A 108098-nucleotide genomic window follows, 5' to 3' on the forward strand; every position below is an offset into this window, starting at 1 on the left:
GGTGGGTGGGGGGTGGGGTGGGGGGTGGGGGGGTTAGTGGAGGACTGTGGGGGGTTCGGCTAGGCGGGGGGTTAGAGGGGTTTTCGGGGTTAGCCAGCTTGCTGTGGGGGACTGGTCGGGGTTTACCTGCCAGTCGCGGGACACCCGGTCTACCGCGATCGGGTAGACGGTCAGCGTCCCGTCCGGGTCGATGCGCAGCCGCAGGAACACTTTGGAGTCTTCGATGCCCTGGCCGGCGAAGAGTTCGTTGACGTTCACCCCGAACGAGCTCGCCACCAGCAGATACGCCGCCACCAACTGGCTGGCGACCAGGCCGATCACCGGGCCGTAGACCACCGCCGCGGCGACCGCCGGCAGCGGCCACGGCCACTGGTAGAACGGCAGCGCCAACCACGCCCAGGTGCCGGCCGCGGCGAGGGCCACATGTGCCACGCCGTGGCCGACGCCGAGGATCCAGTGCCGTGTGTGCCGCTTACCGCTCGCGCTGGGCGGCTTGGCGAACAGAGCCGCCGCCAGCACCGTCACGAGCACCATCAGCGCCAGCGGGACGCTGAACAGCCGCTGGCTGGTGCTGTCGGCCCAGTTCGCCGTCGCACCCGCCATGGCCAGCATCAGCAGGGTGTGCAGAATGCCGAGCAGTGTGGCGAAGCCGGGATTGCGGAACGGCAGCCGGGAGAACGCGCCCCAGCCGTAGCGACGGGATCGGGCTGCGTCCGGATAGCGGGCCACCAGGTCGTACGGCCGGGCGGAGCTGGCCCGCCGGGCCAGCGTGTCTCGCGGCGGCACCTCGATGCGCTCCGGCAGTTTGTGGGTGGGGTAGAGGTACGCGCCGCCGCCGCCGCACGTGATCAGTTGCCGGTCCGGCCCGGAATAGCGGGCGTAGTGGTGCAGGTCGCCGGAGAGCAGCAGCCGCACCTGCGCCCCGGTCGGGTCGATGATCGTCCGGATGAAGTAGTCGATCGAGTCGTACGCCGTCGGGTTGTCGGCAGCCTTGACCCAGGTCGGAGCCGGCGCTGCAATGATCACCTTCGACTCCGGGCCGAGCCGCCGGGCCACCTCGTCGAAGTAGGCCAGTTGTGGGTCGTCCAGGTACGAGCCGGACTGGTCATCCACGCCGAGCAGCCACCAGCCGGCCGGCAGCTCCACCGCGAAGTACGACCGTGACTGCCCGGTGCCCCACCCGGCGAAGTGCCGGTCCCGGGAGCGGACGAACAGCCGCAGGAATGCCGTCAGGCCGTCGTACCAGTCGTGGTTGCCCGGCACCGCGAAGAGCGTGGGCTTCTCGGGCGGTGCCACCGGCAGCGCGGCCTGGTAGGGGCCCTTGCACCGGTTCTCGTACTCCTCGTAGGCCGCCGACGGGTAGACCTGGTCGCCGCCCATCACCAGGGTCTGCGCCCGGGGCAGCCGGTGCCCGTCCACCGACAGCTCTGGCTGCGCCAGCAGGTACGCCACCGAGTACGTGGCGTTGAAGCCGTCACCCAGGTCGGCCACGTAGTCGAGCCACAGCCCGCCGTCCGGTCCGACCTGGCGGAAGACGTCGTCGCCGAACGCGTTCTGCAACTCGCGCTTGTCAAGGTACGCACCGAACAGCACCGCGAGCAGCGTCCGGATGCCGGTGCTGATCAGCAGGAACGGGGCCAGCCACGGCACCGGCTTGCGTGGCGTGAAGCCCAACTCCAGCGGGTCGGTGCTGCGCGGGCGGTGGGCGGCGCGTTCGCCGCCCGGCGGGCGGGCAGGACGCTCCGGGTGGGGGGAATCGTCGCGTTCGTCGCTCACCCGCCGCAGCGTAGTCCCGCCCCCGATCACCCGCTGTCCGGTAAACGGCTGGATGGCAGCCGATGTCCGGTTGGCCACGGCCCGACTGGTCGGGGTATCCCGTTCGAGCGGTGGGCGGGTGGTGCCGTACACTTGCTGATCGTTGCCGCCTTAGCTCAGTCGGCTAGAGCGACGCACTCGTAATGCGTAGGTCGACGGTTCGATTCCGTCAGGCGGCTCGGCACGGAAGCCCAGGTCATCGACCTGGGCTTCGCCGTTTCCCAGGGTCAATCAGGTTGCTCGACCAAGTCGGAGATGCTCCCGTTGGTCATCACTCACGACCGAGGGGCGTTGGTCGGCAGCCGCTACCGCGCCGCCGTGGACGTCACCGTCAACGGAACGCCAGGCCCGTGGTGCCCGGCCAGGAGATTCGCCGGCGCCAACTGAGCTTTCCGCAGCACACCGGTGGAGCCGTTGGGCGCGCCCGGCCCGACGAAGCGTCGAGCCGGGCGCGATCAGGTGCCTATGCCACGAAGTGGGAACGGCGTCGGCGTGCGATCAGGTAGCCCCCGCCGCCGAGGAGCAGAAGCGCACCGCCAATGCCGGCCAGGGTCGTGGTGTCGGCACCGGTCACCGGCAACCCACCGCCCTCGCCGCCCGGAGCGCCGGGGGTGGTGGAGGAAGTGGAGGTCGGTGCGACGGTCGTCGTGGCGCTGGGCGTGGCGCTCGGTGTCGTCGTGGGCTGAGACGTCGGCGTCGGCGTGGGCTGAGACGCGCAGTCAAGCGCACGGGCGGCGTACAGGCCGTCGTTCAGGTAAGCCAGGTAGGCATCGACGGCCTCCTCATCGAGCACCTTCTGCGCGGCCGCCTTCACGTTGGTGCCAGCGCCCGTCATGGTCCGGCCCACCGAAATCCGTAGATCCGTCAACCAGACCTTCTGCACCTCGGTCTTGAGGAATGCGCGGAGCTCATCCGAACTGCCGTCCAGCCGCTCCTGGATGACGTCAGGCAGAACGGGCAACGAGTCGGCGTTTGCCGCAGTCAGGATCTGGGCGGTCAACACCCGAAGTTCCACAGTGGTGGCGGTATCCAGGTCGATGGTGATCAGCTTGCGGATGTCCGTGTACGACTTGCGTTCGACGGTCTGGCAGGCATCGATTGGCCCGGGCGATTCGATTTGAGCCATCGCCGGTGCCGCCGGAATCAAAAAGGCCAGTGCCATTAGGGCACCGGCTGGGACCTTCCATCGCATGTGGATCTTCCTCCCCGTTGCAGATCAGAACATGGAGATGCTATCGACAGCGGGTGGAAAAGCAAGAGGGATGGACGTTCTTCAGCGCGCAATCGGCAACTCGGATGCATTTGCTCAGGGCGACGGTATTTTGACCGACACTTCCGCCATTGCCGCTCCTTCGGTCGCGCCCGCCGAAACCGTTCCCTCATGGGCAGCTTACGAGTGGCTGGTGGCAAGTGCGGCAGCCACACGTGGCGCCTCGCGTCGACCCTGGTCTCGAGCGGCGGCGACCAGCGCGGGCACGACGGACCTGTCCATCACGTTCGTTCCCTGCGCTCGTCTGGACGCGGGATCCCGCAGGAGCAGCTCCACCCGGCGATGCCCGCCCAGGCGTCCTTTCCTGTCCGGCAGTCGTTGGTCGGCCGGCTTCGCACAGCATCAAGGAGCGGTGTTGCCGGCCGCCACGTCTTATCGTGACTCCGCGAGCCGGGCCCGGAGCGGTCATTGCGCGACGGTGCCCGTCCGACGATCTGGAGGATTCCGCCCATGACCTTCGTACCGATGACCGTCAGCCTGCCCATCGCCGACCGTGCCACCTCATACCGCTTCTACCGCGACGGTCTCGGCCTCGACGCCGTCGGCGAGCTGGCCGACGACGGCCTCCCTGAGCCGTTGCAGTTCGTCGTCAACGACGGTCTGCGGCTGATGCTGATCCCGACTGGGGGCTTCGGTTGGTTGATCGGCCAGCACGAGGTCGCCACACGGGGGCAGAGCGAGTGCGTGCTCAGCCTCGGCGTCGCCTCGCCCGCCGACGCGGATGCGATCGTCGAGCGGGCGCGCGCTGCCGGCGGCGAGGTGATCACCGAGCCGAAAGCCCAACCCTGGGGGTACGCGGCTGTCTTCGCCGATCCCGACGGTCACCTGTGGATGGTGTCGACCGCCCCGGAGTGAGCCCGACCCAGGCGACGGAAGTGTCGGTGGTGGTCGATACGGTCCGGCGGTGACCATGACCACCGATGCCGCACCGACGATGCCCACCCCTGCCGACGAGGCCCGACTGTGGTCGCTCATCGAGTCGGCGTGGGCCGAGTTGGGCCCCGAGCCCCTGGCGCTGCGGCAGGCCCTCGTCGAGCGCGACCCCGCCGACGAGGACGATGGCCCGTCCTTCGCGATCGGCGACTGGCTGGACCCGTTCCTGGACCGTCTCGGTCACCTGAGTGCCGAGCTGACCGGGCCCGAGCTGACCGACCTCGACCGGGTGGTGGAGCGCAAGCTGCACGACATCGATCGGGAGGACATCCACGAGGTGACCGACGGGTCCGACGACGGTTTCCTCTATTGCCGGGGGTTCATCGTCGCTCTCGGCCGGGCATACTACGAGGCCGTCTGCGCCAACCCCGCCATGGCTCTGCTGGATGCCGACTGCGAGGAGATGTGCTACTTCTTCTCCCACCTGCACAACGAGCGGTTCGGTTCCTGGCCGGAGACCGGCTCCGGCATCTCTCGCGAGTCGTTCGGCAATCCCGCTGGCTGGTCGGCCTGACGGCGGCACCGTCGACAGTGGTCCGGGGGAGTCAGACGTAGATCTTCGTCGCGTACTCCGGGCCGTAGTGCCGTTCCAGGTCTTCGAGGCTCTCCACCGGCGCCTCGACCTCCTTGATCAGGCGTGCTCGCGACGGCAGCGCGTCGGGCTGCCAGGTTTCCGGCCGCCACAACGCGGACCGTAGGAACGCCTTCGCGCAGTGGTAGAAGATCTGTTCGATCTCCACCACCACGGCGAGCACCGGCCGGTGCCCCTTGACCACCATGTCGTCGAACCACGGTGCGTCGCGGACCAGGCGGGCGCGCCCGTTGATTCGCAGGGTGTCGGTCCGCCCCGGGATCAGGAAGAGCAGCCCGACGTGCGGGTTGTCGAGGATGTTGCGATAGCCGTCGGCCCGCCTGTTGCCCGGCCGCTCGGGCAGCGCGATGGTCGTGTCGTCCAGCACCAGGGCGAACCCGGCCGGGTCACCCTTGGGGGAGACGTCGCAACTGCCGTCCGCGCCGGCCGTGGCCACCAGACAGAACGGTGCGGCGGCGAGCCAGTCCCGGTCCCGCTCGTGCAGGCGGGTGCGTTCCTTGTCGGCCGCCCGCGCGGTCGGCACCCCGAGCAGGTCGCGCAACTCCTCGTGCGAAGTGATCTCCACCGTCACGTTGATCCTCCCTCAGGCGTTGACCCGTTGGCGGGCGCCACCATTTGTCAGCCTAGGACGCCGTGACCAGCGCGAGGTTTGTGCCCGGTTGCCAGGGGTACGGCCCCATCCGACGCGCCCGCCGCACGAAGACCGTTCGCAGGACGCCGATCAGTGGAGGCCGGGAGATGGAGAGCCGACTCAAGGTGCTGGGTCACCCAGTCCATCCGATGCTGGTCATGTTCCCGGTCGCGTTGCTGGTCACCGCGGTGCTGTTCGACGTGGTGGACACCGTGGGCGGTCCCGACTTCCTCGGCGAGGTCGCGTACTGGAACATCACGGTCGGGCTGATCGGCGGCCTGCTCGCCGCGGCGGCCGGCTCGTTCGACCTGCTGGCGATTCCGACGGGCACCCGCGCCAAGCGGGTGGGCCTGCTGCACGCGGGCGCCAACGTCGCAGTGATTCTGCTCTTCGCCGCGATCTGGGTGGTCCGGCTCAACGCTGACTCCCGCGCCGCCGGCGGTGCGCTGCTCGTCGTCGAGGTGGTCGCGGTGGCGATCCTCGGCATCAGCGCCTGGCTCGGTGGTGAGCTGGTCGACCGGCTCGGTGTGGGCGTCGACCGCGATGCCGGCCTGGACGCGCCCAGCTCACTACGACCGTCGACGGCCAAGCAGCGGATCGGAGAGATGTGATGAGTGAGCAGCAGGCCAGCGGCTTCGGCCGTGGATGGCGGGGCAGCCGGCAGCAGGGCTGGGACCCGATGGGCGAGCTGCAGTCGCTGCGCGCCGAGCTGAGTCGCCTGGTCGGTGGTCGTGCCGGGGCGTCCGACGTCGAGCTGACCGAGACCTCGGACGGCTGGGAGGTCGTCGTCCGGCTGCCCGGTGTCGCGCCGGAGGAGGTGGCGGTCGAGCTGGACGACCGGGAGTTGTGCGTGCGGGCCCGCTCCGAGGCAGAGGTCAACGCCGACCAGGGCATCCCCGGCGGCTTCGAGACCCGCGGCTTCGAATACCGCATCAACCTGCCGTCCCGGGTCGACCCGGACGCCATCGACGCCGTGATGGACCATGGCCTGCTCCGGGTCCGGTTGCCCCGGGCGACACGGCCCACACCGCGCACCATCACCGTCGGTCGTACCGGGCCGCGCTCCGGCGACTACCCCACTGGTACGCCGATGCCGGCCGATCCCGCTGCGGACCGGGAGCTGCACCGGCCGGACACCGTCGACGAGATCGACCGGCCGTAGCGGGGCTGCGTGGTAACCCCGTCTCTGCTCGGCCCGACCGCCGAGCGTGTCCCCGACGTGCGGCGGATCGCCGTACTGCGCGCCAACGCGCTTGGCGACTTCATGTTTGCCCTGCCGGCGTTGGACGCCCTGCGTGCCGCGTACCCCTCGGCGGAGATCGTGCTGCTCGGCGCGCCGTGGCACGCGAAGCTCTGGCGCGACCGGCCCGGCCCGGTGGACCGGGTGCTGGTGGTGCCGCCGGCACCCGGTATCCGCACTCCGGAGGCGGGTGAGCCGGAGTCGTCGATGGACGACTTCCTGGCGGCTGCCACCGGTGAGGGCTTCGACCTGGCCGTGCAGATCCACGGTGGCGGTGCCAACTCCAACCCGCTGATCAGTCGTCTCGGCGCCCGGGTGACCGTCGGTCTGCGCGCCGAGGACGCGCCGCCGCTGGATCGATGGCTCCGCTACGTCTACTACCAGCACGAGGTGATCCGCTACCTGGAGGTGGTGGCGCTGGTGGGCGCGGCGGCGGCCACCATCATGCCGACGCTGGCGGTGACCGACGCCGACCGGACCGAGGCGTCGCAGGTGCTGGGCCCGGCGGGCCGACCCCGGGTGGCGTTGCATCCGGGTGCCACCGACACCCGCCGTCGCTGGCCCGCCGAGCGCTTCGCCGAGGTGGCGCGTGAGCTGCACGGCGGCGGGTACGAGGTGCTGGTCACCGGCACGCCCTCCGAGCAGGAGGTGGTGGACCGGGTGGTCGCTGCGGCGGGGGTGCCGGTCCGGCCGCAGGTGGGCACGCTCAGCCTCGGCGGGCTGGTGGGTTGCTACGCCGACTGCGCGCTGGTCGTCTCCAACGACACCGGCCCGCTGCACCTGGCCGCCGCGGTGGGCACCTCGACGGTGGGCATCTTCTGGGTCGGCAACCTGATCAATACGGCCAACCCGTTGCGGGGCCGGCACCGGCCGATCTGCTCCTGGACGGTGCACTGCCCGGTCTGCGGGGTGGACTGCACGCCGGGCATCTACCCGCACCGGCCCGGCGACGGAGAGTGCCCGCACCGGGATTCCTTCGTCACCGACATTCCGGTGATCGAGGTGCTGGAAGCCGCCCGGGAGTTGCTCGCACCGTAGAACGGCGCTCAGGCCGGCTGTGGGGTGTCCTCGTCGGCGAGGACGACCTCCCACGCCTCGACGTCCCGGTCGGTGACCGTGGTGGGGGACTCCAGGTGGTACGCGCCGCTGGGCAGGATGCCCGCCCCGCCGTGCCGGGCCAGCACCGCGAGCTGCGCGGCCACGTCCTCGCCCTGGTGCTTCTCCTGCACCCGCCGCCAGAAGTCGAAGCCACCGGCGTCGACGAGCTTGGCCCGGTCGTAGAGCACACACCCGCCGATCCAGGAGACCTTGTAGGCCCGCCACGCGCCCGGCGGCAACGCCAGGTGTGCGGTGATGTGCAGCAGGTTGGCCGCCGAGTGGATCCGGGCGCGGTTCCACTCCGGGGTGCCGGGTCGGATCCGCTCCGGTGTGGGTGGGCCGATCCACTCCTCGTAATGCCCGTGCGATTCTGGCCGCAGGTCGTCGGCGTACGAGAGCCCGTGCACGCCGTTGCCGACGAACCCGCAGCCCAGCTCACCGATCGCGGTGACCAGCCGGTGCAGCGCCCCCGGTTCCAGCCAGATGTCGTCGTCGAGGCTGAGGACGTACCGGGCGGCCGAGGCGGCCAGCAGGTACGCCCGGTGTTCGGCCAACCCTCGGCGGGGCAGCCTGCGGGTCAGCAGCACCGGGTGACCCCGGTGGCGCAGCGCCCGGACCATGGTGGCCGCGGCGGGATGCGCGTACGCCGGATCCCCGTCGGACTGGTCGCTGACGACCACCCCGAAGCCGGGCACCCCGTCCTGGGCGGCGAGCCCGCCCAGGGTGACCGCCAGTTCGGCGGGCCGGTTCCGGGTCGGAATCAGCACGTCGACCAGCCGGTCGCTGCGGAACTCCTCCGGGTCGCCGAGGTCGAGGGGGCGGTTCACGACGTCTGGGTGCGGGTGCTCAGCGACGGGTCGGGCTCCCGGTCCTTGCTGTGTGACCGGATCCGCTCGATGATCGCCGAGGTGGACCGGTCCGGCACGTACCCCAGGGTGCGCACCTGGCCGCCCAGCCGGCGTACCAGTGGCGCCTCCGGCACCAGCTCCGGCGGGTAGTCCCCGCCCTTGACGTAGATGTCCGGCCGGACCGCCTCGATCAGTGCGGCGGGTGAGTCCTCCTCGAAGACCACCACGTGGTCGACGCAGGCGAGCGCGGCGAGCAGGGCACCCCGGTCCTCGACCGGGTTGACCGGCCGGTCCGGGCCCTTCAGTCGGCGTACGCTGCCGTCCGAGTTGACCGCCACGATGAGCAGGTCGCCCAACGCGCGGGCCTGCTCCAGGTAGCGCACGTGCCCCCGGTGCAGCACGTCGAAGCAGCCGTTGGTGAACACCACCGATCGTCCCGCCTCACGGTACTCGGCGACGATCGCGTCCAGCTCGTCACTGCCGACCAGCGCGGGGTGGCTCGTGATCTCGCTCGGCTGGTTGAGCGCGGTGAGCAGATCCTCCCGCCGGCACACGCAGGTGCCGGTGTCGGACACGGTGATGGTTGCCGCCAACTGGGCGAGCTGGGCGGCGGTGGGCAGCGGCGCTTCGGCGGCCAGGGCCAACGTCATCGCCGCCAGGTACGCGTCGCCGGCGCCCACGGCGTGGCTCGCCGGGACCGGGGTGCTGTGGCTGCGTCGCGGCTCCCCGTCGGCGCCGCCGACCACCGCGCCCTCGGTGTCCAGGGTCACCGCGACCACGTCGGCGCCGGTGTGCGCCCGCAGCTCGGCCAGGCGTGACTCGGCCAGGACGGCCCGGTCGACTCCCTCCCCGGCCTGGGTGTTCACGGTGACGCCGGTGCCGGTCACGCTGAGCCCGTCGCCGGTGAGTGCCACCCGGCCCTCACCCGGGGTGGGTTCACCGACCGGCCCGGGGCGGTCGACCCGCGACGACTCCAGGGTCGGCTCGGCGGGGACACCGTCGGTGCGTGCCTCGCCCGGTGCGGCGCCCACGGTCATTTCGGACGGCCCGTCGGATGGGTCGCCGTCGGGGTGTTCCAGGTGCAGTTCCGTCCCGGCCGGTCGGGTCGTGCCGCCGGCCCGGGCCAGCAGCCGGGTCGCCTCGGCGAAGCTGGGGGTGACCACGGTGGGCGCGAGGCCCCGCCAGTCGGCCAGGTCGTGGGCGTCCAGCGCGACCGTGGCGTACCGCTCGCGTTGCTCGACCAGCCACGCGCGGACCGGCGCGGGCAGCGCGCCCAGGCCGTAGTCGCAGACCACCAGCGTCGGCGCCTCTCCACCGGCGGCGGCGCGCAGCTCCTCGGTGGCGCAGTTCAGGGCGGTGAGCAGCCGGGTCACACCCTCGGGGTCGAGTGCGTCGTCCGGGTCGCCGGAGTCCTCGCGCAGCAGGATCTGGTTGCCGGCCAGCATCCGCCGTTTCACCGGGGTGGGCCGACCGGGCTGGTTGACCGTGCGGTCCCAGACGCCAGCGCGGTCCAGACAGTCGTGCAGTTCGTCGCCGGCCACGTCGGCGCCGACCGGTGCCACCAGCACCGCCCGGCCGCCCAGGGTGGCGACGTTGACCGCGGTGTTCGCGGCTCCACCGGCGGCGGAGATGCGTCGACGCAGGGTGAGGACGGGGGCGGGCGCCTCCCGGCAGAGCCGGTCGGAGTCGGCGAACCGCCATTCGTCCAGCATGGCGTCGCCGACGATCAGGACTGGGCGTCCGAGCCAGCTCTCCACGACGGTGGCGAGCCTGCGCTGTTCCGCTGCTGCTCCTGCCATGCCTCCCCGGGTCCCCAGCACCCCCACGGCCAAACCTGCGCCACGCCGGGTCCAGGCGATCAACGGCCTACCCCCCAATTCCTGTTGATCAAGAGGTTTGCGTCACGGTGCGCGCGTGAACTGACGTAAACCTCTTGATCAACAAGAAGGGGTTTCCCGTTCGGGCGCATGTTCTGCGGCTCGCGGGATAGAAGGGCACATGACCACCGAAGCCTCCGCCGCGCCGGTGCTGAATCGTCAGCAGATCCGGCTGCTCATGATCGGTCTGATGACCGGCATGCTGCTGGCCGCCCTAGACCAGACCATCGTCGGTACGGCCCTGCCGACCATCGTGGGCGAGTTGGGCGGGATCAACCACTACTCGTGGGTGGTGACCGCGTACCTGCTCGCCTCGACCGCGTCGACGCCGCTGTACGGCAAGATGGCCGACCTGTACGGGCGTCGCCCGGTCTTCCTCTTCTCGATCGGCACGTTCCTGGTCGGGTCGTTGCTGGCCGGCCTGTCGCAGAACATGACCCAGCTGATCATCACCCGGGGTATCCAGGGCATCGGCGCGGGTGGCCTGTTGACGCTGGCGTTCACGATCATCTCGGACGTGGTGTCACCCCGGGAGCGTGGTCGCTACCAGGGGCTCTTCGGCGCCGTCTTCGGGATTTCGTCGGTGGCCGGGCCGCTGGTCGGTGGTTACTTCGCGGAGACCGACTGGCGGTGGATCTTCTACATCAACGTGCCGCTGGCGATCCTCGCCATCATCGTCTGCTACCACGTGATGCGGCTGATCCCGTTCGAGCGCCGGGACCACGCGATCGACTGGCTCGGCGCCGGCCTGCTGGTCGCCGGGGTGAGCTGCCTGCTGCTCGCGCTGAGCTGGGGTGGCAACCAGTACCCCTGGGGCTCCGGCGTGATCATCGGCCTCTTCGTCGCGGGCGCGGTGCTCGCCGTGCTCTTCGTGATCCAGGAGGCCCGGGTCGCCGAGCCCATCCTGCCGTTGCGGCTGTTCCGCAGCGCGACGTTCGCGCTCGCCAACTCGGCCGGCTTCGTGCTCGGTCTGGTGATGTTCGGGTCGATCATCTTCATCCCGCTGTACCTGCAGATCGTCAAGGGCGCATCGCCGACCCGAAGCGGTCTGCTGATGCTGCCGATGATGGCCGGCATCATCGTCACCTCGATCCTCACCGGGCGGGCAATGAGCCGGATCGGCCGGTACAAGTGGTTCCCGGTGGCCGGGTCGGTGACCCTGGTGGTGGGCATGCTGCTCTTCACCCAACTGCGCGTGAACACGTCGCTCTGGCTGGCGTTCGGCTTCATGGTGGTGATCGGCGTCGGCCTGGGTCTGTGCATGCAATCGCTGATCCTCGGCGTGCAGAATGCGGTCTCCGTCCGTGACCTGGGCGCCGGCACCTCCTCGGCGACGTTCTTCCGGTCGCTGGGTGGTTCGTTCGGGGTGGCGATCCTCGGTACGGTGCTCTCCTCGCGGCTCAATTCGCAGCTCGCCGACCGGCTGCCCGGCGCGATCGCCCAACTGCCACCGGACCAGCGGGCCGCCGTCGCGGCCAGCGGCGGCACGAACATCTCGATCAACGACCCGGCGACCATCCTGGCCCTGCCCGGTGCGGTCCGGGGCGCCATCCAGGCGTCCTTCGTGGAGTCGCTGCACCTGGTCTTCCTGACCACCGGTCTGATCGCCATCGTGGCGGTGCTGGTCACCCTGGCGATGCCCAACGCTCAGCTGCGGGGCGCCGGCCCGGAGGGTGCCACCGGCGGCGCCGACCCGCTCGGCGGTGAGGCGCCGGCGCCGGGCGGCAAGCCGCTGCCCCGCGAATCCAAGGAGGAGGCGGCCGCCGACATGGAGGCCAAGTCCCAGACGATGATCTGATCGCGTCCACGTCGGCCGCCCCGGACTGGTCGGGGCGGCCGATGGTGGCGGTCGGGGCTCAGGCGGGGTGGCGGTCCGGCCTACTTCAGGATGAGCCGGTTGGTCTGCTCGAAGACGTCCAGGTCGGCCAGGGTCTCGTTGACCGAGGCGGAGAGCGGGGTGGGGAACCGGTCGCGGGGGAAGAAGCCGGAGTCGGTGGTCTCGTCGGTGACCCGGGCCAGCTGCCCGTCCCACTCCTCCACCTTGAACGCCGTGGTGAAGACCTGGTACGTGTGCCCGTACATGTTGGTGCTCGTCCGGTCCGGGCCGGTGTAGAGGGCGAACGCGCAGACCCGCAGCGCGCGCAGCCCGGTCTCCTCGCGGACCTCGCGGACGGCGCAGTCGGCGATCGACTCGCCCAGCTCCATTGCCCCGGCCGGCATGGCCCACTGGCCGTTGTCCGAGCGTTGGATCAGCAGGATGCGTCCGGCGTTGTCGCTGACCACGGCACGGGCGCCGACGAACATCAGCGTCCGGTCCCCGGCGAGTGCGCGTAACTGCCCCACGTACGAGTCGGCCCAGGAGATGCTCACCTGCGACAACTTACGGGGGTTCCCAACGTGTGACCGGCGACACTAGCTTGTTACCCATGCGTAGCACGATGATGGACGCCCCTCTGCAGATCTCCCGGATCCTCGACCACGGGGCAGGAGTGCACGGCACGGCCGAGGTGGTCACCTGGACCGGCGCGGAACCCCGACGGATGACGTACGCCGAGGTGGGCCGGGCCGCCGCCCAGCTGGCACACGCGCTGCGCGACGAGTGCGGTGTGACCGGCGACGAGCGGGTCGCCACCTTCATGTGGAACAACAACGAGCATCTGGTGGCCTACTTCGCGGTGCCGAGCATGGGTGCGGTGCTGCACACGCTCAACATCCGGCTCTTTCCCGACCAGGTCGTCTACATCGCCAACCACGCCGAGGACCGGGTGGTGCTGGTCGACACCACGCTCATCCCGCTGCTGGCCCGGGTGATCGGTGAGCTGACCACGGTGCGGCACGTGGTGGTGGTCGGTGGCGGTGACCCGGCGCCGCTGGCGGCCGCGGCCGGCGACCGGATCACCGTGCACCACTGGGACGCGCTGCTCGCCGACCGGCCCGAGGTGTACGACTGGCCCGAGGTGGACGAGCGCGACGCCGCGGCGCTCTGCTACACCTCGGGCACCACCGGCAACCCGAAGGGCGTGGCCTACTCGCACCGGTCGATCTACCTGCACTCGTTGCAGGTCTGCATGCCCGAGGGTTTCGGTCTCGGGCCGACCGACCGGGAGCTGGCCATCGTGCCGATGTTCCACGCCATGTCGTGGGGTCTGCCGTACGCGGCCTTCCTCTCCGGCGCGTCGCTGATCATGCCGGACCGGTTCCTCCAGGCCGCGCCGATCGCCGAGATGATCGCCGCCGAGCGGCCCACCCTGGCCGGCGCGGTGCCGACCATCTGGACCGATCTGCTGGCCTACCTGGACACCCACGACGTGGACACCTCCTCGCTCACCGAGGTGATCGTCGGTGGCTCGGCCTGCCCGCCGGCATTGATGCACGCGTTCGACGAGCGGCACGGGATCGACGTCATCCACGCCTGGGGGATGACCGAGATGTCCCCGCTGGGGTCGGTCTCGCGTCCGCCCGCCGGCGCGACCGGCGAGCAGGCGTGGCGCTACCGTTACACCCAGGGGCGGGTGCCGGCGGGCGTGGAGGCGCGGATCGTCGGCCCGTCGGGCGAGCCGTTCGCCGCCGACGGCAAGGCCGTGGGCGAGCTGGAGGTCCGTGGGCCGTGGGTGACCGCCCGGTACGTCGGTGACGACGCCCCGGACGAGGAGAAGTTCCGCGACGGCTGGCTGCGCACCGGCGACGTGGGCACCCTCTCGGCGGACGGGTACATCACGCTGACCGACCGCGCCAAGGACGTGATCAAGTCCGGGGGTGAGTGGATTTCGTCGGTGGAGCTGGAGAACGCGCTGATGGCGCACCCGGCGGTGCTGGAGGCGTGTGTGGTGGGTGTGCCGGACGAGCGATGGGACGAGCGGCCCCTGGCCACGGTGGTGGTCCGGGAGGGCGCCTCGGTGACCGCGGAGGAGCTGCGGGACTTCCTGGCCGGCTCGGTGGCCCGCTGGCAGTTGCCCGAGCGCTGGGCGTTCATCGATACGGTGCCGAAGACCAGCGTGGGCAAGTTCGACAAGAAGGTCGTCCGTTCGCGGTACGCCGAAGGCGAGCTGACTGTCCGGGAGCTGACAGCCCCGTAACGTTTTCCCCGGCACTGTCGCCTGTTGGGGCAGGGGTGCTTGTGAACATTCCTCCCCAGGAGCGGCCCCGGCGTTCGCACCGCGCCGGGGCCGCCCGTTCCATGCGGAGTGACCCGCACCGTCATTGTTGCGAAACTTGTTCGCCTCTGTCCTGATGACGGGGAAATCGAGTGGTCAGCGATCCGATCAGGCGTCGCTGGTGGTGACGAGCACCTTGCCCACCGTCGAGTCCTCCACCGCCTGATGTGCGGCGGCCGTCTCGGCCAGGGGGTAGGGGTGCAGCGGCAGGCCAGCGTCCGCGCCGACCCGGATGCCACCCTGGTTGGCAGCCGCCGCCACGTCCTTCACGCCCTGCGCCTTGGCCGCCTTCGGCTCCGTGTAGACCAGCACGAACTGCCAACGTGCGTTCGGCGCCATCATCGGCCGGATCGGGATGGCCACCTCACCCCCGCCGTCGTCGGCGTACATGCAGACCGCGCCGCCGTGCCGCAGCACCTGTACGTCGATCGCGGCGTTGCGGGCGGGGGAGACCTCGACGATCGTGTGGACCCCGTCGGGAACGATCTTGTGGACCTCCTCGACCACGTCCTCTTCCCGATAGTTGATGACGTAGGAGGCACCGGCCGCCGACGCGAGCTGTGCCTTCTCCGCACTGCTCACCGTGGCGATCACCGTGGCGTCGGCCCAGCGGGCAAGCTGGATCGCGGCGTTGCCGACCGCGCCCGCCCCGCCCTGCACCAGCACCGTGTGGTCAGCCAGCGCGCCGGGTCGCAGCGCGTCCGGCATGAACTCGCCGGCGGTCAGACAGCGGTGCGCGGTGAGGAACGGGATGCCCAGGGCGGCACCCACCTCGAACGAGGCGTCGCCGAGGCGGACCACCTGCCGGACCGGCACCAGCGTGTACTCCGCCGAAGTGCCCCACGGCCGCTGCCAGGCCGCCTCCCAGATCCAGACGCGCTCACCGATCAGCTCAGCGTCGACACCCTCGCCGACCGCCTCCACCACACCCGCGCCGTCCTGCCCGGGGATCTGCCACCCCTTCGGCGGGGAGCCCCGGCGCGACTTCCAGTCCGTCGGGTTGACCCCCGACACCGCCACCCGGACCAGGACCTCGCCCGCACCCGGCTCCGGCACCGGCCGGTCGACCAGCTTCAGCACCGAAGGGTCGCCGGTGCGCTCGTACACGATGGCTTTCATCCGTCGTCTCCTCAGCCGTCCGGCGCGCGGCACCCGGGTCGAGCACCGCAGGCTGCGGTACCCCGCTCAGTCCCCGTCATGCCGATCCCGCCGGCCCCCCGAAACCGTATAACCGTGCCCAGGTCGGCAGGGACCGGACGGCCGTGACGAGGCGCACGCCAGGCCGGGTCAGTCGGTGAGTTGGTCGATCGTCTCCGGGCTCAACTCATCGATCCGGCCCAGCGTCACCACGGCCAGCCCGGCGGCGTCCGGATCCAGCGGGTACGAGCCGTGTGGCACCGCCACCACCCGCATCCCCGCCGCGGCGGCCGACCGCACCCCGTTGGACGAGTCCTCCACCGCTACGCAGCGGGCCGGGTCGACGCCGAGGCGCCGCGCGACGGCCAGGTACACGTCGGGTGCGGGCTTGCCCCGCTCGGTCTCCTCGGTGGAGAGGGTCGCGCCGAACGCGTCGGTCAGGCCGGTGGCGGTCAGCGCCGCCTCGATCAGCCGGGTCGGCGACGAGCTGGCCAACCCCAGCGGCCACCGCGCGGCCAGCCTGCGCACGACCTGGTCGGCGCCGTCGATCAGCGGTACGTGGTCCCGGTAGCGTCGGGTCATCTCCTCGACGACCTCGTTGGCGACCTGTTGGGCGCTGCGGTCCACGCCCAGCTCGCCGCTGAGGTAGTGGGCCCACTCGCCGGTGCTCATGCCCATCAGCCGATGTTGCGTGTCCGGCTGCCACGTCCCGCCGTGCGCCGCCACGTACGCCCGGCGGACCTCCTCCCACACCGGCTCGGAATCCACGATCACGCCGTCCAGGTCGAAGACCACCGCATCCGCCACGGGCCTATCCTGCCCGACCGGTGGGTGCCCGGTCAGCCGGGCAGCGCGGGGAGCCCGATCGGGCTCCCCTCCGGGATCACCGTGTGGCAGGACCGGGCCATCGGCTCCAGCAACTCCCGCAGTCGATCCGTGTCGTCCTGGCCGAGCGCTTCCCACGGGTGCTCGGCGGCCCGGTCGGTGGCGTCCTCGACCGCCTGGAACGCGGCCTGGCTGTGGTCGGTGGCTGCGCCGTCGGGGGTCAGCCAGCCCCGCTGCACCAGCCGCTCGCGGGCGGCCCGCCACTGCTCCTCGGACCAGCCCCGGCCGAAAAGATTCACCGGCGACATGCCCTCGGCGACCCGCCAGGCCAGCGTCTCCACCGGGTCCAGGCCGGCGGCCACCAGTGCCGCCACGTGCCCGTCGCCCCGGTGCTCGCGCAGGGTGGTGGCGGCCTGCCAGAGCCGGGCCAGCGGGTATTCCCCGACCGGCAGAGCCGCGTTGGCCGCGCCGAGCACCCGGCCGGCGACCTGCACCGCCGAGGCGGCACGCTCCAGCAGATCGGCGGTCTCCGTCAGGTGCGTCTCGGGCAGCTCGTAGGTCAGCTCGGCGAGCGCCTGCACGGCACCGGTCAGCCGGGCGCGCAGCGCCTCCTGCGGCGTGGCCAACCGCCACACCGCCGGCAGGGCCCGGCTCACCATCGGCGGCGCGAAGCTGAAGAAGGCGGCGATCACCGGGGCAGCCTCGGTGGCGCCCAGTGGCGCGGCCCGGCCGGCGAAGTAACCCCGCCAGTAACCGCGCAACCCCACGGCCTCGTACGCGGCGCGGGCCCGGGGGTGGAAGTAGGTGACGGCGTGCACCGCCTCGAAGTGCGTCCACATCAACCGGGCGGTCCGCCCAGGCTCGTCCAGCGCCGTCACATGCACCTCCGCGTCCCGGTCCCGGATGCTCACCCCGGGCGGCTGACCGCCCGGGGTGACGCCGAACCTACTGCCGCAGGGTGACGGGCCGGAAGCCCCATGTGAACAAGTCCATCGCGTCCCGGCGACAACCGGGGCGATCCGGGCAGGTCACTGTGCGGCGAGCACGTCCACCACGAAGCGCAGCGGACCCTCCGGGGCGCCCTGGGACGCGGCGTCCTTGCCGTAGGCCAGCTCGGCCGGGATGTCGAGCTGCACCCGGCTGCCCACGGTCACGCCGACCAGGCCCTGATCCCAGCCGGGGATGACCCGGCCCACGCCGATCGGGAAGGAGGCCGGCTGCCCGGCCTTCCAGGAGGAGTCGAACTCCTTGCCGTCCTTGTAGAACACCCCCACGTAGTTCGTGGTGATGGTCTGCCCCTTCTGCACCGCCGGGCCCGTTCCCTTGATCAGCGGGGTGACGGCGAGCTTCTTGAGGTCACCCGTGCCCGGCGTCACCGCCGGCTTGCTGCCCAGCGCCGGGTCGGCGCCCTCGGGCAGCTGCGGAGCGGGGGGTGCGCCGGCCGCGTCGGGGGCCGGGCCGGAGGCGGACGGGGTCGCGTCGGCCTGGGTCGCGGGCTTGTCGTTGCCGCCACCGATCCACACGAAGACGCCGATCAGCAGCGCGGCCACGGCGACGGCGGCGAGGCCACTGGCCCACGCGTTGCGCTTCCGCTTCGCGTCGGCCGCCTTCTTCTCCGCCAGCTGCGCGGCCAGCCGTCGCCCCGACTTGGTTGCCGGGCTCTGGTCCTGGTCTGCCGACCGGTTCTGCTGCGTCCGCTCGCTCACGTCGTCGACTCCCTGCTGCGAAGGTGGCCGGCACGCAGTGCCGGGGGGAAAGCCGACGCACACGGTACCCGCACCGACGCCCGCCGTGCCCGCCGCGGAAGCGTCGGATCGCCCAGCGAGGCAGTTCCGAGGTCTTCCCGGGCGGTTATTCCGGGACGACCATGAAGTCGGTCACGAACGAGGTCACCCGGCCGTCGGCGGTGCGTCCGATCCAGGTGCCGTAGCAGCCGTCACCCCAACCCGTGGAGACGGTGACGACGTTGGCGCCGGTCGCGTCGTCAAGGACCGCGGTGATCAGCCCTCGGACCGGTGACGTGGGCAGCTCGTCGGGGATGAAGACCTCCTCGACCTGCTCCTCGTCCCAGCCTTCCAGGACGCTGAGCGCCGTCGGGTCGGCGAGGGTGCCGGCGCCGGTGTCCACCCCGTACCCGAAGTAGTCGTCCGCGCCGAGCGTGGCGACGTCCTGATCGCCCGCGACGGCCGGCTCCCAGCGGGTGGTCGGCTCGTCGGAGACCACCAGCTCCAGTGCGGCCACCCGCCGGTCCACCTCGGCGTCCTCGCGGAGCACCACGGCCACCCAGGCACGGGCGGGATACCGCCCCGGTGGCACGGTCACCGTGAACGGCTCGGCCTCCGGGCAGACCAGCGGGTCACACCCGACCACCCGGCCGGTCGGCAACACGATGTCGCCCACCGGGTGGGTCTCGATCAGGTATGCGCCGTGCTCGTCGGTGAAGCGGGCGCCGGGCGTCAGCAACCGGTCCAGATCAGGGGTGTACGGCATGAGGGCTCCTCCGGTGGCCAGCGGCCGGCGGAGCGTACCCGGCCCGGGGGACACCGCCTTCGCTGCCGTACGGTCAGGCGCTCTTGCGGGGTGCGGTCTTGCGTGCGGCCGTCTTCTTCGCCGGCTCCGCCTTCTTCGCGGCGGTTTTCTTCGCGGCGGTCTTCTTCGCCGGCTCGGATGTCTTCTTCTCGGCTGTCTTCTTGGCGGCGGTCTTCTTCGCCGGTGCCTTGGCCGTCTTCTTCTCGGCCGCCTTCTGCGCCGAGCGGGCCGACGAGATGGGTGTCGGCTCACCGCCACCGCCACCACCACGGGCGGGTTGCTCGCCGCGGGCCGCCTTGGCGCGCTCCACCGACGCCTTCAACGCGGCCATCAGGTCCACCGCGGCGGCCGGCGCCTCCTCGACCTCCTCCGGCTGGACGACCTCCCGACCCTCCACCTTGGCGTCGATGACCTCCTGCAACGCCGCCCGGTAGTCGTCGGTGAAGACGTCCGGCTCGAACTCACCGGTCATCGAGTCGATCAGGGAACTGGCCATCGCCAGCTCCGGAGGACGCACCTTGAGGTCCTCGTCGAGGAAACCAAAATCCGGGGTACGGATCTCGTCCGGCCAGAGCATGGTGTTGAGCAGCAGCACACCCTCGCGGACCCGCAGCGTGGCGAGCTGCTCCCGTTGGCGCAGCGCCACCTTGACGATGGCCACCCGCTCCGAGTCGATCAGCGCGTCGCGCAGCAACACGTACGGCTTGGTCGCCGCGCCCTCCGGCTCAAGAAAATACGCCTTGTTGTAGAGGATCGGGTCGACCTGCTCGGCCGGAACGAACTCCAGCACGTCGATCGCACGCGAGCTGGTCAGTGGCAGGTCGGCGAAATCCTCGTCGGTGAGGATCACCATCTCGCCGCCGCCGATGTCGTAGCCCTTGGCGATGTCGTCGTAGGTGACCTCCTCGCCGCAGACCGAGCAGGTGCGCTTGTAGCGGATCCGACCGCCGTCCTCGCGGTGCACCTGGTGGAACCGAATGTCCTTCTCCTCGGTCGCGGAGTAGAGCTTCACCCCGATCGAGACGAGCCCGAACGACACGGCTCCCTTCCAGATGGCACGCATCCTGTGCTCCCTTCCCCGGTATCGACCATGCTCGCATCCGAAAGAACCTGACGCGAGGTGTTCGGCCTGCTACTACAGTCGGGTCGTGCCTGGCGCGCCGCTCAAGCCGATGCTCGCGATGACCGGGCCGCTCCCGGCGGGTGACGGCTGGGCGTACGAGTTCAAGTGGGACGGGGTCCGCGCGCTCGCCGACATCTCCGGCGGTGGTCAGCACCTGTACGCCCGTTCCGGCGTGGAGATCACCGCCGCGTACCCGGAGCTGGCCACCCTGCCCGAGCAGGTCGACGACGCGCTGCTCGACGGTGAGGTGGTGCTGCTCGGCGAGGGCGGGCAGCCGTCGTTCACGGCGCTGGCCGAGCGGATGCACGTACGGGACCGGAACAAGGCGGCCCGGTTGGCGGCGGTCATGCCGGTGACGTACATGATCTTCGACCTGCTCCGGTTGCACGGCGACGACCTGACCGGCTGGCCGTACGAGCGCCGCCGCGGGGCCCTGGAGGCGCTCGCGCTCGGCGGTGCCCGGTGGGCGGTGCCTCCGATGTTCGTCGACGGGCCGGCCACCTACGAGGCGGCCGGCGAGCACGGCCTGGAGGGCGTGATGGCCAAGCGGGTCGGTGCCGTCTACCGCCCGGGAGTGCGCTCGCCGGACTGGGTGAAGGTCAAGCTGGAGGTGACCGGCGACTTCGTCATCGGCGGCTGGCGACCGGGCGCACGTCGGATTGGCGGGCTGCTGGTCGGGGTGCCCGGCCCGGACGGCCGACTGATCTACCGGGGCCGGGTCGGCGGCGGGATCGGCGCCGCTATCGAACGGCAACTCCTCGCCGAGTTGGAGCCGCTGCGCTCCGGCGTGTCCCCGTTCGCCCCGGGCGTGCCGCGCGAGGATGCCCGAGGTGCCATCTGGGTAAAACCCCAGGTGGTGGTGGAGGTGAAGTACGGCCAGCGCACCCCCGACGGCCGGCTGCGCTTCCCCCGGGTGCTGCGGTTGCGCCCGGACAAGCCGCCGGAGGAGGTCGACGATGCCAGCTGAGCGGTTGCGGGTGGACGTCGAGGGCCGTCCACTGGAGCTGTCCAACCTGGACAAGGTCCTCTATCCGGCGGCTGGCTTCACCAAGGGTGAGGTGATCGACTACTACACCCGGATCTCCCCGGTGCTGCTGCCGCACCTGCGGGACCGACCGGTGACCCGGATCCGGTTCCCCAACGGGGTGGACGACAAGTCGTTCTTCGAGAAGAACACGCCAGCCGCGACTCCGGAGTGGGTGCGCGTGGAAAATCTGCCCGCGCCCGGGTCGACCAAGGGCCGCGAGACGATCGACTATGTGGTCGCCGACGACCTGCCCACCCTGGTCTGGCTGGCCAACCTGGCCGCCCTGGAGCTGCACACGCCGCAGTGGAAGGTCGGCGAGCACCCGGACATGATGGTGGTCGACCTGGACCCGGGGCCGCCGGCCGGGCTCGCCGAGTGCTGTCCGGTGGCGGTGCTGATGCGCGACCGGCTCGCTGCCGACGGGATCGAGTCGTACCCGAAGACGTCGGGCAAGAAGGGCATGCAACTCTGCTGCCCGATAGCCGGCACCCAGTCCTCCGATCTTGTCTCCGACTACGCCAGGGGGATCGCTCAGGAGCTGGAGAAGGCACATCCCAAGCTGATCGTGTCGAAGATGGCGAAGAACCTGCGCCCGGGCAAGGTCTTCATCGACTGGAGTCAGAACAACGCGGCGAAGACCACGGTGGCGCCGTACTCGCTGCGGGCCCAGTCGGTGCCATCGGTGTCGACGCCGTTGACCTGGGACGAGGTGGAGGCCGGCGCCGGTGGCCGGAAGCCGGCCGTCCGCCAGTTCACCGCCGCCGAGGTTCTGGACCGGGTCGAGGAGTACGGCGACCTGCTCGCCCCGCTGCTCGACGGCGGCCCGGAACTCCCGGCGCGCTGACGGGGAGAAGGCTTCGACGACCTTCCGTGACATCGCCACGTGGGTGGACCCGACACGGCTCATCCGGCCGGTGCCGGAGCGGGCGAAGCGCGGCGCAGCCGCCACCAGGCACCGCCGACCAGGGCGACGGTGATCACGGTGACCGCGACGTCGCCGGCCAGGGCCGCCTCCGGCGTGGCCGGGGAGTACGGCGGCACCAGGTACGCGAACGCGGCGGCGGTGAGCAGGCTCGCCGAGCCGGCGGCGAGCACGTGCCGTTGCCCCCAGGCGGCGCGCGACGACCAGTAGGCGATCAGCCCCCCGACGGTGGCCGCGAGCGCCAGCGCGATGCCCACCCCCGCCCAGCCGGGTGTCAGGTCGGTGCCGAAACGAACGAGGACGACCAGCAGACCCACCCAGAGCGGGTGCGGTGCCCGGCGTGCCGCGCCCCTTTGTCCGAGAGCCGCTGAGTCGGGAGCCGTCGAGCCGGGAGCCGTCGAGTCGGGAGCCGCTGAGGGGGCGCGTCGCGGTCGAGGGTGGCGCCAGCGGGGCAGCAGGGCCGTCGCGATGAGGGCGAGGACCACCACTGCGGCGAAGGTCAGCTGAAGCGGGCTGGCCAGGAAGCCCTTCCGGCTGTCCGAGAAGATCAGCAGGCTGCCGAGCAGGTAGAGCACGCCGACGACGGCCAGCCCGGGTCGGCCCAGCCACGGCCGGAGCCGGCGGTCCGCCCCGAGGAACGACTCGATGAGCACGATCGGCGCGCAGATGGTCAGCACGATGTGGTTGCCCACGTAGTCGAAGGCCTGCCGGAGGCTGAACTCGAGCCCCGGCACCAGCGTCGCCTCGGCGGCGGCACGGGTGTCGGCGTACTGCGTGTCGTTGAGGTAGTCGGGGTTGAACAGCGACTGGTCGACCAGGCCGGCCTGGAGTACGCCGAACGCGGTGGCGAGCAGCACGATCGTCGGCCATCCCGCGCCGAGGTGCCGGGCGGTCTCCCGGATCAGGATCGCCGCGCCGCCGTACATCGGGCCGAGGAAGATCAGCACCGGGAGGAAGTCGTCGATGGCGAAGCCACCCCACGAGCACTCGGCCGCCCAGGGCGCGAGCAGCAGTAACGCGATCACCGGCAGGAGCCGGCGGCGCAGCGGAAGACGGTCGGCGGTGGCAGGTTGGGCGGTGGCACGGTGGTCGGCGGTGGCGGGGTGGGGCTCGGCCGGCATGGGCGCTCCTCGGCGGCGCTTCGGGGTCACCTCGTACCGTGCGTGGGCCACCCGGGCAGCCGCTACGGCCATCAGCAGAGGACGGGCGCGACCAAAGTCGGTGAGTAGGGTGGGGCCGACGTCGCACTCGGGGAGCGTGGAGATGCAGCCAACCGTCACGGCCGACCTGGCGGCCCGACCCGCCGACGTCGAGCGTCCCCTGTTCAGCTACCGCGACGAGGCGACCGGCGAGCGCGTCGACCTGACGGCGTACCAGGTCGGTTCCTGGGCGGCGCGCAGCGCGAGTCTGTTGCGGGACGGCTGCGGGCTCGGCCCGGGCAGCCGCGTAGCGGTGCTGTTGCCGCCGCACTGGCGTACCGCCGCGGTGTTGTTGGGGGCCTGGGCCTCCGGCCTGGCGGTGTCGTTCCGGCCTCGCGCCACCGCGGGCCTGCCGGTGCTGGAGCCGGGCGGCGACCGGCCGTTCGACGCGGTCTTCGTGACCCCGGAGCGGCAGGACGACTGGCTGGAGGACGTGCCGGACGCCCCGCACCGCTACCTCGTCGGCACCGGGCCGGGGCGGCTGGCCGACGTGCCGTTGGGCTGGTTGGACTGGTCGGCGGAGGTGCTCCGCTTTCCGGACGTCACGCCCGACCACACCGCCATCCACCCGTCGGACCCGGCCAGCGCGGACGGCACCACCTACGGGCAGTGGGGCGCGCTCGCCCAGGGCATTGCCGAGATGCTGGACCTTCGTGCCGGTGACCGGCTGCTGGTCGACGCCGCCGAGCACGAGCAGCCGCTGAAGTGGCTGCTCGCGCCGCTCTCCGCTGGCGCGTCCGTGGTGATCAGCGCCAACCTCGACCCGGCGCGGCGGGACGCGCTGGTCGCCGCCGAGCAGGTCACTCGGGTCCTGTAGGCGGCCTCGTCTGCTTCACCTTTCCGGTGGAGTCGACGTATTCGGACATCCGCGACATTCGCCTGCTCATACGCTTCGCCGAAGGCACGTGCGCTGTCGGAGCGCCAGCCACTGTGCACGTTGGCGGAGGGAAAATGGCGTCGAGGCGTACACGTCGGACTGTGGTTTCGGCGGTGGCCGGAGGCCTGTTCGCCCTCGGTGTGGTCGCGCCCGGCCCGGCCGCCGCGCCGCTGCCCCGCGCGGCCCAGGCCGATGGCCCCACGGTCCCCGTTCCGCGGGAACCGCGCCCTCCGCAGCTCCCGGCGGACTTCCAGGGCACCGGCCGGTACATCGTCCGTGACCTCGGCATCGACGTGCCGTTCACCTGGCAGGGCAAAGATGGCAACAGCCAGATGATCGCCGGGGGCGCCGAGTATCCGATCTGGTTCACGAACCTGATCTACGAGAACACGCTCTACACGCTCACCTACAAGTGGCCGAACATCCCGCTGTTCCCGCCGCGCGCGTGCAGCAAGGTCCCGGGATTCTTCAACCGCCAGATCTTCAACGACAAGCTGAAAACCGCGCGCTTCGTGGGGCCGGAAATCCTGCAGGGCGAGAACGACCGGCACGTCGACCACTGGCGGGTCGGGGTCGTCGGGGGTTCCACCGTGCCGGGAGAGTTCTTCCGGTTCCCGCTCGCGCTCGGTGACATCTACGTCGACCAGCGCGACCCGAGCCGGTGGTGGCAGGTTCTGCAGTTCGGCCTGCAGAACCTCTTCGACCCGGAGTTGGACGAGTGGTTCACGATGGAGACGTTCGACCACCGCCCCGGCGTGGTCACCCTCCCCGACCGATGCCCACCGCCGACGTCCTGACGTCGCGCGCCTTGGCCCGGGTTGAGGCTGGACGCGAGTGATCGTGCTCGATCCTGGAAAGAGTGGCATCAGAGCCTGAGGACGCCACTACATCATGGATCGCGGCCCCCGGATCGCCTCCGCTGATGGTCGGCGTGCCCGGTCCAGGGTCGGGTGAGCCCGGACCGGGCGCGTCTCCCGTTCAGTCGAACGCGGCGGCGAACATACCCGGCTGGTACGAACCGCCGCGCTGGTGCACGATCACCGCGAGCCGGTTGGCCGCGTTGATCAGGGCGACCAGGGCGACCAGCGCCGCGATCTGGTCGTCGTCGTAGTGCTTGCGCACCTGAGCCCAGGTCTCGTCGGACACGCCCTGGTGGGCGTCGGCGAGCCGGGTGCCCTCCTCGGCGAGCGCCAGCGCGGCCTGCTCTGCCTCGGTGAAGACGGTCGACTCCCGCCAGGCGGCAACCAGGTTGAGCCGTACCGCGCTCTCACCGGCCGCCACGGCCTCCTTGGTGTGCATGTCGATGCACCAGCCGCAGCCGTTGATCTGGCTGGCCCGCAGCGACACCAGCTCCTGCGTTGACTGCGGCAGCGACGACCGCTGAATCACCTGGCCGGCGTTCGCGAACCGCTTGAAGAATTTCATGGCGGTCTCGTTGTCGAGCATGTTGAATCGGGCGTCCATGGTTCCGTCCTCCACTCGCGTTGTTCGATCGGACGACCATGAGATGCCGGCCCTCCCCGTTCTGTGACGGCGCGGCCGGGGTGACGACCCCCACAGGCCGCAGGTGTCACAGAACCGCCGGGTCCGGCATCTGATGGGCGACGCAGTCGAGAGCGAACAGGAGTCACCCATGGTGGGCACGCCGCAGACCGCCGCCGCCGACGACTGCCCGGACCGGGCCACCGAGGCGTTCCTCGCCCACCGCAACCTGCTCTTCACCGTCGCGTACGAAATGCTCGGCTCGGCCGCCGACGCGGAGGACGTACTCCAGGAGACCTGGCTGCGATGGGCAGGCGTCGACCTGGGCGCGGTTCACGACCAGCGCGCCTACCTGGTCCGCATCACCACCCGGCAGTCACTCGTGCGGCTGCGGACCCTCGGTCGCCGCAAGGAGTCCTACGTGGGCTCCTGGCTGCCCGAGCCGCTGCTCACCGCCCCCGACGTGGCCGAGGACATCGCGCTGGCCGACAGCGTCTCGATGGCCATGCTGCTGGTGTTGGAAACCCTCGCGCCGACCGAACGCGCGGTGTTCGTGCTGCGCGAGGTGTTCGACCTGGGGTACGACGAGATCGCCGAAGCCGTCGACAAGAGCCCCGCCGCCGTCCGCCAGATCACCCACCGCGCCCGCGCACACGTCGCCGCCCGCCGGCCCCGCCAGGTCGTGTCCGTGGCCGAGACCCGGAGCGCGCTCGACGCGTTCCAGCGGGCCGTCGAGACAGGTGACCTCCAGAGCCTGCTCGACATCCTCGCGCCGGACGTCGTCCTCCTCGGCGACGGCGGCGGCGTCAAGCAGGCCGTCCCGCGGCCCATCCTCGGCGCCGACAAGGTGGCCCGCCTGCTGGCCGGCGGGTGGGGCAAGGTCCCGGGCGTCACCTCGCTGCGGCCGGCGCAGGTCAACGGCTACCCGGCGCTGATCGTGCACCTCGACGGCGAGCTGGACACCGTCGTGGCCCTGCGCATCGACGACGGCCTCGTCACCGGGATCTACGCCGTGCGCAATCCCGCGAAGCTGTCACACATGGAGCGGGAGACCGTCCTGAGCCGCTGAACCCGCCGCGCCCCGCCTTGCCGGGCGCGTGCGCGTCCGCGTGGCTGTCTCCAGGTGAGTGACTATGGACCTGATGACGTAAACGATTCAGCGCCGCCGGGGCCACGGCGGGCGCGGCTCGCACGCTGAGGTGTGATCCACCGACAGCGCACACCGCCTGCGCCCGTGGGCCAGAGGCCGGTCGCAGAAAACCCAATGTCGTACGCCTTGCTGGTCCTCGGCCGAGACGGTCACCCCGCCCGGCTCGACGCGTGCGCTGAGCCGGGCCAGCACCCGGGCGGCGGCCCGGGCGAAGATCCGAGCCCGGAGCAGGTCGGGTGCGGTGACCGGCAGGTGGATCACCCAGCGCTCGGTCATCGGTAGCGGTGGTTCGACGACTGGGCGGTCTGCGCGACGGTGAGCTCGTCGGCCACCCGGTGCAGGAAGGTGCGGATCTCGGCGGGGTCGACGCCGCGCCGTCGGACGTTGAAGCACCGCTCGCGAATCTGCCACGGGCGCAGGCTCCGGGGTGCCTCTCGCGGTGGGAGTGGTTCCTCGTGCCGGCTCACCAGCCGGCGGATCAAGTTGCGCACGCGGTGACCGCCCTTCGTCGGGTCGCGTCAAGGTGGAAGGGGCGGCCTCCGCCGGTTGCGGACGGCGGAGACCGCCCCGCCCTGCCGCCGCAGCCTTGACCGGCGGTACGGCAACAGGGCCGCGCCGGGGGAGCGCGGAGGGTTGGGTCTCGGCGGCGATGCGAGACCAGTACGAGAGGCGCCAACCGACCGCAGCAGCACCGCATCACCGACAGCGACGCTATTGCCACTGAGTCACCTATGTCAAGCACGTCGGCGAGTCATCTACCCACCTATGTCATCAGTGCTACGTGCGTTGCCTGTACCGGAGGGGTTGATCAATACTGGGCGGGCCAACCGACTGCAAGGGGCCTGACGTGCCTATCCCGCCCACGATGGACGAGCTGCTCGATGATCTCCTGAGCAAGATCAAGAACGGGACCTATCCATCCGGCTCCCAGCTCCCCTCTGGGCGGGTGCTGGCAGACGAGTACGACGTCTCGCAGTCCACGATCAGCCGCGCGGTGGCGACGCTGCGAAAGCAGGGTGTGCTGGTGGGCCGCCCGGGTCGCGGCGTCTTCGTCGCTGAGTCGAAGAGGCGCTGACCTCACTGCGACGCGTTGCCGAACAGGTTGCCGGCCGGACTGCCGCCGTGTGCCCGCGACTTGTGTCGCGCCACCGCTTGAACGGCGCTGAACCGGATGACACGCGGTCACCGCGGACATGGTGGAACAGGCGTAGGTGTCGCAGCCGTTCGCTGCCGAGTCGAGGAAGCGCCGACGGCTGAGTCGTTGACGACATCAGGTCCAAAGCGAGCACGAGGGCAGTTGCCCCCGGCCCGGTCGCCGCGAAACTCGCGCTGATCGACTCCGTATCGGCGATGTGGCGGTGTCCGGGCACCCGGACACCGCCACATCGGGGACCTGGAGTGGATCAAGGCGGCGAAGCGTCAGTCGAAGGACGGCAGGGACGGGCCGAGGACGTCGTCGGCGTCGACGATCGTGTACGCGTACCCCTGCTCGGCGAGGAAGCGTTGCCGGTGTGCCGCGTACTCGGTGTCGATCGTGTCTCGGGAGACCACCGTGTAGAAGTGCGCCTGTCGGCCGTCGGCCTTGGGCCGCAGCACCCGTCCCAACCGCTGTGCCTCCTCCTGGCGTGACCCGAACGTCCCGGACACCTGGATCGCCACTGCCGCCTCGGGCAGGTCGATGGAGAAGTTCCCGACCTTGGAGATCACCAACGTGCGGATCTCTCCGGTGCGGAACGCGTCGAAGAGCCGCTCGCGTTCCTTGTTGGTGGTCGAGCCCTGGATGATCGGCGCTTCGAGGTATTCGCCGAGCTGGTGCAGCTGGTCGATGTACGCGCCGATCACCAGCACCTGGTCGTTCGGGTGCCGGTCGACCAGCGCCTTGACCACCGGCAGCTTGGTGCGCGCGGTCGCTGCCATCCGGTAGCGCTCCTCGGCCTCCGCCGTCGCGTACGACATGCGCTCCGCATCCGTCAGGGTCACCCGGACCTCGGTGCACTCGGCCGGGGCGATCCAGCCCTGCGACTCGATGTCCTTCCACGGCGCGTCGTACCGCTTGGGGCCGATCAGGCTGAACACGTCACCCTCGCGGCCGTCCTCGCGTACCAGAGTCGCGGTGAGGCCCAGCCGGCGGCGGGCCTGGAGGTCCGCGGTGAACCGGAAGATCGGCGCGGGCAGCAGGTGCACCTCGTCGTAGACGACCAGGCCCCAGTCGCGGGCCCCGAACAGGTCCAGGTGGGTGAACGCGCCGCCGCGCCGTGAGGTGAGCACCTGGTACGTGGCGATGGTGACCGGACGGATCTCCTTGCGTTCGCCGGAGTACTCCCCGATCTCCTCCTCGGTCAGCGAGGTGCGGGCGATCAGTTCCCGCTTCCACTGCCGGCCGGCGACCGTGTTGGTGACGAGGATCAGGGTGGTCGCCTTCGCCTCGGCCATCGCCGCCGCGCCGACCAGGGTCTTGCCCGCGCCGCAGGGCAGCACCACCACACCCGACCCGCCGGCCCAGAACGCCTCGACAGCTTCCCGCTGGTACGACCGCAGGGTCCACGGCTTGCGGCCGTCCTTACCGGCCTCGGCCAGCTCGATCGGGTGCGCCTCACCGTCGACGTAGCCGGCCAGGTCCTCCGCCGGCCAGCCCAGCTTGAGCAGCGCCTGCTTGAGCCGGCCACGCTCGGACGGGTGCACCCGGATCGTGTCGTCGTCGATCTTGTCGCCGAGCATGCCGGCGAGCTTCTTGCTCTTGGCCACCTCGATCAGCACCAACCGGTCCAGTGCGCGCAGCACCAGGCCCTCAGCCGGGTCGTTGGCGAGCTGGAGCCGGCCGTACCGGTCCATCGTGTCGGCGACGTCCACCAGCAGCGCGTGCGGCACGGGGTAGCGGGAGTACTTGATCAGCGAGTCGACCACACCCTCGGCGTCGTGCCCCGCCGCCCGGGCGTTCCACAGGCCCAGCGGGGTCAGCCGGTAGGTGTGCACGTGCTCCGGTGAGCGCTCCAGCTCGGCGAACGGCGCGATCGCCATCCGGCAGGCCTGCGCGTCGGGGTGGTCGATCTCCAGCAGCAGGGTCTTGTCCGACTGCACGATCAGTGGTCCACCGCTCACGCCAGCGTCCTCTCCTCGGTTGGCCGTCCGGCCGGAACGGGGGTCGCATACCCGCCGTCGGCCGACCATCCAGTGTTGCACGATGCGGGATGTTGAAAGAAAGATGCTCACCGGCCGCAACCGTGATGGCACTCACGAACGTCTAGTAAAGGGACGACTGTCAGGGAGGCTCCATGAAGCGTGTTCGGAACACTTCCCGGCTGGTCGCCCTGGTGGTGGTTGTGCTGGTCGGCGCCGGTGCGTGCGCGTTCGATCCGCAGTCCGGTGGGAGTGGTGGCGGGGGAGCCGCCCCAGCCGGTGCGGCGGAACAGGCAACGGGGGCGAGCGACACGCCCGGCCCGGACCAGCGCGGCCGGCCCACGCCGGCCGCGCCCGCCCCGACGCCGAAGGCGACCCGGCCACCGACGCCGAAGCCCACCCGCAGCGCGCCGCCGAAGCCGACCCCCAGCACCGGTACCGGTACGCCGACCGTCGCCGGCTGCCCGCAGGGCCAGCACCAGCGTGAGGTGGAGACCTACCTGGCCCGGCTGGGCGGGTTCGGGGCGGTGACCGTGGACGGCCGGCAGTCCGCCGCCGACTGCGCCGCGATCAAGAAGTTCCAGAAGAGGTACGGCATTCGCCCCCTCGAGGGTCGCGCCGGACCCACCACATTCGACGTGGCCCAGCGCCTCGCCACCACCGACCCGGCCCGCTGCAAGGCCGGCACGGGCACCACGTTCTGCGTGGACCTGACCCGGCAGACCGTCTGGGCGGTCCGGGGCGGCAAGGTGATCATGGAGCCGACGGTGACCCGCACCGGAATGTCCGGCTACCGCACCCCGGCCGGCACCTTCACCGTCAACTTCCGCAACCCGAAGGAGTGGTCCGACCCGTACGAGGTGTGGTTGCCGTACTGGCAGCACTTCACCCAGGGGATGGGCTTCCACGAGACCACCACCTACCTGCACGACAAGTCGATCGGCTCGCACGGCTGCGTCAACCTGTTGCACGCCGACGCGGTCCGGATGTGGGAGCTGGGGAAGGTCGGCACCCGGGTGGTGCTGATCGGCCGCCGTCCCGGCACCTGACCCGCACGGGGCGAATCACGGGTATAACCCCCTGTCCGACCGGTCTTTCGAGTGTCACCCTTGGGAGTCCAGGTCCGGACCGGGCGGGGAGGCTGGGTATGACGGTCGACCGTGACGTGATCGCAGAGCATGAGCAAGCACCACCCGACGAGGTGTCCCGCGCGACCGTGATCGCGTACGCCGTCGCGGCGATGCTCCTCGTCGGGTGGTTCCTCTTCGGCTGGCTGGTGCTGCAGCAGGGCTTCATCGACTCGGTCGGGGAGTCCGCCGGCACCGGCTTCGCCCTGCTGCTGATCATCTCGGTGGTCGGCACCGTACGCCGGAGCCGCCGCTGACCGACAGCGCACGGCGGCGCTGGGGTCAGTCCGCCACCACCGCCGCGGTGATCCGGTGCAGCGCGAACGTGTGCAGCATCTCGGTCCGTTCGTCCTCGGCGCGCAGATAGCCGGCGCCGATCGAGACCGGCTTGACCAGTCTGGACGCGGTCGCCCCGTGCGCGTCGACGTACCCGACCCAGACCAGCGCCTTGTCCCGGACAGCCTGCTGGAGCACGGCGAGGGCCTCGCTGTGCGTGTGCGCTGGCACCGGGCCGCCGCCCAGCCCCGCCGCACCGCCGCGCACCACCGCCGGTGCCCGTCGGGCCGCCCGCGCCGCCGCGTCACCCCGCCGGATGTGATCCACCACCCCGAGCAGCCGGGGCATGGGCAGCTTCGGAGCGGCCAGCGGATCGAGTGACCGGGTGGTCACCGACACCCGGGCCGGGGCCCGCCGGATCCGTGGTCGGGCCAGCACTGTGCTGCCGGTGCCGTCCTCCTGCACCGGGGCGTACCCGGCGTCGCGCAGCGTGCCCAGCAACCGACCGACCTGGTACTGCGTGCAGAGCACCGTCGGCGCGAGCCGGCGCAGCGCCAACGACTCCAGCCGCCTGTCGACCAGCACCTCGCTGATCAGCGTCTCGTCGTCGCTGCGCAGGTACGCCCCGGCCAGGCCGACCCGCAGCCCGCCGTGCTTACGGGCCACGTCGTCCACCAGGTAGGTGAGCCCCTGCGGCACCGGGGTACGCGACCGTCGCCGGAACACGTCGTGCAGGTCGCCGGCCGAGTAGCCGGAATCCAGTGCGCGCCGGACGCTCGCCGTGGTGACCCGGTGCACGCTGGCCCCGCCGGCCGACTCGAGTTCGGTCATCGCCTCCAACTCGGCGGCGAGCGCCGGTTCGGGCGGGCCGGGCACCACCACGGTCAGGTCGGCCTGCACCAGGAAGTGGTCGACCGGGGCGGGCAGCAGCGCGTCCAGCGCTCGGGCGGCGTTGGACGGGTCGCCGCTCTCGACGTCCGCGTGCAGGCCCAGCGGGTCATCGCCGCCCCGCTCGTCGGTCGACGTCAGGTCACCCAGCAGCAGCCGCCCGTACGAGGTGAGCGCCCCCAGGCCGGTGACGCCGAGCTGCGCCGCCTCGGCCAGCACCTCCCGGTGGGCGGCGTCCCGGCCCCGGCTGCGTCGCGGCGCCCGCCAGTCCAGCAGGTCCTGCACTTCCTCGGGGGTGGGCGCGGTCGCCGGCTCCAGGTCGGCGAGCACGCCGAGCACCGCCCGGCGGGTGGCCGGCACGCTGGCCCGCTCGGCCTCGGCGGAGAGCGCGGTGATCGGCCGGTCCCGGTCGTCACGGCGGCCGACCAGCCCGACCTGGCGGGTCATGGTCAGCCAGGCTCGGGCCAGCTGCTCCCAACGCTGGGCCAGCGAGGCCGCCCGCCACACCTCGTATCCGCCGGTCGGCAGCACCTGCTGATCCGCCCCGTACCGACTGGTGGTCGCGCCGGGCATCTCCAGCTCACCGGCGAGCCCTGCCGCGTACGCCACCTCCAGCAACAGTGCGGTGGTCGGTTCGTCCAGCCCGGCGGTACGCGCCAGCCGGCGCAGGTCCCGCACGCCGATGCCGCCCGAGCGCAGGACTGGCGCGGGCTCCTCGGCGAGTTGCTCCAGCAGCCCTTCGGTGTGCCGGACCACCTCCATGGTCTGCCCGGCGCCGGCCGAGTCGACCGCCTTCGGCTCGCGCGGCGCGGCGGCCACCGGTGGTGGGCTGGTGCGCAGCGGCCCGAGCGGGCCACTGTCGCGGCGCAGCAGCAGGCCGACCTCGCGGGGCAGTTCCACAGTGCCGCTGGTCGTCGACGAGCCGGTCGTCACGGGGACCAGCAGCCGGTTGTCGACGAGCCAACGCACCGGGGAGCCGGCCGGGGCGCCACCGTTGGTCGGGTCCGAGAGCACCGGGTCCTCCGCGCCGAGCGGCGGCGCCTGCAACGCGCCCGGGGGCACGCTGCCCACCGGCGGGCCGGCGGCCAGGCGGTCGAGGATCGCCCGCGCCGAGGGTGGGGCGGCGAGCAGCGTCCGTCGTAGCTTCGCCGGGTCCGCGCAGAGCGCGTCCGTCCGCGGGTCCAGCTCCGCGGCTGGCCGGCCGAGCCCAGCGGGGTACGGGGAGACTTCGTCGACGGCGGGCAGCACCTGCAGTGCGTGCTCCGGGCCGTACAGCAGAAAGAGCGCGCGCAGGCGGCCCACGGCGGCTCGGATGGCAGTCGGAGCCGGCGGCTGCGGCCCAGCCGTCGCCATGGCGAGCACGGCGTCGGTGGTCGTGGTGCCGTCGTCCGGGTTCCGGGTGAGGCGGGCGGCGTCGAGGATCTGGAGGGTGAACTGGTCCAGCCCGTCCAGCGCGCGGGCCACCGAGACCCGGGACTGGGCCCGGATGGCCAGGGCGGAGACGTCGGCCGGCACGGGCACGACGAGGTCGGGCCGCAGCTGGAGGAGCGCGGCCAGTGACTCGTCGGGCAGCGACCGCAGGTGGTCGGCGAGTGAGGTGGTCATCGTCTTTCCACGCTAGCCCGGCACCGGGCTATCGCGCCCCTCGGACGTCCGGCCAACCAAGAGTCCCCGGGTACGTTTCTCGACATGCCCGCACTGACCGTCGGATTCGACCTCGACATGACCCTGGTGGACTCCCGCCCCGGCATCGCCGCGACCTTCCGCGCGCTGACCGCGAGGACCGGCGTGCCAGTGGACGCCGAACTGGCGGTGTCCCGGCTCGGGCCGCCGCTGCGCACCGAGATCGCGCACTGGTTCCCGCCAGAGCAGGTCGAGTCGGCCGTACGCGTGTACCGCGAGCTCTACCCGGCGTACGCGATCACTCCGACGGTCCCGCTGGCCGGCGCGCGGGAGGCCATCGACGCGATTCGCGCACGGGGCGGCCGTGTGCTGGTCGTCACTGCCAAGATGGGCCGGCTGGCCCGGCTGCACCTGGACCACCTCGGCCTCACGGTCGACGAGTTGGCTGGTGACCTGTTCGCCGAGCAGAAGGCGACCGCCCTGCGGGAGCACGACGCCACCCACTACGTCGGTGACCATGTCGCGGACATGGTGGCTGCGGGGGCCGCCGGGGTGCCCGGCATCGGCGTCGCGACGGGCCCGTGCTCCCCTGACGAGCTGCGCGCGGCCGGGGCGGAAATGGTGCTGGACGAGCTCACCGAATTCCCAGCGGCGCTCGACGGCATGATCCAGCTAGCCTTGGAGCAGTAGCGGCTCAAGTGAAGCAGGGGTTTTCAGGTGCCTACGGGTCGAGTGAAGTGGTACGACACGGCCAAGGGATACGGCTTCGTCACCAGTGACGAGGGTGGCGATGTGTTCCTACCCAAGGGGGCGCTGCCGGCGGGTGTCACCGATCTCAAGGGTGGCCAGCGGGTCGACTTCAGCGTGGTGGACAGCCGCCGGGGCGCGCAGGCCATGGGAGTCAAGCTGCTGGACGCGCCGCCGTCGATGGCGGAGTTGCGCCGTCGGCCGGCCGAGGAGCTGCACGGCCTGGTCGAAGACATGATCAAGGTGCTGGAGGCGAAGGTCCAGCCGGACCTGCGCCGAGGCCGGTACCCGGACAAGAAGTCCGCGCAGAAGATCGCTCAGCTGGTCCACGCGGTCGCACGCGAGCTGGAGGTCTGAGGCACCAGGCCGGCGGTGGCGGCTCGATCGAGTAGTGCCGTCACCGCGGCGAAACCAGCCTCGCCCAGGTCTGCGGTGAACTCGTTCACGTAGAGGCCGATGTGCCGGTCCACCACGTCGAGTTCCATCTCCTGGGCATGCGCCAGCACGTACTCCCGGCTGGCCGCCGGGTCCGCCCAGGCCTGCCGGACCGACTCGCGGACCCAGCCGGCCGCGGCCTCCGGGTCCACCACGCCACGTCGGGCCAGGATCGCCCCGAGGGGGATGGGCAGGCCGGTGTCGGCCTCCCACCACTCGCCAAGGTCGACCAGGGCGCTCAGGCCGTGCCGGTGGTAGGTGAAGCGGGCCTCGTGGATGACCAGACCAGCGTCGTAGCGGCCAGCCGCGACGCCCGGCATGATCTCGTGGAACGGGACCACCTCGATCCGGGCCGGCGGTCGCCCGGCCGACCAGAGCCGGAACAGCAGGTACGCCGTGGTCCGGTCGCCCGGCACCGCCACCGTGGCGCCGGTCAGGTCGGTGCGGTCCGGCCCGCCTTCGCGGTCGCCCCGGGTGAGCACCAGCGGGCCGCACCCGCGACCGAGCGCGCCACCGCAGGGCAGCAAGTGGTAGTCGTCGAGCAGCCAGGGCAGCGCCGCGAAGCTCACCTTCACCAGGTCGAACGCGCCCTGCTCGGCCGCCGTGTTGGTGACGTCCACGTCGGCGTACGTCACCTCGACCGGCGGCGCGCCAGGCACCCGCCCGTGCACCAGGGCGTGGAAGACGAACGTGTCGTTGGGGCAGGGCGAGATCGCCAGGGAGAGCGCCACGCCCCTCACGTTAGCCCCGCCCCCGGTAGGCGGCTCGTGCCTACCCCGCCCACTGTGATCCGCGACGGCAGTGCGGCAGCACGAACTGCGCCAGACGACCGTCGCCGCCGTGGGTGGGTGACTGCTCTGGCGGGGTCGGGCACCCCCCTCGAACTCCCTTTGGAGCTGATGCCGTAAACGAATCGCACCAGGCAGAGCCGTGAGGACTTGAGCCGTGAGGACTTGAGCCGTGAGGACTTGAGCCGTGAGGACTTGAGCCGTGAGGACTTGAGCCGTGGGGGCTCGGGTCGTGGGGGCTCGGGTCGTGGGGGCTCGGGTCGTGGGGGCTCGGGTCGTGGGGGCTCGAGCCGTGGGGGCTCGAGCCGTGAGGGCTCGAGCTGTGGGGGCTCGGGTCGTGGGGACTCGAGCTGTGGGGACTCGAGCTGTGGGGACTCGAGCCGTGAGGGATCAAGTGGCGGGGCTGGGGCCGCAGGGGCTCGGGCGGGTGAGGGCTCGGGCGGCGGGCTCGGGCCGTGGAGGCTCGGGGACCGGTGGCTGGGCTCGGGGGACCGGTGGCTCGGGGAACGGCTCGGGCAATGGTGGGTCGGCGTGATGATGCCGCAAACGATTCAGCTCCAAAGGGACTGCGGAGTGGGTTCGTCCACCGGCCCCGGAGGTTGTCCACAGCGTTATCCACAGCTCCGGTGAGGGTGTTGATAGCTCGCTGACGGCCCGGGAACATCGGCCTGTGACCGAGGGAACCGACCGCACCGACGAGACCGACGAGACCGACGAGACCGACGAGACCGAGGGGACCGAGGGGACCGACGGAGCCGATCTCGGCCGGGCACTTCGCGCTCTGCGGCGCCGGGCCGATCTGAGTCAGCGGCAGCTGGCCGAGAGATCCGGGGTGCCGCAGCCGACGCTTGCGCGGATCGAGTCGGGGCGAGCGGCCAATCCCCGTTTCCGGACCGTGGAGCGCCTCGTCCGGGCGGCGGGCGGGAAAGTGGCCATCGGTATGCCATCAGCGGCCCCCGCCATCACCGAACCGACTCCCGTCCCGCACGACGACATGCGGGACGAGGCAGGGCGCCGATACCCGGCTCACCTGGACGTCTGGCCGGTCCATGAGCCTCGGGACTGGCCGGGTGCGTGGTGGGCGGAGTGGTACCGGTTGCCGCCCGAGCGGTATCCCCTTCCGTTGCCACCAGCGGCGTATGAGGTGAATCGGCGGTACCGGGACAACCGGCGTTGGGGTGAGAACGTGCGCCTGACGGCCCGGGTACGGCGGGTCCTGGGGGACGGCCTGCCGGCCACCTGCTGGCGATTCGTCGCCGAGCTTCCGGACGGAGAGCTGGTCGGTGAGCTACGGGCCCATGAGCGGAGTCCGCACCTTGGGTACGGGGAGTGGTACCCGGGCATACCGGAGCGGGAGATGGTGCTCGACGGGGTGCTCGTTGCTGCCCGGTACCGACGGCTGGGGCTTGGGCGTCGGTTGGTGACGGCACTGATCACCGAAATGCGCGAGGCGGGGGTCGTCGACGCGGCCGCCATCGCCGAGAGCTTCGGGGTCGAGCTGCTGCTCGCGTGCGGCTTCGAGATCGAGGCCCGCCGGCCCGCTGCGCTACGGCTGAGTCCTCCGCGACGGCGTTACGGCTGAGCCCAAGGGTATCGTGCGGCGCTACGGCTGAGCCTGCGGGCTCGGCTGGCACCACGGCCGAGCTGTGGCTGTGGTCAGCGCAGCGCCGGGGCCGCCGTGGTCAGGGCGGTTAGTGCCTCGCGCAGCCGCCAGGCGTCCCGGTCGCGCGGGCCGATCGGGTTGGAGATGGTGCGCAGCTCGGCGAAGGGCACCCCGGCCTGCGCTGCGGCGACCGCTACCCCGTACCCCTCCATGGCCTCAGCGACCGCCTCCGGATGCCTCCGGCGTAGCTCCTCGGTGCTGGTGGCGGTGCCGGTGACCGTGCTGACCGTGAGCACCAGGCCGGTCGTGGCCGCCGGCAGGGCGGCCCGCAGTGCCGCCAGCAGGCCCGGATCGGCCGGCACCACGCTGCCGCCACCGAGCAGCGCGGGCGGCATACCCAGCTCGTCGACGGGGATGAAACCGTCCGGTGACTCGGCGCCCAGGTCGGCGGCGATGCTGGCGGTGCCGAGCACGGTGTCGCCGACCTCGGCCCGCCCGGCGAAGCCACCGGCCACGCCGGCGCTGACCACCGCACGGTACGGGCGTCCGGCGGCCTCGGCCAGCGCCAACAGCCGGGCGGTGGCGGCACCGGCGACGGCCGGGCCCACGCCGACCGGGGTGACGGTCACGGTGGGGTCGGTCAGCCCGGCGCGGACCGCGTCCGCCTCGGCTGGCACCGCCGTCACCACCAGCAGACCGGTCACGAGAGTGAGCCGGGGGACTCCCGGCGGGTCTCGTCGTCGGCTCCGCCACCCGGGCCGCCGACAGCCGAGGACGGGCGGTAGATGTGGTAGCCCGGCGGGGTGAGCCCCGGCTCGTCGTACTGCGGCGAGCTGGCCTGGGCCGGAGCCGGCGAGGTCGGCGCGGCGTCCCCGGGCTCGTCCGCCGGCTCGTCCTCGGTCAGCTCGTCGTCGCCGAGCGGCCGGCCAGCCAGCTTCTCGCCGCGCAGCCGGGCAGCGACCAGCACACCCCGGATCGCGGCCAGTACGCCGACCCCGGCGGCGACCGCGATGCCGGTCCGGCCGTTGAACGGCACCAACCCGAGCCCGCCGCCGACGACGAACGCGAGCATCAGCACCGTCTCGGAGTGGGCGAAGGAGCTGGCTCGCAACCGCTCCGGGATGCGCTCCTGGATCGAGGCGTCCACGGCCAGCTTCGCTATCCCGCTGACCAGCGCGGCGACCAGGCAGAGCAGGGCGACCATCACCAGCGAGAACTGGATGACGGCGAGCACCGCGACACCAGCCACGATGATCATGCTGCTGGACTGGATGGCGGTCGGCCGGTGGATGCGCAGTCTTGTGCCGATGGCGGTGGCCAGGAAACTGCCGACCACGAGTGCACCGCCGACCACCCCCAGCGCCCACTCGGCGCCCAGATCCCGGCCGAACGCCACCGTGGTCAGGTCGCCCTTCTTGATCGCGAAGGCGAGGAAGAGCAGCAGGAAGCCGTACACCGCGCGTAGCGTCGCGGCACCGATCAGGGTGGCGATCACCAGCCGGCCCGCCGGTCGACCCCGGCCCAGCGGCCGATCGCCGCGGCGGCGGCCCAGCGCGCGCAGTGGCCGGGGGACCCGCTCCGGTGGCTCCGAGTCGGCCTTCGGCGGCAGCCGCAGGGAGATCACCATGCCGATCAGGAAGATCACCGACGCGACGCGCAGCGGCCACTGCGGCCCGAACCAGAACGCGGCCAACCCGATCGGCGCCACCAACGCGCCTGCGACCGTGCCGTAGACACTGGCCCGGGCACCCACCTGGGAGAGGCCGAGCCCTTCCGGCAACAACCGGGGCACCGCCGCCGACCGGGCCACTCCGTACGCCCGGGACAGCGCGAGCACCCCGAACGCGGCCGGATACAGCCCGAAGCCGTGGATGTAGTCGGAGATCAACCAGGCCAGGAACGCGCGGCCCAGCATCGTGGCGGCCAGGGCGTACCGCCGGCCGTGCCGGAAGTGGTCCAGCAGCGGGCCCACCACGGGGGCGAGCATCGCGAACGGCACCATGGTCACCAGCAGGTAGAGCGCGACCTTGCTGCGGGCCTCGCCCAGCGGCACGTTGAAGAAGATCGTCCCGGCCAGGCCGATGGCGATCAGCGTGTCCCCGGCGCAGGAGACCGCGTGCAGGTCGAACAGGCGAACCATGCCGACCTCGCCGCCGGCACCCCGGGCCCGGGCCCGACCGGCCCGGCGGGTCACCCAGCGGCTGCTGCCCACCGAACCGCGCAGCAGCAGACGAATGGCGCGAATGCCGGTGCCGACGGTCCGCCCGAGGACGGAACGCCCGGAGCGGGAGTACGACGGCATGTGCACCATCCTCGCCCATTCGATCCAGGTACGCCGTACCACTGCGGGGAAAGGTTCCCCGGGAGTCCCTGTCACCCCTGCGAGGCGCATGGGGAACAATGGTGAAGTGACCAGGCCCGTCTCCACCCGTGCCGCCCGCCTCGACCAGGTCTGCGCCGCTGCCGTCGAGGTGGCCCGCGCTGGCATCACCGAGGTGGATGCCGATGATGTCGGCGACCACCTGCAGGTCGTGGCCGAGGGTGATCGACTGGTCACCCACTACTTTGAGTGCCGCCTCGCCGGCTATGGCGGCTGGTGGTGGGCGGTCACCGTCACCCGGGTGCCGCGCAGCAGGACGGTGACGATCTGCGAGACGGTGCTGCTGCCCGGCCCGGACGCGCTGCTCGCGCCGGGCTGGCTGCCCTGGCAGGAGCGGCTCAAGCCGGGCGACCTGGGCCCGGGCGATCTGCTGCCGACCTCGCCGGATGACGATCGGCTGGTCCCCGGCTACCTGCTCTCCGACGACCCGGCGGTCGAGGAGACGGCGTGGGAGTTGGGCCTCGGACGAGCCCGGGTGCTCTCCCTTGAGGGCCGCGTCGACACGGCGCAGCGCTGGTACGACGGCGACCACGGCCCCGCCGCGCCCATCTCGACCGCAGCTCCCGCCGCCGCCCGTTGCGGCACCTGCGGCTTCTACCTGCCGCTTGCCGGTGCGATGCGGCAGGCCTTCGGGGCGTGCGGCAACTTCTACGCCCCCGATGACGGTCGGGTGGTGAGCGCCGACCACGGTTGCGGCGCCCACTCCGAGACGCTGATCGAGGCGGCCGAGACCGCGGTCGACGAACTACCGACGGTGTACGACGACAGCGCCATGGAGGCCATGTCGGTCAGCCGCGCCCCGGGCTCGGTGGAGACTGCCGAGCTGGCGGAGCCGTACGGGCACTCCTGATCGTTCGCGCCGGGGTGCTCCGGCGCAGCGGCCAGGTCAGCTCGCGCGGCGGCGGCGTCGGTTGGCGTCGTGCCGCATCATCACGGCGAGACCCGGGAAACCCCACAGGAAACCGGCGAGGCAGGTCCAGAGCCAGTTCTGGTGACCGTGGTCGGTGAGCCAGCCTCGGAAAAAGATCAACAGGACGAGCCCGGCCACTGCCCACGCGATCAACCCGGCGAGAGCGAACGGCACCATCGGCGGGTCCAGTGGTGCGGGCCGCGGCGGCTGCTCGTTCGACATTACGCAAGCGTACGCGACCTACTTCCCCTGCCCATGAGTGATCTGGGACGATGCGCGCGACAACCGGAAGATCACCTGCGAGGACCTGATGGCAGTAGCGCCGCCCGAGAACGGCACCCCTCCCGACCCCGCTCACCCGCGTAACGGTTTCGACCGGTTCTTTGAGATCTCCGCCCGTGGCTCGACGCTGAGCCGCGAGGTACGCGGTGGCCTGGCGACCTTCTTCACGATGGCGTACATCGTGGTGCTCAACCCGCTGATCCTTGGTGGTGCCGTCGACGGTGACGGCAAGACCCTCCCGATTCCCGCGCTGGCTGCCGCGACCGCGTTGGTCGCCGGCCTGATGACCATCCTGATGGGTGTGGTCGGCCGGTTCCCGCTGGCGCTTGCCGCCGGTCTGGGCGTCAACGCGCTGGTGGCGTACGAGATCGCGCCCGAGATGACCTGGGCAGACGCGATGGGCCTGGTGGTGATCGAGGGTGTGATCATCGCGGTGCTGGTGCTGACCGGTCTGCGGACCGCGGTGTTCCGCTCGGTGCCGACCCAGATGAAGACCGCGATCGGGGTCGGCATCGGTCTGTTCCTGACCATCATCGGCCTGGTGGACGCCGGTTTCGTCCGGCGCATCCCGGACGCCGCCAACACCACCGTCCCGGTCGGCCTGGGTATCGGCGGCAAGCTGGTGAGCTGGCCGATGCTGGTCTTCGTGGTGGGCCTGCTGATCACCCTGGTGCTGGTGGTCCGCCGGGTGAAGGGCGCGATCCTGATCGGCATCCTCGCCTCGACGGTGCTGGCGGTGATCGTGGAGGCGGTCGGCAACATCGGCCCGTCGTTCGTCAACGGTCAGCCCAACCCGAAGGGCTGGTCGCTGAACGTGCCGGAGCTGCCCAAGACGGTGGTGGACCTGCCGGACCTGTCGCTGCTCGGCAAGTTCAACGTGTTCGACTCGTGGGGCCGGGCCGGCTGGGTGGTCGTGCTGATGTTCGTCTTCACGCTGCTGATCACGGACTTCTTCGACACCATGGGCACGATGGTGGCGGTCGGCCAGGAGGGCGGCCTGCTCGACGAGCAGGGCACTCCGCCGAGGGCCAAGGAGATCCTGTTGGTCGACTCGATCGCTGCGGCGGCCGGCGGTGCGGCCAGCACCTCCAGCAACACGTCGTACATCGAGAGTGCCGCCGGTGTCGGGGAGGGCGCCCGGACCGGCGTGGCCAGCCTGGTCACCGGCTCGCTCTTCCTGCTGGCGATGTTCCTGGCGCCGCTGGTGGTGATCGTGCCGTTCGAGGCGGCCTCGACGGCCCTGGTGGTGGTCGGCTTCCTGATGATGACGGCGGTGCGGACGATCGACTGGTCCGACTACGAGATCGCCATTCCGGCGTTCCTCACGATCGTGCTGATGCCGTTCACCTACTCGATCTCGAACGGGATCGGCGCCGGTCTGATCACCTTCGTGGTGGTCAAACTGGCCAAGGGTAAGGCCCGGGAAGTCCACCCGCTGCTGTACGGGGTGGCCGCGCTGTTCGTGCTGTACTTCCTGCGCGGGCCCATCGAGTCCCTGGTGCTCTGACCTACGTCCGGGCGGGGAATCGAACGGGATTCCCCGCCCGGAACAGCACTAACGTCCTCGTGAGCCTGGTCATAACAGATGTCGTTAGCCAGGCTCATTAGTTAAGCTAACTATCGTGACGGAGCGGACGGTGACGGCGGAACGCGTGCCACCGGCGCAACTGGCTCCCCAGTTGCGTGATGCGATCACCCGACTCAACCGGCGGGTCCGCCAGGCCCGACCGGTCGGCGACCTCACAGTCACCCAGGTTTCCGCGCTCACCAGCCTGCGGCTGGCCGGCGCGCTGACGCCTCGGGAACTGGCCGACGTGGAGCGGGTGCAGCCACCGACGATGACCAAGATCGTCGGGAAGTTGGAGGACCGCGGCCTCGTGCAGCGAACCCCCCATCCGACCGACGGCCGGCAGGTCATCCTCACGGCGACCGAAGGAGGGCAGGCCGTGCTCGACCAGTTCGAGCGGGCCCGCGATGAGTGGCTGGCCCACCGGCTGGCCGCGCTCGACGAGGATGAACGGGAGACCCTGCAGAGGGCCGCCGAGATTCTTCAGCAGCTCGCTCGCGCCTGAAGCCGCGCCCGCGCCACCGGGTCCGTGCCGTCACCTGTCGATGACGCGTACGTCCGGAGGAGGCGCACCAAGAGTGCAGGCGAAGCTGAGCACGATGTTCCAGTCCCTACAGGTCCGCAACTACCGCCTTTTCGCATCCGGGCAACTGATCAAGTTGATCGGCGTCTGGATGATGTTCATCGCCCAGGACTGGCTCGTCCTCGAGCTCTCCAACAACTCGGCCACCGCGCTCGGTGTGGTCACCGCCTGCCAGTTCACCCCGGTGCTCCTGCTCACCCTGCTCTCCGGCCGGCTCGCCGACCGGTACGACAAGCGGGTGCTGCTCTTCGCCGCCAACGCCTTCTGGACCGTGCTGGCGCTCGGCATGTCCGTGCTGGTCCTCACCGACCTGGTGCAGCTCTGGCACGTCTTCGCCTTCGCCGCGCTGCTCGGCACCGCCAACGCCGTGGAGACCCCGGTCCGTCAGGCGTTCGTCTCCGAACTGGTCGGCACGCCGCTGCTGCCCAACGCGCTGTCGCTCAACGCCGCCGTGTTCAACTCCGCCCGGATCGTCGGCCCCGCCGTCGCCGGTCTGGCCATCGCCGCGTTCGACGTGGGCCCGGTCTTCCTCTTCACCGCCCTCAGCTCCATCGCGCCGCTGGTCAACGTGGTCCGGATGCGTACGGCCGACCTGCACCGCGACGCCCTGCTGCCCCGCGACGAGCGGGCGTCGGCCCGGGTGATCGACGGGCTGCGGTACGTGTGGCGCCGCCCGGACCTGCTACTGCCGATGGCCGTGATGTCGGTGATCGGCATGTCCCTGTTCAACTTCCAGCTCACCCTGGCCGCGCTGGCCAAGACGGTCTTCCACACCGGTGCCGCCTCCTTCGGCCTGTTCAGCACCGCGCTCGCGGTCGGCGCGTTGGGTGGCGCTCTCAGCGGCACCGGTCGGCGTAGCCGCCCGTCGGTCTGGCTGGTGCTGGGCGCGGCGGTCGCCTGCGCCAGCTTCGGCACCCTGGTCGGTCTCGCCTCGGCGTACTGGCTGGTCGTGACGCTGCTGGTGCCGACCGGCTTCTTCATGGTCTTCTTCGCCCAAGCCGCCAACCAGCGGGTCCAGTTGGGCGTGGACGCGGCGTTCCGGGGTCGGGTGATGGCCCTGTGGGTGCTGGTGTTCCTGGGCACCAACCCGGTCGGCGCGCCACTGATCGGCTGGGTCGCGGAGCGCTACGGTGCGGGCGCCAGCATCTGGATGGGTGGCCTGATCTCGCTGGCCGCAGCGCTGATCGCCCTCACCTGGCAGCTGCGCCGCTCCGGTGCCCGGCTGCGCTTCCGGGTGCTGCCGATGCCCCGCTTCTACGTCACCCCCACCGACTGCTGAGGTTTAACGAAGGCCTCCGGGGCGTCCCGTTGGCGGATTGCGCGGATGCGGCCAAATCGCTGGCGGGGTGGCATGGCAGGGCTTAGCGTCGATACGTGGGAGTCGGACGCGCGCTGATGCTGGCCCTGGCGTTCCTCGCCGTGGCCAGTCTGCCGGCGGCAATCGCCCTGCTCTTCTGCTACGACGAAATCGTCGACCGGGTGGTCTGCGGCTGGTCCGAGTGGCGTGAGCGCCGGCGGGAGAAACGCACGATCGCCCGTCTCGACCGGGCAATCGAGGCCGATGCGCTGACCCGGGACATCGATCTCAGCGAGTTCGACCGCATCGACCGTCGGCCTTTGGAACAGCTCGCCGCCGATCTGCGCCGCCTCGGCGGTCAGCGGGTCGGGGGCACCGGCCGGTCGATGGTCTGGCACGGCGCGCTGCTCCAGGCGTACGACGACAGGCTCCGGATGGCCTGCCGTGCCCTCGGCATCGTCGAACACCTCGCCGAGCTGGAGGGCGTCGACCAGGAGATCGAGCGCGTCCGGGTGGAGGGTGTGCTGCACGACGCCGGGCTGGCCCTGCCGGCGGCCCGGGCCGGACACCGGCAACGGCACCGCTGAGCGGCGCGCTACGACCGGCTTGCCGCCTGGCCGCTCTGACTCGGTGGCGCGGGTTTGCCGTGGAGGACTTCGCGGGCCTGTTCGGCGGCGCGGGTGATGCTTTCGCTGATGAAGTCGAGGAAGCGGGCGATGTTCTCCAGTCGGGTGGCGGCGGGGGTGTGGGGGCCGAGGAGGGCGACGCCTTGGCGTGCGGTTTCGACGAGCTGGTCGTTGGATCGGGCGCCGGCGATCGTCGCCTGGTAGAAGAGTTCGTCGTCGACGACGTAGCGGTCGCGGCGGCGTTCGTCGCGTTCTCGGCGGACGAGGCTCTGGCTCTCCAGGAAGGCGATCGCCTTGGAGATGGACGCCGGGCTGACCTGGAGATGCTGGGCGAGCTGGGACGCGGTGACGCTGCCCGCGTTGGTGGTGAACAGGCAGGTCAACACCCGGGCCGCCATCTTGGTCAGGCCCGAGGCCATGAGGACGGTGGTGAGCGTCTCCTCGTACTCGGCCAGGGCCTCGGCGTCGCGTCCGTGCGCCTGGGGAAGCGCGGCCGTCCCTCGGGAGGAGGCGGGCCTGCGCCGGTGGGCGCGGTGTTCGGTGGCGCGGTGGGCCAGGTCGGCGCGGTAGGCGGTGGGGCCGCCGTTGCGCATCACCTCACGCGTGACCGTTGAGGTAGGACGGTCGAGGCGTCGGGCGATCTCGGCGTAGGGGAGGCTGTCGGCCAGCCCCAGCGCGATCTGCTGGCGTTCCTGCTGGGTGAGCCTGCCTCCCGGCATCGCGTTCTCCCTGGTGATCCTTCGTGGCGGTCCTGGTCTCCCCCACCATAGCGTTCACTTCTCGGCCATTGCAATGAGCAAAGCTCTTTCGTTGCATTGATTTCAGTATCGTTGCAACACTTACACGCTCACTAGCTGGGCAAATGCTGGTCAAGCGCAACGAGTGCGTTGCCGGGCATTGGAAAGCAACGTAGCGTTTCCTGTGTCGGAAACAACGAACGAGCACGGGAGAGCACGATGCAGAAGTTCGACACCCCCGCCCCGATCTCCGCCGTCCTGGACATCCCCGCCGGACGCATCCAGTTCATCGCCGCAGACCGCGCCGACACCACCGTCGAGGTCCTGCCCACCGACCCCTCCAAGAGCCGCGACACCAAGGCCGCCGCGCAGACCACCGTCGCCTACGCCGACGGCGTCCTGCGGATCATGGCCTCGACCGCCAGCAACCCGCTCCTCGGCCCGTCCGGATCCCTGGAGGTCACCGTCCAGCTGCCCGCCGGCTCCCGCATCGATGCCAAGGCTGCCAGCGCTGAGCTCCGCGGCGTCGGACGCCTCGGCGACGTCGCCTTCGAAGGCGCTTACCGCCAGATCAAGATCGACGAGGCCGCGAGCGTCCGCCTCACGGCGATCGACGGCGACGTCGAGGTCGGCCGGCTCAGCGGCCCCGCGGAGATCAGCACCGCAAGGGGCGACATCCGGATCGGCGAGGCCGTGCACGGCACGGTCGTGCTCCGCACCCAGTCCGGCGACATTTCGGTCGCCGCCGCGGTCGGCGTCTCGGCGGCCTTGGACGCCGGCACCGGCTACGGCCGCATCAGCAACGCCCTCAAGAACGATGGCACCACCGCACTCGACATCCGCGCCACCACGTCCCACGGCGACATCACCGCCCGCAGCCTCTAAATCCCACCGGACCCGTGACGCGACCAGGAGTGGAGACATGACGATGAACAGAACTTCCTCGACCAGTTCGACGTGGACCGGCATGGTGCCGGTTGACGACACCGCCCTGGCCGTCACCGACACTGGCGGCCCCGGTATCCCGGTGGTCTACCTCAATGGACAGTTCGCCACCCAGGGGTACTGGCGGCGGGTCATCGCTGAACTGGGAACAGGGTGGCGGCACATCACCTACGACGAGCGGGCCCGCGGCAGGACATCGAAGCGTTCGGCGGACTATTCCTTCGAAGCAGCCGTCCGGGATGTCGATGCCGTTCTCTCGGCCAGGGGTGTGGACCGGGCGCTGGTGGTCGGCTGGTCCTACGGAGCGGTCGTCGGGGCGCACTGGGCCAGCCGGAATCCGGAGCGTGCCCTGGGCGCGGTCCTGGTCGACGGCGCGTTCCCGTCCGACTGGCTCGACGAGGCCATGGAGCAGCGGATCCGGAAGCTGTTCCGGCGGATGAACTGGTTCCTGCCGCTGCTACGCCCGACGGGCCTGGCGCCACGGATGACCGCCGACCAGCAGGCGATCAGCAACATCGAGCTCGGCAGGCTCTCCCGCGAGCGTGAGCTCGGCCCCGTGCTGGACAACATCACCGTCCCGGTGCGGTACGTGGTCGCGTCGGGGACGTCCTTCGGAAGCAAGGGTGATGAGCAGGAACAGATCCGCACCAGCCTCGATGGGGTGACCGCCCGCAACCCGAACATTCAGGTCAGCGCGAGGGTCGCCAGCAACCACGGTGCGATCCTCAAGAAGGACTTCCCGGCCATCGCCGAGGCCGTACGCGAGGTCGCCGCCCTTGACCGTGGGGGCGCTGAAGACACGACCAACCGTCGGTGAGGGCCGCCTGCCCCGCGTCGACGGGTGGCGAACCGCCACCCGTCGACGCGAAGCGTCAGGAAGACTCGCGCGCCGCCGGCCCGCTGCCGAACAGCACGTCGTCCCAGCTCGGCAGCCGCTTGCGCGGCTTGCCGTTGGCATCGGTGGACTCGCCGGCAGCCGCCGCGGGGCCCGTCCGGCGGGGCCGCAGCACCGCCAGCGACGGCACGGCCGGCACCTCCTTGGGCGCGTCCGAGTCGTCGTCGAAGGCCGACCCCTGGCCGCCGCCGAGCAGCGCGGCGGCACCACCACCGACCGGCCGCTGCCGGGGTGCGTCCGACCCGGCGAGGGCAGCCGGGGTACGCGGCTCCAGACCGCGACCCGACGAGCCGCCGAGCGGGCGGTCCAGGGAGGCGAGCAGCGCGTCACGGCCGGCCCGGATCGGATCGCGGCCAGGGCGCGGGTGCTCGGACGCCGCCGGCAACCCGTGCCCGCCACGACTCGGCTCGCCGCGCGACGGACCAGGCAGGGCATGCCCGCCCCGCTCCGGTGCCGGCTCCTGGCCGAGGATCGGCGTGGGCCGCTCGGCGCACAGGTACTGCGCCATGTCGTCGTGCGGCGTAACCACCTGCCGGGCCTTGTCCATGTCCCAGATGGCCTGCGCGGTGGCCTTGCCCGACGGCCAGGTGGCGATGATCCGCCAGGTGCCGTCGTCGCGCCGGTACGCATCCCAGGAGATCTTCTCGGTGTCGATGCCGTGCTGGCTCAGCCGGCCGTTGACCACCTCGGCGAGCGGAGTGGGCTTCTCCGCGCCCTTCAGTCGGGTGCGCCGGGCGTGCTGCGCGAGCATCGCCCGCTCCTGGAGCACCGGGCCGGCGTAGCGCAGCACGCGGTCGACCGGCACCCCGGCGATCCGGGCGACATCCTCGGCGGACTCACCGGAACGGATGCGGGCCTGGATGTCCCGAGGAGACAGTGAGGGAATCGGGTCGACGGTGCTGGGTGCCACCGCGAGCGGCGGGGCACCCGGCTCGGGGTGCATCACGCCGGCGATGCGTTCGTCGATCGGCAGGGCGAGGAGTCGCCCAACCTCGTCGGCGAGCACCAGCGCCTGGCCGTCCTCGGAGAGGGCGACGAAGCGTACTGGGCGCATAACGTTGCCTCCGTCCCGCTTCGCTGGCCGCACACCACGAGTCGGCCACCCAGGCGTCTCGGACCACCGTACGCGCATCTGCCTCAGGGTGGGGGAAGCGACACCCCGCATGTCGTGACTGAGCTGCGGCGATGACTACGGTCGGTGTCCGAGGAGGCCCCGACGGACACCGACCGTGACGAACGTCAGAGTCGCTCGACCACGTAGTCGATGGACGCGGTCAGCGCCTCGACATCGGCCGGCTCGACGGCCGGGAACAACGCCATCCGCAGCTGGTTGCGACCGAGCTTGCGGTAGGGCTCGGTGTCCACGATGCCGTTGGCGCGCAGCGCCTTGGCGATCGCCGTGGCGTCCACCCCGTCGGCGAAGTCGATGGTGGCGACCACGTTGGAGCGCAGCGCCGGGTCGGTGACGAACGGAGTTGCCACGGTGGACCGCTCCGCCCAGCCGTACACCGTCGCGGCGCTCTCGGCGGTGCGCTTGGCCGCCCAGGCCAGGCCACCCTGCGCGTTCATCCAGTCGGTCTGCTCGGCCGCCAGGAAGATGGTGGCCAGCGCCGGGGTGTTGTAGGTCTGCTCCAGCCGCGAGTTGTCGATCGCGGTGACCAGGTCGAGGAAGGCGGGGATGTAGCGCCCGGACGCCTTGATCTCGGCGGCCCGGTCCAGCGCGGCCGGTGACATCAGGGCCAGCCAGAGACCGCCGTCGGAGCCGAAGCACTTCTGCGGAGCGAAGTAGTAGACGTCGGTCTCGCCGACGTTGACCTCCAGGCCACCCGCGCCGGAGGTCGCGTCGACCAGCAGCAGCGAGCCCTCGTCAGCCCCGGCCACCCGGCTGATCGGGACGGCCACACCGGTCGAGGTCTCGTTCTGCGGCGTCGCGTACGCGTCCACGCCAGACTCGGCGACCAGGGTCGGTGCGCTGCCCGCGTCAGCCTTGCGGACGGTCGGTTCGCCCAGGAACGGCGCGTCCTTGACCGACTTGGCGAACTTGGCGCCGAACTCGCCGAAGCTGGCGAACTGGGCCCGGTCGCGGATCAGGCCGAAGGTGGCGACCTCCCAGAACGCGGTGGTGCCACCGTTGCCGATCACGACCTCGTAGCCCTCGGGCAGCGAGAAGAACTCGGCGATGCCGGAGCGCAGCCGGGCCACCTGGTCGCGGACCGTCTTCTGCCGGTGCGAGGTGCCCAGGTAGCTGGTGGCGACCTCGGCAAGTGCGGACACCGCCTCGGGGCGCACCTTGGACGGGCCGCAGCCGAAGCGTCCGTCGGCAGGCTTGATCTCATCGGGAATCCGGATTGTCGGTGCGTCAGCCACGGTCTTCAAGATCCTTCCGCAAGGGCGAGGGCGGGCCCGGCGACACTGCCGGCCCTCATCCTCGCACCCGGACCCATCGGTGCAAGCCGGGCCCCCGAGGGCGGGTCTGAGGCCTTCGCCACACTCGGCTCCGCAGCCGTTGAGAAAGGGCCCCTCCTCAACGCCAGGCGTTGAGGAGGGGCCCATTCCTTACCGCTCAGACGCCGTGCGGGATGGCGCCCCAGCCTTCGACGTCGGACGGCTTGCGGGTCTCCGGGCCCATGTAACGGGCGGACGGGCGCACCAGCCGCTGCAGCCGCTTCTGCTCCAGGATGTGCGCGCTCCAGCCGCCCATCCGGGCGCAGGTGAACATCGAGGTGAACATGTGCGCCGGCACCTCGGCGAAGTCCAGCACCACGGCCGACCAGAACTCGACGTTGGTGGCCAGCACCCGGTCCGGGCGACGGGCCTGCAGCTCGGCAAGGGCGGCCTTCTCCAGCGCCTCGGCGATCTCGAACCGCGGCGCGCCCAGCTCCTTGGCCGTGCGCCGGAGCACTCGGGCGCGCGGGTCCTCGGCCCGGTAGACGCGGTGACCGAAGCCCATCAACCGCTCGCCACGATCGAGCACGCCCTTGACGTAGCCCTCCGCGTCGCCGCTGCGCTCCACCGCCTCCAGCATGCTGAGCACCCGGGACGGGGCGCCTCCGTGCAGCGGGCCGGAGAGGGCACCGATGCCGGAGGAGATGCAGGCCGCCGCGTCCGCCCCGGTGGAGGCCACGATGCGAGCGGTGAAGGTGGAAGCGTTCAGGCCGTGCTCGGCGGCCGAGATGAAGTACGCGTCGACAGCCTTGACATGCCGCGGGTCGGGCTCGCCGCGCCAGCGCTTCATGAACCGCTCGACGATGGTCTGCGCCTTGTCGATCTCCTTCTGCGGCACCGCCGGCAGGCCGAGGCCCCGGGCGGACTGGGCGACGAAGGAGAGCGCGGTCACCGAGACCCGGGCGAGATCCTCGCGGGCCTGCTCGTCGGAGATGTCCAGCAGTTGGCTGAGCCCCCAGTACGGGGCCAGCATCGCGACCGCGGACTGCACGTCGACGCGGATGTCACCGGAGTGCACCGGCACCGGGAACGGCTCCGCCGGCGGCAGGCCCGGCCCGAACCGGCCGTCGACCAGCAGCGCCCAAACGTTGCCGAACGACACCTGGCCGATCAGATCCTCGATGTCGACCCCGCGATAGCGCAGCGCGCCACCCTCGCGGTCAGGTTCGGCGATCTCGGTCTCGAAGGCTACGACGCCCTCCAGCCCGGGTTTGAAATCGGCCATGTCGCTCTCCTGGATCTGCTCGGTGCGCCCGGTCGGCTCATCCGGCCCGGTCGGCCGAGCGCCTTAGGCGACCCTCAGGGATGTGTTCGGAACATCTTGCCTGCTGAGTAAGGGATACGCGACCCGCTGCGACTGTGCTGCACGCGACATCCCCGGGCGCGCATTCTCTCCGCCGCTCGGTGAGACTGTGCGGTGCGGGCTGGCCAGCGCGGGAGGGTGCCGGTGGGGCCGCCGAGAAGGAGTGGGGACGTGACGGGTGACACACCCGCCCCGGCCGCGATGCGTAACGAGTACGCCGCGGACCTGGGCCTGACCGAGGCTGACCTGGCCGCCGACTGGCACACCCAGTTCGACCGCTGGTTCGCCGACGCGGTGGCCTTCGGGCTACCCGAACCGAACGCGATGGTGGTGGGCACCGCCGACTCCGCCGGCCGGCCGAGCGGGCGGACGGTGCTCCTGAAGGGGTACGACGCGCAGGGCTTCGTCTTCTTCACCAACCACCTGTCGCGCAAGGGCGTCGAGGCCTCCGCCAACCCGTACGCCAGCCTGGTCTTCCCGTGGTTCCCGATGCAGCGTCAGGTGGTGGTCGCCGGACGGATCGCGCACGTCGACCGCGCGACGAGCGAGGCGTACTTCGCCAGCCGGCCGCGCGGCTCCCAACTGGGCGCGTGGGCCAGCCCGCAGTCGCAGGTGGTGCCGGGCCGAGCGGAGCTGGAGGAGCGCTACCAGGCGGTGGCCGAGCGGTTCGCCGACGAGGCCGTGATCCCGACCCCGCCGCACTGGGGCGGGTTGCGCGTGCAACCCGCGTCGGTGGAGTTCTGGCAGGGCCGGGCCGGCCGGTTGCACGACCGGCTCCGCTTCCGTCATCTCGACGAGGGTGGCTGGATCGTCGAGCGGCTGGCGCCGTGACGGGTGTGCAGGAGGCTCGGCAGCGCGGAACGCGCCGCTGGGCGATCGACGTACGTCCGCTGCGCGTGCCGGCGTACCGGCGGCTCTGGCTCGGCAACACCGTGGCGATGTTCGGCTTCCAATTTACCGCCGTAGCGGTGCCGGTGGAGATGTACGCCCTGACCCGGGACTCGTTCTGGGTCGGCCTGCTGGGCGTGGCTGCCTTCGTACCGTTGCTGATCTTCGGGCTCTGGGGCGGCGCGGTCGCCGACGCCCGCGACCGCCGTGCGGTGCTGCTCGCCGGGTCGGTGCTGCTCTGGGCGTCCACCCTCGGGCTGCTGGTCCAGGCACTGCTGGACGTGGGCAGCCCGGTTTTGCTGTTGGCGTTGATGGCACTGCAGTCGGTGGCGTTCGCGATCAGCTCGCCGGCCCGCAGTGCCATGCTGCCCCGGCTGGTTCCGGACGACCTCGTTCCGGCCGCCAGCACCCTGAACTACACGACCTTCACCGCGGCCTCGGTGGCCGGGCCGCTCGCCGCCGGTCTGATCCTCGCCGCCTCGCCGGACATCGCGGTGGTCCTGCCGATCGCGTACGGGGTGGACGCGCTGCTGTTCACCGCGATGCTCTGGGCAGCGCTGCGCCTGCCGGCGCTGCCGCCCGAGCCGACCGCCGACGGTCAGGCCCGCCGTGCTGGCCTGGCCAGCGTCCTCGACGGGATCCGCTACCTGGCCACCACACCCGTACTCCTGCTGTCCTTCGGGGTGGACCTGATCGCGATGATCCTGGCCATGCCGAGGGCGCTCTTCCCGGAGATCGCCCACGAACGGTTCGGCGGCGGTGGCGCGGTCGGCCTGCTCTACAGCGCCATCGCGATCGGCTCGATGATCGGCGGGCTGACCTCCGGCTGGATCGGCCGACTCCGCCGGCAGGGGCTCGGCCTGGTGCTCGCGGTGGTCGCCTGGGGCCTCGCCATCGCGGCGGCCGGGCTGGCCCACCAGCTCTGGCTGATGGTCCTGCTGCTCGCCGTGGCCGGGGCCGCCGACCTGATCAGCGCGGTGCTGCGTCAATCGATGCTGCTGGTCTACGCACCCGACCGGATGCGCGGCCGGCTCCAGGGCGTCAACACGGTCGTGGTGGCGGGTGGTCCACGCCTCGGCGACCTCCGAGCCGGCACCATGGCCGCCGGGTTCGGCGGGGGCGTGGCCTGGGTGGCCGGCGGGCTCGCCTCGGCGGTGCTCGTGGTGGTGCTCGCGGTCGCGTTCCCGGCACTGCTGCGCTACCGGGCCGCGACGGCGTCAAGCGGCGACCGGACGTGACCGGTTAGGGTCGCCGGCATGGAAAGCCCCGATCAGCGCCCGTTCTCCGGCGCCCAGTGGACCATCTCCGCCGCCGGCCACGAGGCCGTCATCGTGGAGGTGGGCGGCGGGCTGCGGACGTACCGGCACGATGGTGTCGACCTGGTCGACGGGTACCAGACCGACGAGGTCTGCCCCGGCTGCGCCGGGCAGGTGCTGGCACCGTGGCCGAACCGGATCCGCGATGGCCGCTACCCGTTCGGGGAGCGGACGCACCAGCTCCCGCTGACCGAGCCGGAGCGGCACGTGGCTATCCACGGGCTGGTCAACTGGGCGCCGTGGCGTCTGGTGGAGCAGTCGGAGGACTCGGTGACGGTCGGTTACGACCTGCCGCCGCAGCCCGGCTACCCGTGGCCGTTGCGGCTGCTCAGCCGGTGGAGCGTGGGCGCGGACGGGCTGCGCGCCGAGCACGAGGTGACCAACATCGGCGGTGCGGCGGCGCCGTTCGGCTTCTCCGTGCACCCGTACCTGCAACTGCCGGGCGTCGCGGTCGACGACCTGGTCCTGCGGCTGCCGACCCGTACCCGGCTGCTGGTGGACGGCCGTTTGCTGCCGATCGGTGCGACCCCGGTGGCCGGCACCGAGTACGACTGGACCAGCCCGCGCCGGATCGGTGCCGCCCAGCTGGACCTCTGCTTCGGCCAGGTGGTCAGCGACGCCGACGGCGGCTCGTCGGTGAGCCTGTCCGCACCGGACGGTTCGGCGGGGGTGAGCATCTGGGCGGATGCCGAGTTCGGCTGGTGGCAGGTGTTCACCGGCGACGCGCTCACGGGTGATCGGCACCGCCGCTCGGTGGCGATCGAGCCGATGACCTGCCCGCCGGACGCGTTCCGCTCGGGCAAGGACGTGCTGACGCTCAAACCCGGTACGACCTGGCGGGGCGCCTGGGGCGTCCGCCCCGGGGCCTGAGCGGGCCGGCGAGGGAGCGCGGGATGGAGTTCGCAGAGGTCGTCCGGCGTCGGCGGATGGTGCGCAACTACGACCCGGACCGCCCTGTCCCGCCCGACGTGGTCGACCGGCTGCTCGACCACGCGGTCCGCGCTCCGTCGGCCGGCTTCGCCCAGGGCTGGGGCTTCCTGGTCTTGGAGGAGGCGGCCGACCGGGAGCGGTTCTGGGCCGCCACCACGCCCGACGGCGGTGGCCGGGAGCGCTGGCTGGCCGGGATGCGGCGCGCGCCGCTGATCGTGGTGCCGCACGCCAACGAGTCGGCCTACCTGCAGCGGTACGCGGAGCCGGACAAGGGTTGGACCGATCGGTCCACTGACCGTTGGCCGGTGCCCTACTGGCACGTGGACACCGGCTTCGCGGCGCTGCTGATGCTGCTTACCGCGGTGGACGAGGGGTTGGGTGCGTGCTTCTTCGGCATTCCGCCGCAGCGGCTGGCCACCTACCGGGACGCGTTCGGTGTGCCGGCGGAGTACCAACCCATCGGTGCCGTCACAATCGGTTACCGGGCAGCCGACCATCGGTCACCATCGTTGCGCCGTGGGCGTCGCCCTTTGGACGAGGTGGTGCGGCGCGGCCGGTGGAGCTGAGTGCGATGTCCTGTTCGTACGGTTAGGGATCGGACGAGCGGTAGCGAAACTGACATCAGGGAGCAGAACGCAGCGTGCGCAGGGCGGCTAGGCTGGCACGGTCATCGGTGCCGCGCCGCGCGGTGCCCGCCGCGGCCCGGCTCGGCGCCGTCGGTCGGCCCGGCCACGGGGAGGGGAGCGTGCCGTCGTGATCTTCAGAGCGGTCCGGGACGGGCGTCCCTATCCGGAGCACAATCTGACGCTCAAACAATGGGCGGAGATCCCTCCCCGGCCACTGCGCCTGGACCAGATGATCACCACCAAGCGTGAGTTGGCGCTCGACAAGCTCCTCGCCGAGGATTCCACCTTCTACGGTGACCTCTTCCCGCACGTCGTGCAGTGGAATGGCGGGCTCTACCTGGAGGACGGGCTGCACCGGGCGTTGCGTGCCGCTCTGCAGCAGCGCAACCAGATTCACGCGCGGGTGCTGGTGCTCTCCGGACCGATCGAGTGACGAGCCCTTCTTCCGCTGCCTGAGTCTTCGTTAAGGTGGCGTCCATGACCGCTCCGCTCGACCTGCTCGACCTGGACCCGTCGCTCACCGAGGAAGAGCGGCAGATCCGCGACGTCGTCCGCCAGCTCATCGACGACCGGGTGCGCCCACACGTCGCCGACTGGTACGAGGACGGCCGGGTGCCCGCCCGGGAGCTGGCCCGCGAGTTCGGCAAGCTCGGCCTGCTCGGCATGCACCTGACCGGCTACGGCTGCGCCGGCGCCTCCGCCGTCGCGTACGGGCTGGCCTGCCAGGAACTGGAAGCCGGCGACTCCGGCGTCCGTTCGCTGGTCTCGGTGCAGGGATCGCTCGCCATGTACGCCATCTGGCGATACGGCAGCGAGGAGCAGAAGCAACGCTGGCTGCCGCCGATGGCCACCGGTGAGGCGATCGGCTGCTTCGGCCTGACCGAACCGGACCACGGCTCCGACCCCGCCTCGATGGCCACCCGGGCCCGCCGCGACGGCGACGACTGGGTGCTCACCGGCGGCAAGATGTGGATCACCAATGCGCCGATCGCGGACGTCGCGGTGATCTGGGCGCGCACCGACGCTGGCGTGCGGGGCTTCGCCGTACCCATGGACACGCCCGGTGTCACGGCCCGGGAGATCCGCCGCAAGATGTCGTTGCGCGCGTCGGTGACCGGCGAGATCGTGCTCGACGACGTCCGGCTTCCGGCCGACGCCCAACTGCCCGAGGCGGTCGGGCTCAAGGCGCCGCTGAGCTGCCTCACCGAGGCCCGGTACGGCATCATCTGGGGCGCGATCGGCGCCGCCCGCGACTGCCTGGAAACCACCTTGGCGTACGCCACCACCCGCACCCAGTTCGGTCGCCCGCTGGCCGGCTTCCAGCTCACCCAGGCGAAGCTCGCCGACATGGCCGTCGAGCTGGTGAAGGGGCAACTGCTCGCGCTGCACCTGGGCCGGCTCGCCGACGCTCACCGGCTTCGGCCCGAGCAGGTCAGCGTGGGCAAGCTGAACAACGTGCGGGAGGCCCTGGCCATCGCCCGGCAGTGCCGCACCATCCTCGGTGCCAACGGCATCTCCGGCGAATACCCGGTGATGCGGCACGCCAACAACCTGGAGAGCGTGCTGACGTACGAGGGCACCTCGGAGATTCACCAACTCGTCGTCGGGCAGCGGCTCACCGGGCTCTCCGCCTTCGCCTGACCTGCGCGTTTGCACATTCCGGGCGCTCAGCGCGCGGGTGTCGTACAGGGGCCGTACCGTCATTGACAGACGACGTGTCTGACGAGGACGGTGAGCGTGATGGCCCGCGACGCTGGCATCAACGAGCCCACGAGGGAGTTCCCCGGTTACCCGACCGGCGACGATCTCAAGGAGCGGTCGGCCGGGACACTGGAGCCGACCACGGATACACCGGGTGGCCCCGGCGGCTCCGGAGGCTTTGACGGCCCCGACGGCCCGGCGGCCGGTGGCGGTGGTGGTGGGGCGGCCCGTGGCCTGCTCCTGCTGCTCGGCGCCGCCGCGCTGGCCGTGGTCGTGCTGCTCGGCATTCAGGCGACCGGCTTCCTGCCAGATTTCCGCAACCCGTTCGCCAAGGAACAGACCGACCGCAGCCAGCCCCCGCTGCTGAAGTCGATCCAGGACCTCAGCCGCTACGTGGCCGCCGAGGGCAACTTCCAGGTCGTGGTCGACACCCAGAACGACCGGCGCAACGTTCCGGATTTCCTGCTCAACGAGCGCACCCTGTTCGTCGGGGCCGGCAGTGTCGAGGCGTACGTCGACTTCACCAAGATCGGTGAGGGTGCGATCGTCCAGTCCGCGGACGGCAAGTCCGTCGAGATCAAGCTGCCCGCGCCGCAGCTCGGCGAGACCAACCTCGACATGGAGAAGAGCTACGTCTTCGCGGAGCAGCGCGGCCTGCTCAACCGGCTCGGTGACCTGGTCGGCAACGACCCCAACCGGCAGCAACAGGTCTACCAGCTCGCCGAGGACCGGATCACCACCGCCGCCCGGGACAGCGGGCTGTCCGCCCGAGCCGAAGAGAACACCCGCAAGATGCTGGAGGGGCTGCTGCGCTCCCTCGGCTACCAGCAGATCACGGTCACCTACACGGCTCCCTGACCTGCCACACCCCGTACGTCGAAGCGCCCGCCCCGACACTCGTCGGAGCGGGCGCTCCCGTCCGGGCCCTCGTACGCCCAGCGCCGCGCCATGGACTGCCGCGGAGGTGTGCGCCTCGCGGCAAGGTCCGCGCTGTGCCGGGTGCGGTGTTCCGTGGGGTGTGCCTCGGGGGAAGGTCCGCGCCGTTCCGAGTGCCGCTCCCGGGCTCCGCGCCCAAGATCCGCGCCCAAGATCCGCGCCCAAGATCCGCGCAAGGTCGGGGATGTTGGTGCCTCAGGCGCGCTTGAAGCAGCAACATCCCCGAAGTTGCCGCGCGGGGCGGGGCCGCCTGGGATGGGCGGGGCCTCCTGGGGAGGGCGGGGTGGGCCTCGGTGGGGGTGGGTGACTCGGGCGAGGACGTCGGAGGCCACCACATCGCTGATGTGGTGGCCTCCTCTGTGCAGTACGGCCTCGACAGGGCGTCAGTGTTGAATGACGCGAGGCGAAGTGCGAGCGTTAGTGCTGAGTAGAGGCTAGGTAGCTGTCCTCGTTCGGCATGAGAATCCAGAGGATCAGGTAGACGATCACCTGGGTACCGGGCAGCAGCAGTGACAGCAGGAACAGCAGCCGGACCATTCCGGCGGACATGCCGAACCGTCGACCGAGGCCGGCGCAGACACCGGCGAGCATGCGCCCCTGGCGGGGTCGGACCAGTTTGCGACTCATCGTCGTACTCCCACTCTGCGGCAGTGCGCCGCGTCTGCAATCCACGGTAGAAGGGGATGACCAGCCCGCCCTCCGTCCCGAGGAGGAGCAGCCACCCGTGGACCCGTAGGTGCATTACCCGGGCAGCCCCTCGCTGACGCCTCCCCGCGCGGCCCCGCCTTCGTTGCCCGCCCCCGTCGGACCCACCGCCCCCACGCCGCCGGACCCATCGCCCCACGCCGTCGGACCTACCGCCCCACGCCGTCGGACCTACCGCCCCACGCCGTCGGACCTACCGCACGCGCCGTCGGACCTACCGCACGCGCCGCCGGGCCCGCCGCACGCGCCGCCGGGCCCGCCGCACGCGCCGCCGGGCCTGTCGTCCAACGCCGCCGCACGCGCCGCCGGGCCCGTCGTCCAACGCCGCCGCACGCGCCGCCGCACCCGCCGCGCCACCGCAAGATCACGCTCGATCCAGGTTCTAGTGGTTTCGCTCGCCCTTCGAGGCCACTACATCCAGGATCGAGCGCGATCTTCACGGGCTCCGACGCTGGCGGCGGGGTCGGCGGCGGGCGGCGGACCTGGCGGCGGGCGGCGGGGTCAGCGGCGGGCGGCGGACCCGGCGGGTCCTGGATTGCGCGTGATCAGGCGGTGGCGGGGGAGGCGGCGGTCAGGTGTTCACGTCGCGGGGGCCGGGTGGCGTTGAGCTGGGCGGGTAGGCTGGCTGATCGGGCACCCACACCCCGGGTGGCCGGCACCCATACCCCGGGCGGTCACGAGCGGGGCCGCCAGATCGGTGGCCACGCCCCGCCCGGGTCCCGTACGCCGGGACGACGGCGAGGAAGCGCAGCCATGATCAGTGTTTTCGACCTCTTCAGCGTCGGTATCGGGCCGTCCAGCTCGCACACGGTGGGGCCGATGCGGGCCGCGCGCACGTTCGTTGCCGGGCTCAAGGCCGACGGGCTGCTCACCGACACCGCACGGGTGCAGGCTGAGCTGTTCGGCTCGCTGGGTTCCACCGGGCATGGCCACGGTAGCGACCGGGCGGTGCTGCTCGGGTTGGCCGGCGAGTCGCCGGAGACGGTCGACACGGACACCGTCGGGCCCCGGGTCGAGCGGATCAAGGCCGAGCGGCGGATCAGCCTCCTGGACGCGCACGACATCGACTTTGATCCGGATCGGGACCTGACGCTGCACCGCCGCCGCTCGCTGCCGTACCACCCGAATGGGATGACCTTCGTGGCGTACGACAGGGCTGGTGCCGAGGTGCGCAGCCGCACCTACTACTCCGTCGGCGGCGGTTTCGTGGTGGATGAGGCCGCGGCTGGCGCGGACCGGATCAAGCCGGACAGCACTGCGGTGCGGTACCCCTTCCTGACCGGGGCGCAGTTGTTGGAGGTGACCACCCGCACCGGTCTGTCGATCAGCGAGGTGATGCTGGCCAACGAGCGTTCCTGGCGCAGCGAGGCGGACATCCGGGCCGGCCTGCTGGAGATCTGGCGGGTGATGCGGGAGTGCGTGGAGCGCGGCTGCGAGCGGGACGGCGTACTCCCTGGTGGGTTGAAGGTCCGGCGGCGCGCGGCGGAGCTGCGGCGCGGCCTGGAGGCGGACGCCGGGACCAGCGACCCGCTGCACGTGATGGACTGGGTGACCCTGTTCGCCCTCGCGGTGAACGAGGAGAACGCCGCCGGCGGTCGGGTGGTCACCGCGCCGACCAACGGCGCGGCCGGGATCATTCCGGCGGTGCTGCACTACTACACCCGGTTCGTGCCGGGTGCGTCCGATGACGGTGTGGTGCGGTTCCTGCTGACGGCCGGCGCGATCGGTGTGCTGTTCAAGGAGAACGCCTCGATCTCCGGCGCGGAGGTCGGCTGCCAGGGTGAGGTTGGTTCGGCGTGCTCGATGGCGGCGGCGGGGTTGGCCGAGGCGCTCGGTGGCACCCCGGAGCAGGTGGAGAACGCGGCCGAGATCGGGATGGAGCACAACCTCGGGTTGACCTGTGACCCGGTGGGTGGCCTGGTGCAGATCCCCTGCATCGAGCGGAACGCGGTGGCTAGCATCAAGGCGATCACGGCTGCCCGGCTGGCGCTGCGCGGTGATGGTGTGCACAAGGTGTCGCTGGACAAGGTCATCAAGACCATGCGGGAGACGGGCGCCGACATGAAGGTCAAGTACAAGGAGACGGCGCGTGGCGGTCTGGCCGTCAACGTGATCGAGTGCTGAGTCCGGCCGATTCGGGGCATTCGTTCACCGACTGCTAACCTGTCGTCCGTTTCAGGAGGCGGGAGGCTGCGGTGACCTCTGGCGTCGCGGCGTTGTGGTCGCACCGCAACTCGCTCCGCATCCTGGTCAGACGTGACCTGGCGGTCAAGTACCAGCAGTCGGTGCTGGGCTACTTCTGGTCGTTGATCGAGCCGCTCGGCATGGGCGCCATCTACTGGTTCGTGTTCGGGGTGCTCTACTCCCGGGACACCGGTCGGCATCTCGGCGAGGCCGCCGGGTCGTACCCGCTGTTCCTGATCACCGGGATCTTCGCCTGGATGTGGACCAGTTCGGCGCTGAGCGAGGCGACGAACGCCCTGACCGGCCAGTCCCGGCTGATCACCACGATGAACGTGCCGCGTCAGGTCTTCCCGATAGGCCGGGTCGCCGGCCGGTTCGCCGAGTACGCGGCCGGCCTGCCGATCCTGATCGCCATCGCGGTGATCTACGCGGTGCACGGTCGGGTCCACCCCGGTTGGTCGCTTCTCGCCCTGCCGCTCGCGGTGGCTGTCCAGGCCGTCCTGCTGGTCGGACTCTCGCTGCTGCTCTCCGCGTGGAACGTGCTGATGCGCGACGTCGAGCGGCTCATGCGGCTGATCATCCGGGTGCTCTTCTACGCCACGCCGATCATCTATCCGCTCAGTCTGGTCCGGGAGTCCGGCCTGCCCGGGTGGCTGAAGGTGGTGTACGAGCTGAACCCGCTGGTGGGGATCTTCCAGCTGCACCACGCGATCTGGTACCCGGACGAGTTCCCGGACGCCCGGCTGCTCGCCACCACGGTCGCCGGCAGCCTGCTGGTGCTGGCCGCCGGCTGGTGGTCGTTCCGCCGGTTGGAACCCGCCGTGCTCAAGGAACTCTGACGTGGCCGCGCCGATCATCGAGGCCGACGGCCTGGGCATCCGGTTCGTCCGCAACCGTCGCCGCCAACTGCGGCTGCGGGAGTTGTTCATCCACCGGGGCGGGCGCGGTGCCCTGCCCGGCCAGTTCTGGCCGCTGCGCGACGTGTCGTTCGCCGTCGAGCCGGGCGAGACCGTCGGGGTGATCGGCCGTAACGGCACCGGCAAGAGCACCCTGCTGCGGCTGATCGCCGGGGTGCTCATTCCGGACGAGGGCAGCATCCGGGTCAACGGTGCGGTGGCCCCGCTGCTGGAGTTGTCCGCCGGCTTCTCCAACGACCTGACCGGGCGGGAGAACCTGCACCTGGTCGGTGGACTGCACGGGCTGTCGGCGAGCTATCTGAAGCGGCACTTCGACGAGATCGTCGAGTTCGCCGGTGAGCAGGTGGAGCGGGCCATCGACACGTCGGTGCGGCACTACTCGTCGGGAATGAAGGTGCGGCTCGGCTTCGCGATCATCTCGCACCTGCCGCACCCGATCCTGCTGATGGACGAGGTGACCGCGGTCGGAGACGCGGAGTTCCGTAAGAAGTGTTACGCGACGATTGATCGTCTGCTCGGGGAGGGGCGCACGCTGGTGCTGGTGTCACACAACGAAAAGGACCTGACCCGGTTCTGCCGTCGGGGGTTGTACCTCGACGCGGGCCGGTTGACGCTCGACGGCACCATCGCCGACGCGCTCGACGCGTACCACGCCGCGGTCCCGCGGTGACGCTCGCGATCGTGCTCGCCGCCGGGGCGCCCGCGGCGGGCCTGACCACCGCGACCGGCGAGCCGCTGGCCGACCGCCTGGCCGCCCAGTTGCGCCGGGCCGGGGCGGACGAGGTGCGCTTCGCCGCCAACCTCGACGAGTTGACCGTGCTGGTCGACAACGCCACGGTGCCCGTGCTGGTCACCGGCACCGACCTGGTCGCGCACACCGCCGTACTGCGGCACCTGGCCACCAGCCCGGTGGGGCCCACGGTGGCGCTGGTGCTCGGCGACCCGCCCGTGCCCGGGCGGACGGCCGTGCGGGAGGAGCGGGGCCAGGTGGTCGACGCTGGCGCGTTGGACGCCCTCGACGGGGACGCCACCGGCGTGTTCGGCGGCGCGCTGCGGGTCGGCGTGGACGACCTGCCGACCCTCGCCGCCGCCGCCCGGGCCGCCGCGTCCGGGCTGCTTCCCGTCGCCGCCCCGATCGGCCCGGTCGGGGATGTCGCCCCGTTCGGGCCCGCCGGTGCGCGGGCCGACGGGGGCGAGGGCCTGGCGCCGGTCGCGGCCGGCGGCCCCGGGTCCGCGGTGGACCGGCTCTTCGCGGGTCTCGCGGCGCTCGGCACCCTGATCTTCGCCCAGCGGGTACGCCTGCTCGTCGCACACCGGGTCGACGACGCGGCCGGGCTGGCCGCTGCCGAGGCCGCGGTGACCGCGGTCGACGAGGACCGGGCCGAGTTGCGGCTGTCGGTCAAGGAGAAGGACGACTTCTTCTCCACCTACTTCGTCAGCACCTGGTCGCCGTACGTGGTCCGGCTGGCGGCCCGGCTCCGGCTCACCCCGACCGGGGTGACGGTGATCTCGGTGCTCTTCGCGCTGGCCGCGGCGGTGCTGTTCGGGGTCGGTGGTCGGCTCGCGCTGGTCAGCGGCGCGGTGCTGCTCTACCTCGGCTTCATGCTGGACTGCGTGGACGGCCAACTGGCCCGCTACACCCGGCACTTCAGCGCCTGGGGCGGCTGGCTGGACACGATGGCGGACCGGGCCAAGGAGTATCTGGTCTACGCCGGGCTGGGCTTCGGGGTGAGTCACGCCGGGCTGGGCAACGGGTGGGCGCTCGCGATCGCCGCGATGACGTTGCAGACCGTCCGGCACATGACCGACACCTGGTACGGGGTGCTGCACGACGAGGCGGCCCGTCGACCACGCACGGCGGGTTCCAGCGGCGGGATCGGTGACCGGCTCAATGCGGCGTCGACCCGTGTGCAGGCGGACACCGGCTCGGTGTCGTACTGGCTGAAGCGGACCGTCGTCTTCCCGATCGGCGAGCGGTGGGCGTTGATCGCGGTGACCGTGGCGCTGTTCAACCCGCTGGTCAGCCTGATCGCGGTGCTGGTCTGGGGTGTGCTGGCGTTCGCGTACACCGGGGCTCTGCGGACGCTGCGCGCCCGCTGGATGTGGGTGCCGGTGCTGGACACCGTCGATGCGACCCTGCACCGCGACGACGGGCCGTTGGCCCGCCGGCTGCCGGTGGTCCGCCCGATGGGGCCGCTCACCCTGGCGGTGATCGCCGCGCTCGGCCCGGCGGTGCTGCTGGTCGCGGCGCTGCTGGGCGACGCGCCCGACGAGCTGCGCTGGGCGGTGCCGGTGGCGCTGCTGGTGCTGCTGGTCGGCGGTCTGGGTGCCGGGGCGGCGCACAACGGGCCGCTGGACTGGCTGGTGCCCGCGGCGTTGCGGGCCGCCGAGTACCTGTTCGCCATCGCGGTCGGGGTGGTCGGCGGGGCGCCGGGTTGGCTGATCTTCGGGTACGTCTTCGTGCTCACCGTGCACCACTACGACCTGACCGCACGGCTGGAGAAGCGGCAGGCGGCACCGCCTCTGCACGCGGCCACGTTGGGCTGGGAGGGGCGCTCGGCGCTGCTGGCCCTCGCGGCGATTGCCGGCGTGGTGGGTATCGGGCTGGCTACACTCGGTGCGTACCTTCTCGTGGTTTTCGTGGTGAGCGTCGCCCTGGCCTGGTTCGTCCGACCGGCCCGTAGCGCGCGGGCGTCGGTCGCGCCGGCGGGCGCTGGAGGTGCCGCGCCGCGCTGACGGAGGGACGGCCGGATGACCCTGATCAGTTTCGTGGTACCGGCCTTCCGGGTGCAGGGATACCTGCGCGAATGCCTGGACTCCATCCTCGGTCAACCGGAGACCGACATCGAGGTGATCGCCGTCGACGACTGCTCGCCGGACGCCAGCGGCGACATCATCGACGAGTACGCGGCCCGCGACCAGCGGGTCCGCTCGGTCCGGCTGCCGGAGAACGTCGGCCTCGGTCCAGCCCGCAACATCGGGCTGGACCGGGCCGTCGGCGAGTACGTGTGGTTCCTCGACGGCGACGACTGGCTGGCGCCGGAGTGCCTGCCGGAGGTCGCCGCGCGGCTGCGTGACACCCGTCCGGACGTGCTGCTGATCGACCACGTCCGCACCCACTGGAACGACACCGCCACCCGCAGCGCGATGGCCGAGGTGTTCCCGGAGTCGCCCGGCGCGGGCACCTTCCGGCTGCGGGACCGTCCGGAGGCGATGCGCCTGCTGCACACCGCGTGGAACCGGCTGGTCCGCCGGGATTTCCTGGTCGACCTGGGGCTGCGCTTCGCGCCCGGCTGGTACGAGGACGTCTCGTTCAGCTACCCGGTGCTGATGGCGGCGCAGCGGATCGGCGTACTGGATCGGGTCTGCGTCAACTACCGGCAACGCCGCGCTGGCGCGATCACCCGGACCCGGGGTGACCGGCACTTCGAGGTCTTCCCACAGTGGCACCGGGTCTTCCACCTGATGGATTCATGGGGGTCGGCGACGGACGCCCTGCGGTCGGCGGTCTTCGAGCGGATGATCTGGCACTACCTGACCGTGCTCGGTAACGGCCAGCGGATCGCCCCGGAGCTGCGACCGGCGTTCTTCGCACAGATCGCCGCGGACTACGAACGTTGGCTGCCGGCCGGCGGCTATCCGGTGCCGGACGGGGTGGAGGGGATCAAACACCGGCTCGTCGCCTCCGGCCGTTGGCGTACCTTCAGCGCGTTGCGGGCCGCCAGCCGGGCCCGCGACGTCGCCCGCCGGCAGGCCCGCACCGCCCGGCGCCGGGTCGGTCCGGTCGCTCGACGCGGTGCCCGGCTGACCCGCGACGGCCTGCTGCGCGAGTACTACCGGGCGGAGCTGCGTCGGCCGGTCGATCCGACGCTCGCGGTGTACGCCGCCTACTGGTACCGGGGATACTCCTGCAACCCGGCGGCGATCTACGAGGTCGCCCGCCGGTTGGTGCCGGGGGTGCGCGGGGTGTGGATCGTGCGTCGGGACCGGGTGGACACCGTGCCGGACGGGGTGGAGTACGTGGTCGCCGGCACCCCGACGTACTACCGGGTTCTCGCCCGCGCACGCTGGCTGGTCAACAACGTCAACTTTCCGGACTTCGTCCGCAAGCGGCCGGAACAGGTGCACCTGCAGACCCACCACGGCACGCCGGTCAAGGTGATGGGGCTGGATCAGCAGCGCTACCCGATCGGCGCGGGCCACATGGACTTCGCGGGGCTGCTGCGCCGGGTGGACCGCTGGGACTACAGCGTCAGCGCGAACAGCTTCTCCACACAGATGTGGGACCGGGCGTACCCGGCCACGTACACGACCCTGCAGGTGGGCTACCCGCGAAACGACCGCCTGGTCGCGGCCGGTCCGGACGAGGTGCGCCGGCTACGCGCCGAGTTTGGCCTCGGTCCCGACGAGCAGGTCGTGCTGTACGCCCCGACGCACCGCGAGCACCTGCCCGGCTACCGGCCGCCGTTCGACCCGGACCGGTTCGTCAGGGCGCTGGGTGACTCGGGTCGGCTGCTGATGCGCAGCCACTACTTCCACGACCGTGATCGCCGTCCCGGCCGGCCCATGGACTGGGAGCGGGTTCGCGACGTCAGCGGCTACCAGCGGGTGGAGGATCTCTATCTGGTGGCCGACGTATTGGTCACCGACTACTCGTCGGCGATGTTCGACTATGCGGTGCTGGACCGGCCGATCGTGCTCTACACCCCGGACTGGGAGGCGTACCGGCTGGCCCGGGGGGTCTACTTCGACGTCACGGCCGAGCCGCCGGGCGCGGTGGCGACCACCTTCGCGGACCTGCAAGATCTGTTCCGCACGGACGCGGTGCGGTCGGACGCGGCGACCAAGGCCCGTGAGCATTTCCGGGCCCGGTTCTGCGCGCTGGACGACGGGCACGCGGCGGATCGCGTGGTGCGCCAGGTGTTCCTGGGCGAGCCGGGGGAACGACCGTCGCGCTGTTGATCGCGCCGCGCATCGACTTTTGTCATGTAATAGCGCCGTCATCGACCGAACATAAGACGTTTACCCGATGTGCTAATCCAATGATCCTGGTCACAGTCTTGTGGGGTTCGGCCGACAAGCTGGGGGAGGAGACGGTGAGTACCGTCACGCTCAAGGATGTGACCAAGGTCTTCAGGGACGGCACGCTGGCCGTCGACAGCATCAACCTCGATGTAAACGACGGCGAGTTCATGGTGCTGCTTGGGCCATCCGGCTGCGGTAAGTCCACCGTGCTACGGATGATCGCTGGTTTGGAGGACCCGACCCAGGGCGCGGTCCTGCTCGACGGGGAGCTGGCGAACGACCTGCCTCCACGGGACCGCAAGATCGCCATGGTCTTCCAGGACTTCGCGCTCTACCCGCACATGAGCGTCAGCGACAACATCGCCTTTCCGCTGCGGTTGGCCGGGGTGGAACCGGAACCGCGCAGTGAGCGGGTCAGCGACGTGGCCAGCGCGCTGGGCATCGGTGACGTGCTGGCCCGTAAGCCGCGTCAGCTCTCCGGCGGGCAACGGCAGCGGGTGGCGATGGGCCGGGCGATCGTCCGTCGACCCGGCCTGTTCCTCATGGACGAACCGCTGTCCAACCTGGACAGCGGGCTCCGCGCCGAGCTGCGCGCGGAGATCTCGGGCCTGACCCGGGAGCTGGGCGTCACGACCGTCTACGTCACCCACGACCAGGCCGAGGCGCTCACCATGGCCGACCGGGTGGCCATCATGCGCCGCGGCGTGCTCCAGGACGTGGGCACACCCACCCAGGTGTACGGCCGACCGGCGACGCTCTACGTGGCAGCCTTCCTGGGCAGCCCGCGGATGAACCTGCTGGAGGCGTCGGTCTACGTCCACCTCGACCGGTACGTCACGCTCAACCTCGGTGACCAGTCGCTCTACCTGCCCTGGAACGACATCCGCAGCCGGGCGGTGGCGCACTACCACGGTGAGCGGATCGTGGTCGGCATGCGGGCCGAGGCGCTCACCCCGGTCGCCCCGGACACCCCGGGCGACGTGCTGCGCGGGCGGATCCGCTACCTGGAGCACCACGGGCACGAGTCGCTGGCGTTCCTCGACATCGGTGCGACCGCGATCGTGGTCGACGAGATGGGTGCGCCGTTGGAGCCGGCGCCGGTGGGCCAGCGCGGCCTGCGTCGGTTCGGGTCGGTGATGCAGCGACTCACCGGCAAACCGGTGGAGGCGCAGGATGCCCCCGATGGTGGCACCCGGACCAGCGTGCTTCCCGATCCGGGCCGGCACCACCGCCGCCCGGCGGAGCTGGCGGTGCGGCTGGCACCGTACCCGGCGGTCACCGCAGGTCACCCGCTCGCCGTCTCGGTCCGGATGGACGCGTTGCACTTCTTCGACGAGCGCGGTGCCCGGATCGACGTGGGTTGGCGCTGACGACTCGCCGGAGCGGGGTGGCGGGCCTGCCACCCGGTGTCCTACCTTCTGCGCACCCAGTCCACTGTGAAAAGACCACCGAGAGGGGTGCACCCGTGTCGGGTGACCGTCCCAGCCCGCTCGTCATCGAGCGCATCCTGCGGGATCGCGAGGGCATCTGGCAGCAGATCGTGGCCGAGCGTGACCTCAACGCGCTGACCGTGCGGATGCTGGCCAGCTCCGCGATCGCGCTGGCCTGTTACGGGGCGGTGCTGGGCTTCTTCCACAGCCCGCTGATGGCGCTGACCTCCGCGCTCAAGCTGCCGCTGCTGTTCCTGGTCACGCTGGCCATCTGCCTGCCGACGCTCTACCTGTTCAATCTGGTCTTCGGTGCCCGGCTCTCGGTGCGTCAGTCGTTGGCGCTGGTGATGGTGGCGATCACGGTCACCTCGATGCTCGCGGTGGCGTTCGCGCCGATCAGCCTCTTCTTCCTGATCACCGCCGACGACTACCACTTCTTCAAGCTGCTCAACGTGGCGATCCTGACCATGTCGGCGCTGGTCGGGCTTCGTTTTCTGACCGGCGGAATGCAGGTGCTCAACGACCACGGCCCGATTGCTTCGGAGGCCGCCAACGCCCAGGCCCAGGCCGCGCCGGCCGCCGTGCCCGGAGCTGCCGTGCCCGCCGGTTCGGTGCCCGCTGCCGTGCCCGCTGCCGTGCCCGCCGGTTCGGTGCCCGCTGCCGTGCCCGCTGCCGTGCCGGCCGGTTCGGTGCCCGCTGCCGTGCCAGCCGAAGCAGTCGTGGCCGGTTCGGTCCCGAACGGCGCGACTCCCGACGCCGGCACGACCACCGGGCCGGCTCCCCAGCAGGTTCCGGCCCAGTGGAGCGGGCAGCCGACCGGCGTCTCGTTCCCTCCGGGCATGGTGGCGCCCCGCGACCAGCACTCCTGGAGTGACCGCCCCGTCCGGCGCGGTGAGCCGACGCAGCGGCCGGCCAGCATGACCCTGCTCTACATCTGGATCCTGCTCTTCGGGTTCGTCGGCACGCAGTTGGCCTGGACGCTGCGCCCGTTCTTCGGTGACCCGGGCCAGGATTTTTCCTTCTTCCGCAGCATCGACGGCAACTTCTACGCGGCGGTCCTGCGGAGCATCGCCAACCTCTGAGGGTCGGCCGAAACCCGGCGAAGTGCCTGGTTGCCGGCCTGGTTACCCCCGAGTAACGTCAGGCCATGACCATCGACTCCCGCCAGGTGGCGGCCGGCATGCTGGAAGCCGTGCCCTTCGCCCGTACGCTCGGCTTCGAATTCGTCGAGGTGGCACCCGAGGCGGAGGGCGGGGTGCGGGCAGTCGTCCGGCTGCCCGACTCGCCGGCCACCCACAACCACATCGGGGGGCCGCACGCTGGCGCCATGTTCACCCTCGGCGAGACGGCCTCCGGCGCGGTCGTGCTGGCCGCCTTCGGGCAGTTGCTCGACCGGGCCGTGCCGCTCGCCGTCCGTGCCGAGATCGCCTACCGCAAGCTCGCCATGGGCCCGGTGCTGGCCACCGCACGGCTCGGCCGGCCGGCTCTCGAGGTGATCGAGGAGCTGGAGTCCGGACGGCGCCCGGAATTCCCCGTCGAGGTGGAGATCGCGACCGAGGACGGCACGCCCACCTCGGCGATGACCGTGGTCTGGACGCTGCGGCCGAACTGAACCGTGCCGGAGCGGCGGAAACAGGTTTGCGGGCCCAGCGGGGTGGTTAGATTCGTACCGTGCTGGGCCTACCTGCTCATGTGACCGCCTGTCTCTTCGATCTGGACGGTGTGCTGACGCAGACCGCCCGCGTGCACAACGCCGCCTGGACGCAGACGTTCGACGAGTTTCTCCGGCAGCGCGCCACGGCCTCCGGCGAACCGTTCCAACCGTTCGATCCCGGTTCGGACTACAACCGCTACGTCGACGGCCGCCCCCGCGCCGACGGTGTCCGATCGTTCCTCGCCTCCCGCGCGATCGTGCTGCCCGAGGGCAGCCCGGACGACCCGCCGGACGCTGACACCGTCAACGGCGTGGGCAACCGCAAGAACGTCCTGCTGCTGCAGCGTCTGCGAAACTCCGGCGTCGAGGTCTACCCGGGCTCGGTGGACTACCTGAAGGCGGCGATCACGGCCGGGCTGCGCCGGGCCGTGGTGACCGCGAGCGCCAACGGGGGTGAGGTGGTCGCCGCCGCCGGGCTGGAGCCGCTGCTGGAAGCCCGGGTCGACGGGCTGGTCGCCCGGGCTCAGGGGCTGCGCGGCAAACCGCACCCGGACACCTTCCTCGCCGGGGCCAGGCTGCTCGGCGTCGACCCGACGCAAGCCGCGGTCTTCGAGGACGCGCTCTCCGGGGTGGCCGCCGGCCGCGCCGGCGGCTTCGGTTACGTGGTCGGCGTCGACCGGGTCGGGCAGGCCGACGAGTTGCTCGCGCACGGCGCCGACATCGTGGTCAAGGACCTCGCCGATCTGCTCAACGCGGTCGATCCGCAGGAGCCGGCGCGCAACGCTGCCGCCCACCACTCGGCTGGCGAACGGGGTCCCGCGTGATCAGGGAGCGGGCCTATCCGGTCGAGCCGTGGCACATCCGGGAGACCCGGCTGGACATGGACGTGCTGGCCCAGTCGGAGTCGGTCTTCGCGCTCTCCAACGGGCACGTGGGGCTGCGCGGCAACCTCGACGAGGGTGAGCCGCACGGCCTGCCCGGCACCTACCTCAACTCGTTCTACGAGCTGCGCCCGCTGCCGTACGCGGAGGCCGGTTACGGCTTCCCCGAGTCCGGCCAGACCATCGTCAACGTCACCAACGGCAAGCTGATCCGGCTGCTCGTCGACGACGAACCGCTCGACGTGCGCTATGGGGAGCTGCTCGCCCACGAGCGGATCCTCGACCTGCGGGCCGGCACCCTGCACCGGGAGCTGCACTGGCGCTCGCCCGCCGGCAGGGAGGTCAAGGTCCGCAGCACCCGCCTGGTCTCGTTCACCCAGCGGTCGGTCGCCGCCATCAGCTACGAGGTCGAGGCGGTCGGCGGCCCGCTGCGGCTGATCGTGCAGTCCGAGTTGGTGGCCAACGAGTCGCTGCCCGCGCAGAGCAAGGATCCCCGGGTCGCGGCGGTGCTGGAGTCACCGTTGCATGCCGAGGAGGAGCTGACCACCCCGGACGGCGGGCAGCTGATTCACCGCACCAAGGTCTCCGGGCTGCGGGTCGCCGCGGCGATGGAGCACGAGGTGCACGGCCCCGACCGCACCACCATCGAGTCCGAGGGATACGAGGACTGGGTGCGCACCACGATCGCCTGCGTGCTCCAGCCCGGCGAGAAACTGCGGGTGATCAAGTATCTGACGTACGGCTGGTCGAGCAGGCGGTCCCTGCCCGCGCTGCGCGACCAGGTCGGCGCGGCGCTGGCCGGCGCACGGCTGGACGGCTGGGACGGGCTCCACCGGGAGCAGCGCAACTACCTCGACGCGTTCTGGGACGCGGCCGACGTGCTGGTCGAGGGTGACCCGGAGGTGCAGCAGGCGGTCCGGTTCGGTCTCTTCCACGTGCTCCAGGCCGGTGCCCGGGCGGAGCAGCGGCCGATCTCGGCGAAGGGGCTGACCGGTCCCGGTTACGACGGGCACGCATTTTGGGACACCGAGATGTTCGTCCTGCCGGTGCTCACCTACACCCAGCCGAGCGCGGTGCGCAGCGCCCTGCAGTGGCGGCACAGCACGCTGGATTCGGCGAGGGAGCGTGCGGAGACGCTCAACCTCAAGGGCGCCGCCTTCCCCTGGCGGACCATCGAGGGGCCGGAATCCTCCGGATACTGGCCGGCCGGCACGGCGGCCTTTCACATCGCCGCCGACATCGCCGACGCCATGCGCCGCTATGTGATGGTCACCGGAGACACCGATTTGGAGCGGGAGATCGGGCTGGAGCTGCTGGTGGAAACCGCCCGGCTGTGGCGCTCGATCGGCCACCACGACCGGCACGGGCAGTTCCACATCGACGGTGTCACCGGCCCGGACGAGTACACCGCCGTGAAGAACGACAACATCTACACCAACCTGATGGCGCAGCGAAATCTGCTCTCCGCCGCCGACGTGGTGATGCGCTACCGGGACGAAGCATTCCATCTCGGGGTCACCGATGAGGAGGCCGCGAGCTGGCGGGACGCCGCCACCTCCATGCACGTCCCGTACGACGAGGAGCTCGACGTCCACCAGCAGGTGGAGGGCTTCACCCGCCTCCAGGAGTGGAACTTCACCCACACACCGGCGGAAAAGTATCCACTGCTGCTGCACTACCCGTACTTCGAGCTGTACCGCAAGCAGGTGGTCAAGCAGGCCGATCTCGTACTCGCCATGCACTGGCGAGGGGACGCGTTCACCCCCGAGCAGAAGGTGCGCAACTTCCTCTACTACGAGCGCCGTACCGTACGCGACTCGTCGTTGTCGGCCTGCACCCAGGCGGTGCTCGCCGCCGAGGTGGGCCATCCGGAGCTGGCGCACATCTACCTGCGCGAGGCCGCGCTGATGGACCTGCACGACCTCAACGAGAACACCCGTGACGGCGTACACATGGCGTCGTTGGCCGGCGCGTGGCTCGCCCTGGTCGGTGGCCTCGGCGGTCTGCGGGACCACGACGGCAAGCTGTCCTTCGCGCCCCGGCTCTCCAGCCGACTCAGCCGGCTGGAGTTCTCCCTGCAATGGCGAGGGCTGGCGCTGCGGGTGGACGTCCGGCCGCACCAGACGACGTACTCGCTCCGACACGGCAGCCCGGACGATGTGGTGGAGCTGCGCCACCACGACCAGGTGCTGCGGGTCACCTGCGACGAGCCGGTGACGGTGCCGGTGCCACCGGCTGAGCCGTCCGGCCCTCCGCCCGAGCAGCCACCGGGCAGGTCGCCGCTGCTGCGGTTGCCCGAGCACCAGCAGTGACGGTCGGGGCGGGAGTGATCCCGCCCCGACCGCCCGCGCCTACGTCCGTCAGATGGGCTCGCCGGTCGACGGGCGCCCGATCGCGTCTCGGGGCGCCATCGCCCGAGGATCATCGGGCAGGCGGGCCTCAGCGGCCTGGTCCCCGAAGTCCTGATTGCGCTCGGCGTCCTGTTCACGCCGGTTCCGCTCGTCCATCTGCTGCTGTCGGGACGTCTGCTGCTTGGCCATGGCGATCCTCGCGATCCGTCGGGGCGCGGTTGCGCCGACACGGTCTGCGGTCGTTCGTCGCGTACCCGACGGCCCTCCCGGCAAACTCGGCCCGTAGCTCGGTGCGTGCGGTGCGGTGGGCGGGGTAACCGGGCCGCAGGCGAGCACGCGGAGGTGGGGGCATGGACGAGCAGCGCAGCACGGTGACCATCCCGGTCGGGGAAGCCCAACTCCCCGCCGACCTGATGCTGCCCGCTCAGCCGGTCGGTGTGGTGCTCTTCGCGCACGGCAGCGGCAGCTCCCGGCACAGTCCGCGCAACGTGGCGGTGGCCCGTACGCTCAACGGCCGGGGGCTCGGCACGGTGCTGGTGGACCTGCTCACCCCGACCGAGGACGAGGTGGACGCACGCACCGCCGAACTGCGGTTCGACATCGGGCTGCTGGCCAGCCGGCTGGCCGGGATCGTCGACTGGTTGGCCGTCGAGCGGCCCGCCGGTGACGTACCGATCGGTTTGTTCGGCGCCAGCACGGGTGCTGCCGCCGCCCTGGTCGCGGCGGCGTCCCGCGGCGATCGGGTGGGTGCGGTGGTCAGCCGGGGCGGCCGGCCGGACCTGGCCGGAGACGCCCTGGCCCAGGTGCGTACCCCGACGTTGCTGCTGGTCGGCGGCCTGGACGAGGAAGTGATCACGCTCAACGAGCGGGCGCTGGCCGAGTTGGGGGAGGTCGGCGAGCTGCGGGTGGTCCCCGGCGCCACCCATCTCTTCGAGGAGCCCGGCACCCTTGAGCAGGTCGCCGACCACGCCGGCACCTGGTTCACCACCCACCTCAGTCGATGATCAACCTGCCGGCATGAGGGTCGAGGTGGAGCGACGCTGTTGGACGGTGTCGATGACGCGCCAGAGGACCGCGGTGATCGGGACGCTGACGAAGGCGCCAGCGATGCCCGCGATCAGCGTGCCCGCGGTGACCGCCACCAGGATCACCGCCGGGTGCAGTCGGACCTGCCGCTTCATGACGAGCGGCTCCAACAGGTTGCCCTCGATCTGCTGCACGGCGATCACCGCGGCGAGGGTGAGCAGTGCGGTGGTGGGGCCGTTCGCGGCGAGTGCCACCAGCACCGCCACCGCGCCGGCCACCGTCGCACCGATGATCGGCACGAAACCGCCGAGGAAGGTGATCAGCGCCAGCGGCAGGGCGAGCGGCACCCGCAGAACCACCAGTGCCAGGCCGATGCCGATCGCGTCGATCGCGGCGATCAACATGGTGCCCCGGCTGTACGCGCCCAGTGTCTGCCAACCGGCCCGGCCGGCCTCGGCCAGCACGGGCTTGTTCGTGCCGGACACCCGCGACAGCACCCAGTGCCACATCGACCGGCCGTCCTTGAGCAGGAAAAAGAGCAGCACCAGGGCCAGCAACGCGGAGCCGAGCACCTCGGTGGCGGTCCGTGCGCCCGACACCGGGTCCGGCGAACTGCCGCTCAGCCCCTCCCGGGCCTGGTCGATCAGCCGGTCCAACTGTGCGTCGGTGACCGGCAGCGTGGACGTCACGAAGTCGCGGCTGCGATCGAGCCCCTGCGTCAGCTCCTGGCTGAGCTGGTCGAACTGGCTGGCGGTCAGGTTCCACACCAACGCGCCGACGCCGACCAGGATGCCGAGTAGCAGCAGTACGGTGCACAGCGCGGCCAGCGCTGCGGGCAGTCGCAGTCGACGCAGCCTGAGCAGCACCGGGTCGAGCAGCGCGGTGAGGAAGATGGTGGCGGCCAGCGCGATGGCCAGCGGCGCCAGCAGGACGGCGATCCGACCCAGCAGGTAGAGCCCGGCGACGACCACCACCAGGCAGGCGCTCCACGACACCGCGGTCCGGACCAGCCAGGGCAGCGCAGCCCAACTCTGGCGCGGCCCGGGGTCGCCGGTCTTCGCCGCTACGGGTTCCTCTGCCGGCATGTCGGTCCTCCTCGATCTCGGCGAGGTCGGTACCCGGCCGGCCGTGCGCCTACACCCGTGTCGCCCCAACGCCGCGTTGGCCGCTGCCCGCGCGGATCGTACGCCGGTCCGGGACGTTCGGGTGGGTGTTCGCGATCCACACCCGGAACGACGGCGTTTGCGCTGGCAGGCCGAGGGAACACAAATCGGAGTAACCGGACTGGAGGAGGAGCATCGTGGGTGACTTCATGGACAAGGCCAAGGACTTCGCGGACAAGCATGACAAGCAGGTCGACCAGGGTGCGGAGAAGGCCGGCGACATGGCCGACAAGCGCACCGGCGGCAAGTACGACGACCAGATCGACAAGGGCGTCGACCAGGCCCAGGCGCGCACCGGTGAGGGCGACCAGGTCCGCTGACGCACCAGACGCCTCCCGGGCCGCCGAGCCATCGGCGGCCCGGGAGTGTTCTGTTCGGACGCTGCGCCGGTCAGCGCTGCGGTTCCTCGCGTAACTCGTCCACTGAGGTGGGTCGACCGCTCAACGCGTCGCGCAGCCGGTCGACCAGACCGGTGCCGGGGGCGAGCAGCCTGTTCGCCGGCGGGTGGTCCGGTGCTCCCGGGTGTGGCCGGGTCGGGCCGAACTTCTTGACCGCCGTCACCTTGTCGGCGACCTCGATCAGCTCCTCCCGGGCCGTCGCGGCGCGAAGCCGGGGGAAGAGTTCGTTCTCCTCCTCCCGCACGTGGTGTCGGATGGTGGTGGTCAGGTGGGCGAGCAGCTCGTCGAAGCGAGGGTCGGACGGCTCGACGGATTCCAGCTCCTTCATGGTCCGCTCGGCGTCTGCGTGCTCAGCGATCTCGCGGTCGGCGATCTCGTCGCCGTCGGGCAGTGCCTTTCGGGCGATCGGATAGACGTACGCCTCCTCGGCCACCGAGTGGCGGACGAGCTCGGCGATCACCACATCGACGAGTTGGCGGCGATGCTCGAGCGTGCCCTGCCGAGTCTCCAACTCGACGAAGAGAGTCTCGAACTCACGGTGGTCGGCGACCAGGATGTCGATGGCGTCGTGGTCGTCGGTGGACTGCGGGTTGCTCATCTCACGGCCCCTTACCGGTTGCGGATCGGTGGGAGGTGTGTGGCCCTTCGTACCCCCACGGGGCTGCACAAACCTACGTTCGACGATGGGTTTGCGGTGTCGGTCCAACGGGTGCGGCACCGCAGCGGTCGTCGACGCGCGCACCTCGCTGCCCGGACGCGTGACGACGGAAGGGCCGGCCTCCCCGACAGGGAGAGACCGGCCCGGTGAACCGTCAGGATCAGGCGGAGTAGCCGCGCTCGGCGATCCAGTTGGCGACCTTCGGCAGACTCATCCAGTACTCGCCCAACGCCGGGTCGGCCGGGTCGGCAACCCGGATGGTGTCGCCACCGTCGCGGTAGCCGACCAGGGTCAGGTAGTGGCCGCCCTCGTACGAGTGCGGGTTGCCGTCGGTGTCCACGGTCGTGCCCTTGATGTTGGCGACCACCGGCCGGCCGGCGTCCACCGCGGCCAGCACGTCCCGGCGCAGCTGCTCGACCTGGTCGGGGCGAGCCACCGAGTCACGGATTTCGGTCGTCCGGTACCTGCCACCGGTCAGCTCGTTGAGCACCCGCGTGGTGTCCAGGGCCGAGGGAGTGCCCGCCTCGGTGGTGCCGAGCAGCTTGGCAACCTCGTCCTGGGACAACGCCTTGCCCTGGGCGGACAACGCGATCCGGGTCGCGGCCGGACCGCAGTAGTAGAAGTTGGGCTGGGCCTGGTAGTCGATGCCGAGGATCCGCTCGGCGGATCGGTCGGTCTGGCTCGACGAGGTCGGGGCGGCCGGCACCGGGGCGGCCTGCGCGGCTACCGCCGGGCCGAGGGCGCAACCGCCGGCGACCAGCAGGCCGGCGACGGACAGACCGCTCTTCTGGATGATCGGGTTCATGGTCGAGTCTCCGTTCGGGGGTTGGCGCCTCCGACGGGCGGAGGGCGGCAGCACCGGGAATGGCGCTCGGCTCAGCACGGGGCGACGACCAGCGGCGGGTCTCAGCCGTGGGCGTACCGGGACGTAACCGTCCTGCTCCCGCCTGCATTCCGCCTCAAGGCTGGGGGACCCGGTGCAACCCGGTCAGCAGATGACGAACCTCCCAAGGGCGGTGCTGCTGTCAGCTCAGAGGCTCCCCAGCAGCCGCGTCACGGTGATCTCGATGACCACCCGCTCCGGATTCGGACGTGGGGTCCGATACCGCTCGGCATAGCGGCGCTCCGCCTCCGCCACCGCGGCTCGATCCGATCGGAGCACCGCGCGGCCCTCGATGGTCAGCCAGCGGCGGCCATCCACGTGGCACACGGCCACCGCCGCGCCGGCCGAGCCGGCGGCGGCCACCTGACGGGCCTTGTGGGAGGCGCCGGAGGTGATGACCCGGGCCAGTCCGGCCGCCGGGTCGAGGGTGACCCCGACCGGTACGACGTGCGGGGTGCCGTCGGCGCGCAGAGTGGTCAGCGTCGCGAGGTGTCGTTCCGCGCAGAAGGCGGCAACGCGCTCATCGCGCACGTCCAACCGATGATCGCCCGCCATGCCCGTCCCCTGTCCGCCGAACCGACCTCGATCATGGCACGCGGCGGCGTGCCCGGTCCGGGTCCGGCGGGGCGTCCGGCTGACCGGGCAGTTGACGACCGGCCGCCCGGCGCTGGTGCACCAGCCGGGTGAGGTAGATCAGCGCGGCGGCCAGGACACCCATGTCATCCAGGTAGATCGGGTCCGGGAGCACGTCGACCGGGAAGATCGTGTAGATCAGCGCCCCGTAGAAGGCGACCTTGCCGCCCGCACCGAGCCCGGTCAGCAGCCGCCGCGTACGCACCACCCGCACCGCCAGCACCACGGCACCCACCAGTGTGGCGATCGCCAGGATGCCGGCGATCACCACGAGGACCCACGCCTGTCGGGACATGCCGTCACGCTAACCCACCCGACGCCGCGCGGATCAGAACGCGGGCACCGTCGCGCGGCCTCGGGCGATCACCGTGTTTTCCCGGGTCTGCTCAACCGACGGTCGGGCAACCTCGCTGAGCGGCAGCACCGACGCCGACTCCGCGACCCGTCGTCCGGTGGCAGCATGGGCCTCCTCGCGCAGACTGCGGGCCGCCGCCACGGCCAACTCCGCCGCCCGCCACGCCACCTGCTCCTGCTCGCGGGCGGTGGTGTGCCTGGCCGCCAGATTCTCCCGGATCGCCCGCTGCAGCACCAGCTCCTGCTCGACCGGGTGCAGCCGGGGGTCCCAGCCGTCGCGGTGTGCGAAGACGTCGCTGAGCTGCTCCACCGACAGCTCCCGCCGCCAGTACGCGTCCAGCGCGGCACGGTGCAGGTAGCGCTCGCGGTCCACGTACTCGGCCGGAGTCTGGGCGGTGTGCGGCAGCGGCATCGCGGTTGCCGCGCCAAGCCGCCGCACGGCCGCCTCGGCCGCCTCGTACGCCTGCCAGGCTGCCTCGACCGTCTCCTGCGCGGCCACCCACTCCGCCCGACGGCGCTGAGCGGTGGTGATTGCCCGCTCGGCTGCCACCGCGACCTCCTGCGCGTAGCGGCTCTGCTCCCGTTCCTCCCGCGCCTGTTCGAACTGGCTCGGCATGGCAGCGCGGCGGATCCGGGCGCCGGGGTCGAGGCGGAGCCGGCCGGGGCGCAGCAGGAGAACGGAGACAGCGACCCCGACCACCCCGAGCAGGCTCAGCCAGATGACGGCGGCCCGGGACAGGTCGGGCAGGACGGTGGAGAGGATGGTTTGCATGATCAGCACCTCGCGCTCGAAGGCGGGTTCGACGGGTGGCAAAGAGGAGCCCGACAGCACCGGTCGGCCGGGTGGCGGGGTGATCCCGTCGGCGTCGACTCAGGTGCCGCGACGGATTACCCGGGACCGGGCCCCGGGGATCGCCGGGCCTGGATCAGCGGGTGGGCGGGCCGCGTCGCGCAGGAGTGCCACGGCCGGGATCGATGGCCGGCGTATGCTCCTGGCCCGCAGCGACCGGACCGGCCGGCGCGGCGGTGTCGACCGTGTCAACCGGTCGGGCGGCAGCGGGCTGGGCAGCCCGCTCGGTGGCCGGGGCGGCATCGGGGCGGACAGTGGCCACCCGGCTGCTCACGGCGCTGGGCCGCAGCTGCGTCGGGGCGGGCGGTGGGGTCGCGGCGAGGGCGCCACCGAGGCCGACCGCGAGCACCAGCGCGGTGACCGCCAGCCGGGTCAGCTCCCGCAGTGACCGCAGCACAGCCCATCGGGCTGGGCGGACAGACGCTGCGGACGACACCCGACCAACCTATCGCCCGCCCCGACGTGTCGCAGCACGGCGACGGCCCGGTCTGGCGTGACCGCCACCACCATGCGCACTGTGGACGTCACCGACCGACGCCCCGGGAAAGACGGTGCCCCCGGCCGGATCGTTCCGGTCGAGGGCACCGCGCATCGTTCGGGTGGCACCGCCGGTGATGATGATCAACGGCGGCGCATCGTGCTCAGTCGCCGGTGCCCAGCACCGGGGGCGCTGCTTTCCCGCCGTCCCGCCACACCATCTCGTCCTCGGTCAACCAGGTCAGCCGCTCATCGGAGTCGTCGTCCTGAGATCGACCGTGCCCGCCGAGCACCCCGGGCCGCCCGGCACCGCTGCCGCCCGCCCCGCGGCCGGAACCTGCGTTGCGGCCGGTCGTGGCCGCCTGGCCGCCGCGCTGGCCGTCCATGCTGCGCCCGATCCCGCTGGCGGAGCGACTTTCAGCCGGGGTCGCACCACCGGTCGGACGGACCGAGGGGGTGGGCGTGCTGCCCGAACCGGCGAGCGCGGCGGTGCGCAGCACCCCGCCGGCCGGTGCCCCGCCCTGCGCTCCGTAGAGCAGACCCGGGCCACCGCTGGCGCCAGCGGCCACCGTGGTCGGCCCGGACAGGCCGACCAGCCCGGCGGCACCACCCGCGATCAGCGCGCCGCCGATCAGCGGGTCTGCTCCGGCGAGGGAGGTGCCGCTGGGACCGGAGGCGCTGCCGGTGCCGACCGGGCCGGTGGCGACGGCTGGCGTGCCACCGGTGCCCGGGGCGTTCTCGCCGAGGATCGAGCCGTCGCCGGGGCCCGGCGGCGGCGCAGCGCGCCTGGATGTCGCGACGGTCGCGCCGCCCGTGCGCGCGTTGACACCGGTGCTGGTGGGTCCGGCAGTCACCTTGGCGATGGCCGGGACACTCTGCGGCGTCGTCGAATCCTTGCTGATCTTGCCCGGGGTGTCCGGGTCAGGCAGGGGTGGATCGACCACCCGGTCGTAGGCGGAGAGCTCGTAACCGCTGGCCAACTCGGCCACCACGGTCACCATCCGCTGATGGGCCTTCTCCTGCTCGGCCTTGTCCTGCTGGTGACCCGCCACGCCCCCGATCAGGGCGCCGGTCAGACCGAAGGCGGCACCCTTGATCGCGCCGGAGATCAACTGGTCGTTGTCGTCGGTCTCCTCCGGGCTCTCGGCCTGCTTGCGGGCGGTGCGCAGATGGTCGGCCATCAGGGTCAGCCCCTGCTTGACGCCGGCCATCCCCTCGCCCAACGCGTCGGTGTGAACGACGATCAGGCTGAGTCGCCGTTGGAACTCCAGACCTGCGGAGCCCGTCCAGGTGTTGCCGAGCTTCTCGAGGTCGCCGCTCAGCTCCCGGCCGAAACCGTCCAGGACGCCCTTGAGCTCAGCCCACTGGGCGGCCACGCCCTCGATCTGCTCCGGCTTGCCGGCCATCACACCGTCGTACAGCTGCTGGTGGCTGCTGCCCTCGTAGCGCTGGGTGTACTCAGACACGCCCGTCCTCCTTCGGCTGCAACGCCCGGTCGACCCCGTTCAGCGCGGCGGTGACATCGGTGGCGTTGGCCGCGTTACGCGCCTCGGTGGTGCGGTAGTTGGTGAGGATCGTGCTGGTCGCCTGCTGTGCCGCCAGCACCGCCTGCCGGACCCGTTCCGCCTGGTCGACGTAGGACTGGTGAACCTCGCTGTAACGCCGCGCCTTGTCGGTGGCGTCGAAGAACGCACCCAACGCCGGGGGGCGGCACTGCATCTCGGTGTTGAGCTTGCGCAGCACCGACTCCACCTGGGTCAACCGCGACGCCAGGTGCTGGTGGAAGTCCTCTAGGGACAGCAGGTCAACTTCCGTACGCCCGGTCATGGCAACATCCCCGTCGTTCTGGTTGACAACCGTCAGCGACATCCAGGTTAGTCCACCGCTGCGACTCCGTGCGACCCGTCAAACCTGCTCAGCCGTCGGCACCGGTCGATCCGACGGGCATCCCACCGCCCGCCCCGCCGGTCGGGGTAGCGCCGCTGGCCGGAGCGGATGGCGTCGACCCTGACGGTGGTGCGGCGGACGACGGCGCGGGAGACGACGGCGCGGCGGACGACGGCGTGGGGGACGACGGTGCGGCGGCTGTCCGTGCGGCCGGCGCCGGCACGTCTGGCGAGAAGACCTTCAACGCGTCCTCGACGTCCAGGGTGGGCCCGGTCGGGATCAGTGCGAGCAGCGAGCCGGGCACCGCCAGCGGGGTGATCCCGCCGTAGCCGAGCACGGCCAGCGTCTCCGCCGAACCGAGCGGATACCGGATGCCCTGCGGGCTGATCAGGTAGACCGTCGACCCGGCGGCACCGGATCCGCTGGTCCCGGCACCGGGCGAGGCCTGCGCGATGACACCCTTCCCGCCGGGCAGCAGCACCGCTTCGGCGGTGCGTACGGCGTCCCGTCTGGTCTGTCGCACCGGCACCGGGCCCGGATCAGTCGCGGTCAGCTCAGCCGGCGCCCGGTCGAAGACCTCCAGGGTGGTGGTCGGCGGGCCGCCAGCGGTGCCCGCCCGGTACGTCGCGCACAGCACGGTCTGACCGGACTGGGCCGGGTAGAGGGTGGGCATCGTCGGCGGCAGCCCTTCCTCCTCGACTCGTTGATTGACGTACAGATCGCCGGCCTGGTCCGGGGTGATGTCGGTGATCTGACCGCCGCCGCTGACCATCAGCAGGGCGGTGATCTCACTGATCGAGACGAGACCTTCCTCGGTCAGCACGTAGTGCCGTCCGGCGGCCCGGAACACCTGACCGATGACGGACGTCCGGTTGGCCACGCTCTGCCTGCTGCGGTCACCCTCGCCGGGCAGCAACGGCTTGCGCAGCGGTGGCCCCGCCGGTACGGCGTTGAGCAGTTGCTGCCCGACCCGCAGCCGCGCGGCACCGGACATCTTCAACGCCGCGATCGTCCGCTCCCCATCGGGCACCTGGAGTCGGGTGTTGTTGGTCAGCAGGTGCAGCTGGTTGTCCACCACGACCAGCGCCGAGCGGTCGCCCAGCGGCGTGCCGCCCGGCAGCGCCCGGTCGATCACCACCCGGGTGCTGGAACGCTGCGTGTCGACCGGGTCGGGCACGTCGCAGACCGACCAGGGCAGCCCGGTCAGCGACTTGCGGTCCGGTAGGGCGTCCGGTGCCCCGACGATGCCGAGGGTGCGCCCGCGTGGCCGGTCCCGTAGCGACGCCTGGGACATCGTCCGCACCTCCGCGTCCGGCTTGTTCAGGATCAGGCGGGCCGAGGTGTAGTTGAGCGTCGGAAGCAACTGCCCGTTCAGGAACACGTACGTCGCGCCGGTCTCCCGCTCGATGACCAGAGTCTGGTCTTGCAGTGGCGCGGTGTTTCCGGTCAACTGGCCGTAGGCACCCACCCCACCGAGCACCACGGCGGCGGTGATGACGCTGCCGAAGACCGCCATGCCGAGCCGTCGCATCGGCAGGTTGGTGGTCTCCGGATCGCCCGACAGCAACGCGGAGACGATCCGGCGGGTGACGAAGCGGTACGCCTGCACCTGATCGCGGCGGGTCCGCATGACTTACCTCCGGCGGGGTGGATCCGCGACGATCAGGTCGGGGTGCCGTCGCGGGCTTCCCTACGATAAGGGGCCGGCGGCGGTTCCTCGGGACCGCCGCCCGTGGCCGGCACCGGACCAACCCGGCGCAGAGCCGTACCGTGCAGGAGGGACAGTCAGCGATGACGCAGGTTCAGGCGCGACCCGCCCGATCGGCCACGGGCCCGTCCGACGGTTCGACGCGGTCGACGCCGCCGACGGAACGGCCCGGCCGTGGGCGGATCGGCCCCGTGCTCGTCGGGCAGCTCGTCGTGCTGGAGTTGTGCGTGGTCGGCGTCTGGGCCGCGACGGCCGGGCCCAGCTGGCTGCTCGCCACGGTGGGCGCCGTGGCGGTGCTGATCGTCCTGGCCGCCTTCGTCCGCCGAGGTGGCCGCTGGTGGTTCGAGGATCTGCTGCTGCGCCGGCGGCTGCGGCGACGCGTCGAACGCGCCTCGGCCGCACTGGCCGGCGACACGGCGACGGACCCGCGGTTGGCTGCGCTCGCCCCCGAGCTGAGCGTCATCGAGTTGACCGACCGGGGCACCCGGCTCGGCATCGGGCAGGACGACCAGGGCTGGTTCGCCGCGGTCGCGTTGCAGTCCGCCACCGGCGCCACGGTCGGTTCGGTGGACGCGTCCACTGTCGACCGCGCACTGCGGGTGCTCACGGACTTCAGCGCGCCAGTCTCCCGGGCCCAGGTGGTCGCACACACCCTGGTCTGGTATCCGGCACCCGGTGCGCCGCCGGCGGCGCACCGGACCGTCTGGGTGGCGCTGCGGCTTACCGTCAGTGATGCCCGGGTGGAGGCGGTGAGTCGGGGCGGCGGGCTGCCCGGCGTGCACCGGACGGTGGCTGCGGGGATCGGTCGGCTGGGCAAGGCGCTGACCTCCGCGGGCCTGACCCACCGGCCGCTGGGCCGGGAGGAACTGCGCACGGCCATCGTCTCGGCAGCCGGGTTGGACCTGGTGCCGGAGGCGCCGGCGGAAACCTGGCGGGGGCTGCGCGGCGGCGGCTGGACACACCGCTGCATGACCCTGCGGGGTCGTTCGGACGCACCGCTCGGGCCGCTGGTGGACGCGATCACCGCGACCTCGGCACCCTCGCACACGGTGGCCGCGACGGTGTCGATGGACGGTCGGGTGGCGGCGCCGCTGTTGCGGGTCGCAGCGATGGACAACCACGTCGAGGCGCTGGTCAAGGTGGTCCGTGAGGTGGTGCAACGGGTGGGCACGTCCACCCGACCCATGGACGGTCAGCACGCTCCGGGCGTCTACGCCACCGCGCCGGTCGCGTCGGCGCTGGGTGTCTCCACCCGCCCGCAACCGCGCTGACCGCCGGGGCGGGAACACGCGGTCAGGGCCGGAGGTTGACGACCCAGCCGTAGAGGCCGCACACCCAGAAGGCGAGCGGGACCAGCGAGATGATCAGCAGGATCTCGGCGATGTCGAGCAACCGGCCCCAGACCGGTGAGATGCGCTTACCGGCGACGCTCAGACCGTAGATCAGGCTGACCACGGCGGCCAGCACCAGCCCGCCCAGGATCAGGCCGAGCCGGACCGGCAGCGACCCACCGGCGAAGGTGGCCGCAGCGGCCAGACCCAGCCCTCCAGTGCCGGCCAGCAGCACCGGGGTGCGCTGGGCGCGGCCCAGGAGCGGTCGGGCCCGTAGCAGCGACAGCAGGGCCAGCACCAGGCACAGCAGCACCGCCGACAGGCGGCCGTCCAGGGCCAGCACCAGTTGCGCGCCCAGCACCAGCAACGACACGGTCCACAGCAGACCGGTCAGGAACTGGTCGGCACGTTCGCTCTGCTGGAGCACCTGCCGGCCGTCCACCGACTCGCTGTCGGTCTTCAGGTCCTCCGGACCGGTCGGGATCGATGGCACCGGCAGCCGGGCCAGCCGGTAGGCCGCCATCGGCAGCGCCGGCACCATGCCGAACGCGACCGCCGCCACCACCGCGGCGGAGGCCGGCGCATCGAGGCCGAGGACCAGGCAGAGCAGCGCGCCCAGGCCGGTCGCCGCTAGCACCCCGATCGCGGCGAAGAAGAGGGGGTACCGGTCGCCGACCGCCAGCACGGCCACCGCTCCGGCGATCACCGCCGCGGTCGCCCCGAGCAGGACGTGTGCGCTGGCCAGCTCGGTCAGCGGTCGATCACCCGCGAGCAGCAGCAGGCCGCCGGTGGCGGCATATGCCAGGCCGACCATTGCCAGCACCGCGCCGGTGCGGCTGTCACCGGCGGCCCTGGACAGCACCGCCGCGCCTACCAACAACGTCACCGCGACCAGCAGGGCGGCCACCGCGCCGGGCAGGTGCGGAGGGCCCGCGAAGAGCGCGGCCAGCGCGCCGGCGCCAAGCGCCGCAGCGGCGAAGACCACCGCGAAGGACCGGGTCGCGTCGACCTGCCAGGCACCGGGGCGTTGGTTGGTCGCGGTGGCGACCGCATCCACCACATCGTCGAAGACGATCTCCGGCGCGGCCGCGGACCGGGGGTTGAAGTAGAGCACCTCACCGTCACGGACGCTGAGCTGCGCAGCGGTACGCCCGCCGTCCAGGGGTGCACCCCCCAACCGGGACAGAGCCCAGCCGCCGTGCCGCGCACCCTCGTCGGCCATGTCCTCCCCGGCGTAGCGCAGCAGGGTGGGGAGCAGGTCGGCCATCGGCACGTCCGATGGCAGCGCCAGATCCATCCGGGTACGCGGAGCCACGATGGTGATCCGGCTCAGACCACCGGTCGCCGTCTTCGTCGCCACAGTGGCCTCCAGGTGTGCGTCTGTGATGGGCTGGCCGCGATGCCGCGGTGCGGGTCCACCGCGCCCACGGCAGATTACCTACGATGGCGGGCACGTACGATGCCCACCCGCGGGCTCAGGTCCGCGGCGGCACGTCATCAGGGCCGCTTCTGGGGAGGAGACAGCCGTGAGCACGGTGGTGTTCCGCAGGCTCCCGCGTCAACCGGGACCGGCCTTACCGCGCGGCGAGGTGCTGCTGGAGACTCCTCCGGAGCTGCCCGAGCCGGCGCCCCGCGGGATGGGGCAGCTGCTCATGATCCTGCCGATGTTCTGCGGGGTCGGCGCGATGGCGTTCCTCTATGCCGGCAAGGGCGGCGGCATGATGACGTACGTCGCCGGTGGTCTGTTCGGCGTGTCGATGCTGGGCATGGCGATCGGGTCGCTGGCGAACAGCGGTGGCAAGGACAAGGCCGAGCTGAACGCCGACCGCCGCGACTACATGCGCTACCTGGCCCAGATGCGCAAGCGCACCCGGCGTGCCGCGGAGCAGCAGCGTGCGGCGATGGCCTGGCGGCACCCGGAGCCCGACGCGCTCTGGTCGATCGCCGCGTCCCGGCGGCTCTGGGAGCGGCGGATCACCGAGGACGACTTCGGCGAGACCCGGATCGCGCTCGGCCCGCAGCGTCTCGCTGTGGAGATCGTCCCACCGGAGACGAAGCCGGTGGAGGACCTGGAACCGATGAGCGCCATCGCGCTGCGCCGGTTCGTCCGCGCACACTCCACCGTGCCCGAGTTGCCCACCGCGCTGTCGGTGCGCGCGTTCAGCCGGGTGGTGCTCCGCGGCGACCGCGAGCCCGTGCTCGGCCTGACCCGGGCGGCGCTCGGTCAGCTGGCTACCTTCCACGCCCCGGACGACCTGGTGATCGCGGTGGTCGCCGCGCCCGACCGGCAGTCCTCCTGGGACTGGGTGAAGTGGCTCCCGCACGCACACCACAGTGGCCGTACGGACGCCGCCGGCGCACGCCGGCTGGTCTTCGCCAGTCTGACCGAGACCGAGGCATCGCTCACCGCTGAGCTGGCTGGGCGGCCTCGGTTCGCCCCGGAGGCCAAGCCGCTGACCACCGCCCCGCACCTGGTCGTGGTGATCGACGGGGGCGAGATCTCGCCGACCTGCCAGCTGATGGGCCCGGGCCTGCTCGGCACCACCGTGATCGACCTCTCCGGGACGGTGCCGCGCGATGCCGGCCGCTGGCTGCTCTGCCTCGACGTGGGTGACGGAAGCTCGCTCGACCTGGTCCGGGGCAGTTCGTCGTCGCCGCTGGGTCGACCCGACCAGCTCAGCGCCGAGGCCGCCGAGGGGCTGAGCCGGCAGATCGCTCCCTACCGGCTCTCCCAGCAGCAGACCAGCAACGAGGAGCCGCTGGCCCGCAGCACGGAACTGCCGGACCTGCTCGGCGTGGGAGACGCCGCGACGGTCGACGTCCAGAACACCTGGCGACCGCGTGGTCACCGGGACCGGCTGCGCATTCCGCTCGGCGTCGGCCCGGACGGCAACGTGGTCGAGCTCGACTTCAAGGAGTCGGCGCACGAGGGCATGGGCCCGCACGGTCTGGTGATCGGTGCGACCGGCTCCGGCAAGAGCGAGCTGCTCCGTACGGTGGTGGCCGCGTTGGCGGTGACCCACTCGTCGGAGGAACTGAACTTCGTCTTGGTGGACTTCAAGGGCGGCGCGACGTTCGCCTCGCTGGAGGCGCTGCCGCACACCAGCGCGGTGATCACCAACCTGGCCGACGAGTTGCCGCTGGTCGACCGGATGCGCGACGCGCTCGCTGGCGAGATGGTGCGCCGGCAGGAGCTGCTGCGGGCCGCCGGCAACTACGTCTCCCGCTTCGAGTACGAGAAGGCCCGCGCGGCCGGTGAGCCGCTGGCCCCGATGCCCAGCCTGTTGATCATCTGTGACGAGTTCAGCGAGCTGCTCGCCGCCAAGCCCGACTTCATCGACCTGTTCGTGATGATCGGCCGGTTGGGCCGGTCGCTCGGCGTGCACCTGCTGCTCGCCAGCCAGCGGCTCGAAGAGGGCAAGCTGCGCGGCCTGGACACTCACCTGTCGTACCGGATCGGTCTGCGTACCTTCTCCGCCGTGGAGAGCCGGATCGTGCTCGGCGTGCCGGACGCGTACGAGCTGCCGAACGCGCCGGGCCACGGCTACCTGAAGACGGACACCAGCACGATGCTGCGGTTCCGGGCGGCGTACGTGTCGGGGGCGTACCGGGCGCCGGGGCAGCAGGCCTCCGCCTCGCAGGCGCTGGTGCAGCGTCGGATCGTGCCGTACGGTCTCGACTTCATTCCGGCGCAGACACCGCAGATGCCGGTGGACACCGCGCCGGAGCCGGAGCAGCCGGCCGACGGCAAGGCCGTGGCGATGCTCGACGTGCTGATCGACCAGCTCAAGGGGCGGGGCCGCCCGGCACACCAGGTGTGGCTGCCGCCGCTGGCCGACCCGCCGGGCCTGGGCGAGCTGCTCGGCCCGCTGGCGGTCGACCCGACCTACGGGCTGTGCACCGCCTCCTGGGCCGGGCGCGGGCGGCTGACCGTGCCGGTAGGTGTGGTGGACCGCCCGTACGAGCAGCGCCGTGACCCGATGATGGTCGAGTTGGCCGGGGCCGGCGGCAACGTGGTCATTGTGGGCCGCTCACTGAGTGGCAAGAGCACGATGCTGCGTACGCTGCTCGCCTCGCTGGCGCTCACCCACACGCCACGTGAGGTGCAGTTCTTCTGCCTGGACTTCGGCGGCGGCGCGCTGCGCAGCCTGGAGCGGTTGCCGCACATGGCCGGGGTGGCCGGTCGGCGGGACGTCGAGGCGGTGCGCCGGACGGTGGCTGAGGTGGTCGCCGTCCTGGATGACCGGGAGGCGCGCTTCGCCCAGCACGGCATCGACTCGGTGGCCAGCTACCGTCGTCGACGGGCCGCCGGTGAGTTCGCCGATGACCCGTTCGGTGACGTGTTACTGGTGGTGGACGGCTGGAACACGCTGCGCCAGGAGTACGAGGAGCTGGAGCAGACCATCACCACGTTGGCCAACCGGGGCCTCGGCTTCGGCGTGCACGTGGTGCTGACCGCGATGCGGTGGGCGGAGATCCGGATCAACATGCGGGATCTGCTCGGCACCAAGCTGGAGCTGCGCCTCGGCGACGCGTCCGAATCCGAGATCGACCGCCGCGCGGCGATGAACGTGCCGGACAAGTCGCCCGGTCGCGGCCTGACCCGGGACAAGCTGCACTTCCTCACCGCCATCTCGCGGGTCGACGGCCGTCGGGACATCGAGGACCTGAGCGAGGCATCGCTGTCTCTGGCCGGGCACGTGGCGGCGAACTGGCCGGGCCGCCCGGCGCCGAAGGTGCGGCTGTTGCCGCGCCGGCTGCCGGTGACCGAGCTGGTCCGGATCATCGACCGGTCGGCGCCCGGTCTGCCCATTGGTGTCAACGAGTCGGCGCTCGCGCCGGTCTACCTCGACCTGACCAACGAGCCGCACCTGACGGTGTTCGGCGACGCGGAGTGCGGCAAGACCAACCTGCTGCGGTTGATCGCCCGGGGCATCACCGAGCGATACACGCCCGCTCAGGCCCGGCTGGTGATCGCCGACTACCGTCGTGGCCTGCTGGGGGCGGTGGAGGGCGATCATCTGCTCGACTACGCCCCGTCCAACCAGGCGTTCGCACAGGGGCTCGGCTCGATCCGCAGCGCGCTGTCCAACCGGCTGCCCGGTCCGGACGTGACCACCGCCCAGCTGCGCGATCGCAGCTGGTGGAAGGGTCCGGACCTGTACATCCTGGTGGACGACTACGACCTGGTGGCCTCCGGTGGGAGCAACCCCCTCAGCGCCCTGCAGGAGTTGTTGCCGCAGGCCCGCGACATCGGTCTCCACCTGATCATCACGCGTCGGGTCGGTGGGGTGTCCCGGGCGCTCTACGAGCCGGTGCTGCAGCGGTTGCGCGAGTTGGACTCGCCGGGCCTGCTGATGTCCGGCAACCGGGAGGAGGGCGCGGTCTTCGGCGCGTTGCGACCGAGCCCGCAACCGCCCGGCCGGGGCACCCTCGTCCGCCGCCGCGACGGCCAGCAGCTGATCCAGACCGCCTGGGCCGAGCCGTCCTGAGTGGGGTGGGTCGTTCGGTAGGACGTGGTGGACCATCCCGGTCCGATTCACCACCATCCATCGAACGGTGCCGGTCAGGGCTGCGGGGGCTGGACAGGTTCCGCTACGGTCTTCACTGGAGTGTCCGTCGGTGGGGTGTTGGTGCCTTGCCGCGGGGGAGGAGTGCGGCGAAGCCGCCACCACAACATGACGGAAGGGTGTGAAGCATGGCGTTCGAGGTCGAAGCTGCGACTCTGCATACCGCCGCGAGTGACGTGCGGTCCACGCGCAGCGAGGTCGACGGCGAGCTGAAGAAGCTGTGGAACGTGGTCGACGACCTGGCCATGGCGTGGAAGGGTCAGGCGTCCACGGGCTTCCAGTCGCTGATGACGCGCTGGAACGAGGACACCGTCAAGCTGCTGACGGCGATGGACAACATCGCGGAACTGCTCGACAAGTCGGGTACGACGCACCAGGTCAACGACGAAGAGCAGCAGCAGATGCTGGATAAGTTCCACTCTGCTCTCAACCCGTGATCCGCAGCGAGCAGAGGAGGAAATCGTGACGATCAAAGTTGACTACGCGGTCCTCGAGAGCAGCAACCAGCAGATGCTGGCCATTTCGAAGACCATCGACGAGAAGCTCGACACGCTGCGGTCGATGCTGTCCAAGCTGCACTGGGACGGTGAGGACCGGGTCGCCTACGAGCAGCACCAGGCGAAGTGGGACACCGCGGTCCGGGACATCAACCGGATCCTGAACGAGATCGGCGGCGCCGTCGGCATCGCCCGTGAGAACTACGTCTCCACCGAGATGAGCAACTCCAAGGTGTGGGGCTGAGGCATTCGCCCATGCGGCTCCGGTCCGGTTAACCCGGGCCGGAGCCGCATTGCGTTGGCGTCGGCACAGCAGCGCGGCGACAGTGCGCTGCGCGGCGTCGGTCAGCCGGCGGCCGGTGAGTCGGTGCGTCGGCCGGGGCGCCAGCCGCGCTGGCGGCCACGGGCCACGATCGGTCGCGCGATCAGCAGCAGCACGGTGAGCAGCCCACCGATCGCCGCCGCCCAGATCGCGGCGGAACGTTGCCAGCTCAGCGGGTCGTCATGCACGACGGGCGCCTGGATCGCGCCGGCGGGCGGGTTCGCCCGGGTGCCCAGCAGGCTCGACACCGCCCGGTACGGATTGACCACCCCGTAACCGATGTCGGCGTTGTGGCCGTCCGGTGGGTTGTCCGCAGTGCGTTCCAGCCGTTCGGCGACCTGCTGCGGATTGAGATCCGGGTAGGCGGCCCGGACCAGCGCGGCCACTCCCGTGACGTACGCGGCGGCGAAGCTGGTGCCGCCGGTCGGCTCGGCGCGGTAACCAGGCCCCCTCGGCGCCGGTCCGATGATGTTCAACCCCGGTGCGGCGATGTCGACGTAGTCGCCGCTGATCGAGGTGCCCACGTGACCGCCCTGCTCGTCCACCCCACCGACAGCGATAACCCCGGGGTACGCGGCCGGGTACCCGGGCCTGTCCTGCTGCCCATCCTTGCGGTTGCCGGCGGCAGCGACCAGCACCACCCGCTTGGCCAGTGCGCGCTCCACGGCCGCCGTCAGTTCGGGGCCGGGAATGGTCGTCAGGGACAGGTTGATCACGTCGGCGCCCTGCGCGACCGCCCAGTCGATGGCCGCGGCGATCTGCGCGGGAAGTTGCAGGTCGTTGGTTTCCTTGAGGTCCGGCAGAACCCGGATCGGCAGGATGCGGGCAGCCGGGGCGATGCCGCTGAACGGAACGCCCGTGCCCTCCCGGCCCGCGATGATGCCGGCGATCATCGTGCCGTGTCCGGCCATGTCGCACTGGCCCTGGCTGGCCGGCAGATTGTTGAAGTCGCGGCCCGCGAGCACCTGACCCTTGAGGAGCGGGTGGGTGGCGGAGACCCCGGAGTCGATCACTGCCACTGTCACTCCGGCACCTCGGGACAGCGGCCACGCCGAGGACGGCTCCAGCCGGCGCAGAGCCCACGGCATCTCGGCCAGGCCCTCCTCACCGGCTGGGCCGCAGGCGGGCGGTGCCGCGGTCGCCGGGGAGGGTGCCACCAGGCCGGCGCCGAGCAGGGCCGCCAGCGTTCCACTGAGGACGGCTCGGACAGCACGTCCGGCACGAGGGGACGGGTTGATCGCGCTCAACGGCGGGCATTCGCGCACCCGCAGAGATTACCGCTGTGCCGCGTCGGGCAGCGGCCCGGCGACGACGGTCAGCCCCGAGGGGTCGCCTCCGCGGTGGGTGTCTCGGCGAACAGCGCGAGTAGGTCACCGACCTGGCGGTCGGCCTCGGCGGGGTGCCGGAACCGGCCGGCCGGGTTGAGGGTGTATTCGTTACGCCGCCCGACGCGGGTGCGGTGCAGGTAGCCGTCCGCCTCCAGGTCGGCGACGATGGCCTGGGCGGCCCGTTCGGTCACGCCGACCTCGGCCGCGACGTCGCGCAGCCGGGCGGTGGGATCGCGGCCGATGGCCAGCAGAACGTGGCCGTGGTTGGTGAGGAATGTCCAGTTCCGTCCGCCACCGGTGTCGCCCGTCGCCGTGCTCGCCATCGTTGACCGCCCCTCCGGATGTCCGCCCTGCCCGCAGGGGAGTCTCGTCCGCCCTGCCCTCGGGACGTTACCCAGGGTCGGACCGGGGTCAACGTATGAAATCTATATCACGCATACCTTGACGCGACTTACGGTGCGTGTGACGGTGGAGCGCGGGCCAGCGCCCGCCGTAGAACCGGCTGAAGAGTCGGTTGACCAGGTCAGATGCGTGAAGACGAGGTGCGGGGATGAGTCAACCCGGGACACCCGGTGGGCAGCCGGGTCCGCAGCGGACCACCGACCGGGCGTCTGCGCCCAGCGAGCCGACCCGGGCGTACGCCGAGCTGACCGCCGGCAACCAACGCTTCGTCAGCGGTGCCCCACGCCATCCCAATCAGGATGCGGGGCACCGTGCTGCCGTGGCCGACGGGCAGCACCCGTTCGCGGTGATCGTCGGCTGCTCCGACTCCCGCCTGGCCGCCGAGATCATCTTCGACCGAGGGCTGGGTGACCTGTTCGTGGTCCGTACGGCCGGGCACACCGCCGGCCCGGAGGTGCTCGGCAGCGTGGAGTACGCGGTGACCGTGCTCGGCACCCCGCTGGTGGTGGTGCTCGGCCACGACTCGTGTGGCGCGGTGCAGGCGGCCCGGGAGGTCGTGGCGACCGGCACCCCACCTCGTGGGCACCTGCGGGCGGTGGTCGACGCCGTGCTGCCCAGCCTGCGCCGGGCCGAAGCCGAGGGCGTGGACGACATCGACGACATCGTCGACATCCACATCGCGCAGACGGTCGAGACGCTGCTGGGGCAGTCGCCCGTGCTGGCCGACGAGGTGGCGCAGGGGCGGTGCGCGGTCGTGGGCGTGTCGTATCGGCTCGCCGCCGGAGCGGTGCGCCCGGTGGCCGCCGTGCCGGCCGGCTTCGCGACGCTCGACGTGCCGGCGGGGTCGACCGACCCGGCCGCGTCCGCCGTCGCCTGACGCGTCGAGGGCCGCCCCGCGACGCGGAACGGCCCTCGACGGGGGATCGTGCGGGTCAGAGCAGCGACATGTGGACGTGGTCGGTGTGGTTCGACGGCCCGCTGTACGAACTCCACCCGGTCGCCGGGAACCAGATCTGCCGGTTCCAGATCACGTAGTAGATGCCGAGCCGGTCGGCGTTCCGGATGAGGAACGCGGCGACGTTGTTGCCGTACGTCCGGGTGTCCTCGTTGTGCCACGGGGCGAAGCCGCTCTTCTGCAGCGACCAGTCGCAGGCGCGGCCCTTCGGGTGCTCCCACGGCCCGCCGGAGCGGTAGCAGCCGACGAACCGGCTGAAGCCGGCCCGCTTGACCTCCTTGTACGCGTGCAGGGTGCGAGGCGTGACGCAGCCGGACGTGGTGGGGTCGTTCTCGCTGCACGACTGGGGCTTCCAGTCACCGTCCGACGTGCGACCCGGGCCGATGCGGGCGACGGGCGAGGTGGCATCCACCAGGCCGCCGGTGAAGCCCTTTCCGCCGACCAGGGAGAGCGCCTTGTCCGCCTCGCTCTTCCGCTTCGCCATCAGGGCGGTCTGCTTCTGCTGTTCGCGGACCTCCGTGTCGAGGGCCAGCTTGGCCTGCTCGGCGCGGGCCTTCACCGTGTTGACCTCGGAGAGCTTCTTCTCGTTGACCATGTTCATCTCGTCGAGCACCGAGGCGCGCTGGACGAACGAGTCGGGGGCGTCGCTCTCCAGCAGCATCGCGATCGCGCCGATCCGACCGGTCCGGTACGCCTGGGCGGCGATCTGCCCGACCTGTGGGGCCAGCGCGTCCAGGTCGGCCTTGGCCCGGTCGACCTCCAGCGCCAACTCCTGCTGTCGCTTCTTGGATTTGTCCAGCTTGGACTTGGCGGCGGAGTAGTCGCGGTTGGCCTGCTCGATGACGTCGTTGAGCAGTTGGGGCTCGCCGTCCTCCTCGTGCCCGGACGGTGTGGGGGTCGTCGGGGCGGCATGGGCCGGGAGGGGCCCGGCGAGCACGGTCAGTGCGGCGATCACGGCCACCACGGGTGTCAACCAGCGGCGTAGGGGTGCCGTCACAATGTTCCCTTCCGTCGACCGCCGACCGGGTTAGCTGACGGGTTCGGGGCGGAAGTGGCCCCTACCGCTGACGCGGATTCACCCCACGTACGCGTACCTGGGTCCCCGGCTCGCCGGTTGGCGATTGGGCGGTGGCACCGCAGGCGCCGCTTCGCGCCTTCATCGGTAACCGGCAGCGAGGTTACCCGAGAGCCGGCCTGGTGAGCTACGCCTTGATGTCGACCAAAAGTGTCATTTCGCCATGGCGTTGAGTGACCAGTGACGCGGTTCTCAGGGCGGATGCCCAAACTGGTCACGCTGAGGAGTGTCACCATGCCGTATCTGTGCTCCTGTTCGACTCCGGCCACCGGTCGGTGGCGGTGGGTGGGGGTGGGGTCCGCGTCGGATCCGGCTCGCCGGGTCGGCCTGTTCGCGGTGAGATGAATGCGGCCAGTGCCTCCGCCCGGGCCGGCTGAGGTCGCGGGGCGGGAGCGTCGGCGGACGGAGGGGCATCCGTGCGCCCGGCGGCGGTCACCACCGCGGCCAGCCCGGTGGTCAGTGGCACGGCGGCGATCAGACCGAGTGTGGCCACCGCGCTGCGGACGATCTCCTGCGCGAGGAACTCGCTGGTGAGGATCTGCCCGATCGGCCGCGAGTCGGCGGTGAGCAGGAGCAGCAGGGGTAGCGACGCGCCCGCGTACGCCAGCACGATGGTGTTGACAGTGGAGGCGATGTGCGCGCGGCCGACCCGGGTGGCCGCACGGTACAGCTGCAACCGGGTCAGCCCGGGGTTCGCGTTCGCCAGCTCGGTGACGGTGGCCGCCTGGGTGACCGTCACGTCGTCGAGCACCCCGAGCGAGCCGATGATGATCCCGGCGAGCAGCAGGCCGTGCAGGTCCACGTCGCCCTGGAACATCGACAGTGTCGTCGCATCCTCGCTGCCGAAGCCGGTGAGGTGGGTTGCGGCCGTGGCGATGGTGGCGAGCACACCGGTCAGCACCAGGCTCCCCAGGGTGCCGAGCACCGCGACCGAGGTCTGCGCGGTGACCCCGTGCGTCAGATAGAGCACCACGAACATGATGAGGGCCGCGCCGACCACCGCCATCAGCAGGGGTGATTTGCCTGCGCCGATGCCTGGCAGCACGAAGGTGAGCAGGATGGCGAAGCTGGCGGCCAGCCCGGCGAGCGCCGCCAGGCCCCGCCACCGACCGAAGGCGACGATCGCGGCGGCGAAGACCACCGCCAGCCACACCATCGGGGTGCCGCGCTGATGCTCGGCGATGTTCCAGTTGCTGGTGGTGGGATCGGTCGGATCGGTCAGCTCGACCAGGATGACCTCGTCGCCGACCTCGACCCGGGGCGCGCCGGGCCCGTCGGGCACCGGTGTCCGCACCTGCTGGCCGGCGGTCGGCCCGTCGTCCACCCGGACGTCGACCGTGCCGCACGGCCCGGCACCGACCCTCGGTGTGCCCTCGGGGCTCGACGGCACCGGCGGGCACGGCTCGGTCACCACCCGGGTCACCGTGCCGGGGTAGCGCGGCACGTCCGCTCCGCCGTCGGTCTGCGGGGACCCGCCGCGCGGCCAGAGCAGCGCGGCGGCGAGCACGGTGGCGACGAAGAGGGGCACCACCGTCATGACGAGGATCCGTCGTACCCGGGGCGGGGCGGACGGAGCGGGGTGGGTGTGGTCGGAACCCAAGGCGAGACTCCCAACGATCCGGTGCGGGGTACGGGTCAGCGGGCCGGTCGGTTCACCGTTGCCGTGGAAACGCGGCGAGAGGTGCGGCAAATCGCTGGCTGCCGACCGCTCGATCACGGACGGTCAGTGCCCGGCCCGGTCGGCCGAAGGCGCCACGTCGTGGTGGCGCCGGTGCCCGGCTGTGCAGCGGCATACGGAGGGTCATCGTGGAAGATGCTAACCAGCGCGCCCCGGGGTTGCAGGTCGCGACGGAGTGTCGGGTGGTCGAACCGGCGGAGCCGGGCCTGGGTGGCGGGCCACAACGTGGTGGCGCTCAACGCGCAGTTGCTGCGCCGGGTCCGTCTCGACCCGGCGCCGGACTGAGGGCTGTCAGCCGCGCTTCATCAACCGGCCGACTGCCGCCATCATCTCGGTGGCCATCTCGTCGGCCCGGCCCTCGGCCGCCCCCTCGTGCATGCAGTGCCGGGCGTGCCCGTCGAGCAACCCCAGCGCCACCTTGTCGAGTGCGGCCTGGATTGCGGAGATCTGGGTGAGCACGTCGATGCAGTAGCGGTCGTCGTCGACCATCTTCTCGATGCCGCGGACCTGCCCCTCGACGCGACGGAGCCGCGTGAGCAGCTGGTCCTTGCTGGCGGTGTACCCGCGGATCGGGGTGGGTGCGGTCATGTCGACAAGGATAGCGTACCCCTGGGGGGTATGGTACGGTCGTCTTCTCGCCGGATACCCCCACCGGGTACCGGTAACGTGCAAGGGCAGAGGTCCGCCTTCGGCTTACCCCCTGGGGGTATAGGCTTCGGAGGCGGCGAAGGGGGACGTTCCGATGATCAACACGACATACCAGGTGCAGGGCATGACCTGTGGGCACTGCGTCAGCGCGGTGAGCGCCGAGGTCGGTGCCATTGAGGGCGTGCGTGACGTCCAGGTCGACCTCGCGGCCGGCCGGGTCACCGTCAGCAGCGACCAGCCGCTGGACACCGGGGTTGTCCGGGCCGCTGTCGACGAGGCCGGCTACGACCTCGTCGACGCGTGATCGGAGGGGCCGGCATGCGCACCGTGACGAGATTGGCCGGGTTCGTCGTAGGTCTGGCGGCGGTCTTCGGCGCGACCTACGGGGTCGGCCGGCTGGTCGACCCCGCCCCGGTCGCCGACAGCCGGCACGACGGCGGTGCCGTCCACGCGACAGGGGAGCACGACGAGGCGACCGACCGGCTCCCCGGCGGCCTGCTGGTCTCCGACCGCGGCTACACCCTCGAACCGGTCGACGCCCCGGCCGACGAGTTCGCCTTCCGGGTGACCGGGCCGGACGGGCGCCCGGTGACCCGGTACGACGTGGCGCACGACAAGCGGATGCACCTGATCGTCGCCCGACGGGACCTCTCCGGCTTCCGTCACGTGCACCCCGATCTGGCCCCGGACGGCACCTGGCGGGTCGACACCCCGCTGGCCGGCCCCGGGCAGTGGCGGGCGTTCGCCGACTTCACCCCGACCGGGGGCGAGCCGCTGACCCTCGGCGTGGACGTGACCGTCCCCGGTGAGCTGACCGAACGGCCGCTGCCCGCTCCGGCGACCAGCACCACCGTCGACGGCTACACGGTCACCCTGACCGGTGCGCCGACGCCCGGCCGCACGTCACCGTTCACCCTGACCGTCAACCGGGACGGGCAGCCGGTCACCGACCTTGAGCCCTACCTGGGCGCGTACGGGCACCTGGTGGCACTGCGCCGGGGCGACCTGGCGTACCTGCATGTGCACCCGGACGGAACGCCCGGCGACGGGCGGACCCAACCCGGCCCGGCCGTCACCTTCCTCGCCGAGGTGCCCTCGGCCGGCAGCTACCGGCTCTACCTCGACTTCCGGCACGGCGGGACGGTGCACACCGCGGAGTTCACCGTCGTCACCGGCACTCCCCCGGCCGGCACTCCAACGGCCGACGCCCCGCCGACCGGGGGCGACCCCAGCGGACCCGCACCGACCGGCGGCGCCGACCACGGCACCCCCGGGCACGGGCACAACTGACGGGACCAGACGATGACCACCACCAGTAGACCGTTGCCTGCGGTGCCGAACCGGATCCAGTTGGCGATCGGCGGCATGACCTGCGCCGCCTGCGCCGCCCGGATCGAAAAGAAGCTCAACCGGATGGACGGGGTGAGCGCCACCGTCAACTACGCCACCGAGAAGGCGACCGTCCGGTACTCCGACGGCGTTACGCCGGACGACCTGATCGAGACCGTGCGGAAGACCGGCTACACGGCCGCACCGCCGTCGCCGCCCGCCACCACCGAGGAGCCGGTGGATCCGCTGAAGGGCCCGCGTACCCGGCTCTGGGTTTCGGTGGCACTCAGCCTGCCGGTGGTCCTGCTGGCCATGGTCCCGGCCTGGCAGTTCGACTACTGGCAGTGGCTGTCGCTGACCCTGGCCGCCCCGGTGGTGGTCTGGGGTGGGCTGCCGTTCCACCGGGCCGCCTGGACCAACCTGCGGCACGGCGCGGCAACCATGGACACGCTGGTCTCGCTCGGCACCCTGGCCGCGTTCGGCTGGTCGCTCTGGGCACTCTTCCTCGGTGACGCCGGAATGCCCGGGATGACGCACCCGTTCCGCTTCGACATCACCCGCACCGACGGCGCCGGCAACATCTACCTGGAGGCCGCCGCCGGGGTGACCGTGTTCATCCTGGCCGGCCGCTACTTCGAGGCCCGATCCAAGCGGACCGCAGGTGCCGCCCTGCGCTCCCTGCTCGAACTCGGGGCCAAGGAGGTGGCGGTGCTGCGTGACGGGGTGGAGACCCTGATCCCGGTGGACCGGCTCGCCGTCGGTGACCGGTTCGTGGTCCGCCCCGGGGAGAAGATCGCCACTGACGGGGTGGTCGACGAGGGCACCTCCGCCGTCGACGCCAGCATGCTCACCGGTGAGTCGGTGCCGGTCGAGGTAGGCCCGGGCGACGGCGTGGTCGGCGCCACCATCAACGCGGGCGGGCGGCTGGTCGTCACCGCCACCCGGGTCGGCGCGGACACCCAGCTCGCCCGGATGGCAGACCTGGTCGAGCAGGCGCAGAGCGGCAAGGCGGCCGTGCAGCGTCTGGCGGACCGGATCTCCGGCGTCTTCGTGCCGATCGTCATCACGCTGGCCGTCGGCACGCTCGGCTGGTGGCTCGGCACCGGGGCCGGCCCGACCGCCGCGTTCACCGCCGCGGTGGCCGTACTGATCATCGCCTGCCCCTGCGCGCTCGGCCTGGCCACCCCGACCGCGCTGCTGGTCGGCACCGGCCGGGGTGCTCAGCTCGGCGTTCTGATCAAGGGGCCGGAGGTGCTGGAGTCGACCCGGCGGGTGGACACCGTGGTGCTGGACAAGACCGGCACCGTGACGACCGGCCGGATGACCCTGGTGGACGTGGTGCCGGCGAGCGGCGAGGACCGGGCCGAGCTGCTCCGGCTCGTCGGCGCGGTGGAGGCCGCCTCCGAGCACCCGATCGCCCGTGCGGTCGCCGCGGGTGCCGCCGAGGCCGGCGCGCTGCCCCCGGTGACCGGCTTCCGCAACCTCGAAGGGCTGGGCGTGACCGCCACGGTTGACGGGCGGGACGTGCTGGTCGGCCGACCCGGGCTGCTGCGTGAGCGCGGGATCGACGTACCGCCGGAGGTCGAGTGGGCCGTGAGCGACGCGGAGGCCGCCGGCCGTACGGCGATCGTCGCCGGCTGGGACGGGCGGGCCCGGGGCGTGCTCGCGGTCGCCGACGTGGTCCGGCCGACCAGTCGGGCGGCGGTGGCCCGGCTGCGCGCGCTGGGGCTCACCCCGGTCCTGCTGACCGGGGACAACACCACCGTGGCCCGCGCGGTCGCGGCCGAGGTGGGCATCGACGAGGTGATCGCCGAGGTGCTGCCGGCCGGCAAGGTCGACGTGGTCAAGCGGCTTCAGGCCCAGGGGCGCTCGGTGGCGATGGTCGGTGACGGGGTCAACGACGCCCCGGCGCTGGCCCAGGCCGACCTCGGGCTGGCCATAGGCACCGGCACCGACGTGGCGATCGAGGCCTCCGACCTCACGCTCGTCCGGGGCGACCTGGACGCCGCCGTGGACGCCATCCGGTTGGCCCGACGCACGCTCGGCATCATTCGCGGCAACCTGTTCTGGGCGTTCGGCTACAACGTGGCGGCCCTGCCGTTGGCCGCCGCCGGGCTGCTCAACCCGATGATCGCTGGCGCCACGATGGCGCTGTCCTCGGTCTTCGTGGTGGCCAACAGTCTGCGGCTGCGCCGGTTCCGTCCGGCCACCGCCGATCTGTGACGGTGGTAATGGTTGGACCGGTGACGGCCGGGGTACCTCTGAGTTCGTAGCGACGCTTGCGATGGAGGTTGGCAATGGGATTCGACGACAAGATCAACAACGCCAGCGAGGACGCGGCCGGCAAGCTGAAGGAAGGCGCCGGTCGGGCCACCGACAACGAGCAGCTGGAGGCGGAGGGTCGCGCTGACCAGTCCACCGCCAAGCTCAAGCAGGCGGGCGAGAAGATCAAGGACGCCTTCAAGAGCTGACGTACGACGTAACCCGCACGCCGGGCCGGTGATCAATCACCGGCCCGGCGTGCTGTGTGTCCGGCCCTGACCGTGACCCTGAGAAACCCCTGATTCCGCTGCCGCTTTCACCGCTGCGCGCCCTTACCTGCTAACTTCCCTTTGCATGCGCAAGGGCTGGTTATGGGCAGTGCTCCACCGCCGACCGGCGACGCCCTGGTCCGGGTGCTGGCCCGGCAGTTGGGCATCAGCCGCGCGCTGTTGCAGGTCCACCCACGGAAGCTGGCGGCGGCCGGGCTGGTCACCGCCCGCCTGGAGTTGTCGGAGGACGGGAAGGCCATGAACCACTACGAGGTGGAGCCGTTCGTGCTCACACTCACCCCCGAGATCATCGCGGCGGCGGCCGAGACGCTGACCGTGCCCAACTCGGCCGCGCAGCCAGGAGCGGCACGATGACCGGCATGAGCGACCACGACTGGACCGAGGTGGTCGGCGCGATCGGCATCTTCGCCCTGCTGATCAGCGTGTTCACGGTGACCGTCGTCCAGCTCGCCAAGACCCGGCGGGCCCGGCTCGAATCGGCCCGCGCGGACGACTACCGCCGGCTCGCCGAGACGGCCGCTCAGGCCCAGGCGGAGAACGCCCGACTGCTCGCGGCGATGAACGGCCGGCTGGGCGGGATGGAGACCCGGATGACCACGCTCGAACGCGTCCTGAGCGTTGTCGACTGACTGTCGACGAAAGGTCCCGGGCCGTCGAGCGGCTACTCGACGGCCCGGGTGGAAGCAGCATCACCTCGCCCAGCGGGCGAGATTCACCGGTAACGCTCCTTCAAGGAGAGGACAGCACCCCATGCTGCGCGTACGCAAATCCGCCGTCGGCTGGGCGGTCGCCCTGGCCCTCACGGCCGTCGGGCTGACCCCGGCGAGCCCGGCCGCCGCGCGAACCGCCATCGACTGGCGACCCTGCCCCGGCGACGCCACCGCCGAGTGCGGCACCCTGTCGCTGCCGGTCGACTGGAACCGACCCCGGGGGGAGCGCTTCGACCTGGCGTTGGCTCGCCGGGTCGCCACCGACCCCAGTGCCCGCAAGGGGTCGCTGGTGTTCGGCCCCGGCGGGCCGGGCGACAGCGGGGTCGACCGGGTGGTGACCGGCAGTTCCCGGTTCAGCGACGATCTGCGCCGCCGGTTCGACATCGTCAGCTTCGACCCGCGCGGCACCGGCGGAAGCCATCCGGTGGTCTGCGCACGGGACCTGCTCGCCCAGCAGCCGCAGCTGATCGCCGACCAGGCTCAGTTCGACGCCACACTGGCCGGCAACGCTCTGCTGCGGGCCGACTGCCGGGCCCGCACCGGGCCGCTCTACGACCACGTGGACACGACCAGTGCCGCCCGTGACCTCGACGCGGTCCGCGCCGCGCTCGGCGAGCGGAAGCTGACCTTCCACGGCAGCTCGTACGGCACCCTGCTCGGCGAGCGGTACGCGGAGCTGTACCCCGACCGGGTCCGAGCCGTGGTGCTGGAGGCCGCCATGGACCACAGCGTCGGCACTCGCGCCTTCCTCGACACCCAGGCCGTCACCGCGGAGGGCGCGTTCGACGAGTTCCTGGCCTGGTGTGCCCGCTCCGCCGACTGCGTCCTGCATGATCGGGATGTCCGTGCGATCTGGGCCGGCCTGCACACCCGGGCCGAGCGTGGCACGCTGACCGACCCGGACCGGGCCGGGGCGGCGCTCGCCCCGTTCGAGCTGAGCCGGCTCGCCCACAAGAAGCTCTACGACACCTGGCGGTGGCCGGGGCTGGCCGAGTGGCTCGGCAAGATGGACGCCTCCACCTCGTCGACCACGGCACTCTCGGCCGATGCCGATGCCGATGCCGAGTCGACCGTCGACGCCGTGGCTCCGTACCCGTTCGCGGTCTTCTGCCAGGACTGGAGCCTGCCCGTCCGCGACTACCGGGAGTACGCCGGACACCTGCGTCGGACGGTCCGGCTCGCGCCGGACCTGCGCTACCCGCCGGCCCTGTTCGCCCTGTCCACCTGCCTGGGCACCCCGACGCCGGTCGCCAACCCGCAGCACCGGCTGCGGGTCCGCAGCGACGTGCCGCTGCTGATCGCCGCCACCGTGCACGACCCGGCGAGCGGGTACAACTGGGCCACGAGCGTGGCGCGGCAGTTGGGCAGACACGGCGTGCTGCTCACCTACCAGGGGTGGGGGCACGGGAGCTACACCACCAGCCCGTGCGTGGGACGAGCCGTCGACTCCTACCTGATCGATCAGGTGGTGCCGACCCGGGGCGCCAGCTGCCCGGCCATCGACGTGTGACCGCACCGTCGGCCGTCGGGTGGTCAGATCTACCCGGCGGCCGGCGGCGGTGTGCTCAGGGGCGTCGTGTGGCGCGTACGACGACGTCGTGCAGCAGGTTGTCCTGCCCCCCGGGGCCGGTCACCGTGCGGTGGTGCTCCTCCGCGGTGGTGATCTCCCAGGTGGTGCCGTCCAGGCCCGCGGTGATGTCCGCGAGGGTGACCGATGCCTCGACGGGAGGGTGGTGCCCGTGCCCGTGCGCTCCCGGGGTGTGCAGATGCCCGACGATCAGGAGTGTGCCGCCGGGCGCCACCCACGCGGAGATGCGGTCGTAGAAGGCCAGTTGCGGCATCGCGGGGTGCGCGTAGTGGGTCGTGACCAGATCGAACCGCACACCTGGGTCCCAGGCCGTCAGGTCCGCTTCCACCCATCGCACGCGCTCGGACACCGCGCTGTTCGTCGCGCGCTCGGCGGCGACAGCGAGGGCGTCGGACGCGATGTCGACAGCGGTGACCTGCCAGCCCTGGGAGGCGAGCCAGATGGCCTCCGCACCGGTGCCGCACCCGGCATCCAATGCCGTGCCCGGCACCAGGCTGCTGGCTTCGTGGGCGAGATACGGGTGCGGGGCACCACCGGCCCCGGGCCTGTCGCGGTGCGCCTGCTGCCAGTGCCGCTCCCAGTAGTCCTTGTCGAAATCGTGCTGCTCGGTCATCTGGCTGCTCCTTCGCCTGTCACCAACGACAGTGGCGGGCACGAGAGCGAGACGCAAAGCATCTTGCCAAATGGCAAAATGAGGGCATGGACGATGGACCGGACCGCACGCTCGACGCTGTCGGCCCGAGGTTGAAGCACCTTCGGCTCCGCCGCGACCTCACACTCACCGACCTCGCCGAGGAGACCGGCATCTCCGCCAGCACGCTCTCCAGGCTCGAAGCGGGCCTGCGACGCCCCACGCTCGAGCAGCTCCTGCCGCTCGCTCGTGTCCACGGCGTGACGCTCGACGAACTCGTCGGCGCGCCACCAACCGGCGATCCCCGCATCAACCTGCGCCCCATCGCGTGCAGCGACGGATCGACAATCGTGCCCCTGACCCGTCGGCCCGGAGGCATCCAGGCCTACAAGTACGTCCTCCCGGCCGGTGCCGACGACCGCGAACCCGACCTGCGCACCCACGAGGGTCACGACTGGGTCTACGTCCTCAACGGCACGCTGCGCCTGGTGCTCGGCGAGCACAATCTCATCCTCAAGCCCGGGGAAGCCGCGGAGTTCGACACCCGCACCCCGCACTGGTTCGGGGCCACCGGCTCCGGTCCCGTCGAGTTCCTCAGCCTGATCGGCAAACAGGGCGAACGCGCGCACGTCCGCGCCGCACCGAAAGCCGATCAGCGGAGGACGCGGTAGCTCAGGTGCGTCACGGTCGGCCCGGCCACCACCGCGGTCTGCTCCAAGCGCGGCGCGATGCCGTCGAAGAGCCGCTCGCCGCCCCCGAGCACGATCGGCACCAGGTGCAGCTGGAGGGTGTCGATCAGCCCGGCGGCCAGGTACTGCCGCACAGTGCTCGCCCCGCCGGCGATCGACACCCGCCGGTCGCCCGCGGCCTCTCGTGCCTGCCGCAGCGCCGACTCGATCCCGTCGGTGACGAATCGGAATTCGGTGCCGCCGCGCATCACCAGCGGCGTTCGGGGGTGGTGGCTGAGCACGAACACCGGGGTACGGAACGGCGGATCGTCGCCCCACCAGCCCTGCCAGGTCTCGTCCCAGTCCCAGTCGCCGTCGCCGCCGCCGAACATCCGCCGACCCATGACGTACGCGCCGATGTCGCGGGTCATGTCCTCGACGACATCCGCGTCGACACCACGGTCGCCACCGGTCATCCCGTGCTGCGCCCGCCAGGTGTCCAGGCCGAAGACCCACTCATGCAACCGCAGGCCTCCCCGGCCCAGCGGATCCTGCCGACTCTGCTCCGGCCCCGCCACGTACCCGTCGAGTGAGATCGACAGCTGACTGCTCACCATGCCCATGTCTCTACGACCCCGTCCACTCATCGTTGCGCCGCCAGCCGGGCGGCTTTCAATTCCAGGTATCGCTGCTCGGGCAGACTCGTGGTGCCGCGCGCCGCCGTCAGGTACGCCTCCCGCGCCGCACCGGCCTCCCCGGCCAGCTCCAGCAGGTGGGCCCGGACGGCGGTGAGCCGATGGTGCCCGGCGGTGCGCTCGTCGGCGTCCAGCGGTGTGAGCAGGGCGAGCCCAGCCCGTGGACCGTCCACCATGGCCACCGCCACCGACTGGTTGAGGGTGACCATCGGGTTCGGTGTGATCCGGCCCAGCAGTCGGTAGAGCGCGACGATCTGTCGCCAGTCCGTCTCCGCCGCCGTCGGCGCCTCGGCGTGCACCGCGGCGATCGCCGCCTGGAGCTGGTACGGGCCGGGTGGCGACCAGGTCAGCGCCTCGGTGATCAGAGTGATCCCCTCCGCGATGGTGGCCGCGTCCCACCGGGTGCGGTCCTGCTCGGCAAGCGGCACCAGTTCCCCATCCGGGCCGAGCCGGGCCGCCCGGTGCGCGTCGGTGAGCAGCATCAGCGCCAGCAACCCGGCGACCTCACCGTCGTCGGGCAGCAGCCCGTGCAGGATGCGGGCCAGCCGGATCGCCTCGCCGGTCAACTCGGCCCGGTGCAGATCCGGGCCACTGGACGCGGTGTACCCCTCGTTGAAGATCAGGTAGAGCACGCGGAGCACCGTTTGCAGCCGCTCGGCCCGCTCACCCGGCCCGGGCAGCGTGAACCGGGCCCCGGCGGCCTCGATCCGCTGCTTGGCCCGGCGGATCCGCTGGCTCATCGTCGCCTCCGGCACCAGGTGCGCCCGGGCGATCTGGGCCGTGCTGAGACCGCCGACCGCGCGCAGGGTGAGCGTCACCTGCGCCGATCCGGTCAGCGCCGGGTGGCAGCAGAGGAACAGCAGGGTGAGCGTGTCGTCGGTGTCCGCCGCCGCAGGCTCCGCGTCGGCCGCCGGCACCACTGCGGCGTACGCCGGCTCGCGCAGCGCCACCGCCACCTCGCGGTCCCGGCGAGCGCTCTCGCTGCGCCACTCGTCGGTGAGTCGGCGGGTGGCCACGGTGAGCAGCCAGGCGCGGGGATTGTCCGGTACGCCCTGCCCGGGCCACTGCGTCGCGGCGGCGAGCAGTGCCTCCTGGACCGCGTCCTCGCAGCGGTCGAACTGGCCGTGCCGGCGGACCAGCAGGCCGAGGACCTGCGGCGCGAGCATGCGCAGCAGATCCTCGACCGTCCGGTCGTCGGTCACATCTCCGTCCCGGCCTCGTCCATGATCGGGCGGACCTCCATCGCACCCCCGTGACGTACGTCCGGCCAGCGGGCGGCGATCTCGGCGGCCCGCTGCGGGCTGTCGCAGTCGACGGTCAGGTAGCCGGCGAACTGCTCCTTGCTCTCCATGAACGGCCCGTCGATGACCTCGGTGTTGCCGTTCACGTCCCGGACCGTCAACGTCTGCGACGGGTTGGCCAGCGCCTGGCCGCCGACCAGCTCGCCGGTCTCGGTCAACTCCTTCATGATCTCGTCGACCTCGCCGAACAGGGCGGTGCGGTCCTGCTCGGAAAGCTCCTCGGTGAAGCCCGGTCGGTTCCAGATCAGCAGCATGTACTTCACGGCGATGCTCCTCAGCCTTGGTCGCACCCCGGTCGGGGCACGGCTCACCGGAGGGTCGGAGCCGTCACCCCGTTCCCTACCGCGTACCGAAGAAAATCGCAGAAAGTCCCGGCGGTGGCGGTCCCACGCCGGGCGGGTCAGCGGGGATCGGGTCGGCCGCGGACCTGTGGGGGCTTCCGTCCGCCGCTGACGTCCAGTGAGGCGCGGTCGGCTGCCGAGGTGCCGGACGACCAACCCTCGGAGTCCCGGACGCTGAGCCGGTGCCGGGTGACGCCGGGGAAGAGCGTGTCCAGCCGCTCCCGGACCGCCTCGCCCCGCGCGGCGAGCACCGGCAACAGGCGGTCCGACCCGGCCGTCTCGGCCGCCGCCTGGTCCGCCGCGTCGGTGGCCGCCTCGGTGGCCGCGCGCAGCCGCTCGCCGATCCGCAGCGCGAACGCGTTGAGGAAGGACTCGTCCCAGACCTTCGTCCGCCGTCCCGACCCCGGCCGGCGCTCGGCGCGCCCCCGCAGCATCGCCGCGGTGGCCTGGACCAGCAGCGACGTGTAGAGCAGCTCCACCGCCACCAGATCGGCCGGCCAACCCAGCACGGTGGCGAAGCCGAGATCGTCGGACCAGACCGCCTCGCACCGATTCGCCGCCGCCACCTCCTGCACCAGCAGCGCCTTCGCGCCCGCGTACGGGGCGTCGGTGCTCAGGCGCACCCCGCCGGGCAGGTCGCCGCGCTCCGACCCGGCAGCCAGCAGCGCCTCGTCGATGCTGTGCCGGGCGATCAGCTCCTGCGCCTTACCCGTCAGCGCCTCCGCCTCAGCCGGGAAGGTCGTCGACTCGGCCTTGGCCAGCAGCGCCCGTACCCGGTCCAGCATCGGCGACCCGCTGCGGGCCGTACCGGTCGACCGGGCCGTCGCCGCGCCGCTCGACCCGGGTGGCGGGCGCAGCACCGCGATCGGCGGCAGGCTCTCCACCAGCGCCAGGGTGTCCACGGCCGCGCGGAGCGCATCGGCTCTGTCTAGCCCCACCCGAGCGGACCAGGCCGCCAGCACGCCCCGGTCGTCGTCCCATCGCACCTCGGCGGCCAACTCCTGCAGCTGCTCGTCCCACCAGGCCGGCACCGGCTCGGCCTGCTCGCGCCGCTGGGCGGCCATCGCGTCGCGGACCAACCCGGCCGAGCGGGCGTCGAGCCGCCGGGTGGTGATCCGGTCCAGGTCGACCGGCTGCCAGCCGCGCCGCCAGAGCTGCCCCAGGCCGCGGACCAGGCGGCGCAGCAGCGCCGCGTCCACCGCCGTGGTGCCATCCGCCGCGCCGGTGCCGACCATCAGTTGGTCCAGCTGCCGTTCGGCTTGCCGTACGTCGGTGCCGCGCACCGCCGCGAGCGCGTTGGCGACGAGTTCGTCCGCGTCCGGCACAGGCACCTCCTTCTCGGGTTCCGCTGCCGGCGAGGCTTTCCGGCCCGCCCCAGCTCCATGATCATGCCGCGAGTGGTGCCGTAGACGCGAAACGGGGATGTTGTCGGCCGTCCGGACTCGCGCCCGCACACCCATCCGGCACGCCCGCCCGCGCGGCGACCACGCACGGACGCCGGCACGCCCGCCCGCGCGGCGACCACGCGCGGACGGCGGCACGCCCGCCCGCGCGGCGACCACGCGCGGACGGCGGCACGCCCGCCCGCGCGGC

The 108098-nt window shown here is 71.5% G+C and carries 105 protein-coding genes, 1 tRNA gene, 1 pseudogene and 1 riboswitch; of the genes and pseudogenes, 58 read left to right on the plus strand and 49 right to left on the minus strand.

Going from position 1 to position 108098, the window contains the following annotated elements; genetic code table 11:
• Positions 1 to 33 precede the first annotated feature (33 nt).
• On the minus strand, positions 34 to 1776 hold the full coding sequence (locus ABZS37_RS21490) for a metallophosphoesterase (protein ID WP_355171456.1): 1743 nt from the start codon (positions 1774 to 1776) through the stop codon (positions 34 to 36).
• A gap of 144 nt (positions 1777 to 1920) precedes the next feature.
• On the opposite strand from ABZS37_RS21490, the gene ABZS37_RS21495 reads away from it, so the two are divergent.
• Positions 1921 to 1994, plus strand: a tRNA-Thr gene (locus tag ABZS37_RS21495).
• A 284-nt stretch (positions 1995 to 2278) separates the two neighbouring features.
• Here ABZS37_RS21495 and ABZS37_RS21500 read toward each other — a convergent pair.
• Positions 2279 to 3007: an LPXTG cell wall anchor domain-containing protein gene (locus tag ABZS37_RS21500; protein ID WP_355171457.1), complete on the minus strand. Its 729-nt coding sequence runs from the start codon at positions 3005 to 3007 to the stop codon at positions 2279 to 2281.
• A gap of 528 nt (positions 3008 to 3535) precedes the next feature.
• On the opposite strand from ABZS37_RS21500, the gene ABZS37_RS21505 reads away from it, so the two are divergent.
• Both ABZS37_RS21505 and ABZS37_RS21510 read left to right on the plus strand, forming a co-directional pair.
• Positions 3536 to 3940 (plus strand): VOC family protein, encoded by a 405-nt coding sequence (locus tag ABZS37_RS21505; RefSeq protein WP_355171459.1) that lies wholly within the window; start codon positions 3536 to 3538, stop codon positions 3938 to 3940.
• Between the two features lie 55 nt (positions 3941 to 3995).
• Positions 3996 to 4532: a DUF4240 domain-containing protein gene (locus tag ABZS37_RS21510; RefSeq protein WP_355171625.1), complete on the plus strand. Its 537-nt coding sequence runs from the start codon at positions 3996 to 3998 to the stop codon at positions 4530 to 4532.
• 31 nt (positions 4533 to 4563) lie between these two features.
• Here the strand turns inward: ABZS37_RS21510 and ABZS37_RS21515 are convergent, their stop codons facing one another.
• Complete coding sequence (locus ABZS37_RS21515) at positions 4564 to 5181, minus strand: pyridoxamine 5'-phosphate oxidase family protein (RefSeq protein ID WP_355171461.1); 618 nt, start codon at positions 5179 to 5181, stop codon at positions 4564 to 4566.
• Between the two features lie 167 nt (positions 5182 to 5348).
• Here ABZS37_RS21515 and ABZS37_RS21520 point away from each other — a divergent pair, with 167 nt between their 5' ends.
• The 3 genes from ABZS37_RS21520 to ABZS37_RS21530 are packed head-to-tail and all read left to right on the plus strand — an operon-like array spanning position 5349 to position 7519.
• Positions 5349 to 5852 (plus strand): DUF2231 domain-containing protein, encoded by a 504-nt coding sequence (locus ABZS37_RS21520; RefSeq protein WP_355171463.1) that lies wholly within the window; start codon positions 5349 to 5351, stop codon positions 5850 to 5852.
• Positions 5852 to 6403, plus strand: coding sequence for an Hsp20/alpha crystallin family protein (locus ABZS37_RS21525; RefSeq protein WP_355171465.1), 552 nt, complete (start codon positions 5852 to 5854; stop codon positions 6401 to 6403). The genes ABZS37_RS21520 and ABZS37_RS21525 overlap by 1 nt, the downstream gene beginning before the upstream one ends.
• A 9-nt stretch (positions 6404 to 6412) precedes the next feature.
• A complete protein-coding gene (locus tag ABZS37_RS21530; RefSeq protein ID WP_355171467.1) occupies positions 6413 to 7519 on the plus strand; it encodes a glycosyltransferase family 9 protein in 1107 nt (368 codons plus the stop codon).
• An 8-nt stretch (positions 7520 to 7527) separates the two neighbouring features.
• Here the strand turns inward: ABZS37_RS21530 and ABZS37_RS21535 are convergent, their stop codons facing one another.
• Both ABZS37_RS21535 and rfaE2 read right to left on the minus strand, forming a co-directional pair.
• Entirely contained in the window at positions 7528 to 8406 is an 879-nt protein-coding gene (locus tag ABZS37_RS21535) for a glycosyltransferase family A protein (RefSeq protein ID WP_355171469.1), read from the minus strand.
• Complete coding sequence (gene rfaE2 / locus ABZS37_RS21540; protein WP_355171471.1) at positions 8403 to 10226, minus strand: D-glycero-beta-D-manno-heptose 1-phosphate adenylyltransferase; 1824 nt, start codon at positions 10224 to 10226, stop codon at positions 8403 to 8405. Before rfaE2 ends, ABZS37_RS21535 begins: the two co-directional genes overlap by 4 nt.
• Positions 10227 to 10425: 199 nt before the next feature.
• Here rfaE2 and ABZS37_RS21545 point away from each other — a divergent pair, with 199 nt between their 5' ends.
• Positions 10426 to 12102 (plus strand): MDR family MFS transporter, encoded by a 1677-nt coding sequence (locus ABZS37_RS21545; RefSeq protein ID WP_355171473.1) that lies wholly within the window; start codon positions 10426 to 10428, stop codon positions 12100 to 12102.
• A gap of 80 nt (positions 12103 to 12182) precedes the next feature.
• Here ABZS37_RS21545 and ABZS37_RS21550 read toward each other — a convergent pair whose 3' ends face one another.
• A complete protein-coding gene (locus ABZS37_RS21550) occupies positions 12183 to 12674 on the minus strand; it encodes an NUDIX domain-containing protein (protein WP_355171475.1) in 492 nt (163 codons plus the stop codon).
• A 71-nt stretch (positions 12675 to 12745) separates the two neighbouring features.
• Between ABZS37_RS21550 and ABZS37_RS21555 the strand changes: the two genes are divergently transcribed.
• Entirely contained in the window at positions 12746 to 14380 is a 1635-nt protein-coding gene (locus tag ABZS37_RS21555) for a fatty acid--CoA ligase (protein WP_355171626.1), read from the plus strand.
• Positions 14381 to 14566: 186 nt separating this feature from the next.
• Here ABZS37_RS21555 and ABZS37_RS21560 read toward each other — a convergent pair whose 3' ends face one another.
• The 6 genes from ABZS37_RS21560 to ABZS37_RS21585 form a co-directional block, all read right to left on the minus strand.
• Positions 14567 to 15577 carry an NADPH:quinone reductase gene (locus ABZS37_RS21560; protein WP_355171477.1) on the minus strand — a complete coding sequence of 337 codons (1011 nt, stop codon included), beginning with the start codon at positions 15575 to 15577 and terminating at the stop codon, positions 14567 to 14569.
• A 168-nt stretch (positions 15578 to 15745) separates the two neighbouring features.
• Positions 15746 to 16402: an HAD family phosphatase gene (locus tag ABZS37_RS21565; RefSeq protein WP_355171479.1), complete on the minus strand. Its 657-nt coding sequence runs from the start codon at positions 16400 to 16402 to the stop codon at positions 15746 to 15748.
• A 32-nt stretch (positions 16403 to 16434) separates the two neighbouring features.
• Positions 16435 to 17259: a hypothetical protein gene (locus tag ABZS37_RS21570; RefSeq protein WP_355171628.1), complete on the minus strand. Its 825-nt coding sequence runs from the start codon at positions 17257 to 17259 to the stop codon at positions 16435 to 16437.
• Positions 17260 to 17448: 189 nt separating this feature from the next.
• Complete coding sequence (locus tag ABZS37_RS21575; RefSeq protein ID WP_355171481.1) at positions 17449 to 18126, minus strand: FKBP-type peptidyl-prolyl cis-trans isomerase; 678 nt, start codon at positions 18124 to 18126, stop codon at positions 17449 to 17451.
• 145 nt (positions 18127 to 18271) lie between these two features.
• Positions 18272 to 18910 (minus strand): DUF4241 domain-containing protein, encoded by a 639-nt coding sequence (locus ABZS37_RS21580; RefSeq protein ID WP_355171483.1) that lies wholly within the window; start codon positions 18908 to 18910, stop codon positions 18272 to 18274.
• Between the two features lie 73 nt (positions 18911 to 18983).
• On the minus strand, positions 18984 to 20012 hold the full coding sequence (locus tag ABZS37_RS21585; RefSeq protein WP_355171485.1) for a Ku protein: 1029 nt from the start codon (positions 20010 to 20012) through the stop codon (positions 18984 to 18986).
• A gap of 85 nt (positions 20013 to 20097) precedes the next feature.
• On the opposite strand from ABZS37_RS21585, the gene ligD (ABZS37_RS21590) reads away from it, so the two are divergent.
• Together ligD (ABZS37_RS21590) and ligD (ABZS37_RS21595) are read left to right on the plus strand one after the other, a co-directional pair.
• A complete protein-coding gene (gene ligD / locus ABZS37_RS21590; protein WP_355171487.1) occupies positions 20098 to 21039 on the plus strand; it encodes a non-homologous end-joining DNA ligase in 942 nt (313 codons plus the stop codon).
• The gene (gene ligD, locus ABZS37_RS21595; protein WP_355171489.1) at positions 21029 to 21943 is read left to right on the plus strand and encodes a non-homologous end-joining DNA ligase; all 915 of its coding nucleotides are present in this window, start codon (positions 21029 to 21031) and stop codon (positions 21941 to 21943) included. The genes ligD (ABZS37_RS21590) and ligD (ABZS37_RS21595) overlap by 11 nt, the downstream gene beginning before the upstream one ends.
• Positions 21944 to 22002: 59 nt before the next feature.
• Here the strand turns inward: ligD (ABZS37_RS21595) and ABZS37_RS21600 are convergent, their stop codons facing one another.
• Complete coding sequence (locus ABZS37_RS21600; protein WP_355171491.1) at positions 22003 to 23142, minus strand: hypothetical protein; 1140 nt, start codon at positions 23140 to 23142, stop codon at positions 22003 to 22005.
• Positions 23143 to 23284: 142 nt separating this feature from the next.
• On the opposite strand from ABZS37_RS21600, the gene ABZS37_RS21605 reads away from it, so the two are divergent.
• Together ABZS37_RS21605 and ABZS37_RS21610 are read left to right on the plus strand one after the other, a co-directional pair.
• The gene (locus ABZS37_RS21605; RefSeq protein WP_355171493.1) at positions 23285 to 24037 is read left to right on the plus strand and encodes a TIGR03089 family protein; all 753 of its coding nucleotides are present in this window, start codon (positions 23285 to 23287) and stop codon (positions 24035 to 24037) included.
• A gap of 161 nt (positions 24038 to 24198) precedes the next feature.
• Positions 24199 to 24894 carry a hypothetical protein gene (locus ABZS37_RS21610; RefSeq protein WP_355171495.1) on the plus strand — a complete coding sequence of 232 codons (696 nt, stop codon included), beginning with the start codon at positions 24199 to 24201 and terminating at the stop codon, positions 24892 to 24894.
• Between the two features lie 181 nt (positions 24895 to 25075).
• Here ABZS37_RS21610 and ABZS37_RS21615 read toward each other — a convergent pair whose 3' ends face one another.
• Positions 25076 to 25561 (minus strand): carboxymuconolactone decarboxylase family protein, encoded by a 486-nt coding sequence (locus tag ABZS37_RS21615; protein WP_355171497.1) that lies wholly within the window; start codon positions 25559 to 25561, stop codon positions 25076 to 25078.
• Between the two features lie 169 nt (positions 25562 to 25730).
• Between ABZS37_RS21615 and ABZS37_RS21620 the strand changes: the two genes are divergently transcribed.
• Positions 25731 to 26648 carry an RNA polymerase sigma-70 factor gene (locus tag ABZS37_RS21620; protein WP_355171630.1) on the plus strand — a complete coding sequence of 306 codons (918 nt, stop codon included), beginning with the start codon at positions 25731 to 25733 and terminating at the stop codon, positions 26646 to 26648.
• Positions 26649 to 26735: 87 nt separating this feature from the next.
• On the opposite strand, the gene ABZS37_RS21625 is transcribed toward ABZS37_RS21620, so the two are convergent.
• Both ABZS37_RS21625 and ABZS37_RS21630 read right to left on the minus strand, forming a co-directional pair.
• The gene (locus ABZS37_RS21625; protein ID WP_355171499.1) at positions 26736 to 27005 is read right to left on the minus strand and encodes a hypothetical protein; all 270 of its coding nucleotides are present in this window, start codon (positions 27003 to 27005) and stop codon (positions 26736 to 26738) included.
• Positions 27006 to 27037: 32 nt separating this feature from the next.
• Positions 27038 to 27208: pseudogene (locus ABZS37_RS21630) on the minus strand (DivIVA domain-containing protein); the annotation flags it as partial.
• Between the two features lie 386 nt (positions 27209 to 27594).
• Between ABZS37_RS21630 and ABZS37_RS21635 the strand changes: the two are divergent.
• Entirely contained in the window at positions 27595 to 27804 is a 210-nt protein-coding gene (locus ABZS37_RS21635; RefSeq protein ID WP_355171632.1) for a winged helix-turn-helix domain-containing protein, read from the plus strand.
• A 344-nt stretch (positions 27805 to 28148) separates the two neighbouring features.
• On the opposite strand, the gene ABZS37_RS21640 is transcribed toward ABZS37_RS21635, so the two are convergent.
• On the minus strand, positions 28149 to 29828 hold the full coding sequence (locus ABZS37_RS21640; protein WP_355171501.1) for a DNA repair helicase XPB: 1680 nt from the start codon (positions 29826 to 29828) through the stop codon (positions 28149 to 28151).
• Between the two features lie 173 nt (positions 29829 to 30001).
• On the opposite strand from ABZS37_RS21640, the gene ABZS37_RS21645 reads away from it, so the two are divergent.
• Both ABZS37_RS21645 and ABZS37_RS21650 read left to right on the plus strand, forming a co-directional pair.
• Positions 30002 to 30895 (plus strand): L,D-transpeptidase family protein, encoded by an 894-nt coding sequence (locus ABZS37_RS21645; protein ID WP_355171503.1) that lies wholly within the window; start codon positions 30002 to 30004, stop codon positions 30893 to 30895.
• Positions 30896 to 30993: 98 nt separating this feature from the next.
• A complete protein-coding gene (locus ABZS37_RS21650) occupies positions 30994 to 31230 on the plus strand; it encodes a hypothetical protein (protein ID WP_355171505.1) in 237 nt (78 codons plus the stop codon).
• Between the two features lie 25 nt (positions 31231 to 31255).
• Here the strand turns inward: ABZS37_RS21650 and ABZS37_RS21655 are convergent, their stop codons facing one another.
• Entirely contained in the window at positions 31256 to 33742 is a 2487-nt protein-coding gene (locus tag ABZS37_RS21655) for a helicase-associated domain-containing protein (protein ID WP_355171507.1), read from the minus strand.
• An 84-nt stretch (positions 33743 to 33826) separates the two neighbouring features.
• Between ABZS37_RS21655 and ABZS37_RS21660 the strand changes: the two genes are divergently transcribed.
• Together ABZS37_RS21660 and ABZS37_RS21665 are read left to right on the plus strand one after the other, a co-directional pair.
• The gene (locus ABZS37_RS21660; RefSeq protein ID WP_355171509.1) at positions 33827 to 34450 is read left to right on the plus strand and encodes an HAD family hydrolase; all 624 of its coding nucleotides are present in this window, start codon (positions 33827 to 33829) and stop codon (positions 34448 to 34450) included.
• A 27-nt stretch (positions 34451 to 34477) separates the two neighbouring features.
• Positions 34478 to 34864, plus strand: a complete 387-nt coding sequence (locus ABZS37_RS21665) for a cold shock domain-containing protein (RefSeq protein ID WP_030486362.1) — start codon at positions 34478 to 34480, stop codon at positions 34862 to 34864.
• On the opposite strand, the gene ABZS37_RS21670 is transcribed toward ABZS37_RS21665, so the two are convergent.
• A complete protein-coding gene (locus ABZS37_RS21670; protein ID WP_355171511.1) occupies positions 34825 to 35673 on the minus strand; it encodes a 1,4-dihydroxy-6-naphthoate synthase in 849 nt (282 codons plus the stop codon). The two genes, ABZS37_RS21665 and ABZS37_RS21670, sit on opposite strands and share 40 nt — an antisense overlap.
• A gap of 727 nt (positions 35674 to 36400) precedes the next feature.
• On the opposite strand from ABZS37_RS21670, the gene ABZS37_RS21675 reads away from it, so the two are divergent.
• Positions 36401 to 37312, plus strand: coding sequence for a helix-turn-helix transcriptional regulator (locus ABZS37_RS21675; RefSeq protein ID WP_355171513.1), 912 nt, complete (start codon positions 36401 to 36403; stop codon positions 37310 to 37312).
• A gap of 74 nt (positions 37313 to 37386) precedes the next feature.
• On the opposite strand, the gene ABZS37_RS21680 is transcribed toward ABZS37_RS21675, so the two are convergent.
• Complete coding sequence (locus ABZS37_RS21680) at positions 37387 to 38037, minus strand: futalosine hydrolase (RefSeq protein WP_355171515.1); 651 nt, start codon at positions 38035 to 38037, stop codon at positions 37387 to 37389.
• On the minus strand, positions 38034 to 39635 hold the full coding sequence (locus ABZS37_RS21685; RefSeq protein ID WP_355171517.1) for an MFS transporter: 1602 nt from the start codon (positions 39633 to 39635) through the stop codon (positions 38034 to 38036). Before ABZS37_RS21685 ends, ABZS37_RS21680 begins: the two co-directional genes overlap by 4 nt.
• Before the next feature lie 88 nt (positions 39636 to 39723).
• Here ABZS37_RS21685 and ABZS37_RS21690 point away from each other — a divergent pair, with 88 nt between their 5' ends.
• On the plus strand, positions 39724 to 40563 hold the full coding sequence (locus ABZS37_RS21690; protein WP_355171519.1) for a DUF3027 domain-containing protein: 840 nt from the start codon (positions 39724 to 39726) through the stop codon (positions 40561 to 40563).
• 36 nt (positions 40564 to 40599) lie between these two features.
• On the opposite strand, the gene ABZS37_RS21695 is transcribed toward ABZS37_RS21690, so the two are convergent.
• Positions 40600 to 40845 (minus strand): DUF2530 domain-containing protein, encoded by a 246-nt coding sequence (locus ABZS37_RS21695; RefSeq protein ID WP_355171521.1) that lies wholly within the window; start codon positions 40843 to 40845, stop codon positions 40600 to 40602.
• Between the two features lie 88 nt (positions 40846 to 40933).
• On the opposite strand from ABZS37_RS21695, the gene ABZS37_RS21700 reads away from it, so the two are divergent.
• The 4 genes from ABZS37_RS21700 (at position 40934) to ABZS37_RS21715 (ending at position 44939) form a co-directional block, all read left to right on the plus strand.
• The gene (locus ABZS37_RS21700; protein WP_355171634.1) at positions 40934 to 42412 is read left to right on the plus strand and encodes an NCS2 family permease; all 1479 of its coding nucleotides are present in this window, start codon (positions 40934 to 40936) and stop codon (positions 42410 to 42412) included.
• Positions 42413 to 42527: 115 nt separating this feature from the next.
• Entirely contained in the window at positions 42528 to 42977 is a 450-nt protein-coding gene (locus ABZS37_RS21705) for a MarR family transcriptional regulator (protein WP_354992592.1), read from the plus strand.
• 73 nt (positions 42978 to 43050) lie between these two features.
• Complete coding sequence (locus ABZS37_RS21710; RefSeq protein ID WP_354992591.1) at positions 43051 to 44334, plus strand: MFS transporter; 1284 nt, start codon at positions 43051 to 43053, stop codon at positions 44332 to 44334.
• 95 nt (positions 44335 to 44429) lie between these two features.
• Positions 44430 to 44939, plus strand: a complete 510-nt coding sequence (locus ABZS37_RS21715) for a hypothetical protein (RefSeq protein ID WP_355171523.1) — start codon at positions 44430 to 44432, stop codon at positions 44937 to 44939.
• An 8-nt stretch (positions 44940 to 44947) separates the two neighbouring features.
• On the opposite strand, the gene ABZS37_RS21720 is transcribed toward ABZS37_RS21715, so the two are convergent.
• Positions 44948 to 45697, minus strand: a complete 750-nt coding sequence (locus ABZS37_RS21720) for a helix-turn-helix domain-containing protein (RefSeq protein WP_355171525.1) — start codon at positions 45695 to 45697, stop codon at positions 44948 to 44950.
• Between the two features lie 237 nt (positions 45698 to 45934).
• Here ABZS37_RS21720 and ABZS37_RS21725 point away from each other — a divergent pair, with 237 nt between their 5' ends.
• Both ABZS37_RS21725 and ABZS37_RS21730 read left to right on the plus strand, forming a co-directional pair.
• Positions 45935 to 46600, plus strand: coding sequence for a DUF4097 family beta strand repeat-containing protein (locus tag ABZS37_RS21725; protein WP_355171527.1), 666 nt, complete (start codon positions 45935 to 45937; stop codon positions 46598 to 46600).
• Positions 46601 to 46637: 37 nt separating this feature from the next.
• Complete coding sequence (locus ABZS37_RS21730) at positions 46638 to 47477, plus strand: alpha/beta hydrolase (RefSeq protein WP_355171529.1); 840 nt, start codon at positions 46638 to 46640, stop codon at positions 47475 to 47477.
• Between the two features lie 55 nt (positions 47478 to 47532).
• Here the strand turns inward: ABZS37_RS21730 and sepH are convergent, their stop codons facing one another.
• The 3 genes from sepH to ABZS37_RS21745 form a co-directional block, all read right to left on the minus strand.
• Positions 47533 to 48609, minus strand: coding sequence for a septation protein SepH (gene sepH / locus ABZS37_RS21735; RefSeq protein ID WP_355171531.1), 1077 nt, complete (start codon positions 48607 to 48609; stop codon positions 47533 to 47535).
• A 185-nt stretch (positions 48610 to 48794) separates the two neighbouring features.
• Entirely contained in the window at positions 48795 to 49922 is a 1128-nt protein-coding gene (gene serC / locus ABZS37_RS21740) for a phosphoserine transaminase (protein WP_355171533.1), read from the minus strand.
• Between the two features lie 196 nt (positions 49923 to 50118).
• Positions 50119 to 51225: a citrate synthase 2 gene (locus tag ABZS37_RS21745; RefSeq protein ID WP_355171535.1), complete on the minus strand. Its 1107-nt coding sequence runs from the start codon at positions 51223 to 51225 to the stop codon at positions 50119 to 50121.
• Between the two features lie 279 nt (positions 51226 to 51504).
• Here ABZS37_RS21745 and pdxH point away from each other — a divergent pair, with 279 nt between their 5' ends.
• The 7 genes from pdxH to ABZS37_RS21780 all read left to right on the plus strand — a co-directional run bounded on the left by pdxH (position 51505) and on the right by ABZS37_RS21780 (position 57622).
• Complete coding sequence (pdxH, locus tag ABZS37_RS21750; RefSeq protein ID WP_355171636.1) at positions 51505 to 52134, plus strand: pyridoxamine 5'-phosphate oxidase; 630 nt, start codon at positions 51505 to 51507, stop codon at positions 52132 to 52134.
• Entirely contained in the window at positions 52131 to 53429 is a 1299-nt protein-coding gene (locus ABZS37_RS21755; RefSeq protein ID WP_355171537.1) for an MFS transporter, read from the plus strand. Before pdxH ends, ABZS37_RS21755 begins: the two co-directional genes overlap by 4 nt.
• An 18-nt stretch (positions 53430 to 53447) precedes the next feature.
• The gene (locus ABZS37_RS21760; protein WP_355171539.1) at positions 53448 to 54377 is read left to right on the plus strand and encodes an aldose 1-epimerase family protein; all 930 of its coding nucleotides are present in this window, start codon (positions 53448 to 53450) and stop codon (positions 54375 to 54377) included.
• Positions 54378 to 54400: 23 nt separating this feature from the next.
• Positions 54401 to 55003 carry a nitroreductase family protein gene (locus tag ABZS37_RS21765; protein ID WP_355171541.1) on the plus strand — a complete coding sequence of 201 codons (603 nt, stop codon included), beginning with the start codon at positions 54401 to 54403 and terminating at the stop codon, positions 55001 to 55003.
• 187 nt (positions 55004 to 55190) lie between these two features.
• Positions 55191 to 55496 (plus strand): type II toxin-antitoxin system VapB family antitoxin, encoded by a 306-nt coding sequence (locus ABZS37_RS21770; RefSeq protein WP_091395231.1) that lies wholly within the window; start codon positions 55191 to 55193, stop codon positions 55494 to 55496.
• Between the two features lie 44 nt (positions 55497 to 55540).
• Positions 55541 to 56704, plus strand: coding sequence for an acyl-CoA dehydrogenase family protein (locus ABZS37_RS21775; RefSeq protein ID WP_355171543.1), 1164 nt, complete (start codon positions 55541 to 55543; stop codon positions 56702 to 56704).
• A gap of 99 nt (positions 56705 to 56803) precedes the next feature.
• The gene (locus ABZS37_RS21780; protein ID WP_355171545.1) at positions 56804 to 57622 is read left to right on the plus strand and encodes a DUF4230 domain-containing protein; all 819 of its coding nucleotides are present in this window, start codon (positions 56804 to 56806) and stop codon (positions 57620 to 57622) included.
• Positions 57623 to 58117: 495 nt separating this feature from the next.
• Here the strand turns inward: ABZS37_RS21780 and ABZS37_RS21785 are convergent, their stop codons facing one another.
• Positions 58118 to 58327, minus strand: a complete 210-nt coding sequence (locus tag ABZS37_RS21785) for a PspC domain-containing protein (protein WP_355171547.1) — start codon at positions 58325 to 58327, stop codon at positions 58118 to 58120.
• Positions 58328 to 59158: 831 nt separating this feature from the next.
• On the opposite strand from ABZS37_RS21785, the gene ABZS37_RS21790 reads away from it, so the two are divergent.
• The 10 genes from ABZS37_RS21790 (at position 59159) to ABZS37_RS21835 (ending at position 72808) form a co-directional block, all read left to right on the plus strand.
• The gene (locus tag ABZS37_RS21790) at positions 59159 to 60529 is read left to right on the plus strand and encodes an L-serine ammonia-lyase (RefSeq protein ID WP_355171549.1); all 1371 of its coding nucleotides are present in this window, start codon (positions 59159 to 59161) and stop codon (positions 60527 to 60529) included.
• Between the two features lie 71 nt (positions 60530 to 60600).
• Complete coding sequence (locus ABZS37_RS21795) at positions 60601 to 61428, plus strand: ABC transporter permease (RefSeq protein ID WP_355171551.1); 828 nt, start codon at positions 60601 to 60603, stop codon at positions 61426 to 61428.
• A 1-nt stretch (position 61429) separates the two neighbouring features.
• Positions 61430 to 62176, plus strand: a complete 747-nt coding sequence (locus ABZS37_RS21800) for an ABC transporter ATP-binding protein (RefSeq protein WP_355171553.1) — start codon at positions 61430 to 61432, stop codon at positions 62174 to 62176.
• A gap of 41 nt (positions 62177 to 62217) precedes the next feature.
• Positions 62218 to 64242: a DUF5941 domain-containing protein gene (locus ABZS37_RS21805; RefSeq protein WP_355171638.1), complete on the plus strand. Its 2025-nt coding sequence runs from the start codon at positions 62218 to 62220 to the stop codon at positions 64240 to 64242.
• Between the two features lie 15 nt (positions 64243 to 64257).
• Positions 64258 to 66468 carry a bifunctional glycosyltransferase family 2 protein/CDP-glycerol:glycerophosphate glycerophosphotransferase gene (locus tag ABZS37_RS21810; RefSeq protein ID WP_355171555.1) on the plus strand — a complete coding sequence of 737 codons (2211 nt, stop codon included), beginning with the start codon at positions 64258 to 64260 and terminating at the stop codon, positions 66466 to 66468.
• Positions 66469 to 66602: 134 nt separating this feature from the next.
• Complete coding sequence (locus tag ABZS37_RS21815) at positions 66603 to 67901, plus strand: ABC transporter ATP-binding protein (RefSeq protein ID WP_355171557.1); 1299 nt, start codon at positions 66603 to 66605, stop codon at positions 67899 to 67901.
• A gap of 95 nt (positions 67902 to 67996) precedes the next feature.
• A complete protein-coding gene (locus tag ABZS37_RS21820; protein WP_355171559.1) occupies positions 67997 to 69043 on the plus strand; it encodes a hypothetical protein in 1047 nt (348 codons plus the stop codon).
• A gap of 65 nt (positions 69044 to 69108) precedes the next feature.
• Positions 69109 to 69573 carry a DUF4442 domain-containing protein gene (locus ABZS37_RS21825; protein ID WP_355171561.1) on the plus strand — a complete coding sequence of 155 codons (465 nt, stop codon included), beginning with the start codon at positions 69109 to 69111 and terminating at the stop codon, positions 69571 to 69573.
• A 59-nt stretch (positions 69574 to 69632) separates the two neighbouring features.
• Positions 69633 to 70439, plus strand: a complete 807-nt coding sequence (locus ABZS37_RS21830) for a beta-phosphoglucomutase family hydrolase (RefSeq protein ID WP_355171563.1) — start codon at positions 69633 to 69635, stop codon at positions 70437 to 70439.
• A complete protein-coding gene (locus tag ABZS37_RS21835) occupies positions 70436 to 72808 on the plus strand; it encodes a glycosyl hydrolase family 65 protein (RefSeq protein WP_355171565.1) in 2373 nt (790 codons plus the stop codon). The genes ABZS37_RS21830 and ABZS37_RS21835 overlap by 4 nt, the downstream gene beginning before the upstream one ends.
• Before the next feature lie 48 nt (positions 72809 to 72856).
• Here the strand turns inward: ABZS37_RS21835 and ABZS37_RS21840 are convergent, their stop codons facing one another.
• Positions 72857 to 73036, minus strand: a complete 180-nt coding sequence (locus ABZS37_RS21840; protein ID WP_354992568.1) for a hypothetical protein — start codon at positions 73034 to 73036, stop codon at positions 72857 to 72859.
• 161 nt (positions 73037 to 73197) lie between these two features.
• Between ABZS37_RS21840 and ABZS37_RS21845 the strand changes: the two genes are divergently transcribed.
• Positions 73198 to 73851 carry a dienelactone hydrolase family protein gene (locus tag ABZS37_RS21845; RefSeq protein WP_355171567.1) on the plus strand — a complete coding sequence of 218 codons (654 nt, stop codon included), beginning with the start codon at positions 73198 to 73200 and terminating at the stop codon, positions 73849 to 73851.
• Here ABZS37_RS21845 and ABZS37_RS21850 read toward each other — a convergent pair whose 3' ends face one another.
• Positions 73852 to 74958 (minus strand): AI-2E family transporter, encoded by a 1107-nt coding sequence (locus tag ABZS37_RS21850; protein WP_355171569.1) that lies wholly within the window; start codon positions 74956 to 74958, stop codon positions 73852 to 73854.
• A gap of 215 nt (positions 74959 to 75173) precedes the next feature.
• Here ABZS37_RS21850 and ABZS37_RS21855 point away from each other — a divergent pair, with 215 nt between their 5' ends.
• Positions 75174 to 75356 carry an antitoxin gene (locus ABZS37_RS21855; RefSeq protein WP_238661326.1) on the plus strand — a complete coding sequence of 61 codons (183 nt, stop codon included), beginning with the start codon at positions 75174 to 75176 and terminating at the stop codon, positions 75354 to 75356.
• Positions 75357 to 75426: 70 nt separating this feature from the next.
• Here ABZS37_RS21855 and ABZS37_RS21860 read toward each other — a convergent pair whose 3' ends face one another.
• From ABZS37_RS21860 to eccB, 9 genes are all read right to left on the minus strand, one after another.
• The gene (locus tag ABZS37_RS21860) at positions 75427 to 76032 is read right to left on the minus strand and encodes a hemerythrin domain-containing protein (protein ID WP_355171571.1); all 606 of its coding nucleotides are present in this window, start codon (positions 76030 to 76032) and stop codon (positions 75427 to 75429) included.
• Between the two features lie 220 nt (positions 76033 to 76252).
• Positions 76253 to 76897, minus strand: a complete 645-nt coding sequence (locus ABZS37_RS21865) for a C39 family peptidase (protein ID WP_355171573.1) — start codon at positions 76895 to 76897, stop codon at positions 76253 to 76255.
• A 225-nt stretch (positions 76898 to 77122) separates the two neighbouring features.
• Entirely contained in the window at positions 77123 to 77530 is a 408-nt protein-coding gene (locus ABZS37_RS21870; protein ID WP_355171575.1) for a TIGR03618 family F420-dependent PPOX class oxidoreductase, read from the minus strand.
• A 31-nt stretch (positions 77531 to 77561) separates the two neighbouring features.
• Positions 77562 to 77903: a YkvA family protein gene (locus ABZS37_RS21875; RefSeq protein ID WP_355171577.1), complete on the minus strand. Its 342-nt coding sequence runs from the start codon at positions 77901 to 77903 to the stop codon at positions 77562 to 77564.
• A gap of 33 nt (positions 77904 to 77936) precedes the next feature.
• Positions 77937 to 78734, minus strand: a complete 798-nt coding sequence (locus ABZS37_RS21880) for a hypothetical protein (protein WP_355171579.1) — start codon at positions 78732 to 78734, stop codon at positions 77937 to 77939.
• Between the two features lie 154 nt (positions 78735 to 78888).
• On the minus strand, positions 78889 to 79209 hold the full coding sequence (locus ABZS37_RS21885) for a hypothetical protein (protein ID WP_355171581.1): 321 nt from the start codon (positions 79207 to 79209) through the stop codon (positions 78889 to 78891).
• A 244-nt stretch (positions 79210 to 79453) separates the two neighbouring features.
• The gene (locus ABZS37_RS21890) at positions 79454 to 80755 is read right to left on the minus strand and encodes a hypothetical protein (RefSeq protein WP_355171583.1); all 1302 of its coding nucleotides are present in this window, start codon (positions 80753 to 80755) and stop codon (positions 79454 to 79456) included.
• A complete protein-coding gene (locus ABZS37_RS21895) occupies positions 80748 to 81158 on the minus strand; it encodes a hypothetical protein (RefSeq protein WP_355171585.1) in 411 nt (136 codons plus the stop codon). The genes ABZS37_RS21890 and ABZS37_RS21895 overlap by 8 nt, the downstream gene beginning before the upstream one ends.
• Before the next feature lie 46 nt (positions 81159 to 81204).
• The gene (eccB, locus tag ABZS37_RS21900) at positions 81205 to 82806 is read right to left on the minus strand and encodes a type VII secretion protein EccB (protein WP_355171587.1); all 1602 of its coding nucleotides are present in this window, start codon (positions 82804 to 82806) and stop codon (positions 81205 to 81207) included.
• Positions 82807 to 83075: 269 nt separating this feature from the next.
• Between eccB and ABZS37_RS21905 the strand changes: the two genes are divergently transcribed.
• Positions 83076 to 84155, plus strand: a complete 1080-nt coding sequence (locus ABZS37_RS21905; protein ID WP_355171589.1) for a type VII secretion protein EccE — start codon at positions 83076 to 83078, stop codon at positions 84153 to 84155.
• Between the two features lie 22 nt (positions 84156 to 84177).
• On the opposite strand, the gene eccD is transcribed toward ABZS37_RS21905, so the two are convergent.
• Positions 84178 to 85575 carry a type VII secretion integral membrane protein EccD gene (gene eccD, locus ABZS37_RS21910; protein WP_355171591.1) on the minus strand — a complete coding sequence of 466 codons (1398 nt, stop codon included), beginning with the start codon at positions 85573 to 85575 and terminating at the stop codon, positions 84178 to 84180.
• Between the two features lie 166 nt (positions 85576 to 85741).
• On the opposite strand from eccD, the gene eccCa reads away from it, so the two are divergent.
• The 3 genes from eccCa (at position 85742) to ABZS37_RS21925 (ending at position 90526) form a co-directional block, all read left to right on the plus strand.
• Positions 85742 to 89707, plus strand: coding sequence for a type VII secretion protein EccCa (gene eccCa, locus ABZS37_RS21915; RefSeq protein ID WP_355171593.1), 3966 nt, complete (start codon positions 85742 to 85744; stop codon positions 89705 to 89707).
• 206 nt (positions 89708 to 89913) lie between these two features.
• Positions 89914 to 90222 carry a WXG100 family type VII secretion target gene (locus tag ABZS37_RS21920; protein WP_354992552.1) on the plus strand — a complete coding sequence of 103 codons (309 nt, stop codon included), beginning with the start codon at positions 89914 to 89916 and terminating at the stop codon, positions 90220 to 90222.
• Between the two features lie 25 nt (positions 90223 to 90247).
• Positions 90248 to 90526, plus strand: coding sequence for a WXG100 family type VII secretion target (locus ABZS37_RS21925; RefSeq protein ID WP_355171595.1), 279 nt, complete (start codon positions 90248 to 90250; stop codon positions 90524 to 90526).
• A gap of 101 nt (positions 90527 to 90627) precedes the next feature.
• Here ABZS37_RS21925 and mycP read toward each other — a convergent pair whose 3' ends face one another.
• Positions 90628 to 91869, minus strand: a complete 1242-nt coding sequence (gene mycP, locus ABZS37_RS21930; RefSeq protein ID WP_355171597.1) for a type VII secretion-associated serine protease mycosin — start codon at positions 91867 to 91869, stop codon at positions 90628 to 90630.
• 50 nt (positions 91870 to 91919) lie between these two features.
• Complete coding sequence (locus tag ABZS37_RS21935; RefSeq protein ID WP_355171599.1) at positions 91920 to 92255, minus strand: MarR family winged helix-turn-helix transcriptional regulator; 336 nt, start codon at positions 92253 to 92255, stop codon at positions 91920 to 91922.
• Between the two features lie 227 nt (positions 92256 to 92482).
• Between ABZS37_RS21935 and ABZS37_RS21940 the strand changes: the two genes are divergently transcribed.
• Complete coding sequence (locus tag ABZS37_RS21940; protein ID WP_355171601.1) at positions 92483 to 93211, plus strand: carbonic anhydrase; 729 nt, start codon at positions 92483 to 92485, stop codon at positions 93209 to 93211.
• A 55-nt stretch (positions 93212 to 93266) separates the two neighbouring features.
• Here ABZS37_RS21940 and ABZS37_RS21945 read toward each other — a convergent pair whose 3' ends face one another.
• The 3 genes from ABZS37_RS21945 to ABZS37_RS21955 form a co-directional block, all read right to left on the minus strand.
• Positions 93267 to 94286, minus strand: a complete 1020-nt coding sequence (locus tag ABZS37_RS21945; protein ID WP_355171603.1) for a hypothetical protein — start codon at positions 94284 to 94286, stop codon at positions 93267 to 93269.
• 4 nt (positions 94287 to 94290) lie between these two features.
• Positions 94291 to 94427: riboswitch (cyclic di-AMP (ydaO/yuaA leader) on the minus strand.
• Between the two features lie 166 nt (positions 94428 to 94593).
• On the minus strand, positions 94594 to 95964 hold the full coding sequence (locus ABZS37_RS21950) for a YibE/F family protein (protein WP_355171605.1): 1371 nt from the start codon (positions 95962 to 95964) through the stop codon (positions 94594 to 94596).
• Positions 95965 to 96333: 369 nt separating this feature from the next.
• The gene (locus tag ABZS37_RS21955) at positions 96334 to 96630 is read right to left on the minus strand and encodes a metal-sensitive transcriptional regulator (protein WP_088951268.1); all 297 of its coding nucleotides are present in this window, start codon (positions 96628 to 96630) and stop codon (positions 96334 to 96336) included.
• A 154-nt stretch (positions 96631 to 96784) separates the two neighbouring features.
• Here ABZS37_RS21955 and ABZS37_RS21960 point away from each other — a divergent pair, with 154 nt between their 5' ends.
• The 7 genes from ABZS37_RS21960 to ABZS37_RS21990 all read left to right on the plus strand — a co-directional run bounded on the left by ABZS37_RS21960 (position 96785) and on the right by ABZS37_RS21990 (position 102791).
• Positions 96785 to 96994 (plus strand): copper ion binding protein, encoded by a 210-nt coding sequence (locus tag ABZS37_RS21960; RefSeq protein ID WP_355171607.1) that lies wholly within the window; start codon positions 96785 to 96787, stop codon positions 96992 to 96994.
• A 14-nt stretch (positions 96995 to 97008) separates the two neighbouring features.
• A complete protein-coding gene (locus ABZS37_RS21965) occupies positions 97009 to 97980 on the plus strand; it encodes a hypothetical protein (RefSeq protein ID WP_355171608.1) in 972 nt (323 codons plus the stop codon).
• Between the two features lie 12 nt (positions 97981 to 97992).
• Complete coding sequence (locus ABZS37_RS21970; protein ID WP_355171609.1) at positions 97993 to 100242, plus strand: heavy metal translocating P-type ATPase; 2250 nt, start codon at positions 97993 to 97995, stop codon at positions 100240 to 100242.
• A 74-nt stretch (positions 100243 to 100316) separates the two neighbouring features.
• Complete coding sequence (locus tag ABZS37_RS21975) at positions 100317 to 100490, plus strand: CsbD family protein (RefSeq protein WP_278137166.1); 174 nt, start codon at positions 100317 to 100319, stop codon at positions 100488 to 100490.
• Positions 100491 to 100652: 162 nt separating this feature from the next.
• Entirely contained in the window at positions 100653 to 100925 is a 273-nt protein-coding gene (locus ABZS37_RS21980; RefSeq protein ID WP_355171611.1) for an ArsR family transcriptional regulator, read from the plus strand.
• Positions 100922 to 101200 (plus strand): hypothetical protein, encoded by a 279-nt coding sequence (locus ABZS37_RS21985; protein ID WP_355171613.1) that lies wholly within the window; start codon positions 100922 to 100924, stop codon positions 101198 to 101200. Before ABZS37_RS21980 ends, ABZS37_RS21985 begins: the two co-directional genes overlap by 4 nt.
• Before the next feature lie 121 nt (positions 101201 to 101321).
• Positions 101322 to 102791, plus strand: a complete 1470-nt coding sequence (locus ABZS37_RS21990; RefSeq protein WP_355171615.1) for an alpha/beta hydrolase — start codon at positions 101322 to 101324, stop codon at positions 102789 to 102791.
• Between the two features lie 55 nt (positions 102792 to 102846).
• Here ABZS37_RS21990 and ABZS37_RS21995 read toward each other — a convergent pair whose 3' ends face one another.
• On the minus strand, positions 102847 to 103482 hold the full coding sequence (locus tag ABZS37_RS21995; RefSeq protein WP_355171617.1) for a class I SAM-dependent methyltransferase: 636 nt from the start codon (positions 103480 to 103482) through the stop codon (positions 102847 to 102849).
• Between the two features lie 86 nt (positions 103483 to 103568).
• Between ABZS37_RS21995 and ABZS37_RS22000 the strand changes: the two genes are divergently transcribed.
• Positions 103569 to 104171 (plus strand): XRE family transcriptional regulator, encoded by a 603-nt coding sequence (locus ABZS37_RS22000; RefSeq protein ID WP_355171619.1) that lies wholly within the window; start codon positions 103569 to 103571, stop codon positions 104169 to 104171.
• On the opposite strand, the gene ABZS37_RS22005 is transcribed toward ABZS37_RS22000, so the two are convergent.
• From ABZS37_RS22005 to ABZS37_RS22020, 4 genes are all read right to left on the minus strand, one after another.
• Positions 104153 to 104785: a dihydrofolate reductase family protein gene (locus ABZS37_RS22005; RefSeq protein WP_355171621.1), complete on the minus strand. Its 633-nt coding sequence runs from the start codon at positions 104783 to 104785 to the stop codon at positions 104153 to 104155. The genes ABZS37_RS22000 and ABZS37_RS22005 overlap by 19 nt on opposite strands.
• A gap of 26 nt (positions 104786 to 104811) precedes the next feature.
• Entirely contained in the window at positions 104812 to 106029 is a 1218-nt protein-coding gene (locus ABZS37_RS22010; protein ID WP_355171640.1) for a DUF6596 domain-containing protein, read from the minus strand.
• Between the two features lie 32 nt (positions 106030 to 106061).
• Positions 106062 to 106418, minus strand: a complete 357-nt coding sequence (locus ABZS37_RS22015) for a YciI family protein (protein WP_355171642.1) — start codon at positions 106416 to 106418, stop codon at positions 106062 to 106064.
• A 146-nt stretch (positions 106419 to 106564) separates the two neighbouring features.
• Complete coding sequence (locus tag ABZS37_RS22020) at positions 106565 to 107830, minus strand: DUF2786 domain-containing protein (RefSeq protein WP_355171623.1); 1266 nt, start codon at positions 107828 to 107830, stop codon at positions 106565 to 106567.
• Between the last annotated feature and the right edge of the window lie 268 nt (positions 107831 to 108098).

The sequence above is a fragment of the Micromonospora sp. NPDC005413 genome (assembly GCF_040606435.1).
In the GTDB taxonomy this organism is placed as follows: domain Bacteria; phylum Actinomycetota; class Actinomycetes; order Mycobacteriales; family Micromonosporaceae; genus Micromonospora.

What these genes read in the sequence shown, in the direction of transcription:
- ABZS37_RS21850 (WP_355171569.1), bottom strand. Translation starts at nt 74,958, where the DNA reads ATGCCGGCAGAGGAACCCGTAGCGGCGAAGACCGGCGACCCCGGGCCG.
- ABZS37_RS21810 (WP_355171555.1), top strand. Translation starts at nt 64,258, where the DNA reads ATGACCCTGATCAGTTTCGTGGTACCGGCCTTCCGGGTGCAGGGATAC.
- ABZS37_RS21615 (WP_355171497.1), bottom strand. Translation starts at nt 25,561, where the DNA reads ATGGACGCCCGATTCAACATGCTCGACAACGAGACCGCCATGAAATTC.
- ABZS37_RS21965 (WP_355171608.1), top strand. Translation starts at nt 97,009, where the DNA reads ATGCGCACCGTGACGAGATTGGCCGGGTTCGTCGTAGGTCTGGCGGCG.
- ABZS37_RS21505 (WP_355171459.1), top strand. Translation starts at nt 3,536, where the DNA reads ATGACCTTCGTACCGATGACCGTCAGCCTGCCCATCGCCGACCGTGCC.
- ABZS37_RS21870 (WP_355171575.1), bottom strand. Translation starts at nt 77,530, where the DNA reads ATGGCGGGCGATCATCGGTTGGACGTGCGCGATGAGCGCGTTGCCGCC.
- pdxH (WP_355171636.1), top strand. Translation starts at nt 51,505, where the DNA reads ATGCGTAACGAGTACGCCGCGGACCTGGGCCTGACCGAGGCTGACCTG.
- ABZS37_RS21880 (WP_355171579.1), bottom strand. Translation starts at nt 78,734, where the DNA reads ATGCAAACCATCCTCTCCACCGTCCTGCCCGACCTGTCCCGGGCCGCC.
- ABZS37_RS21720 (WP_355171525.1), bottom strand. Translation starts at nt 45,697, where the DNA reads ATGCCGGGAGGCAGGCTCACCCAGCAGGAACGCCAGCAGATCGCGCTG.
- ABZS37_RS21980 (WP_355171611.1), top strand. Translation starts at nt 100,653, where the DNA reads ATGGGCAGTGCTCCACCGCCGACCGGCGACGCCCTGGTCCGGGTGCTG.
- sepH (WP_355171531.1), bottom strand. Translation starts at nt 48,609, where the DNA reads ATGCGCCCAGTACGCTTCGTCGCCCTCTCCGAGGACGGCCAGGCGCTG.
- ABZS37_RS21865 (WP_355171573.1), bottom strand. Translation starts at nt 76,897, where the DNA reads ATGAACCCGATCATCCAGAAGAGCGGTCTGTCCGTCGCCGGCCTGCTG.
- ABZS37_RS22015 (WP_355171642.1), bottom strand. Translation starts at nt 106,418, where the DNA reads ATGCTGCTGATCTGGAACCGACCGGGCTTCACCGAGGAGCTTTCCGAG.
- ABZS37_RS21580 (WP_355171483.1), bottom strand. Translation starts at nt 18,910, where the DNA reads ATGCCGTACACCCCTGATCTGGACCGGTTGCTGACGCCCGGCGCCCGC.
- ABZS37_RS21600 (WP_355171491.1), bottom strand. Translation starts at nt 23,142, where the DNA reads ATGCCGGCCGAGCCCCACCCCGCCACCGCCGACCACCGTGCCACCGCC.
- ABZS37_RS21765 (WP_355171541.1), top strand. Translation starts at nt 54,401, where the DNA reads ATGGAGTTCGCAGAGGTCGTCCGGCGTCGGCGGATGGTGCGCAACTAC.
- ABZS37_RS21520 (WP_355171463.1), top strand. Translation starts at nt 5,349, where the DNA reads ATGGAGAGCCGACTCAAGGTGCTGGGTCACCCAGTCCATCCGATGCTG.
- ABZS37_RS21620 (WP_355171630.1), top strand. Translation starts at nt 25,731, where the DNA reads ATGGTGGGCACGCCGCAGACCGCCGCCGCCGACGACTGCCCGGACCGG.
- ABZS37_RS21875 (WP_355171577.1), bottom strand. Translation starts at nt 77,903, where the DNA reads ATGTCCCGACAGGCGTGGGTCCTCGTGGTGATCGCCGGCATCCTGGCG.
- ABZS37_RS21695 (WP_355171521.1), bottom strand. Translation starts at nt 40,845, where the DNA reads ATGTCGAACGAGCAGCCGCCGCGGCCCGCACCACTGGACCCGCCGATG.
- ABZS37_RS21645 (WP_355171503.1), top strand. Translation starts at nt 30,002, where the DNA reads ATGAAGCGTGTTCGGAACACTTCCCGGCTGGTCGCCCTGGTGGTGGTT.
- ABZS37_RS21775 (WP_355171543.1), top strand. Translation starts at nt 55,541, where the DNA reads ATGACCGCTCCGCTCGACCTGCTCGACCTGGACCCGTCGCTCACCGAG.
- ABZS37_RS21585 (WP_355171485.1), bottom strand. Translation starts at nt 20,012, where the DNA reads ATGCGTGCCATCTGGAAGGGAGCCGTGTCGTTCGGGCTCGTCTCGATC.
- ABZS37_RS21635 (WP_355171632.1), top strand. Translation starts at nt 27,595, where the DNA reads ATGGACGAGCTGCTCGATGATCTCCTGAGCAAGATCAAGAACGGGACC.
- ABZS37_RS21995 (WP_355171617.1), bottom strand. Translation starts at nt 103,482, where the DNA reads ATGACCGAGCAGCACGATTTCGACAAGGACTACTGGGAGCGGCACTGG.
- ABZS37_RS21935 (WP_355171599.1), bottom strand. Translation starts at nt 92,255, where the DNA reads ATGGCGAGCACGGCGACGGGCGACACCGGTGGCGGACGGAACTGGACA.
- ABZS37_RS22010 (WP_355171640.1), bottom strand. Translation starts at nt 106,029, where the DNA reads ATGCTCGCGCCGCAGGTCCTCGGCCTGCTGGTCCGCCGGCACGGCCAG.
- ABZS37_RS21700 (WP_355171634.1), top strand. Translation starts at nt 40,934, where the DNA reads ATGGCAGTAGCGCCGCCCGAGAACGGCACCCCTCCCGACCCCGCTCAC.
- ABZS37_RS21660 (WP_355171509.1), top strand. Translation starts at nt 33,827, where the DNA reads ATGCCCGCACTGACCGTCGGATTCGACCTCGACATGACCCTGGTGGAC.
- ABZS37_RS21745 (WP_355171535.1), bottom strand. Translation starts at nt 51,225, where the DNA reads ATGGCCGATTTCAAACCCGGGCTGGAGGGCGTCGTAGCCTTCGAGACC.
- ABZS37_RS21760 (WP_355171539.1), top strand. Translation starts at nt 53,448, where the DNA reads ATGGAAAGCCCCGATCAGCGCCCGTTCTCCGGCGCCCAGTGGACCATC.
- ABZS37_RS21560 (WP_355171477.1), bottom strand. Translation starts at nt 15,577, where the DNA reads ATGAAAGCCATCGTGTACGAGCGCACCGGCGACCCTTCGGTGCTGAAG.
- ABZS37_RS21605 (WP_355171493.1), top strand. Translation starts at nt 23,285, where the DNA reads ATGCAGCCAACCGTCACGGCCGACCTGGCGGCCCGACCCGCCGACGTC.
- ABZS37_RS21845 (WP_355171567.1), top strand. Translation starts at nt 73,198, where the DNA reads ATGGACGAGCAGCGCAGCACGGTGACCATCCCGGTCGGGGAAGCCCAA.
- ABZS37_RS22005 (WP_355171621.1), bottom strand. Translation starts at nt 104,785, where the DNA reads ATGGTGAGCAGTCAGCTGTCGATCTCACTCGACGGGTACGTGGCGGGG.
- ABZS37_RS21790 (WP_355171549.1), top strand. Translation starts at nt 59,159, where the DNA reads ATGATCAGTGTTTTCGACCTCTTCAGCGTCGGTATCGGGCCGTCCAGC.
- ABZS37_RS21860 (WP_355171571.1), bottom strand. Translation starts at nt 76,032, where the DNA reads ATGAGCAACCCGCAGTCCACCGACGACCACGACGCCATCGACATCCTG.
- ABZS37_RS21960 (WP_355171607.1), top strand. Translation starts at nt 96,785, where the DNA reads ATGATCAACACGACATACCAGGTGCAGGGCATGACCTGTGGGCACTGC.
- ABZS37_RS21955 (WP_088951268.1), bottom strand. Translation starts at nt 96,630, where the DNA reads ATGACCGCACCCACCCCGATCCGCGGGTACACCGCCAGCAAGGACCAG.
- ABZS37_RS21650 (WP_355171505.1), top strand. Translation starts at nt 30,994, where the DNA reads ATGACGGTCGACCGTGACGTGATCGCAGAGCATGAGCAAGCACCACCC.
- ABZS37_RS21570 (WP_355171628.1), bottom strand. Translation starts at nt 17,259, where the DNA reads ATGTGGACGCACTTCGAGGCGGTGCACGCCGTCACCTACTTCCACCCC.
- ligD (WP_355171489.1), top strand. Translation starts at nt 21,029, where the DNA reads ATGCCAGCTGAGCGGTTGCGGGTGGACGTCGAGGGCCGTCCACTGGAG.
- eccB (WP_355171587.1), bottom strand. Translation starts at nt 82,806, where the DNA reads ATGCGGACCCGCCGCGATCAGGTGCAGGCGTACCGCTTCGTCACCCGC.
- ABZS37_RS21500 (WP_355171457.1), bottom strand. Translation starts at nt 3,007, where the DNA reads ATGCGATGGAAGGTCCCAGCCGGTGCCCTAATGGCACTGGCCTTTTTG.
- ABZS37_RS21655 (WP_355171507.1), bottom strand. Translation starts at nt 33,742, where the DNA reads ATGACCACCTCACTCGCCGACCACCTGCGGTCGCTGCCCGACGAGTCA.
- ABZS37_RS21970 (WP_355171609.1), top strand. Translation starts at nt 97,993, where the DNA reads ATGACCACCACCAGTAGACCGTTGCCTGCGGTGCCGAACCGGATCCAG.
- ABZS37_RS21990 (WP_355171615.1), top strand. Translation starts at nt 101,322, where the DNA reads ATGCTGCGCGTACGCAAATCCGCCGTCGGCTGGGCGGTCGCCCTGGCC.
- ABZS37_RS21690 (WP_355171519.1), top strand. Translation starts at nt 39,724, where the DNA reads ATGGGGAACAATGGTGAAGTGACCAGGCCCGTCTCCACCCGTGCCGCC.
- ABZS37_RS21545 (WP_355171473.1), top strand. Translation starts at nt 10,426, where the DNA reads ATGACCACCGAAGCCTCCGCCGCGCCGGTGCTGAATCGTCAGCAGATC.
- ABZS37_RS21780 (WP_355171545.1), top strand. Translation starts at nt 56,804, where the DNA reads ATGGCCCGCGACGCTGGCATCAACGAGCCCACGAGGGAGTTCCCCGGT.
- ABZS37_RS21525 (WP_355171465.1), top strand. Translation starts at nt 5,852, where the DNA reads ATGAGTGAGCAGCAGGCCAGCGGCTTCGGCCGTGGATGGCGGGGCAGC.
- ABZS37_RS21985 (WP_355171613.1), top strand. Translation starts at nt 100,922, where the DNA reads ATGACCGGCATGAGCGACCACGACTGGACCGAGGTGGTCGGCGCGATC.
- ABZS37_RS21725 (WP_355171527.1), top strand. Translation starts at nt 45,935, where the DNA reads ATGCAGAAGTTCGACACCCCCGCCCCGATCTCCGCCGTCCTGGACATC.
- ABZS37_RS21510 (WP_355171625.1), top strand. Translation starts at nt 3,996, where the DNA reads ATGACCACCGATGCCGCACCGACGATGCCCACCCCTGCCGACGAGGCC.
- ABZS37_RS21920 (WP_354992552.1), top strand. Translation starts at nt 89,914, where the DNA reads ATGGCGTTCGAGGTCGAAGCTGCGACTCTGCATACCGCCGCGAGTGAC.
- ABZS37_RS21555 (WP_355171626.1), top strand. Translation starts at nt 12,746, where the DNA reads ATGGACGCCCCTCTGCAGATCTCCCGGATCCTCGACCACGGGGCAGGA.
- ABZS37_RS21825 (WP_355171561.1), top strand. Translation starts at nt 69,109, where the DNA reads ATGACCATCGACTCCCGCCAGGTGGCGGCCGGCATGCTGGAAGCCGTG.
- ABZS37_RS21625 (WP_355171499.1), bottom strand. Translation starts at nt 27,005, where the DNA reads ATGACCGAGCGCTGGGTGATCCACCTGCCGGTCACCGCACCCGACCTG.
- ABZS37_RS21940 (WP_355171601.1), top strand. Translation starts at nt 92,483, where the DNA reads ATGAGTCAACCCGGGACACCCGGTGGGCAGCCGGGTCCGCAGCGGACC.
- ABZS37_RS21685 (WP_355171517.1), bottom strand. Translation starts at nt 39,635, where the DNA reads ATGCCGTCGTACTCCCGCTCCGGGCGTTCCGTCCTCGGGCGGACCGTC.
- ABZS37_RS21975 (WP_278137166.1), top strand. Translation starts at nt 100,317, where the DNA reads ATGGGATTCGACGACAAGATCAACAACGCCAGCGAGGACGCGGCCGGC.
- ABZS37_RS22000 (WP_355171619.1), top strand. Translation starts at nt 103,569, where the DNA reads ATGGACGATGGACCGGACCGCACGCTCGACGCTGTCGGCCCGAGGTTG.
- ABZS37_RS21730 (WP_355171529.1), top strand. Translation starts at nt 46,638, where the DNA reads ATGACGATGAACAGAACTTCCTCGACCAGTTCGACGTGGACCGGCATG.
- ABZS37_RS21785 (WP_355171547.1), bottom strand. Translation starts at nt 58,327, where the DNA reads ATGAGTCGCAAACTGGTCCGACCCCGCCAGGGGCGCATGCTCGCCGGT.
- rfaE2 (WP_355171471.1), bottom strand. Translation starts at nt 10,226, where the DNA reads ATGGCAGGAGCAGCAGCGGAACAGCGCAGGCTCGCCACCGTCGTGGAG.
- ABZS37_RS21840 (WP_354992568.1), bottom strand. Translation starts at nt 73,036, where the DNA reads ATGGCCAAGCAGCAGACGTCCCGACAGCAGCAGATGGACGAGCGGAAC.
- ABZS37_RS21895 (WP_355171585.1), bottom strand. Translation starts at nt 81,158, where the DNA reads ATGTCGCTGACGGTTGTCAACCAGAACGACGGGGATGTTGCCATGACC.